Origin of the sequence: Pseudomonas sp. B14-6 (genome assembly GCF_013260315.1) — a bacterium.
In the GTDB taxonomy this organism is placed as follows: Bacteria; Pseudomonadota; Gammaproteobacteria; order Pseudomonadales; family Pseudomonadaceae; genus Aquipseudomonas; species Aquipseudomonas mandelii.
The window spans coordinates 4033982-4148100 of the sequence record NZ_CP053929.1; the positions used below are offsets into that span (position 1 = coordinate 4033982).

General features: G+C 60.1%; 106 protein-coding genes, 5 pseudogenes and 1 riboswitch (1 of these 112 cut by a window edge). Of the genes and pseudogenes, 60 read left to right on the forward strand and 51 right to left on the reverse strand.

Going from position 1 to position 114119, the window contains the following annotated elements; all coding sequences use genetic code 11:
• Positions 1-122 precede the first annotated feature (122 nt).
• From HP062_RS18505 to HP062_RS18515, 3 genes and pseudogenes are all read left to right on the forward strand, one after another.
• Positions 123-524 carry a lysozyme inhibitor LprI family protein gene (locus tag HP062_RS18505; protein WP_010467005.1) on the forward strand — a complete coding sequence of 134 codons (402 nt, stop codon included), beginning with the start codon at positions 123-125 and terminating at the stop codon, positions 522-524.
• Positions 525-534: 10 nt separating this feature from the next.
• Positions 535-765, forward strand: a pseudogene (locus tag HP062_RS18510) (helix-turn-helix domain-containing protein); the annotation flags it as partial.
• A gap of 32 nt (positions 766-797) precedes the next feature.
• Positions 798-1214 carry a DUF3010 family protein gene (locus tag HP062_RS18515; RefSeq protein WP_027926650.1) on the forward strand — a complete coding sequence of 139 codons (417 nt, stop codon included), beginning with the start codon at positions 798-800 and terminating at the stop codon, positions 1212-1214.
• A gap of 139 nt (positions 1215-1353) precedes the next feature.
• Here HP062_RS18515 and HP062_RS18520 read toward each other — a convergent pair whose 3' ends face one another.
• The gene (locus HP062_RS18520; RefSeq protein ID WP_010467001.1) at positions 1354-2313 is read right to left on the reverse strand and encodes a GlxA family transcriptional regulator; all 960 of its coding nucleotides are present in this window, start codon (positions 2311-2313) and stop codon (positions 1354-1356) included.
• A 209-nt stretch (positions 2314-2522) separates the two neighbouring features.
• On the opposite strand from HP062_RS18520, the gene HP062_RS18525 reads away from it, so the two are divergent.
• The 6 genes from HP062_RS18525 (at position 2523) to HP062_RS18550 (ending at position 7959) form a co-directional block, all read left to right on the forward strand.
• Positions 2523-3467, forward strand: coding sequence for a choline ABC transporter substrate-binding protein (locus tag HP062_RS18525; RefSeq protein ID WP_010467000.1), 945 nt, complete (start codon positions 2523-2525; stop codon positions 3465-3467).
• 75 nt (positions 3468-3542) lie between these two features.
• Positions 3543-4430, forward strand: coding sequence for a 3-keto-5-aminohexanoate cleavage protein (locus tag HP062_RS18530; RefSeq protein ID WP_008151915.1), 888 nt, complete (start codon positions 3543-3545; stop codon positions 4428-4430).
• Positions 4431-4572: 142 nt separating this feature from the next.
• Positions 4573-5538 carry an L-carnitine dehydrogenase gene (locus HP062_RS18535; protein ID WP_172791855.1) on the forward strand — a complete coding sequence of 322 codons (966 nt, stop codon included), beginning with the start codon at positions 4573-4575 and terminating at the stop codon, positions 5536-5538.
• A 134-nt stretch (positions 5539-5672) separates the two neighbouring features.
• On the forward strand, positions 5673-6149 hold the full coding sequence (locus tag HP062_RS18540; protein ID WP_172791856.1) for a thioesterase family protein: 477 nt from the start codon (positions 5673-5675) through the stop codon (positions 6147-6149).
• Between the two features lie 14 nt (positions 6150-6163).
• Positions 6164-7324: a gamma-butyrobetaine dioxygenase gene (locus tag HP062_RS18545; RefSeq protein ID WP_102593729.1), complete on the forward strand. Its 1161-nt coding sequence runs from the start codon at positions 6164-6166 to the stop codon at positions 7322-7324.
• Positions 7325-7695: 371 nt separating this feature from the next.
• The gene (locus tag HP062_RS18550) at positions 7696-7959 is read left to right on the forward strand and encodes a hypothetical protein (RefSeq protein ID WP_172791857.1); all 264 of its coding nucleotides are present in this window, start codon (positions 7696-7698) and stop codon (positions 7957-7959) included.
• A 131-nt stretch (positions 7960-8090) separates the two neighbouring features.
• Here the strand turns inward: HP062_RS18550 and HP062_RS18555 are convergent, their stop codons facing one another.
• On the reverse strand, positions 8091-9194 hold the full coding sequence (locus HP062_RS18555) for a GlxA family transcriptional regulator (protein WP_010466992.1): 1104 nt from the start codon (positions 9192-9194) through the stop codon (positions 8091-8093).
• A gap of 611 nt (positions 9195-9805) precedes the next feature.
• Positions 9806-11182, reverse strand: a complete 1377-nt coding sequence (locus tag HP062_RS18560) for an L-serine ammonia-lyase (RefSeq protein ID WP_172791858.1) — start codon at positions 11180-11182, stop codon at positions 9806-9808.
• A gap of 436 nt (positions 11183-11618) precedes the next feature.
• Here HP062_RS18560 and HP062_RS18565 point away from each other — a divergent pair, with 436 nt between their 5' ends.
• The 3 genes from HP062_RS18565 to choV all read left to right on the forward strand — a co-directional run bounded on the left by HP062_RS18565 (position 11619) and on the right by choV (position 14667).
• On the forward strand, positions 11619-12569 hold the full coding sequence (locus HP062_RS18565; protein WP_010466989.1) for a choline ABC transporter substrate-binding protein: 951 nt from the start codon (positions 11619-11621) through the stop codon (positions 12567-12569).
• Positions 12570-12646: 77 nt separating this feature from the next.
• On the forward strand, positions 12647-13492 hold the full coding sequence (gene choW, locus HP062_RS18570; protein WP_010466987.1) for a choline ABC transporter permease subunit: 846 nt from the start codon (positions 12647-12649) through the stop codon (positions 13490-13492).
• Positions 13489-14667, forward strand: a complete 1179-nt coding sequence (gene choV, locus HP062_RS18575) for a choline ABC transporter ATP-binding protein (protein ID WP_010466986.1) — start codon at positions 13489-13491, stop codon at positions 14665-14667. Before choW ends, choV begins: the two co-directional genes overlap by 4 nt.
• 254 nt (positions 14668-14921) lie before the next feature.
• Here choV and HP062_RS18580 read toward each other — a convergent pair whose 3' ends face one another.
• Complete coding sequence (locus HP062_RS18580; RefSeq protein WP_256666184.1) at positions 14922-16871, reverse strand: BCCT family transporter; 1950 nt, start codon at positions 16869-16871, stop codon at positions 14922-14924.
• A 378-nt stretch (positions 16872-17249) separates the two neighbouring features.
• Here HP062_RS18580 and betI point away from each other — a divergent pair, with 378 nt between their 5' ends.
• From betI to yccS, 9 genes and pseudogenes are all read left to right on the forward strand, one after another.
• Entirely contained in the window at positions 17250-17843 is a 594-nt protein-coding gene (gene betI / locus HP062_RS18585) for a transcriptional regulator BetI (RefSeq protein WP_010466984.1), read from the forward strand.
• A gap of 110 nt (positions 17844-17953) precedes the next feature.
• The gene (gene betB / locus HP062_RS18590) at positions 17954-19426 is read left to right on the forward strand and encodes a betaine-aldehyde dehydrogenase (protein ID WP_010466983.1); all 1473 of its coding nucleotides are present in this window, start codon (positions 17954-17956) and stop codon (positions 19424-19426) included.
• A 131-nt stretch (positions 19427-19557) separates the two neighbouring features.
• Positions 19558-21261, forward strand: coding sequence for a choline dehydrogenase (betA, locus tag HP062_RS18595; protein ID WP_077747261.1), 1704 nt, complete (start codon positions 19558-19560; stop codon positions 21259-21261).
• Between the two features lie 275 nt (positions 21262-21536).
• A pseudogene (locus HP062_RS18600) lies at positions 21537-22970 on the forward strand (TldD/PmbA family protein); the annotation flags it as partial.
• A 7-nt stretch (positions 22971-22977) separates the two neighbouring features.
• Positions 22978-24315 (forward strand): TldD/PmbA family protein, encoded by a 1338-nt coding sequence (locus tag HP062_RS18605; RefSeq protein ID WP_083375595.1) that lies wholly within the window; start codon positions 22978-22980, stop codon positions 24313-24315.
• Between the two features lie 140 nt (positions 24316-24455).
• Positions 24456-25883: a multidrug transporter subunit MdtD gene (mdtD, locus tag HP062_RS18610; RefSeq protein WP_154912926.1), complete on the forward strand. Its 1428-nt coding sequence runs from the start codon at positions 24456-24458 to the stop codon at positions 25881-25883.
• Between the two features lie 156 nt (positions 25884-26039).
• A complete protein-coding gene (dbpA, locus tag HP062_RS18615; protein WP_229801809.1) occupies positions 26040-27377 on the forward strand; it encodes an ATP-dependent RNA helicase DbpA in 1338 nt (445 codons plus the stop codon).
• Positions 27378-27536: 159 nt separating this feature from the next.
• Positions 27537-28715 carry an NAD(P)/FAD-dependent oxidoreductase gene (locus HP062_RS18620; protein WP_077747258.1) on the forward strand — a complete coding sequence of 393 codons (1179 nt, stop codon included), beginning with the start codon at positions 27537-27539 and terminating at the stop codon, positions 28713-28715.
• 169 nt (positions 28716-28884) lie between these two features.
• Positions 28885-31068, forward strand: coding sequence for a YccS family putative transporter (yccS, locus tag HP062_RS18625; RefSeq protein WP_172791860.1), 2184 nt, complete (start codon positions 28885-28887; stop codon positions 31066-31068).
• Between the two features lie 112 nt (positions 31069-31180).
• On the opposite strand, the gene HP062_RS18630 is transcribed toward yccS, so the two are convergent.
• Entirely contained in the window at positions 31181-31918 is a 738-nt protein-coding gene (locus HP062_RS18630; protein ID WP_010466971.1) for an ABC transporter substrate-binding protein, read from the reverse strand.
• 257 nt (positions 31919-32175) lie between these two features.
• On the opposite strand from HP062_RS18630, the gene HP062_RS18635 reads away from it, so the two are divergent.
• Complete coding sequence (locus HP062_RS18635; protein WP_172791861.1) at positions 32176-32628, forward strand: GNAT family N-acetyltransferase; 453 nt, start codon at positions 32176-32178, stop codon at positions 32626-32628.
• Positions 32629-32724: 96 nt separating this feature from the next.
• Here HP062_RS18635 and HP062_RS18640 read toward each other — a convergent pair whose 3' ends face one another.
• Genes HP062_RS18640 through HP062_RS18650 form a run of 3 tightly spaced genes read right to left on the reverse strand, consistent with a single transcriptional unit; the run spans position 32725 to position 35696 of the window.
• On the reverse strand, positions 32725-33021 hold the full coding sequence (locus tag HP062_RS18640) for a helix-turn-helix domain-containing protein (RefSeq protein ID WP_010466964.1): 297 nt from the start codon (positions 33019-33021) through the stop codon (positions 32725-32727).
• A gap of 13 nt (positions 33022-33034) precedes the next feature.
• Positions 33035-33526 carry a M48 family metallopeptidase gene (locus HP062_RS18645; RefSeq protein ID WP_010466956.1) on the reverse strand — a complete coding sequence of 164 codons (492 nt, stop codon included), beginning with the start codon at positions 33524-33526 and terminating at the stop codon, positions 33035-33037.
• A 46-nt stretch (positions 33527-33572) separates the two neighbouring features.
• The gene (locus tag HP062_RS18650) at positions 33573-35696 is read right to left on the reverse strand and encodes a bifunctional diguanylate cyclase/phosphodiesterase (RefSeq protein WP_077747257.1); all 2124 of its coding nucleotides are present in this window, start codon (positions 35694-35696) and stop codon (positions 33573-33575) included.
• A gap of 325 nt (positions 35697-36021) precedes the next feature.
• Here HP062_RS18650 and HP062_RS18655 point away from each other — a divergent pair, with 325 nt between their 5' ends.
• Positions 36022-36690, forward strand: coding sequence for a polysaccharide lyase family 7 protein (locus HP062_RS18655; protein WP_077747256.1), 669 nt, complete (start codon positions 36022-36024; stop codon positions 36688-36690).
• Between the two features lie 426 nt (positions 36691-37116).
• On the forward strand, positions 37117-37410 hold the full coding sequence (locus HP062_RS18660) for a fructose-bisphosphate aldolase (RefSeq protein ID WP_102593722.1): 294 nt from the start codon (positions 37117-37119) through the stop codon (positions 37408-37410).
• Positions 37411-37516: 106 nt separating this feature from the next.
• On the opposite strand, the gene HP062_RS18665 is transcribed toward HP062_RS18660, so the two are convergent.
• Positions 37517-37762: a hypothetical protein gene (locus HP062_RS18665; protein WP_172791862.1), complete on the reverse strand. Its 246-nt coding sequence runs from the start codon at positions 37760-37762 to the stop codon at positions 37517-37519.
• A 314-nt stretch (positions 37763-38076) separates the two neighbouring features.
• On the opposite strand from HP062_RS18665, the gene HP062_RS18670 reads away from it, so the two are divergent.
• Positions 38077-38799 (forward strand): transposase, encoded by a 723-nt coding sequence (locus HP062_RS18670; protein ID WP_102593720.1) that lies wholly within the window; start codon positions 38077-38079, stop codon positions 38797-38799.
• 95 nt (positions 38800-38894) lie between these two features.
• Here the strand turns inward: HP062_RS18670 and HP062_RS18675 are convergent, their stop codons facing one another.
• The 7 genes from HP062_RS18675 to tkt all read right to left on the reverse strand — a co-directional run bounded on the left by HP062_RS18675 (position 38895) and on the right by tkt (position 45932).
• Positions 38895-39221, reverse strand: coding sequence for a hypothetical protein (locus HP062_RS18675; protein ID WP_010466945.1), 327 nt, complete (start codon positions 39219-39221; stop codon positions 38895-38897).
• 340 nt (positions 39222-39561) lie between these two features.
• Complete coding sequence (fba, locus tag HP062_RS18680) at positions 39562-40626, reverse strand: class II fructose-bisphosphate aldolase (protein ID WP_008081027.1); 1065 nt, start codon at positions 40624-40626, stop codon at positions 39562-39564.
• A 270-nt stretch (positions 40627-40896) separates the two neighbouring features.
• Positions 40897-41229 carry an MliC family protein gene (locus tag HP062_RS18685; RefSeq protein ID WP_077747251.1) on the reverse strand — a complete coding sequence of 111 codons (333 nt, stop codon included), beginning with the start codon at positions 41227-41229 and terminating at the stop codon, positions 40897-40899.
• Between the two features lie 56 nt (positions 41230-41285).
• Positions 41286-41507 (reverse strand): hypothetical protein, encoded by a 222-nt coding sequence (locus HP062_RS18690; protein WP_010466937.1) that lies wholly within the window; start codon positions 41505-41507, stop codon positions 41286-41288.
• A 34-nt stretch (positions 41508-41541) separates the two neighbouring features.
• Positions 41542-42705: a phosphoglycerate kinase gene (locus tag HP062_RS18695; protein ID WP_077747250.1), complete on the reverse strand. Its 1164-nt coding sequence runs from the start codon at positions 42703-42705 to the stop codon at positions 41542-41544.
• 17 nt (positions 42706-42722) lie between these two features.
• Positions 42723-43775 (reverse strand): erythrose-4-phosphate dehydrogenase, encoded by a 1053-nt coding sequence (gene epd / locus HP062_RS18700; RefSeq protein WP_010466935.1) that lies wholly within the window; start codon positions 43773-43775, stop codon positions 42723-42725.
• Between the two features lie 159 nt (positions 43776-43934).
• A complete protein-coding gene (gene tkt / locus HP062_RS18705; protein ID WP_154912929.1) occupies positions 43935-45932 on the reverse strand; it encodes a transketolase in 1998 nt (665 codons plus the stop codon).
• 273 nt (positions 45933-46205) lie between these two features.
• On the opposite strand from tkt, the gene HP062_RS18710 reads away from it, so the two are divergent.
• From HP062_RS18710 to HP062_RS18725, 4 genes are all read left to right on the forward strand, one after another.
• The gene (locus HP062_RS18710) at positions 46206-47201 is read left to right on the forward strand and encodes a metalloregulator ArsR/SmtB family transcription factor (protein ID WP_172791863.1); all 996 of its coding nucleotides are present in this window, start codon (positions 46206-46208) and stop codon (positions 47199-47201) included.
• A gap of 18 nt (positions 47202-47219) precedes the next feature.
• Positions 47220-48410: a methionine adenosyltransferase gene (metK, locus tag HP062_RS18715; RefSeq protein ID WP_010466931.1), complete on the forward strand. Its 1191-nt coding sequence runs from the start codon at positions 47220-47222 to the stop codon at positions 48408-48410.
• A gap of 238 nt (positions 48411-48648) precedes the next feature.
• Complete coding sequence (gene ligB, locus HP062_RS18720) at positions 48649-50322, forward strand: NAD-dependent DNA ligase LigB (RefSeq protein ID WP_172791864.1); 1674 nt, start codon at positions 48649-48651, stop codon at positions 50320-50322.
• 96 nt (positions 50323-50418) lie between these two features.
• Positions 50419-50814: a DUF1090 domain-containing protein gene (locus HP062_RS18725; protein ID WP_010466929.1), complete on the forward strand. Its 396-nt coding sequence runs from the start codon at positions 50419-50421 to the stop codon at positions 50812-50814.
• Between the two features lie 79 nt (positions 50815-50893).
• Here the strand turns inward: HP062_RS18725 and HP062_RS18730 are convergent, their stop codons facing one another.
• Positions 50894-51343: a cytochrome c gene (locus HP062_RS18730; protein ID WP_042932506.1), complete on the reverse strand. Its 450-nt coding sequence runs from the start codon at positions 51341-51343 to the stop codon at positions 50894-50896.
• A gap of 128 nt (positions 51344-51471) precedes the next feature.
• Between HP062_RS18730 and HP062_RS18735 the strand changes: the two genes are divergently transcribed.
• Positions 51472-52656, forward strand: a complete 1185-nt coding sequence (locus HP062_RS18735; RefSeq protein ID WP_172791865.1) for a murein transglycosylase A — start codon at positions 51472-51474, stop codon at positions 52654-52656.
• A 145-nt stretch (positions 52657-52801) separates the two neighbouring features.
• Here the strand turns inward: HP062_RS18735 and HP062_RS18740 are convergent, their stop codons facing one another.
• Positions 52802-53185: an MAPEG family protein gene (locus tag HP062_RS18740; RefSeq protein WP_010466926.1), complete on the reverse strand. Its 384-nt coding sequence runs from the start codon at positions 53183-53185 to the stop codon at positions 52802-52804.
• 40 nt (positions 53186-53225) lie between these two features.
• Positions 53226-54059 (reverse strand): EamA family transporter, encoded by an 834-nt coding sequence (locus tag HP062_RS18745; protein WP_010466925.1) that lies wholly within the window; start codon positions 54057-54059, stop codon positions 53226-53228.
• Between the two features lie 284 nt (positions 54060-54343).
• On the opposite strand from HP062_RS18745, the gene HP062_RS18750 reads away from it, so the two are divergent.
• Entirely contained in the window at positions 54344-55513 is a 1170-nt protein-coding gene (locus HP062_RS18750; RefSeq protein ID WP_172791866.1) for an MFS transporter, read from the forward strand.
• A 173-nt stretch (positions 55514-55686) separates the two neighbouring features.
• A complete protein-coding gene (locus HP062_RS18755; RefSeq protein ID WP_010466923.1) occupies positions 55687-56952 on the forward strand; it encodes a sodium:proton antiporter in 1266 nt (421 codons plus the stop codon).
• On the opposite strand, the gene HP062_RS18760 is transcribed toward HP062_RS18755, so the two are convergent.
• Both HP062_RS18760 and HP062_RS18765 read right to left on the reverse strand, forming a co-directional pair.
• A complete protein-coding gene (locus tag HP062_RS18760; RefSeq protein WP_154912931.1) occupies positions 56953-57840 on the reverse strand; it encodes a formate/nitrite transporter family protein in 888 nt (295 codons plus the stop codon).
• Positions 57841-58022: 182 nt separating this feature from the next.
• On the reverse strand, positions 58023-58427 hold the full coding sequence (locus HP062_RS18765) for an acyl-CoA thioesterase (RefSeq protein WP_010466921.1): 405 nt from the start codon (positions 58425-58427) through the stop codon (positions 58023-58025).
• A gap of 189 nt (positions 58428-58616) precedes the next feature.
• A riboswitch (S-adenosyl-L-homocysteine riboswitch) is annotated at positions 58617-58719 on the forward strand.
• Positions 58720-58742: 23 nt separating this feature from the next.
• Between HP062_RS18765 and ahcY the strand changes: the two genes are divergently transcribed.
• From ahcY to HP062_RS18785, 4 genes are all read left to right on the forward strand, one after another.
• On the forward strand, positions 58743-60152 hold the full coding sequence (gene ahcY, locus HP062_RS18770; RefSeq protein ID WP_077747242.1) for an adenosylhomocysteinase: 1410 nt from the start codon (positions 58743-58745) through the stop codon (positions 60150-60152).
• 191 nt (positions 60153-60343) lie between these two features.
• Entirely contained in the window at positions 60344-61189 is an 846-nt protein-coding gene (gene metF / locus HP062_RS18775) for a methylenetetrahydrofolate reductase [NAD(P)H] (RefSeq protein ID WP_010466919.1), read from the forward strand.
• Positions 61190-61314: 125 nt separating this feature from the next.
• Complete coding sequence (locus tag HP062_RS18780; protein WP_010466917.1) at positions 61315-62118, forward strand: ABC transporter substrate-binding protein; 804 nt, start codon at positions 61315-61317, stop codon at positions 62116-62118.
• Between the two features lie 222 nt (positions 62119-62340).
• Positions 62341-64218, forward strand: a complete 1878-nt coding sequence (locus HP062_RS18785; RefSeq protein ID WP_010466915.1) for a DEAD/DEAH box helicase — start codon at positions 62341-62343, stop codon at positions 64216-64218.
• Positions 64219-64464: 246 nt separating this feature from the next.
• Here the strand turns inward: HP062_RS18785 and HP062_RS18790 are convergent, their stop codons facing one another.
• The 3 genes from HP062_RS18790 to HP062_RS18800 all read right to left on the reverse strand — a co-directional run bounded on the left by HP062_RS18790 (position 64465) and on the right by HP062_RS18800 (position 67656).
• Positions 64465-65049 (reverse strand): YceI family protein, encoded by a 585-nt coding sequence (locus tag HP062_RS18790; RefSeq protein WP_010466914.1) that lies wholly within the window; start codon positions 65047-65049, stop codon positions 64465-64467.
• A 32-nt stretch (positions 65050-65081) separates the two neighbouring features.
• Entirely contained in the window at positions 65082-65633 is a 552-nt protein-coding gene (locus HP062_RS18795; protein ID WP_010466911.1) for a cytochrome b, read from the reverse strand.
• A gap of 265 nt (positions 65634-65898) precedes the next feature.
• Positions 65899-67656 carry a flavin monoamine oxidase family protein gene (locus HP062_RS18800; protein ID WP_010466910.1) on the reverse strand — a complete coding sequence of 586 codons (1758 nt, stop codon included), beginning with the start codon at positions 67654-67656 and terminating at the stop codon, positions 65899-65901.
• A 222-nt stretch (positions 67657-67878) separates the two neighbouring features.
• On the opposite strand from HP062_RS18800, the gene HP062_RS18805 reads away from it, so the two are divergent.
• Positions 67879-69285: an adenosylmethionine--8-amino-7-oxononanoate transaminase gene (locus HP062_RS18805; RefSeq protein WP_077747239.1), complete on the forward strand. Its 1407-nt coding sequence runs from the start codon at positions 67879-67881 to the stop codon at positions 69283-69285.
• A gap of 195 nt (positions 69286-69480) precedes the next feature.
• Positions 69481-70200 carry a 16S rRNA (uracil(1498)-N(3))-methyltransferase gene (locus HP062_RS18810; protein WP_172791867.1) on the forward strand — a complete coding sequence of 240 codons (720 nt, stop codon included), beginning with the start codon at positions 69481-69483 and terminating at the stop codon, positions 70198-70200.
• Positions 70201-70316: 116 nt separating this feature from the next.
• On the opposite strand, the gene HP062_RS18815 is transcribed toward HP062_RS18810, so the two are convergent.
• The 3 genes and pseudogenes from HP062_RS18815 to HP062_RS18825 form a co-directional block, all read right to left on the reverse strand.
• Positions 70317-71219 carry a transporter substrate-binding domain-containing protein gene (locus HP062_RS18815; RefSeq protein ID WP_017341248.1) on the reverse strand — a complete coding sequence of 301 codons (903 nt, stop codon included), beginning with the start codon at positions 71217-71219 and terminating at the stop codon, positions 70317-70319.
• A 27-nt stretch (positions 71220-71246) separates the two neighbouring features.
• Positions 71247-71597, reverse strand: a complete 351-nt coding sequence (locus HP062_RS18820; RefSeq protein ID WP_010466895.1) for a RidA family protein — start codon at positions 71595-71597, stop codon at positions 71247-71249.
• Between the two features lie 18 nt (positions 71598-71615).
• Positions 71616-72856: pseudogene (locus tag HP062_RS18825) on the reverse strand (D-amino acid dehydrogenase).
• 107 nt (positions 72857-72963) lie between these two features.
• On the opposite strand from HP062_RS18825, the gene HP062_RS18830 reads away from it, so the two are divergent.
• Positions 72964-73872 carry a LysR family transcriptional regulator gene (locus tag HP062_RS18830; protein WP_077747237.1) on the forward strand — a complete coding sequence of 303 codons (909 nt, stop codon included), beginning with the start codon at positions 72964-72966 and terminating at the stop codon, positions 73870-73872.
• Between the two features lie 114 nt (positions 73873-73986).
• On the opposite strand, the gene HP062_RS18835 is transcribed toward HP062_RS18830, so the two are convergent.
• Complete coding sequence (locus HP062_RS18835; RefSeq protein ID WP_010466891.1) at positions 73987-74604, reverse strand: hemolysin III family protein; 618 nt, start codon at positions 74602-74604, stop codon at positions 73987-73989.
• 129 nt (positions 74605-74733) lie between these two features.
• Between HP062_RS18835 and HP062_RS18840 the strand changes: the two genes are divergently transcribed.
• On the forward strand, positions 74734-75648 hold the full coding sequence (locus HP062_RS18840) for a LysR substrate-binding domain-containing protein (protein WP_172791868.1): 915 nt from the start codon (positions 74734-74736) through the stop codon (positions 75646-75648).
• Between the two features lie 85 nt (positions 75649-75733).
• On the opposite strand, the gene madM is transcribed toward HP062_RS18840, so the two are convergent.
• From madM to HP062_RS18890, 10 genes are all read right to left on the reverse strand, one after another.
• A complete protein-coding gene (gene madM, locus HP062_RS18845) occupies positions 75734-76498 on the reverse strand; it encodes a malonate transporter subunit MadM (protein ID WP_010466889.1) in 765 nt (254 codons plus the stop codon).
• A gap of 5 nt (positions 76499-76503) precedes the next feature.
• Positions 76504-76896 (reverse strand): malonate transporter subunit MadL, encoded by a 393-nt coding sequence (madL, locus tag HP062_RS18850; RefSeq protein ID WP_010466888.1) that lies wholly within the window; start codon positions 76894-76896, stop codon positions 76504-76506.
• 65 nt (positions 76897-76961) lie between these two features.
• Positions 76962-77873 (reverse strand): malonate decarboxylase subunit epsilon, encoded by a 912-nt coding sequence (gene mdcH, locus HP062_RS18855; RefSeq protein ID WP_172791869.1) that lies wholly within the window; start codon positions 77871-77873, stop codon positions 76962-76964.
• Complete coding sequence (locus tag HP062_RS18860; protein WP_077747235.1) at positions 77870-78481, reverse strand: malonate decarboxylase holo-ACP synthase; 612 nt, start codon at positions 78479-78481, stop codon at positions 77870-77872. The genes mdcH and HP062_RS18860 overlap by 4 nt, the downstream gene beginning before the upstream one ends.
• A complete protein-coding gene (mdcE, locus tag HP062_RS18865) occupies positions 78475-79278 on the reverse strand; it encodes a biotin-independent malonate decarboxylase subunit gamma (protein ID WP_172791870.1) in 804 nt (267 codons plus the stop codon). Before mdcE ends, HP062_RS18860 begins: the two co-directional genes overlap by 7 nt.
• Positions 79275-80126 carry a biotin-independent malonate decarboxylase subunit beta gene (locus tag HP062_RS18870; protein WP_172791871.1) on the reverse strand — a complete coding sequence of 284 codons (852 nt, stop codon included), beginning with the start codon at positions 80124-80126 and terminating at the stop codon, positions 79275-79277. Before HP062_RS18870 ends, mdcE begins: the two co-directional genes overlap by 4 nt.
• On the reverse strand, positions 80119-80418 hold the full coding sequence (locus HP062_RS18875) for a malonate decarboxylase subunit delta (protein ID WP_008026217.1): 300 nt from the start codon (positions 80416-80418) through the stop codon (positions 80119-80121). The genes HP062_RS18870 and HP062_RS18875 overlap by 8 nt, the downstream gene beginning before the upstream one ends.
• The gene (locus HP062_RS18880) at positions 80418-81275 is read right to left on the reverse strand and encodes a triphosphoribosyl-dephospho-CoA synthase (protein ID WP_172791872.1); all 858 of its coding nucleotides are present in this window, start codon (positions 81273-81275) and stop codon (positions 80418-80420) included. The genes HP062_RS18875 and HP062_RS18880 overlap by 1 nt, the downstream gene beginning before the upstream one ends.
• A complete protein-coding gene (mdcA, locus tag HP062_RS18885) occupies positions 81275-82945 on the reverse strand; it encodes a malonate decarboxylase subunit alpha (protein ID WP_077747234.1) in 1671 nt (556 codons plus the stop codon). Before mdcA ends, HP062_RS18880 begins: the two co-directional genes overlap by 1 nt.
• A gap of 270 nt (positions 82946-83215) precedes the next feature.
• Positions 83216-83845, reverse strand: coding sequence for a nucleotidyltransferase domain-containing protein (locus HP062_RS18890; RefSeq protein WP_169857149.1), 630 nt, complete (start codon positions 83843-83845; stop codon positions 83216-83218).
• A 304-nt stretch (positions 83846-84149) separates the two neighbouring features.
• Between HP062_RS18890 and HP062_RS18895 the strand changes: the two are divergent.
• Positions 84150-84446 (forward strand): annotated as a pseudogene (locus HP062_RS18895) (DUF6124 family protein); the annotation flags it as partial.
• Positions 84447-84537: 91 nt separating this feature from the next.
• Here HP062_RS18895 and HP062_RS18900 read toward each other — a convergent pair.
• The 6 genes and pseudogenes from HP062_RS18900 to pilG all read right to left on the reverse strand — a co-directional run bounded on the left by HP062_RS18900 (position 84538) and on the right by pilG (position 94521).
• Positions 84538-84992 (reverse strand): annotated as a pseudogene (locus HP062_RS18900) (chemotaxis protein CheW).
• Positions 84985-90885, reverse strand: coding sequence for an Hpt domain-containing protein (locus HP062_RS18905; protein ID WP_172791873.1), 5901 nt, complete (start codon positions 90883-90885; stop codon positions 84985-84987). Before HP062_RS18905 ends, HP062_RS18900 begins: the two are co-directional and overlap by 8 nt.
• 53 nt (positions 90886-90938) lie before the next feature.
• Positions 90939-92996: a methyl-accepting chemotaxis protein gene (locus HP062_RS18910; protein WP_010466865.1), complete on the reverse strand. Its 2058-nt coding sequence runs from the start codon at positions 92994-92996 to the stop codon at positions 90939-90941.
• A gap of 147 nt (positions 92997-93143) precedes the next feature.
• Entirely contained in the window at positions 93144-93683 is a 540-nt protein-coding gene (locus HP062_RS18915; protein WP_010466863.1) for a chemotaxis protein CheW, read from the reverse strand.
• A gap of 10 nt (positions 93684-93693) precedes the next feature.
• On the reverse strand, positions 93694-94059 hold the full coding sequence (gene pilH / locus HP062_RS18920) for a twitching motility response regulator PilH (RefSeq protein ID WP_008068134.1): 366 nt from the start codon (positions 94057-94059) through the stop codon (positions 93694-93696).
• A 57-nt stretch (positions 94060-94116) separates the two neighbouring features.
• Positions 94117-94521, reverse strand: a complete 405-nt coding sequence (gene pilG / locus HP062_RS18925) for a twitching motility response regulator PilG (protein WP_010466861.1) — start codon at positions 94519-94521, stop codon at positions 94117-94119.
• Between the two features lie 235 nt (positions 94522-94756).
• Here pilG and gshB point away from each other — a divergent pair, with 235 nt between their 5' ends.
• The 7 genes from gshB (at position 94757) to HP062_RS18960 (ending at position 100843) form a co-directional block, all read left to right on the forward strand.
• Positions 94757-95728 (forward strand): glutathione synthase, encoded by a 972-nt coding sequence (gene gshB / locus HP062_RS18930; RefSeq protein ID WP_077747230.1) that lies wholly within the window; start codon positions 94757-94759, stop codon positions 95726-95728.
• A gap of 106 nt (positions 95729-95834) precedes the next feature.
• Positions 95835-96734, forward strand: coding sequence for an energy transducer TonB (locus HP062_RS18935; protein WP_083375545.1), 900 nt, complete (start codon positions 95835-95837; stop codon positions 96732-96734).
• Positions 96735-96949: 215 nt separating this feature from the next.
• Positions 96950-97522, forward strand: coding sequence for a YqgE/AlgH family protein (locus HP062_RS18940; protein WP_077747229.1), 573 nt, complete (start codon positions 96950-96952; stop codon positions 97520-97522).
• Entirely contained in the window at positions 97522-97959 is a 438-nt protein-coding gene (gene ruvX, locus HP062_RS18945) for a Holliday junction resolvase RuvX (protein ID WP_005792259.1), read from the forward strand. The genes HP062_RS18940 and ruvX overlap by 1 nt, the downstream gene beginning before the upstream one ends.
• An 80-nt stretch (positions 97960-98039) precedes the next feature.
• Positions 98040-98543: a bifunctional pyr operon transcriptional regulator/uracil phosphoribosyltransferase PyrR gene (pyrR, locus tag HP062_RS18950; protein WP_010466851.1), complete on the forward strand. Its 504-nt coding sequence runs from the start codon at positions 98040-98042 to the stop codon at positions 98541-98543.
• A gap of 27 nt (positions 98544-98570) precedes the next feature.
• On the forward strand, positions 98571-99575 hold the full coding sequence (locus HP062_RS18955) for an aspartate carbamoyltransferase catalytic subunit (RefSeq protein WP_007897943.1): 1005 nt from the start codon (positions 98571-98573) through the stop codon (positions 99573-99575).
• Positions 99572-100843, forward strand: coding sequence for a dihydroorotase (locus HP062_RS18960; RefSeq protein WP_010466848.1), 1272 nt, complete (start codon positions 99572-99574; stop codon positions 100841-100843). Before HP062_RS18955 ends, HP062_RS18960 begins: the two co-directional genes overlap by 4 nt.
• 94 nt (positions 100844-100937) lie before the next feature.
• Here the strand turns inward: HP062_RS18960 and HP062_RS18965 are convergent, their stop codons facing one another.
• Positions 100938-101369, reverse strand: a complete 432-nt coding sequence (locus tag HP062_RS18965) for an NINE protein (RefSeq protein ID WP_010466845.1) — start codon at positions 101367-101369, stop codon at positions 100938-100940.
• 249 nt (positions 101370-101618) lie between these two features.
• Here HP062_RS18965 and HP062_RS18970 point away from each other — a divergent pair, with 249 nt between their 5' ends.
• The gene (locus HP062_RS18970) at positions 101619-102236 is read left to right on the forward strand and encodes a C40 family peptidase (protein WP_077747226.1); all 618 of its coding nucleotides are present in this window, start codon (positions 101619-101621) and stop codon (positions 102234-102236) included.
• Positions 102237-102387: 151 nt separating this feature from the next.
• Here the strand turns inward: HP062_RS18970 and HP062_RS18975 are convergent, their stop codons facing one another.
• Positions 102388-103422, reverse strand: coding sequence for a type IV pilus twitching motility protein PilT (locus tag HP062_RS18975; RefSeq protein ID WP_010466841.1), 1035 nt, complete (start codon positions 103420-103422; stop codon positions 102388-102390).
• 56 nt (positions 103423-103478) lie between these two features.
• Between HP062_RS18975 and HP062_RS18980 the strand changes: the two genes are divergently transcribed.
• The 10 genes from HP062_RS18980 (at position 103479) to HP062_RS19025 (ending at position 110478) form a co-directional block, all read left to right on the forward strand.
• Entirely contained in the window at positions 103479-104165 is a 687-nt protein-coding gene (locus tag HP062_RS18980) for a YggS family pyridoxal phosphate-dependent enzyme (protein WP_010466839.1), read from the forward strand.
• Between the two features lie 34 nt (positions 104166-104199).
• A complete protein-coding gene (gene proC / locus HP062_RS18985; protein WP_172791874.1) occupies positions 104200-105018 on the forward strand; it encodes a pyrroline-5-carboxylate reductase in 819 nt (272 codons plus the stop codon).
• A 24-nt stretch (positions 105019-105042) separates the two neighbouring features.
• Positions 105043-105630, forward strand: a complete 588-nt coding sequence (locus HP062_RS18990; RefSeq protein ID WP_010466835.1) for a YggT family protein — start codon at positions 105043-105045, stop codon at positions 105628-105630.
• Positions 105630-105926 (forward strand): DUF167 domain-containing protein, encoded by a 297-nt coding sequence (locus HP062_RS18995; protein WP_010466832.1) that lies wholly within the window; start codon positions 105630-105632, stop codon positions 105924-105926. The genes HP062_RS18990 and HP062_RS18995 overlap by 1 nt, the downstream gene beginning before the upstream one ends.
• Before the next feature lie 182 nt (positions 105927-106108).
• Positions 106109-107248: a homoserine O-acetyltransferase gene (locus tag HP062_RS19000; protein ID WP_154502062.1), complete on the forward strand. Its 1140-nt coding sequence runs from the start codon at positions 106109-106111 to the stop codon at positions 107246-107248.
• A 7-nt stretch (positions 107249-107255) separates the two neighbouring features.
• Positions 107256-107876, forward strand: coding sequence for a methionine biosynthesis protein MetW (metW, locus tag HP062_RS19005; RefSeq protein WP_010466828.1), 621 nt, complete (start codon positions 107256-107258; stop codon positions 107874-107876).
• 26 nt (positions 107877-107902) lie between these two features.
• Positions 107903-108337 carry a DUF4426 domain-containing protein gene (locus tag HP062_RS19010; RefSeq protein WP_077747223.1) on the forward strand — a complete coding sequence of 145 codons (435 nt, stop codon included), beginning with the start codon at positions 107903-107905 and terminating at the stop codon, positions 108335-108337.
• Positions 108334-108930: an RdgB/HAM1 family non-canonical purine NTP pyrophosphatase gene (rdgB, locus tag HP062_RS19015; protein ID WP_077747222.1), complete on the forward strand. Its 597-nt coding sequence runs from the start codon at positions 108334-108336 to the stop codon at positions 108928-108930. Before HP062_RS19010 ends, rdgB begins: the two co-directional genes overlap by 4 nt.
• Entirely contained in the window at positions 108927-110132 is a 1206-nt protein-coding gene (gene hemW / locus HP062_RS19020; RefSeq protein WP_145306720.1) for a radical SAM family heme chaperone HemW, read from the forward strand. Before rdgB ends, hemW begins: the two co-directional genes overlap by 4 nt.
• A gap of 22 nt (positions 110133-110154) precedes the next feature.
• Positions 110155-110478, forward strand: a complete 324-nt coding sequence (locus HP062_RS19025) for a DUF3392 domain-containing protein (protein WP_010466821.1) — start codon at positions 110155-110157, stop codon at positions 110476-110478.
• 135 nt (positions 110479-110613) lie between these two features.
• On the opposite strand, the gene HP062_RS19030 is transcribed toward HP062_RS19025, so the two are convergent.
• The 5 genes from HP062_RS19030 to HP062_RS19050 form a co-directional block, all read right to left on the reverse strand.
• A complete protein-coding gene (locus HP062_RS19030; RefSeq protein WP_172791875.1) occupies positions 110614-111405 on the reverse strand; it encodes a hypothetical protein in 792 nt (263 codons plus the stop codon).
• Between the two features lie 187 nt (positions 111406-111592).
• Positions 111593-112318, reverse strand: a complete 726-nt coding sequence (trmB, locus tag HP062_RS19035) for a tRNA (guanosine(46)-N7)-methyltransferase TrmB (RefSeq protein WP_083375541.1) — start codon at positions 112316-112318, stop codon at positions 111593-111595.
• A gap of 9 nt (positions 112319-112327) precedes the next feature.
• Positions 112328-113122 (reverse strand): thiazole synthase, encoded by a 795-nt coding sequence (locus tag HP062_RS19040; RefSeq protein ID WP_010466815.1) that lies wholly within the window; start codon positions 113120-113122, stop codon positions 112328-112330.
• 60 nt (positions 113123-113182) lie between these two features.
• Positions 113183-113383 (reverse strand): sulfur carrier protein ThiS, encoded by a 201-nt coding sequence (thiS, locus tag HP062_RS19045; protein WP_007897898.1) that lies wholly within the window; start codon positions 113381-113383, stop codon positions 113183-113185.
• Positions 113384-113473: 90 nt separating this feature from the next.
• Complete coding sequence (locus tag HP062_RS19050) at positions 113474-113845, reverse strand: DUF423 domain-containing protein (RefSeq protein WP_010466813.1); 372 nt, start codon at positions 113843-113845, stop codon at positions 113474-113476.
• A 74-nt stretch (positions 113846-113919) separates the two neighbouring features.
• On the opposite strand from HP062_RS19050, the gene mtgA reads away from it, so the two are divergent.
• Positions 113920-114119: the start of a monofunctional biosynthetic peptidoglycan transglycosylase gene (mtgA, locus tag HP062_RS19055; RefSeq protein WP_042932499.1), read on the forward strand. Its footprint extends 523 nt past the window's final position; the window shows 200 of its 723 coding nt (coding positions 1-200); it begins with the start codon at positions 113920-113922; its stop codon lies off the right edge, out of view.

Sequence of the window (114119 nt, forward strand, 5' to 3'; positions counted from 1 at the left end):
AGCGTCAATCCGCGACAAAGGGTCGTTGATCGACGCAATCGCCCACCTGTTCAAGGGCCGCTGCTTGGGCCAGAATCCGCTGCATTACTGAATAGGCACTGAAAAATAGGGGCTGCGTCGCAATGAGAACGATCTTCCTGGCTTTGGCACTGATAGCGACCGGCGTACACGCAGCTGAAGAGGCCGACGACAACCCCTGCGACAAGGTCGAAAACGACGTCCAGACCCTGGAATGCTCCGCCTTCAGCAGAACCACCGCCGAAGACCTGCTCAAGGACAACTACCAAAGCCTGACCGAGCGCATGCAAACGGCCTACGGCAAGAACCCGGCGCAACTGAGCGACATCACCGCCAAGCTCAAGGCCGCGCAGCAGCAGTGGCTGAAAACCCGGGATGCGGATTGCGCGGTGGAAGCGTTTCCGGCGACCAGTGGCAGCAAGGCGTTCACCATTGCGCAGAATGATTGCGTGGCGCGGATGAGTGATGAGCGGTCGGAGTTTTTGGAGTCGATTGGGCAGGAGTGAAAACATAAATATGGAGAATGATTTGATCCCTCACGAAGTAGTCAGCCTTATCGTTGATGGCGCGTTACCGGTCAGGGCCTGGCGCGAGCACCTGAACCTTACACAGGATGAGGTGGCCAAACGCATGGGCATTTCTCAACCTGCTTTTGCCCAGCAAGAGACTGTAGCGAAGCCTCGCAAGGCCACCCGCGAGAAAATTGCCGCGGCGTTTGGCATCACGGCTAATCAACTTGAGCTGTAGGCTGCACACAACCATTTGTGAAAGGGATCGAAATGAAAATCTGCGGCATCGAAATCAAAGGCAGCGAAGCGATCATTGCCGTCGCGTCCCTGGACGGTCAGACGCTGAGTCACGTAGCCCTGCCCACCAAGAAAATTGCCCTCGACGATGACGACGAAGCCGCGAACGTCAAAGTCTTCGCCGCTCAGGTGGCGTCGTTTGTACGCGAGAACTCCATCGACCGGATCGCGATCAAGAAGCGCAGCAAGAAAGGCGAGTTCGCCGGTGGACCGACCACGTTCAAGATCGAGGGTGTGTTTCAGCTGCTGGAAAATTGCGAGGTGACGCTGCTGTCGCCGCAAACGATCAATGCGCAGAGCAAGAAGCACAACGTGGAACTGCCGGCGACGCTGAACAAGTATCAGCATGAAGCCTACAAAGCAGCCTGCTCGGCCTTAATGAAGAAATAAGATCCACAACAAATCATAACTGTGGGAGCGAGCCTGCTCGCGAAAGCGGTGGGTCAGTCGACATCAATGGCGGCTGACAGATTGCATTCGCGAGCAGCCTCGCTCCCACAGGGTTTTTTGGTGTTGTTGGAATCTGTGCTCAGACCAGCTCTCGCCCATCCCCAAGCCGTCGGCGATCCTCGCGCGGGCACCGCGCAAACTTCGCCCGATAGCTGCGGGTGAAATACGACGGCGATTCAAAACCGCACGCAATGCTCACCTCCAGCACACTCATGTCCGTCTGTCGCAGCAACTGCCGGGCCTTCTCCAGCCGCAAGCGCAGGTAGAAATTGCTCGGCGTGTCGTTCAGGTGCAACCGAAACAGGCGCTCCAACTGGCGCCGCGTCACCTTGATCGATTCGGCTAACTCAAGCGTACTCAGCGGTGGTTCGCTGTGCTGCTCCATCTCCCCAATCACATGCACCAGCTTCTTGTTGCTGATGCCATAGCGCGTGGCGACTTCCATGCGCTGGTGGTCTTTGCGCGGGCGGATGCGCCCGAGCACGAATTGTTCGCTGACCTGAATCGCCAGTTCCGGGCCGTGGGCCTGGGCGATCAGGTCGAGCATCAGGTCGATGGAGGCTGTACCGCCGGCTGAGGTGATACGGCGGCGATCGATCTCGAACAGCTCCTGGGTGACGCTGAGCTGTGGATAAGACTCCTTGAACGCGTCGATGGCTTCCCAGTGCAGGGTCAGGCGATGGCCGTCGAGCAGGCCGGCTTCGGCGAGGACGAAACTGCCGGTGTCGATGGCGCCGAGGGTCACGCCCTCGTTGTCCAGACGGCGCAGCCAGTGCTCCAGCGCGGGCGTGGCGAATTTCAGCGGTTCGAAGCCGGCGACCACCAACAGGGTTGCACCTTTCTTCAGCGGTTCCAGCGCCGCGTCGGCGTTGACCGACATGCCATTGCTGGCCAATACCGCCCCGCCGTCAGCGCTCAGCACGTGCCAGCGATACAACTCGCCGCGAAAGCGATTGGCGACCCGCAGCGGCTCGATGGCCGAGATAAAACCGATGGCCGAGAAACCCGGCATCAACATGAAGTAGAAGTCCTGGGACATGGAGCGCACTCGACTGGCAGGTAACGAGAGGGCGGGTAGCGTGTGGACGTTGATACGCCACTTGCAACAGGCTTTCAAGAGCGCAGGTCGCTGCAGTGCAAGAGCTGGTCGCCGCAGTGCGCTTTCACGGGGCCTTAGCTGCGTAACTTGGCATCACCGGCGCACAAAGATGCCGGAACCCACAATAACGTCTGCCGAGGAACCCCGACATGAAACGACTGATCAGCAGCTGTGTTCTTGCACTCAGCGGTACCGCCTTCTTGAGCGCCAGTGTCATGGCGGCCGAACCTGCTTCATGCCAGAACGTGCGCATGGGCGTCGTGAACTGGACCGACGTGATCGCCACCAGTGCCATGACCCAGGTCCTGCTCGATGGCCTCGGCTACAACACCAAACAAACCAGCGCTTCCCAGCAAATCATCTTCGCCGGGATCCGCGACCAGCGCCTGGACCTGTTCCTGGGTTACTGGAACCCGCTGATGACCCAGACCATCACGCCGTTCGTCGACGCCAATCAGGTCAAGGTGCTTGAAGCGCCTAGCCTGAAAGACGCCCGCGCCACCCTCGCCGTTCCGACTTACCTCGCCGACAAGGGTCTGAAAACCTTCGCCGACATCGCCAAGTTCGAAAAAGAACTGGGCGGCAAGATCTACGGCATCGAGCCTGGCTCGGGCGCTAACACCCAGATCAAGGCAATGATCGCCAAGAACCAGTTTGGCCTCGGCAAATTCCAGCTCGTCGAGTCCAGCGAAGCCGGCATGCTCGCGGCGGTGGATCGCGCCGTGCGCCGCAAAGAAGCCGTGGTGTTCTTCGGCTGGGCGCCGCACCCGATGAACGTCAACGTGCAGATGACTTACCTCACCGGCAGCGAAGACGCTCTCGGCCCGAACGAAGGCATGGCCACGGTCTGGACCGTCACTTCGCCGAACTATGCGCAGCAGTGCCCGAACATCGGCAAATTGCTGAGCAACCTGACCTACACCGCCGAAGACGAGAGCCGGATGATGCAGCCGCTGCTGGATCACAAAGACGCCTTCGAATCGGCCAAACAATGGCTGAAAGATCACCCGCAAGACAAGCAACGCTGGCTCGAAGGCGTCACCACCTTCGATGGCAAACCGGCCGCTGACAATTTGAAACTGACCAGCAAATAAACCCCGATTGAACCACCGGATCGCAGCCCTGCGGGGCTGCGAACGGAATCATCACGCCTGCAAGGAACCCGCCTCATGAACCACGACGTCATCATCACCTGCGCACTCACCGGTGCTGGCGACACGACCAGCAAGAGCCCACACGTGCCGGTCACCCCGAAACAAATCGCCGCTGCCGCCGTGGAAGCCGCCAAGGCCGGTGCCACGGTCGTTCACTGCCACGTGCGCAACCCCGAAACCGGCAAATTCAGCCGTGACGTGGCCTTGTACCGCGAAGTGATGGAGCGCATCCGCGAGGCGGACGTCGACATCATCGTCAACCTCACCGCCGGCATGGGCGGCGACCTGGAAATCGGCGCGGGCGAGAACCCGATGGAGTTCGGTCCGAACACCGACCTGGTGGGCCCGTTGACCCGTCTGGCCCACGTTGAAGCACTGTTGCCGGAAATCTGCACCCTCGACTGCGGCACCCTGAACTTCGGCGACGGTGACACCATTTACGTGTCCACCCCGGCGCAACTGCGCGCAGGCGCCAAACGCATTCAAGAGCTGGGCGTGAAGGCCGAGCTGGAAATTTTCGACACCGGTCACCTGTGGTTCGCCAAGCAGTTGATCAAGGAAGGCCTGCTCGACGATCCGCTGTTCCAGCTGTGCCTGGGCATTCCGTGGGGCGCGCCGGCCGACACCACCACTATGAAAGCCATGGTCGACAACCTGCCCGCGAACGCGGTGTGGGCTGGCTTCGGCATCGGTCGCATGCAAATGCCGATGGCGGCGCAAGCGGTGCTGCTCGGCGGCAACGTGCGGGTTGGCCTGGAAGACAACATCTGGCTGGACAAGGGTGTGCTGGCGACCAACGGCCAGCTGGTCGAACGCGCCTCGGAAATCCTCAGCCGCCTCGGTGCCCGCGTCCTGACTCCGGCGGAAGGCCGGGCAAAAATGGGCCTGACCAAGCGCGGCTAATCCTCCACGCACATAACCTGTAGGAGCGAGGCTTGCCCGCGAAGGCGGCATTCCTGCCGGAAGAGATCCGTCGGATGTACCGGCCTCTTCGCGGGCAAGCCTCTCTCCTACAGAGATCACCGAATTCTTTTAGGACGACGCCATGAGCTTTATCACCGAAATCAAAACCTTCGCAGCCCTGGGCAGCGGTGTCATCGGCAGCGGTTGGGTATCCCGCGCCCTCGCCCACGGCCTCGACGTTGTCGCCTGGGACCCGGCGCCTGGCGCTGAAGCCGCGTTGCGCAAACGCGTCGCCAATGCCTGGGGTGCGCTGGAGAAACAAGGCTTGGCACCGGGTGCTTCACCGGATCGGCTGCGCTTTGTCGCAACCATTGAGGAATGCGTTCGCGACGCCGACTTCATTCAGGAAAGCGCCCCTGAGCGCCTCGATCTGAAACTGGAACTGCACAGTAAAATCAGCGCGGCGGCCAAGCCCAATGCCTTGATCGGTTCCAGTACTTCCGGTCTGTTGCCGAGCGAGTTCTACGAGAGTTCGACGCACCCGGAACGCTGCGTGGTCGGACACCCCTTCAACCCGGTTTACCTGCTGCCGCTGGTGGAAGTGGTCGGCGGCAAAAACACCGCACCGGAAGCCGTTCAAGCGGCGATGAAAGTCTACGAATCCTTGGGCATGCGTCCGCTGCACGTGCGCAAGGAAGTGCCCGGGTTCATCGCCGACCGTTTGCTCGAAGCGCTGTGGCGGGAGGCGCTGCACCTGGTCAACGACGGTGTGGCGACCACCGGAGAAATCGATGATGCGATTCGCTTTGGCGCGGGTCTGCGCTGGTCATTCATGGGCACGTTCTTGACGTACACCCTGGCGGGTGGCGATGCGGGTATGAGGCACTTCATGGCGCAATTCGGACCGGCGTTGCAGTTACCGTGGACGTATCTGCCGGCACCGGAGCTGACCGACAAGTTGATTGATGATGTGGTGGATGGCACCAGCGATCAGTTAGGCACGCACAGCATTTCCGCGCTGGAGCGCTATCGTGATGATTGCTTGCTGGCGGTGCTGGAAGCGGTGAAGACCACCAAAGAGAAGCATGGGATGGCGTTCGCTGACTAAACAACCCACCCCCTGTAGGAGCGAGACTTGCCCGCGAAGGCAATTTCCCTGCCGCAAGAGATCCGTCGAATGTACCGGCCTCTTCGCGGGCAAGCCTCGCTCCTACAGGCCTCAACCATTTCGGATGTGACGACATGCCCACCCTCACCACCTACCAAACCAAAATCATCCCCGACTGGGTCGATTACAACGGCCACCTGCGCGATGCCTTCTACCTGCTGATTTTCAGCTACGCCACCGACGCCCTGATGGATCGCCTGGGCATGGACAGCAACAACCGCGAAGCCAGCGGCAATTCGCTGTTCACCCTCGAACTGCACCTCAATTACCTGCATGAAGTGAAGCTCGACGCTGACGTCGAAGTGCGTACCCAAATCATCGGCCACGACAGCAAACGCCTGCACCTCTATCACAGCCTGCATCTGGTCGGCGACGACAAGGAACTGGCGGGCAACGAACAAATGCTGCTGCACGTGGACCTCGCCGGACCTCGCTCCGCACCGTTCAGCGAAGACACCTTGAGCAAGCTGCAAGCCATCGTCGCCGAGCAAACCGACCTGCCACCCCCCGTCTACATTGGCCGAGTGATCGCATTACCCCCTAAAAAATAACAAGGAGATCGCCATTGAATACCGCCGCTTTTGCCGACTTCCGTACCTACCCGTTGATCAGCGCGTTGTCCGCCGTGCAAACCCTGGCGGATCGAATTCAAGTGCAGTGGGCTGACGGCCGGGTCAGCCCCTTTCATCATCAATGGCTTCGAGATAACTGCCCGTGCCCGCAGTGCGTCTACACCGTGACCCGCGAGCAAGTGCTGGAAATCGTCGACGTCGCAGAGGACCTGGTGCCGACAGCGGCAAACGTCGACGCCGAAGGTTGCCTCAGCGTCGAATGGCAGGACGGCCACCTAAGCCGCTTCGACCCGGGCTGGCTGCGGGCTCACGCCTATGACGACGAGTCCCGCGCCGAACGCCGTGTCGGCAAACCAAAATCCAGGCTGTGGAAAAGCGACTTGCAGCTGCCGGCGTTCGAATACCAGGCGCTGATGAACGATAACGACGCCTTGCTGCAATGGCTGCTGGCGGTGCGCGATATCGGCCTGACTCAAGTGCGCGGCGTCCCCACCGAACCCGGCTCACTTAAACTGATCGCCCAGCGGATTTCCTTCATCCGCGAGAGCAATTTCGGCGTGCTGTTCAACGTGCAATCCAAGGCCGATGCCGATAGCAACGCCTACACCGCCTTCAACCTGCCGCTGCATAGCGATTTGCCGACCCGCGAGTTGCAACCGGGGCTGCAATTTCTGCATTGCCTGGTGAATGACGCGGACGGTGGCGAGAGTATTTTTGTCGACGGCTTTGCCATAGCCCAAGCGTTGCGCGAGGAAGATCCCGAGTCGTTTAAAAGCCTCTGCGAAATCCCGGTGGAGTTCCGCAACAAAGATCGCCACAGCGACTACCGCCGTCTCGCGCCGATCATCGCGCTGGACGCCTTTGGGCAGGTTTCGGAAATTCGCATGGCGAACTTTCTACGCGGACCGTTTGATGCCTCGATCGAGGACATGCCCAAGCTGTACCGCGCTTATCGGCGGTTTATTGCAATGACCCGCGAAGCGCGATTCCGGGTGATGACGCGGCTCAATCCCGGTGAGCTGTGGTGCTTCGACAACCGCCGCACCCTTCATGCCCGCAATGCGTTTGATCCCGCCAGTGGCGCCCGTCATTTTCAAGGGTGCTATGTTGATCGGGATGAATTGTTGTCGCGGATCCTTGTGTTGCAACGCTAGACCGCGTCATCGTTCTTCGCGGGCAAGCCTCGCTCCTACAGGGGATCGCATATCCCCGTCGGAGTGAGCCTGCTCGCGATGGGGTCAGCCCAGACACCCCATCCCTCCCTGATTCACAGGCAAAAAAAACCCCGATCAAGCCGTGACAGGATCGGAGCTGAGGAGGGTACTGTTGAGGAGCCTTCGCGCGAGGGTGACCAAACCTTCGTGTTGCCAGCTGAATCCAGTGTGCCCACTCTCCCCTTTCGCAAGTTAGCCGAAAACGACCTGTTCATAGGTATCGCGGCCATTGCGACAAAACGTCCTTGCCGCCACCTCTTGCCCCGATGAGAATCGAATCACGACACCGTTCCCTGAAGAAGGATTGCGTCATGATGTACGCCGATTTGATTGACCAGGAAGACCTGTTGGGCAAGCTGAAATCGTTGGGTTTTCAAGTACCGAGCGGCTCTACAGCCGAGAAGGCTTGCGAATGCGCCGTGCGAGGTTTGAACGATGAGCGGGCGATGACACTGCGAACCATGGTCAAGCAGATGTACACCAGCAGTGCGACCATCCTGCCGTCCGTGCGCCAGGCGATCGACAAGCAATTGCTGCCGGCGCTGGCGGAGTATCAGCAGAGCCGTAGCGCCTGAGTAGCGCCTCACCATGATCGTTCCCACGCTCCGCGTGGGAATGCAGCCCGGGAAGCTCCGCGTCCCTGCCGAAGCGGACGCAGAGCGTCCATTGAGGCATTCCCACGCAGCGCGTGGGAACGATCAGAGCATTAGAGCCTTACGCTGGCAAACGTCGACTCATTACGCGCCTGACTCAGCGCCGACAACGGCCCGGACAGCGGTGACAGCACCAGTGCTTGCGGCAACGGCATCATCGCCACCTGTTGCGTGGTGTTGGAACCTACGCGTTCGTCACGCGGCGGAATGCCGAAGTATTCGCGGTAGCACTTGGAGAAGTGCGGCGTGGACACGAAGCCGCAGACCGACGCCACTTCGATGATCGACATCGGCGTTTGCTTGAGCAGCTGCCGGGCACGGATCAGGCGCAGTTTGAGGTAGTAACGCGACGGCGAGCAGTGCAGGTATTTCTGGAACAGGCGCTCCAGCTGACGACGGGAAACAGCGACATACACCGCCAGTTCGTCGAGGTCGATCGGCTCTTCCAGGTTGGCTTCCATCAGCGCGACGATTTCCTGCAACTTCGGCTGGTTGGTGCCGAGCATGTGCTTGAGCGGCACGCGCTGGTGATCCTGCTCGTTGCGGATGCGTTCGTAGACGAACATTTCCGAGATCGCGGCCGACAGTTCACGACCGTGATCGCGGCTGATCAGGTGCAGCATCATGTCCAGCGGCGCGGTGCCGCCGGAGCTGGTGAAACGGTTACGGTCGAGGGTGAACAGGCGTGTGCTCATGGCTACACGGGGGAACGCTTCCTGCATCGCGGCCAGGCATTCCCAGTGCACGCTGCAATCAAAACCGTCCAGCAGGCCGGCGCACGCCAGGGCCCAGCTGCCGGTGCAGACCGCACCGAGACGGCGGGACTGACGCGCCTGGCTTTGCAGCCACGACACGTGCTCGCGGGTAACGGTGCGCTGGATGCCGATGCCGCCGCAGACAATGATGGTGTCCAGTGGGGGCGCTTTGTGCATGGAGCAGTCGGGGGTGATCTGCAGACCGTCACTGGCCCAGACCTGACCACCGTCGACGGTGAGCGTGGTCCAGCGATACAGCTCGCGGCCGGACAATTGGTTGGCCATGCGCAGGGGTTCTACTGCGGAGGCCAGAGAAATAAGCGTGAAATTGTCCAGCAGCAGAAAGCCGATGGATTGAGGCGCACGGTTCTGGGGTTGAGCCCCGGAGTTGAACGTCGTCATCGCGGTATCTCCTCACACAAAGCGGGTGATGGCCTCAGGCGGAGGCTCTTGTTATTGCCATCGTTCTCGCGTGGGAGACGGGCTTTGTAATGACAGAGCAATTGCCATGCCTAAAGTTGAATGGTCATTCAATAACTCCTGAAAACGACGTCGCGGTGTGTCTAAATAAGCCTTGCCGCGAGTGGGGGTTATAAGTGCCATTATCGGCGGGAGGCGCTCTGCCCCGTTGGGCTTGAGCAAATCGGTAGCACTTGTGGGAACAGGGCTACAGCGACTTATTGGAGAGTGTCACCACAAGCACAGGTGACAGGCGGTAATGGCCAGGTTGGATCCCTGTCCTGGGTGAAGCCGCTTATCTGTAAGCGACGCGCCAAAACGTGGCGCGTTTTAATTCCGGTGTTCACTTAGCGCGCAGTTTTGACTGGTCTTCTATCGCAGATGACTTTTCTGTGGCGAGGGCGCTTGCTCCCGCTGGGGCGCAAAGCGGCCCTGAAAACTGCAAACGCGAACTTTCAGATATACCCGGTCGCGGGCTATTCGGCTGCTGCGCAGCCGAGCGGGAGCAAGCTCCCTCGCCACAGATACTCATTTCACCAGAGAGTTAAGCGTTATCAGCACTCAACCGCGCTTACCGCCAACCCTCCCCGCGAAGTCTCTTTGTATTTGTCATGCATATCGGCGCCGGTATCACGCATGGTGCGGATCACCCGATCCAGCGAGATAAAGTGCTGACCATCCCCGCGCAGCGCCATCTGCGCCGCGTTGATGGCTTTCACCGCGGCAATCGCATTGCGCTCGATGCACGGCACTTGAACCAGCCCGCCCACCGGGTCGCAGGTCAGGCCGAGGTTGTGTTCCAGGCCGATTTCCGCCGCGTTGCACAACTGCTCCGGGGTCGCGCCAAGGATCTCTGCCAACCCGGCCGCAGCCATCGCGCAGGCTGAACCGACTTCGCCCTGACAACCGACCTCGGCCCCGGATATCGAAGCGTTCTTCTTGCACAGAATTCCCACCGCCGCAGCACTGAGGAAATAGTCGACCACGTTGGCGTCCGTCACCGCCTCGCTGAACTTCATAAAGTAGTGCAACACCGCCGGAATGATTCCCGCCGCACCGTTAGTCGGTGCCGTCACCATGCGCCCACCGGCAGCGTTCTCTTCGTTGACCGCCAGGGCGAACAGGTTGACCCATTCCATGGCGCTCAAGGTCGAGCCAATGACGTTGGGTTTGCCCAGCTCTTGCAGGCTGCGATGCAACTTGGCCGCACGACGGCGCACATTCAGGCCGCCAGGCAAGATGCCTTCGTGCTTGAGGCCCTGATCGACGCAATCCTGCATGGCGCGCCAGAGCTTCATCAGACCGCTGCGAATCTCTTCCTCGCTGCGCCAGACCTTCTCGTTAGCCATCATCAATTCGGCGACGCGAAGGTTGTGCTTCTGGCACAGGCTGAGCAGTTCGACAGCGCTGGAGAAATCGTAGGGCAACACGGTGCGATCCAGATCGACCACGCCACTGGAAGCCTGCGCTTCATCCACGACAAAACCACCGCCGATGGAATAGTAGGTGTCGCGATGCAACTCACCGTGTTCGCCTTCAACGATCAGGGTCATGGCGTTGGGGTGGAACGGCAGGTTTTCGTCGATCAGGCGCATGTCGCGAGCCCAGATAAACGGTACCGACAAGCGACCGTCGAGCAACAGGGTGTGGGTCTCGCGCAAGGTTTCGATACGGATGCCGATTCGCGACGGATCAATCGCGTCCGGCCACTCGCCCATCAGGCCCATGATCACAGCGTTGTCGCTGCCGTGACCGATGCCGGTGGCCGATAACGAACCATAAAGCTGAACTTCAACGCGCCGCACTTGTTCCAAAAGACCCTGCTCACGCAAACCTTGCACGAACAGCGCGGCGGCCCGCATAGGTCCCACGGTGTGCGAACTGGAAGGGCCGATACCGATTTTGAACAGGTCGAAAACACTGATAGCCATTACTGCCGAACTCCTGGATGTGCCAACTCCAGACGCAAAAGCGCCCAGTGACGGAGCTGCTACGCTCAAGCTGCAATCCGCCGAGATTGGCCGCATCATCAGGCTTTTTCCGTGTCGTTCGACGTCTCACACCGACGCACTCATGCTCACTAACGCCGCAGGCGTTTTACGCTTCGTTTTCGCCGTTTTTTTGCGGATCAGGGAGGCAAAGGGGGCTGAAAAAAGCTGTAAACGACGTCACCGACACTGGATGCGACCATCCCTGTACTGGTTACGACGCACCCTGTAGGCGTCAGATTTTCACTGGTACATGATCGTATCGACTCGATTGCAAGGCGCCGTGGTAGAGCTGTCTCCAAAACGCCATCCAACCGCAACCTATAAGTGCGGTGGTCCAGTCGGAACACTGCCAAAAAAAACACCAAGGAGTCCATCCATGAAAGGTTCCCCGTCGTTGTTGTTGGCCGCCATGCTGAGTCTGCCGTTACTGGCTCAAGCTGCAGAACCCGCTCAGTGCAGCACCGTAAACTTCTCCGATGTCGGCTGGACTGACATTACCGTCACCACCGCCACCACCAGCGTCGTTCTCGATGCCCTGGGCTACAAGACCAAAACCACGATGATTTCCGTTCCGGTGACCTACAAGTCCCTGGCCGACGGCAAGAACATGGACGTGTTCCTGGGCAACTGGATGCCGACCATGGAAAACGACATCAAGGCTTACCGTGATGCCGGTACCGTGGAGACCCTGCGCGCCAACCTCGAGAACGCAAAATACACCCTCGCCGTGCCCGAAGAGTTGTATAACAAGGGTCTGAAAGATTTTGCCGACATCGCCAAGTTCAAGAAAGAACTCGACGGCAAGATCTACGGCATCGAACCAGGCAACGACGGCAACCGCCTGATTCAGAGCATGATCGACAAGAACGCCTTCGGCCTGAAAGACGCCGGCTTCAAGGTGGTCGAGTCCAGTGAGGCAGGCATGCTCTCGCAAGTCGATCGCGCCCAGCGCCGCAACACCGCCGTGGTGTTCCTGGGCTGGGAACCGCACCCGATGAACACACGTTTCAAGATGAAGTACCTGACCGGCGGCGACGACTTCTTCGGCCCGAACTTCGGTCAGGCGACCATCTTCACCAACACCCGCAAGGGCTACGCGCAGGAATGCAGCAACGTCGGTCAGTTGCTGAAAAACCTGGTGTTCACCCTCGACATGGAAAGCACGCTGATGGGCAACGTCCTGGACGACAAAATGAAGCCTGACGCGGCCGCCAAGGCCTGGCTGAAAAAGAATCCACAGGTGCTCGATACCTGGCTCGCTGGCGTAACCACCATTGACGGTAAACCTGGCCTGGAAGCCGTGAAAGCCAAGCTCGCGCAGCCTTGATTTAGGAAGCATCGCTTACGCCGGGCGGGTTCGCTCGCCCGGGCTGTTTATTTCCTTGCATGCGGACGTTCACTACCATGCTGATTGATCAGAAAATACCTCTAGGCCAGTACATCGCGGGCTTCGTTGAATGGTTGACGCAACACGGCGCCAACACCTTCGACGCCATCGCCGTGTCACTGGAAACGATGATCCACGGCGTGACTTTCGCGCTGACCTGGTTCAACCCGCTGGCATTGATCGGCCTCATCGCACTACTGGCTCACTTCATTCAACGAAAGTGGGGGCTGACCGTTTTCGTCATTGCCTCCTTTCTGCTGATCCTCAACCTGGGGTACTGGCAGGAAACCATGGAAACCCTCGCCCAGGTGCTCTTCGCGACCCTGGTCTGCGTGGTCATCGGCGTACCGTTGGGTATCGTCGCCGCGCACAAACCGATGTTCTACACACTGATGCGGCCGGTGCTCGATCTGATGCAGACCGTACCGACGTTTGTGTACCTCATTCCTACCCTGACCCTCTTCGGGCTGGGCGTGGTCCCGGGTCTGATCTCCACGGTAGTGTTCGCGATTGCCGCGCCTATCCGCCTGACCTACCTGGGCATCCGTGATGTTCCCGCAGAACTGATGGACGCCGGCAAAGCCTTCGGCTGCTCGCGCCGCCAGTTACTCGCACGCATCGAACTGCCTTACGCCATGCCAAGCATCGCGGCCGGTATCACCCAGTGCATCATGCTGTCATTGTCGATGGTGGTGATTGCGGCTCTGGTGGGCGCCGACGGCTTGGGCAAACCTGTGGTCAACGCACTGAACACTGCTGATATCGCCCTGGGCTTCGAAGCCGGCCTGGCGATCGTACTGCTGGCGATCATGCTCGACCGTATCTGCAAACAACCCGACGCTAAAGCAGGGGGTGACGCATGAGCATTATTCGCTTCGAAGACGTCGACGTAATCTTCTCCAAAGATCCACGCGAGGCGCTCAAGCTCCTCGACCAAGGCATGACCCGCGACCAGATCCTGAAAAAAACCGGGCAGATCGTCGGCGTTGAAAAAGCCAGCCTGGACGTGGAAAAAGGCGAAATCTGCGTGCTGATGGGCCTGTCGGGCTCCGGCAAATCCAGCCTGCTGCGTTGCATCAACGGCCTCAACACTGTGAGCCGTGGCAAGTTGTTCGTCGAGCACGAAGGCAAGCAGATCGATATCGCTTCCTGTACCCCGGCAGAACTGAAAATGATGCGCACCAAGCGCATCGCGATGGTGTTCCAGAAATTCGCCCTGATGCCGTGGCTGACGGTGCGCGAGAACATCAGTTTCGGTCTGGAAATGCAGGGTCGCCCGGAGAAAGAACGCCGCAAACTGGTGGACGACAAGCTTGAGCTGGTGGGCCTGACCCAGTGGCGCAACAAGAAGCCTGACGAACTCTCCGGCGGTATGCAGCAACGCGTGGGCCTGGCCCGTGCGCTGGCGATGGATGCGGACATTCTGCTGATGGACGAACCGTTCTCGGCGCTCGACCCGCTGATCCGCCAAGGCCTGCAGGACGAATTGCTGGAACTGCAAAGCAAGCTGAGCAAAACCATTGTGTTCGTGAGCCACGACCTCGATGAAGCCCTGAAGCTCGGCAGCCGTATCGCAATCATGAAAGACGGCCGAATCATCCAGTACAGCGTGCCGGAAGAGATCGTGCTCAACCCGGCGGACGACTACGTGCGGACCTTCGTCGCGCACACCAACCCGCTGAACGTGCTGTGCGGTCGCAGCCTGATGCGCACCCTGGACAACTGCAAACGCATCAACGGTTCGGTGTGCCTCGATCCGGGCGGCGATTCATGGCTGGACCTGGCCGAAGGCAACACCATCAAAGGTGCCCGCCAGAACGGCGCGAGCCTGGATCTGCAGAACTGGATTCCAGGGCAAGCGGTTGAAGGCCTGGGTCGTCGGCCAACGCTGGTGGACTCGAACATCGGCATGCGCGATGCGCTGCAGATTCGTTATCAGACCGGCAACAAACTGGTGCTGCACGACAACAACAAAGTGGTCGGGATTCTGGGCGACAGCGAGCTGTATCACGCACTGCTCGGCAAGAACCTGGGTTAAGGCAACAGACACAAAAACGCCGCGAGAGGATCGCGGCGTTTTTGTTAGTGCAGATATTTGGCTTGGAATGCTGATAACTGTGGCGAGGGAGCTTGCTCCCGCTGGGTTGCGTAGCAACCCCAAAACCAGACACCACGGTCATTCAGAAAGACCGCGTTATCGTTAAATGCGACTGCTACGCAGTCGAGCGGGAGCAAGCTCCCTCGCCACAATGGATCTGCGGTGCAGCAACTTGCACCGCATGACCTCAAGTTTCAGCTATAGACACGGCCAAGGAGCTGCCGATGGCTTTCGAACTGATCGAGCACGTCACGGGTGATCTGATCCTGAGTGAAGCCCATCAAGTCGTAATCCTGGCTGCCGTTGTGCAGGTAAACCTCGGCGCGGTAATAGCGCGCACGCGGTTCGTCAGCGCTTTCGGCCGACACCGTTTCACTCGCCGCCGCCAGATAGCCATCCAGGCTCACTTCGTAGACAAAAGGGTTGCCCTCTTCCATCTCGATGCGCACACCCATGCAACGCTTGGACTTGCCCAGCAACGTTTGCACGTCCAGACCCTGGGCACGCAATTGCACGGCCGCATCTTCCAGCGCCGGGCTGACTTGCTTGTCCATGAAACGCTGAACGATCGACTGATTCGGTTGCAGGTCCAGCTGCGTCAAACGCTCGCTGAAACCACGGCGACCGCGTGCTGCGAGCTCCGCTTGCTCCTGTTCGATCTGCACGTCCTGGTGCATCGCCTTGTGCAGGCCAAACATGAAGAACACCAACACCACCGAGAACGGCAGACCGGCCAACACCACCATGGTTTGCATCGCTTCGAAGTTACCGGCGAACAGCAGGCCGATGGTCACCAGGGTGATCACCGCCGACCAGAAGATCCGCAACCAGTGCGGCGCATCTTCATCGACGTTACCGCCCTTGCAGGAAAGGTTGGCCATCATCACCGCGCCGGAATCCGCCGGGGTCAGGAACAGCACGAAACCGACGAAGATCGACACGCCGATCACAATCTTCGATGCCGGGTAATGCTCAAGCAATTGGTAGATCGCCATCGACGGCTGTTCGAGCGCCGTCTTTCCGAGCTCCACCGCCCCATGGTTCATCACCAGGTCCAGGGCCGAGTTACCGAAGATCGACAGCCACGCCAGGGTGAACCCCAGCGGGATCAGCAGCACGCCGGCCACCAGTTCACGCACCGTGCGACCACGGGAAATACGCGCGATGAACATGCCGACGAATGGGGCCCAGGAAATCCACCAGGCCCAGTAGAACAGGGTCCACAGGCCCAGCCAGCGGTCGGACTTCTCACTGTCGCCTTCGTAAACGTAGAGGTCGAAAGTCTTCAGGACCACGCCGTTCAGGTAGTCGCCGACGTTCTGCACGAAGCCGTTCAACAGGTGCAAGGTCGGGCCGAACAGCAGCACGAAAATCAGCAGACCGCTGAACAGTACGATGTTCAGGTTCGACAGACGGCGAATGCCGTTTTCCACACCCGACACAGCCGCGATGGTCGCCACGGTGCTCATCACGATGATCACGATCAGCAGGTTGGTGTTGCTGTGTTCCATGCCGAACAGGTTTTCAAGGCCCGACGACACTTGCAGCGAACCAATCCCCAGGTTCGTCACCAGCCCCAGCAGGGTCACGAACATGCCGAAACCATCCACCGCATGGCCGGCCGCGCCTTTGACCCAACGCTCGCCCACCAACGGATACAACGCCGAACGCAACGCCAGCGGCTGGTTATGACGGTAGGCAAAGTACGCCACGGCCAGGCCGACCAAGGCGTAGATCGCCCAGCCATGCAGGCCCCAATGCAGGAATGTCAGCTGCACAGCCTGACGGGCGGCCATGTTGCTGGCAGCCACGCCTTCCGGCGGGTTGAAGTAATGGTCCAGCGGCTCGGAAGCACCGAAGTACAGCAGCGAAATGCCGATACCCGACGAGAACAGCATCCCCGCCCACGCGCCGTAGCTGAAGTCCGGGGTGTCATCCTTGCTGCCCAGCTTGAGCTTGCCGTAGGACGAAAACGCCAGGCCGACGACAAATACCAGGTAGGCGGCGATCACCACCATGTAGTACCAGCCGAAGCTGCGGGACAACCAGGCCTGGGCGATGCCGAGCAATCTGCCGGCCTCTTGCGGGGCGATGATCAGAATGGCGGTCAACAACAGAATCAGCGCGGTAGAGGTGTAGAACACCCAACCGTTGACCGTCACCTTCTCGGGCGGGGTCTTTATTAGAGAGGCAGAACTCATGGCACAGATGCTCCAGGCAGTGCGAGAGAAGAACACAAGGCAACGCGGTACCCGACCAATCGGTTAGTTGGCAGCCGACCGACGGGTGATATAAAGACACCTCGAAAAAAGCCCGAAGCCCGGAACGCCAGTGCGTAGGGGTTTCGAGCCGTTTTGGATGTCGGTTTATCGTCATTTACACGTAGGAAAAATCTGTAAGCAGCGACGAATTGTCGCAGATCTTATTCTTTGTTGATTGAACGTTCAATCAAAACAAAATAGACTGGCCCTCAATCCGATAGACGTTTTACGTCCGCCGGAAGGCCTAAGGAGATGTGCAAGATGCCCAAGGTCGGTATGCAACCCATCCGCCGCCAGCAATTGATCGAAGCCACATTGCAGGCGGTCGATCAGGTCGGAATGGGGGACGCCAGCATTGCGCTGATCGCCCGTTTGGCCGGTGTCTCGAATGGCATCATCAGTCACTATTTTCAGGACAAGAACGGCCTGATTGCTGCCACGGCGCAGTACCTGATGAGTGTCCTGAGCGAGAACGTCACCGCGCGCCGTCAGGCGCTGGAGGACAGCAGCCCGCGGGCGCACCTCCAGGTGATCATCGAAGGCAACTTCGACGCCAGCCAGGTCAATGGCCCGGCAATGAAAACCTGGCTGGCCTTCTGGGCCACCAGCATGCACCACCCGTCTTTGCACAGGTTGCAGCGGATCAACGATCACCGCCTGTATTCCAACCTGTGCTGCCAGTTCCGCCGTGTATTGCCGCTCGATGACGCGCGCAGTGCAGCCCGTGGCCTGGCAGCCCTCATTGACGGTTTGTGGTTGCGCGGCGCGCTGTCGGGAGATGCTTTCGACACCGAGCAGGCGCACCGGATCGCTTACGAATACATGGACTTTCAACTGGCCAAGCAGGTGAGTTAGAGCACACATAAATCGCTCAACCCCTGAACTGCTGCTGATCGGTGTTGCCACAACCCTATGGCTTCACTCCAGTGGCCTACGCCAACCACTTATGCACTTGCGAGGACACTATGGCCCGTTTCGAACTGCAAAAACTTTACATCGATGGCGGTTACTCCGACGCCAGCAGCGACGCCACCTTCGAAGCCATCAACCCGGCTAACGGTGAAGTCCTCGCAACCGTACAGCGTGCGACCAAGGAAGACGTTGAGCGCGCGGTAGTCAGCGCCGAAAAGGGCCAGAAAATCTGGGCCGCGATGACCGCCATGGAGCGTTCGCGCATCCTGCGTCGTGCCGTTGACATCCTGCGCGAGCGCAACGATGAGCTGGCGGCCCTGGAAACACTGGACACCGGCAAGTCGTTCTCCGAAACCAAGTATGTCGACATCGTCACCGGTGCTGACGTGCTGGAGTACTACGCAGGCCTGGTGCCCGCCATCGAAGGCGAGCAGATCCCGCTGCGTACCACGTCGTTCGTCTACACCCGTCGCGAGCCGCTGGGTGTCGTCGCCGGCATCGGCGCGTGGAACTACCCGATCCAGATCGCCCTGTGGAAATCCGCGCCAGCCCTGGCGGCCGGTAACGCGATGATCTTCAAGCCAAGCGAAGTCACTTCCCTGACCACGCTGAAACTGGCCGAGATCTACACCGAGGCAGGCCTGCCAGCCGGCGTGTTCAACGTGTTGACCGGCAGCGGCCGTGAAGTCGGCACCTGGTTGACCGAGCACCCACGCATCGAAAAAATCTCCTTCACCGGCGGCACCGACACCGGCAAGAAGGTCATGGCCAGCGCTTCCGCTTCGTCGCTGAAAGACGTGACCATGGAACTGGGCGGCAAATCCCCGCTGATCATCTTCGACGACGCCGACCTCGATCGCGCCGCCGACACCGCGATGATGGCCAACTTCTACAGTTCCGGTCAGGTCTGCACCAACGGCACTCGCGTGTTCGTCCCGACTCACCTGAAAGCCGCTTTCGAAGCGAAGATCGCTGAGCGCGTTGCGCGCATCCGCATCGGCAACCCGGAAGACGAGAACACCAACTTCGGCCCGCTGGTCAGCTTCGCCCACATGGAAAGCGTGCTGGGTTACATCGCCAAAGGTAAGGAAGAAGGTGCTCGCGTGCTGTGCGGCGGCAATCGTCTGACCGAAGGCGAATTCGCCAAAGGCGCGTTCGTGGCCCCGACCGTGTTCACCGACTGCACCGACGAGATGACCATCGTTCGCGAAGAAATCTTCGGCCCGGTGATGGCGATCCTGACCTACGACACCGAAGAAGAAGTGATCCGTCGTGCCAACGACACCGACTTCGGCCTGGCCGCCGGCATCGTCACCAAGGACCTGAACCGCGCTCACCGCGTGATTCATCAACTGGAAGCCGGTATCTGCTGGATCAACGCCTGGGGCGAGTCCGACGCGAAGATGCCGGTCGGCGGCTACAAGCAGTCCGGTGTTGGTCGTGAAAACGGGATCAGCTCTCTCAATAACTTCACGCGCATCAAGTCCGTGCAAGTCGAACTGGGTGAGTACGTTTCGGTATTTTGATTAGCTGATCCAGCGACAAGCGGCAAGCTTCAAGCTGCAAGTAAAAGCAGTTTGGTTTGCCGCTCCATCTCAACACCGCTCGCTGCTCTCTTGCAGCTTGAAGCTTGAAGCTTGAAACTCCCGGAGGGCCTATGTCCCAAGAATTCGATTACATCATCATCGGTGCCGGCTCGGCCGGTAACACCCTGGCGACCCGTCTGACTGAAGACGAAGGCGTCACCGTCCTGCTGCTCGAAGCAGGCGGCCCGGACTACCGTCTGGATTTCCGCACGCAAATGCCGGCCGCCCTGGCGTTTCCGCTGCAAGGCCGTCGCTACAACTGGGCCTACGAAACCGATCCAGAGCCACACATGGACGGTCGCAAGATGGAATGCGGTCGCGGCAAGGGCCTCGGCGGTTCCTCGCTGATCAACGGCATGTGCTACATCCGCGGCAACGCGATGGACTACGACAACTGGGCCAAGCTTCCAGGTCTTGAAGACTGGGACTACCTGAACTGCCTGCCGTATTTCCGCAAGGCTGAAACCCGCGACATCGGCCCGAACGACTACCACGGTGGCGACGGTCCGGTCAGCGTGACCACGCCGAAAGCCGGCAACAACCCGCTGTTCCACGCGATGGTTGAAGCAGGCGTACAGGCCGGTTACCCGCGCACCGAAGATCTCAACGGTTACCAGCAAGAAGGCTTCGGCCCGATGGACCGCACCGTGACGCCGAACGGCCGCCGCGCCAGCACCGCTCGCGGTTACCTGGACATCGCCAAGAAGCGTTCGACCCTGACCATCGTCACCCACGCCCTGACCGACAAGATCCTGTTCGAAGGCAAGCGTGCCGTTGGCGTGCGTTACCTGATCGGTGCCGCTGAAGAGCGCGTTGAAGCCCGTGCCCGCAAAGAAGTGCTGCTGTGCTCCGGCGCCATCGCTTCGCCGCAGATTCTGCAACGCTCCGGCGTCGGCCCGGCTGAACTGCTGAACAAGCTCGACATCCCGGTGGTCCATGACCTGCCCGGCGTCGGCGAAAACCTGCAGGATCACCTCGAGTTGTACCTGCAATACGCCTGCACCCAACCGGTCTCGCTGTACCCGTCGCTGCTCTGGTACAACCAGCCGGCCATCGGTGCCGAATGGCTGTTCAACGGCACCGGCATCGGCGCCAGCAACCAGTTCGAAGCGGGCGGTTTCATTCGTACCCGCGAAGAATTCGATTGGCCGAACATCCAGTACCACTTCCTGCCGGTCGCGATTAACTACAACGGCAGCAACGGTGTGAAAGAGCACGGTTTCCAGGCGCACATGGGTTCCATGCGTTCGCCGAGTCGTGGTCGCATCCAGGCCAAGTCCAAGGATCCGCGCGAGTACCCGAGCATCCTGTTCAACTACATGGCCACCGAGCAGGACTGGCAGGAATTCCGCGACGGCATTCGCCTGACCCGTGAAATCATGCAACAGCCCGCACTGGACGCTTTCCGTGGCCGCGAAATCAGCCCGGGCATCGACGTGCAAACCGATGAGCAGCTCGACAAGTTCATCCGCGAACACGCCGAAACCGCGTTCCATCCTTCCTGCTCGTGCAAGATGGGCACCGACGAGATGGCCGTGGTCGATGGCGAAGGTCGAGTGCATGGTCTGCAAGCCCTGCGTGTGGTCGATGCCTCGATCATGCCGATCATCACCACCGGCAACCTGAACGCACCAACGATCATGATCGCCGAGAAAATCGCCGACAAGATCCGTGGTCGCCAGCCGTTGCCACGCAGCAAGGCCGATTACTACGTGGCCGGCGATGCGCCGGTGCGTGGCAAGCCGTTGCGGGAAGTGAGCCTTACCGCTCAGTAAGACTTAATACCGAGGTGCGCCCTTCGCGGGCAAATCGAGTCGTCGCACCGCTCGCTCCTACAAGGGAACGCGATTACTTGTAGGAGCGAGGCTTGCCCGCGAAGGGGCCCGACCAAGCAACACATCTCTAACTGACACATACCGGTAATCCCTTCCTACACCGCTCCACCCTTGATCCTACCCCCCGCCCAGGCCTAATCTAGCGCCACGCAAACGTTTCACCCCCCCCTTCGCAACACCGCTGCACCGCCACTCCAGACCAAGGAGGTTCCCGAATGTTCGATTTCCACCCCCAGCTCAAGCAGCGCTTCGCTGCCTTGCGCACGGGCGCTGAATTCTTTTCGCTGCGTTATGTACGCGAGTCCGGCCAGTACCTGTCGGTGCGCAAGAATGTCGCCGAACCTCCGAGCCTGAGCCGTGACGAAGGCGCGATGCTGACCGTGCGTGTCAACGGCGTCGAAGCCTACGCCGCGACCAACGACCTGTCGCAACAAGGCCTGCAAGCCGCACTGGAGAAGGCCGAGCAACAAGCGCGCCGACTCAAGCCCCACGCCCTGCTCGACCTGAGCGCACAGGTGGTCTCCAGCGACCGCGCCGACTACTTTTCGCCGAACCTCGACCAGCCCTTCCCTTCCCTGAGCGATTGCTACCAACTGCTCGGCGCCGAATCCGCATCCGTGCCCAAGGACGAGCGACTGGTGAACTGGGAAGTGAGCATCGGCATCACCCATGTCGAACAGATCTACCTCAGCAACGCCGGTGCCGAACTGCGCCAGGCCCAGCGGTTCGTCTACCCGAGCCTGGAAGTCACGGCCTACGACGGCAACGACAGCCAGACCCGAACCCTGGGCCGCGAGAACTTCGGTCAACAGGGCGGTTTTGATGTGATCAGCCGCTGCGGCCTGGTCGGCGCCGGTCCGAAAATCGCCGATCAGGCGCTGCAATTGCTGCTGGCGCCTAACACCCCGAAAGGCCCGCGTGACCTGCTGCTGATGCCGGACCAGATGATGCTGCAAATCCACGAATCGATTGGCCACCCATTGGAACTGGACCGCATCCTCGGTGACGAGCGCAATTACGCCGGCACCAGTTTCGTCAAGGCAGAAGACTTCGGCAGCCTGCAGTACGGCTCGAAACTGCTGAACGTGACCTTCGACCCGGAGATTCCCGAACAGCTCGCCAGCTATGGCCATGACGACGACGGCACTGCTGCCAGCAAACAATTCCTGATTAAAGAAGGCTTGCTGCTGCGCCCATTGGGCGGCGCGCTGTCGCAGTTTCGCGCGGGCATGGATGGCGTGGCCAACAGCCGCGCCTGCAGCTGGAACCGTCCGCCGATCGATCGCATGGCCAACCTGAACATCGAGGCCGGCGATCAACCGCTGGAGCAAATGATCGGCAACATCGAGCACGGCATCTTGATGAGCACCAACCGGTCCTGGTCCATCGACGATGCCCGCAACAAATTCCAGTTCGGCTGTGAATGGGGCCAACTGATCGAAAACGGCGAACTCAAAGGCGTGGTCAAGAACCCGAACTACCGGGCGATTTCCGCGCAGTTCTGGAAAAACCTCAGCGCCGTTGGCGATGCCAACTCCGTCAAGGTCCTGGGCACGCCGAACTGCGGCAAGGGCGAACCGAACCAGGTGATCCGCGTCGGCCATGCCTCGCCGGCCTGTGTGTTCAGCAACGTTGATGTGTTTGGGGGGATGCCTGATGAGTACTTCAAAAAGTCAGGCCGATGCGTTCAAGGCCTTGGTCAATTGGCTGCGTGATGCGATTCGCGAGCCGGAACAGTTCACTCTAAGTTACGCCGCCGAATCCTCGGCCTTCGTGCGCTTCAACCACGCCAAGGTGCGTCAGGCCGGCCAGGTGCAGCAGGCGAGCGTCGGTTTCAAGCTGATCAACGAGGGTCGGCATGCTGACCTCAACATCACGCTGGCCGGCGATCAGGAAGTCGACCTTCAGCGCCTGGCCGAAGGTCTGCAACAGTTGCGCGAAACCTTGCCGCTGCTGCCGCAGGATCCCTACCTGCTGCTCAACCACAACAGTTGGCAGAGCAAGAACGTGCAGGAGCATCCGCTGCCGGACACCGAGCAGGTCGTGGCTGAAATCACCCAGGCCGCCGAGGGGCTGGATCTGGTCGGCTTCTACGCCGCCGGCCCGATCAGTCGTGGTTTCGCCAGTTCTTCGGGGGCGCTTGGCTGGCATCAGGCCAACAGCTTCAACTTTGATTTCAGTCTGGTCCATGAAAACGGCCAAGCGGTGAAAGCCAGTTACGCCGGGCACGACTGGAACAGCGAAGGTTTTGCCAAGCGCTTTGCGCAGGCGCGTGAGCAGTTGGCATTCCTCGGCAGACCGCAACGCACCCTGGCGCCCGGTCAGTACCGCGCCTATCTGGCACCGGCAGCCCTGGGAGAAATAATGGACATGCTGGGCTGGGGCGGTTTCTCGGCACAGTCGATTGCCACCAAAAGCAGCCCGTTGCAGAAGCTGTATGCGGGCGACAGTGCGTTCAGCCCGTTGGTGTCGGTTGATGAAAAGGTCAGCGGTTCGTTGAGCCCGGCGTTCTCGGGCGAAGGTTATCCGCGCAGCGATCTTGGCTTGATCGTCGAAGGCAAGGCGGGCGCGCAGATGGTCAGTTCACGCAGTGCCGCCGAATACGGCCTGACCGCCAATGGCGCCAGCGGCGGTGAAATGCCGAGTGCTGTGAACATGGCCGCCGGTACGCTGCCCGATGCAGAGATTCTCAAGCAACTGGGCACCGGTCTGTACATCAGCAACCTCTGGTACCTGAACTACTCGGACCAACCGGCGGCACGCCTGACCGGCATGACGCGATTCGCGACGTTCTGGGTCGAGAACGGCGAGATTCAGGCGCCGGTGAGCACCATGCGCTTTGATGACAGTGCTTACAGTCTGCTTGGTTCCCAACTGGAAGCGTTGACCGAGGAGCGTGAGCTTATGTTGTCGGCCAGCACCTACAGCCAGCGGGCCACAGCCTCGGCGTTGTTGCCGGGGGCGCTGATCAGCAAGCTGACCTTGACCCTCTGACACCGATCGTGCCCACGCTCTGCGTGGGAATGCCTCAATGGACGCTCCGCGTCTGCTTCGGCAGGGACGCGGACCGTCCCGGACTGCATTCCCACGCAGAGCGTGGGAACGATCATTAACTCCGACTCACACGAGGTCCCATGCCCAACCGCCCGCCTCTCGACGCTGTCACCGCCCGCTGGGTGCCGTGGGTCGTCGCCATCGCCTTCTTCATGCAGTCCCTCGACGGGACCATCCTCAACACCGCCCTGCCCGCCATGGCCCGGGATCTGGCCGAAGATCCGCTGCGCATGCAGGGCGTGATCATTGCCTACATGCTCACCGTCGCGCTGCTGATTCCTGCCTCAGGCTGGATCGCCGACCGCTTCGGCACCAAGAAAATCTTCTTCGGCGCAATCCTGCTGTTCAGCCTCGGCTCATTGCTCTGCGCCTTGTCGAGCACCCTGAGCATGCTGATCGGTGCCCGAGTGATACAAGGCCTGGGCGGTGCGTTGATGCTGCCGGTCGGGCGGCTGGTGGTGCTGCGCGCCTATCCGCGCTCGGAGCTGGTGCGGATCATGGGCTTCATCACCATTCCCGGCCTGCTCGGCCCGTTGATCGGCCCGACCATGGGCGGCTGGATGGTCGAATACCTGACCTGGCACTGGATCTTCCTGATCAACCTGCCGGTGGGCGCCATCGGCTGCTACGCCGTGTGGAAGTTCATTCCCGACCTGCGCGGCACTGAACGCACGCGCTTCGACAGCCTGGGCTTTTTGCTGTTCGGCGCGGCGATGATTCTGATCACCATCGCCATGGAAGGCCTCGGTGAACTGCACCTGCCGCACTTGCGGGTGATGTTGCTACTGTTCGGCGGCATGGCGTGTCTGGCGGCGTATTGGCTGCGCGCCGGGCGCATCGATAATCCGCTGTTCGCGCCGTCGCTGTTCAAGACCCGGACGTTTGCCGTGGGCATCCTCGGCAACCTGTTCGCCCGCCTGGGCAGCGGCGCCCTGCCGTTCCTCGTGCCGCTGCTGCTGCAAGTGGCGCTGGGTTATTCGCCGTCACAAGCCGGGATGAGCATGTTGCCGCTGGCCGCTGCGGCGATGGTCGCCAAATCGGTGGCGCGTCCGCTGATTGAGCGCCTGGGCTATCGCATCGTGCTCACCGGCAACACCCTGGCGCTGGGGCTGATGCTGGCGAGCATGGGCCTGGTCAGCGAGCAGACGCCGTACTGGCTGCTGCTGGGGATGCTGGCGATTCTCGGCGCGATCAACTCCTTGCAGTTCACCGCCATGAACACCGTGACCCTGATCGACCTTGACGACGCCAGCGCCAGCAGCGGCAACAGCCTGCTGTCGGTGGTCGCGCAATTGTCCCTGAGCCTTGGCGTTGCCTGTGCCGGCGCGTTGCTCGGCGGCTTTACCGCAGAGATCGGCAACGATGGCGTGGACACGGTGCTGGGTGCGTTCCAGCTGACGTTTGTGACGGTCGGAATCATGGCGATGCTGGCCGCGACGATCTTCTCCCAGCTCTCAAAGGAAGACGGACGGCGCGTCAGAAGCCCGGAAGAACACATAGAGCCTTAGTTTCCAGACGATAAGTGCCTGCGCTCGGCGACTTCTCGTCTGGAAACTACGGGCGAATGGCCATGGGACTGATACACTGCGCGACATTTTGTTTTGCAGGCCAGTCCCGTGACCACCATTGCCACCGCTTTTAATACTTTGCCGCTATCCGCCGCCATGCTGGCTAACCTCGACTCTTTGGGTTATGCCGAGATGACGCCGATCCAGGCGCAAAGCTTGCCGGTGATCCTCAAGGGGATGGACCTGATCGCGCAGGCCAAGACCGGTAGCGGCAAGACCGCCGCCTTCGGTGTCGGCCTGCTGAACCCGATCAATCCTCGCTTCTTCGGTTGCCAGGCGCTGGTCATCTGCCCGACTCGCGAGTTGGCCGACCAGGTCGCCAAGGAAATCCGTCGCCTGGCCCGCGCCGAAGACAACATCAAGGTCCTGACCCTGTGCGGCGGCGTGGCTTTCGGCCCGCAGATCGGCTCGCTGGAGCACGGTGCGCACATCATCGTCGGCACCCCTGGTCGGATTCAGCAGCACCTGCGCAAGGGTTCGCTGATTCTCCATGGCCTGAACACGCTGATCCTCGATGAAGCCGACCGCATGCTCGACATGGGTTTCTACGATTCCATCGAAGAAATCATCGCCCAGAGCCCCGAACGTCGCCAGACCCTGCTGTTCTCCGCCACCTATCCGACGGGCATCAAGCAATTGGCGGCGAAATTCATGCGCAACCCGCAGATCGTGAAGGCCGAAGCGTTCCACGACGACACGCAGATTGAGCAGCGCTTCTACGAAATCTCCCCGGAAGAGCGCATGGACGCGGTGGTCAAAGTCCTCGCGCATCACCGTCCGGCGTCCTGCGTCGCCTTCTGCTTCACCAAGCAGCAGGTTCAGGAAACCGTCGATCACCTGACCTCCAAAGGCATTTCCGCCGTCGGCCTGCACGGCGATCTGGAACAGCGTGACCGTGACCAGGTGCTGGCCATGTTCGCCAACCGCAGTACTTCGGTACTGGTCGCCACCGACGTTGCCGCTCGTGGCCTGGACATCGATGCGCTGGACATGGTGATCAACGTCGAGCTGGCCCGTGACTCGGAAATCCACATTCACCGTGTCGGCCGTACCGGTCGTGCTGGCGAGAAAGGCATTGCGATCAGCTTGGTCGCGCCGTCCGAAGCGCACCGCGCCCAGGCCATCGAGCTCCTGCAGAAGTCGCCGTTGAGCTGGGATCAGCTGGACAACCTCAAATCCCAGGGCGGCGCACCGCTGCTGCCAGTGATGAGCACGCTGGTCATCGGCGCAGGCCGTAAAGACAAAGTGCGTCCGGGCGACATTCTGGGTGCACTGACGGGCGATGCCGGTATTCCGGGCGCTCAGGTCGGCAAGATCGCGATTTTCGACTTCCAGGCATATGTGGCTGTTGAACGCGGGATCGCCAAGCAAGCCTTGCAGCGTCTGAACGACGGCAAGATCAAAGGCCGTTCGTTGCGCGTTCGTATCCTCTAAGAACGCCGCAACTCCCCCCTGCCTGATCGTTCCCACGCTCCGCGTGGGAATGCATCCCGTGACGCTCCGCGTCACAGAGCGGACGCAGAGCGTCCATGGCGGCATTCCCCCGCAGAGCGTGGGAACGATCAATATAAGCTCCTGTGTGAGGACACCGTTTTGCGCTCTACCGAAGTCGTGATCATTGGCGCTGGCGCCGCAGGGTTGATGTGTGCGCTGACCGCCGCCGGACGTGGGCGCAAGGTCATGTTGCTCGACCATGCGAACAAGGCCGGCAAGAAAATCCTGATGTCGGGCGGTGGCCGCTGCAATTTCACCAACATGTACACAGAACCGGGCAATTTCCTCTCGCAAAATGAACACTTCTGCAAATCCGCACTGGCGCGCTATACCCAGTGGGATTTCATCGGCATGGTCGCCAAACACGGCGTGCCGTATCACGAGAAGAAACTCGGCCAACTGTTCTGCGATAACAAATCCAGCGACATCCTTGAGATGCTCCTCACCGAATGCGATCAGGTCGGCGTCAGCCTGCACCTGGACACCTCGATCCAGACCATCGAAAAGCTCGAAAGCGGTTACTTGCTCGACACGACGCTCGGTCAACTGACCTGTGAATCCCTGGTCATCGCCACGGGTGGTCTGTCGATTCCGACCCTGGGCGCCACCGGTTTCGGTTATCAGGTCGCCAAGCAGTTCGGTCACGACCTGCTACCGACCCGTGCCGGCCTGGTGCCGTTCACCATCACCGATCAGCTCAAGGAACTGTGCACCGAGCTGTCCGGCACATCGGTGGATTGCCTGGTGAGCTGCAACGACCAGAGCTTTCGCGAGAACATCCTGTTCACCCATCGCGGCCTCAGTGGCCCGGCGATTTTGCAGATTTCCTCGTTCTGGGAATCCGGCGACACGGTCGAGATCAACTTGATGCCGGACCACGACGTGCCGAGCTGGCTGCAACAGCAGCAAGCCGAACGCCCGAACAGCGAGTTGAAAACCCTGCTTGGCGAAATCTTCACCAAGAAGATGGCCAACTTGCTGGCGGACAACTGGTTCGTCTCCAAACCGATGAAGCAATACACCCACGCGGAAATCGCCGACATCGCCGAAAAACTGGCGAGCTGGAAAGTGGTTCCTGCCGGCACCGAGGGCTATCGCACTGCGGAAGTGACTTTGGGCGGTGTCGACACTCATGAAGTGTCATCCAAGACCATGGAATCGCTGAAAAGCCCTGGCCTGTATTTCATCGGTGAAGTGCTCGACGTCACCGGACACCTGGGCGGCTTCAACTTCCAATGGGCCTGGGCCTCGGGTTATGCCGCCGCGCAGTACGTCTGATACACCGCGTCATCGTTTTTCGTGGGCAAGTCGGATCGCGAAGGCGTCCGAACAGACAACACTGAACAATCAAGGAACAGATTTTGCTGTCAGATGTGATCGGCGCCATTGCGTCGGCGTCATTACTGGCTCAATTTAGCGGCATTGCCTCGGAAGGCCTTCGCACTTCATGTCATCGACCTCATTTCGTCAGTCGCTGCGCCGTCTCTGGGCGCTGGATAAATTCAGCTACAGCGTGCGGGTGTTCATCGCCCTGACCGGCAGCATGGCCGTCTGTTGGTATCAGGATGAAATGGGGCTTCTGATCCCTTTGTTCCTGGGGATCATCGCCAGCGCCCTGGCCGAGACCGACGACAGTTGGCAGGGCCGCCTCAACGCGCTGGCCGTGACGCTGGTGTGCTTCAGCGTCGCCGCCCTCTCCGTCGAATTGCTGTTCCCCTACCCCATCGTTTTTGTCATCGCCCTGGCCCTCGCCAGTTTCGGCCTGACCATGCTCGGCGCCCTCGGCGAACGCTATGGCGCGATTGCCTCGGCGACGTTGATTCTGTCGGTCTACACCATGATCGGCGTGGATCAGCGCGGCGGCGCGGTCACCGATTTCTGGCACGAACCGGTGCTGCTGGTGGCCGGCGCCGCCTGGTACGGCTTGCTCTCGGTGCTGTGGCAGGCGTTGTTTTCCAACCAGCCGGTGCAGCAGAGCCTGGCTCGGTTGTTCCGTGAACTGGGTTTTTACTTGAAGCTGAAATCGTCGCTGTTCGAGCCGATTCGGCAGATGGACGTGGAAGCACGCCGACTGGAACTGGCGCAGCAAAACGGTCGAGTTGTCGCGGCACTCAACGCTGCCAAGGAAATTATCCTGCACCGGGTCGGCAATGGACGACCGGGTTCGAAAGTCAGCCGCTACCTCAAGCTGTACTTCCTCGCTCAGGACATCCACGAGCGCGCCAGTTCTTCGCACTACCCTTACAACGCGCTGGCCGAGGCGTTCTTTCACAGCGACGTGCTGTTCCGTTGCCAGCGTCTGCTACGCCAGCAAGGCAAAGCCTGCCGGGCGCTGGCGGAATCGATCCAGATGCGCCAGCCGTTCATCTATGACGCCAGCTTCGCCGAAGCGTTGAGCGACCTGCACGCCTCCATCGAACACTTGCGCATCCAGAGCAACCCGGCCTGGCGCGGTCTGTTGCGCTCTTTGCGGGCATTGGCCGCCAACCTCGGCACCCTCGACCGTTTGCTCAGCGATGCCAGCAACCCCGACGCTCTGGCCGACGCCACCGACAGCAGCCTGCTCGACCGCTCGCCGCGCAACCTCAAGGATGTATGGATTCGCTTGCGCACGCAGCTGACGCCGACCTCGCTGCTGTTCCGCCATGCACTGCGCCTGCCCCTGGCCTTGAGCATCGGCTACGGCATGGTGCACTTGATTCACCCCTCGCAAGGTTACTGGATCATCCTCACCACGCTGTTTGTCTGCCAGCCAAACTACGGCGCCACTCGACGCAAACTGGGCCAACGGATCATCGGCACCGCGATTGGCCTGACGGTGGCCTGGGCGCTGTTCGATCTGTTCCCCAATCCGCTGGTCCAGTCGTGCTTCGCGATCGCAGCCGGAGTGGTGTTCTTTATCAACCGCACCACGCGCTACACGTTGGCAACCGCCGCGATTACCTTGATGGTGCTGTTCTGCTTCAATCAGGTCGGTGATGGTTACGGGCTGTTCCTGCCGCGGCTGTTCGACACCTTGCTCGGCAGCTTGATCGCCGGGCTCGCAGTGTTCCTGTTCCTGCCGGACTGGCAGGGCCGACGCCTGAACAAAGTGCTGGCCAATACCCTGACCTGCAACAGCATTTACCTGCGCCAGATCATGCAGCAATACGCCGCCGGCAAAAGCGACGACCTGGCCTATCGCCTGGCGCGACGCAATGCGCACAACGCTGATGCGGCATTGTCGACGACACTGGCCAACATGCTCATGGAGCCAGGGCATTTCCGTAAGGAAGCGGATGTCGGGTTTCGCTTCCTGGTGCTGTCGCACACGTTGCTCAGCTACTTGTCGGGATTGGGTGCGCACCGTGAAACCCAGTTACCGGCGGATGTTCGCGAGCATTTGATCGACGGCGCGGGCGTGAGCCTGGCGGCCAGCATCGACGAGATCGCCCAAGGGTTGGCGAGCAAACAGCCAATTGCGATTCAGAGCGATGCCGAAGAGGCGCTGGCCAATGAGTTGGAGCAAATGCCGGACGAGATCGATGAAGGGCAGCGGCTGGTACAGACGCAGTTGGCGTTGATCTGCCGGCAGTTGGGGCCGTTGCGGACGTTGGCGGCGCATCTGATCAAGGACACCAGTGAAGCCTGAGATCTGTAGTGACAGGTCGGGACCCATCGCGAGCAGGCTCGCTCCCACAGATTCGGTGCAAATCCTGTGGGAGCGAGCCTGCTCGCGATAGGGCCATCAGCCACACCGAAGCTTACATCCCATGCTGCTTCATCAACCGCTCATAACTGCCATCAGCCTTCATCTCCGCAATCTCGCGATCGAAACCGGCGACGATCTGTTCATGCTGCGGATTTTTCAGGCTGACCAATATGTGCAAGCTGTTCTCGCTCAATGCCTTGGGCAGGAACTCCACGGCATTACGCACCTTGGATGATTCCCGAGCCAGGTAATAACGGGCGACGTATTCGTCTTCCAGCGTCAACTTGACCCGGTCTGCCGCGACCATGCGCACGGCCATGGCGAAGTTATGCACGGGGACTTTCTGCAACGACACGTCCTCATCGAATTCCGGTGAATAGGCATAACCGCGCACCACTGCAATCGGGTAAGTGTGCAATTGCTGCAAGTTGTTGTATTCGATGGGCGCGTCTTTACGCTTGAGAAAACGCACGCGGTTGAGCAGGTATTCGCCGGAAAACTGGCCCAGCTTGGTGCGCTCGTCGGTGTACCAGGCGTTGACCAGCACGTCGTAACGGCCTTCACCGACGCCGAGCAACGCTCGCGCCCAGGGCACCTGCTCGAAATCACTGGCGTAACCGGCCCGTGCCAGCGCAGTGCTGACAATGTCAGTGGCCAAGCCACCGTTGACCAGCGTGGCGTCGGTAAACGGTGGCCAGGCGTCGGCGACCAGACGCAGCTTCTCCGCTGCCGCGCTCTGTGTCAGCAACAGCAGCACGATCAAAGCAAACGCTCGATGCAATCGCGGCATGCTAGAAAATCCTTAGCGGGCGGGCTGCCCGACGCATTTTTCTGCCAAAACTCCAAGACACATGTATCAGCACCCAAGTACTCAACATTAGCTCATTGAAGCCACTGCACTGCGCTCAATCGCAGATTACACAAAGAAGACAGTGCCGCGAGAAATGAATGATGGCATTTTGGCCTTCGTCACAGATTGCTCCGTCATAAAGACATATATCGCCGGGACGCTTAGTATCCGAAGGACGTTGCTCAAGGAAAGTGAAGATGACAATCGATTGGGTCTGCAAACACCACAGCGATCTGGGGAAAGAGCAGCTGTACGCCATTCTCCAGTTGCGCGCAGAAGTGTTCGTCGTCGAACAGAAATGCGCTTATCAGGATGTCGATGGCCAGGATCTGGAAGGGGACACCTGCCATTTGATGGGGTGGGATGGGGATCGGCTGGTGGCCTATCTGCGCTTGCTCGACCCGGAAACGCAGGGCGGCGACGTGGTGATCGGGCGGGTGATTATCGCGCCTGGCGCCCGTGGCACCGGGCTGGGGCACGAGTTGATGGCCCAGGCGTTGAAGCAGGCCGCGAAACGCTGGCCCGAGGTGCCGATCTATCTATCGGCCCAGGCGCATTTGCAGGGGTATTACGGGCGGTACGGGTTTGTGGTGTCGGGTGAGGAGTTTCTGGAGGATGACATTCCGCATATCGGGATGCGTCGCCCTTAAGGGCCCTATCGCGAGCAGGCTCGCTCCCACAGGGGACCGCGGTCAAATGTGGGAGCGAGCCTGCTCGCGATGGCGTCAGCTGTATCATCGAAGAACTCAGGGATACTCGAGCACCGCTTTAATCTGCCGCAGATTCCGCTCGATCCATCCCCGATCAATCGCCCCCCACTCGCGAATCCGATAGCGCCCCGCATGGTTGCGCGCGCCCTCTTCCTGCTCGAACTCGCAAATGATGTCCAGGTCCGCCAATGCGGCAATTGTGTCCTGCGCCGTGCGCCGGGGCATGCCGGTTGCTTCGGTCAGCGCCGGGACGCTGCTGGCCAACCCGCTGTCGATCAGGTAGGCCACGTACAACCGGCGATAAAAGCTGCTCTTGGTCTTGCTTACATCCATTCAAACACTCCCTTTACTGCATATCCCGCCACGTCAGGTACACCCGCAGATCAAATTCCACCTGGTGATACCCCGGCAACATGTGTTCGCAGAGCTTGTAGAACGCCTTGTTGTGATCCGACTCTTTAAAGTGCGCCAGCTCATGCACGACGATCATTTTCAGAAACTCGGAGGGTGCTTCCTTGAACAACGAGGCCACCCGGATTTCCTTCTTGGACTTGAGCTTGCCGCCCTGCACCCGCGAGATTGTCGTGTGCAGGCCAAGGGCGCGATGGGTCAGGTCGAGGCGGTTGTCGAACAGCACCTTGTCGATGGCCGGCGCGTTGCGCAGGTATTCCTGCTTGAGGTCCAGCGCGAAGGTGTACAGCGCCTTGTCGCTCTGCACCGCGTGTTTTTCCGGGTAGCGCTTGCTCAGGTAGTCGCCCAGCCGACCTTCGGTGATCAGCTGGCGCACCTGGTCCTGCAACGCAGCGGGATAGGCCTGGAGGTATTTCAACGCGGTCATCAGGGTCGGCAACACGAATCACGAAAAGGTCGCCAGTGTAGCGAATTCAGCGGATCAGCGCGCTCCAGTCAAACGGCGTCACAAAGTCGCCGGCATCCTCGGCCATCATCGGCCGCCCCACCAGAAAACCTTGCACGTACTGGCAGCCGTTGGCTTGCAGCCATTCATATTGCGCGATGGTTTCCACCCCTTCGGCAATCACCAGCATCCCGTATTGCTTGCACAGGTCGATCACATTGCGCACCAGCGCCGCGTCCCGTTCTGACGCCGGCAATCGGGCGATCAAATGCCGATCAAACTTGAGCGTGTCCAGTTCCAGATCGCGCAGATGCGCCAGCGAGCACGGTCCGGAGCCGAAGTCATCCAGCGCCACCCGCACTCCAAGATTGCGCAGCAAGCGCAGGGTCTTGCGGGTTTCTTCGGGGTTTTGCATCAACGCTTCTTCCGTCACTTCGACTTCCAGATAACGCGGCTGCAAGCCGTGACGCTCCAGCACCTGGCGCAATTCAGTGACCAGGTTGGGCATGCCGAACTGGGTGCTGCTCAAACTGACGCCCAGCACCAGGTCTTCGGCAAACAAGGTTTCCCACGCTTTGCGCTGGCCGGCCCCGCGATGGTAAATCCAGCTGCCCAGACGACTGATCAGCCGCGCCTCTTCCAGCAACGGCAAAAACAGCCCCGGCGGCACGTCACCGACGCTCGGGTGCTGCCAACGCAGCAGCGCTTCGAAACCACGAATCTGCCCGCTGTCTATCGCCACCTGCGGCTGATACACGAGGTTGAAATCACGGTTCTCAATGGCGGTGCGCACGCTATCTTCGAGCATCAGCCGCGAGCGCGCCCGGCCATTCATGTCGTGATCGTAGAAACGGTATTGCTGACGGCCCGCCCGTTTGGCTTCGTACATGGCAATGTCCGACGCACGCAGCAAGCCGTCGAGGTTCGAACCGCAATCCGGGTACGTGGCGATGCCGATGCTGGCGCCCAAGGCGATATCCAGACCATCAATCTGCTGACAGATCGACACCCGCTCAATGAGCTTCTCGGCGATCTTCGCCGCTTGCTCCGGGAACTCCAGATCCAGCAGCGCCGTGAACTCATCGCCGCCCATGCGCGCCAGAATGTCAAAGGGCCGCAGACAGGCTTTCAATTGCTCCGACACCCAGCGCAGCACCCGGTCGCCGGCATCGTGGCCGAGGGAATCGTTGACGCGCTTGAAGCCGTCGAGGTCCAGGTACAGCAGCACCCAGGCGCTGTCGGACCGTTCACCGCGCAACAGCAGATTCTCCACCGTCTGGTAGAAACCGCGACGATTGAGCAGCCCGGTCAGCGGATCCGTCACCGCCTGGAATTCCAGTTGCTGATGCAGATGGCGCACCACCGACATATCCAGCACCGTCACCACCATCGCATGTTGTTCGCTAGGCAATGGCGCACAAGACAGCGCCACCGGCACTTGCTGGCCGGGCGCCGTTCGCAGCAACGCGTCGTGCAGGCGCAGGGTTTCGCCGCGCCGGTAACCGGTATAAAAGTCAGAGTCCGCCCAGACCGGGATGTGCGGCTTTTGCAGGAAATCCAGAAACTCTTTGCCTTGCAGGTCTTGCACCGTGGCATTGAGCAACCGGGACATCGCCGGGTTGGCAAAGCGGATCACACCGTCCTCACCCACCACCAGGATGCCTTCGGCGGCGTTGTCCAGCACCGAGGCATTAAACGCGCGAGCGACCTCCAGATCGTGGCTCAGGCGCTGCAAGGCACGGCGATTGCGTTGATGCTCGAGCAACGCCTGAACTTTGGGCTTGAGAATTTGCGGGTCGAACGGCTTGAACAGGTAATCCACCGCACCACTGGCATAGCCCTTGATCACGGCGTCCTGGGACTGTTCGTTAGCGGTCAGGAAAATAATCGGTGTGAGACGGGTTCGCTGACTGCCGCGCATCAGGCGCGCCACTTCAAAACCATCCATGCCCGGCATCTGCACATCCAGCAGCACCAGGTCGACATCGTGTTCGAGCAACAGACTGAGCGCTTCGAAACCGGAAGCTGCGGTAATGACCTGCCAATCCTGGCGCTGGAGCAACGCGCGCAAGCTGATCAGGTTTTCAGGGTAATCATCGACGATTAAAAGGATCGAGCTGCCTTCAGCTGGCGTGGGGTGCGCGCATTCCATGCTGCTTCTCTTATTTCGGGGCGTCAGGCCAGTCTCTCGTGAAAACCGGCCAAATACTGAGCCTTCACTCTAGACCGGGATCCGCAAAAGCAGAAGCTGCCAGTGCGCCATCATTTAACCATCACGTACATTTGCCGACTAACGGTCGCTTCTACAGCCCCCTGAAACCGGGGAAGATGGCCTTTTGACAGGATTTTGACGCCATCCATCTGTCATTTTCGCATTAACAAATTGAACTTCTACGCTTATAAGGATGGCCCCCAAGGCCCGCGCCAGAGCTTCTGGCACGGGCGTGCAGCAAAAAAAATCGTGGAAGCTTTTGACTATGATCGATCTCGCAACCTGGAACCTTAGTGTTCCTGTCGGCAGTCCGCCGTACACCGTTGACACCCCCAAACTGGTGAACGGCTTCAAGGATCAATACTTCCACTCCGACACCGGCACCCTGTTTTTCTGGTCCCCGGTCACCGGCTCCAAAACTGCAAATGCAAAATACCCCCGCACCGAACTGCGCGAAACCTACAGCAACGGCACCCTGAAAAACTGGCTTTACCCGGACGCCGACAACTCCCTGCGCGCCACCCTCGCAGTCAACCAGGTACCGAGCACTGGCAAAATCGTCATCGGCCAGATCCACGCCTATGAAAGCCAGAAACCCATGGTGAAGCTCGAGTATCAGTACAAGACCAGCACGCAATCGGGCAACATCGTCGCCAAGGTGCGCATGCGCCCGGATGACGACGAAGGCCGGATCATCACCATCGCCACCGGGGTGAAACTTGACCGGGAGTTCTCCTACCTCATCCACCTGAGCCCGGGCGGCGCGCTGGGCATCAGTGCGGCGGGGTATCAGTGGGACACCGACATCAGCGCGACGTGGCGGGACAAGCCGCTGTATTTCAAGGCCGGGGTCTATGTGCAAGACCACACCGGGTACACCAGCGAAGGTGGGAAAGTGACGTTCAGCAAGTTGGATATTGATCACGATAAGTAAGAACACCTCTGCCCCTGTAGCAGTTGTCGAGCAACGCGAGGCTGCGTTCGAGGATGAAGTCCTCTCAATCTCGACAGCTGCTACATCGTCCGAAAAACGCGTAGGACGCCTCTGACTGTGGCGAGGGAGCTTGCTCCCGCTGGGCTACGAAGTAGCCCAAAATCCTGCCACCTGATTCCCACAGACACACCACGCCACCGATTCACGGCGCCCACGTCGCCGAATGGGAACGAGTGCCCTTGCCACAATGACCGCGTACACGTCCTACAGCCCGGTTGCGGCTACCCGAATCGCTGTCTTCTAAAGTTGGCCTGTCGCTGACATTGTTAGCGATAGGGTTTCGCAGCCCTGACGATACGTGTAGTAACCTAGCGCCTCGAAAAAAGGGGCACGTAAACGCTCGCCCTCCTTTGTTATGGTGGCTGTGTGTGGGAGACCTTCGGGTCTGCCGGGTTCCTCGTATCCTCGGTCTGCGAACCCGACTACCCCGTGCTGCTCATCGACAACGACGCCCCATTACGCGAACTCCACAACTGCGTCAGCGAACGCCTCAACGCCGTCCTCAAATATTTGAATCTGATGGCGTGCACCAGCCTGCCGGACTACGCCGAGAACGACATCAACACCGTCACCAACATTGCCCGGAGCATGGTTCAGGACGTCGCCGACGTTTTTGGGGTCATTGAACAGCGCGGATTTGATACACCTAAGCAGCAGTAAAAATCAGGCAATAAAAACCCGCATCACTGCGGGTTTTTACTTAAATCAAGATAAAAATCATGGCGGACCGAAATACTCACAGCCGGCCCGCAGCGCGCCCTGACTTTCATCTCGCTTTTGCTGTTATCTGCGGAACACGCAGGTCCTTTATAGTTTTTACTAAGATCTCTTTATCATGATCAGTGCCAACCAACGTCAACTTCAGCTTATTATCTTCAGACGAAACAAAAAGACCTGACAATGTGGTGCCATCATCCAGAGTCACATCAATCCGCTCCCCGCCATTCAGCGAACTCAATCGAGCCGGAATAGAAAGTTGAGCATTACTCCCGCCAAATTTACTATTTTCCATGACCCTGCTCTCCTTCAATAATAGTAAAAAGAAACCGACCAGCCTTATGCTTCATCAAAGAAAGGGGACAGATTTATTTAACACTTCCCTTCCTTTTCTCTCGGTTACGCATTAAACAATAGGTGGCAGCCAGCATTAAATCACCTGTAATAAATGACAGTTTTTTATACATTTTTGCGATAACGCAGTTAACTAAAAAGCAAGCGACAACTCGAAGCAAACAAAGCAAACAAAGCAAACAAAGGGGACATATTTATTTAATCGATTATCTGCTGCTATGCTTCACCCATCACTACAAGGACGTAGGAGGCTATATGCCCAGAATGGGACGAGTTGTTTTACCCAATTATCCGCATCATGTCGTGCAACGAGGCCACAACAGGCAGGTCGTGTTCGCCGAGCCAGGCGACTTCCAGCGCTACCTCGAAGATCTGCGAGAGCTCAAAACGCTATACGACGTTAAAGTCTATGCCTTCTGCTTGATGACCAATCATGTCCATCTACTACTCGCACCAGGTAACTCCGTTGCGAGTCTCGGACAATTGATGAAAGGCCTGGCAGGCCGCATGACGCGCTATCGCAACAAGCTGGAAGGACGCTCCGGAACCTTGTGGGAGAGCCGATACAAATCCAGCGTGGTTCAGACCGACACCTATTTGCTGGCTTGTAGTCGATACATCGAGCTAAATCCGGTGCGAGCGCAAATGGTACAGCGTGCACAGGATTACCCTTGGTCGAGTCTGCACCTTCGCCTCAACGAAGCAGCCGGAAATCATTGGCTTGATGAAGATCTTTGCTTTACCGAACTGGGCAACACTCACGCCGAGCGCCTTGCCCGCTATACCTCATTTATGGAACAAACGATTCCTTCCACAGAGTTGCAGTTGATCAGAGGCGCCCTTCAGCGCGGACAGCTGACGGGCAATCCCCGATTCACAGATGAGATTGAAAAAATCACCGGTTTGCGAATCTCACATCGAGTGCAAGGCAGACCTGCAAAACGACTCGAACAGAAGAACGCCGGGGACGATTATTAAATAAATCTGTCCCCTTTAAGTTAAAGAAAACGACTTTCAGAGAGCAAACAAAGGGACGGTCAAATAGATCCGCCCCCTTTTTTTCAGATCTTCATTTATGCTGTCTTTCCAAGACTTGCACTAAACACCGTGGCACCGCCGCCAAAATACGAAACAGTACCTTGCAGCAGTGAATAAGTTTTATCAGGCGACATTAATTTCATCTCATAACTCGGAGAGTCGTCACGAGATGCCAATACCAGATTAATAACAACCTTTGTATTGGGCTGACTCATATAATAAAAATTACCCCTTACATCATAGACCTTCCCCGCATACTCATATGTTCCGCCATTTATAATATCGCGACTAGCATCTGAGTCTGTGATCTTCAGAATAGCTTTGCTGTCACCATCTCCGCCTTCATATGCTCCATTCAACATTATATTAATCTCCATAATTGCAAATCAACAGAGCTAGCGAAATGAGTTCATTCACATCGCTTGCCCCTTGGATACGGCATATGAACGATATGTCAAAATAACTTGCGGATCACCTGTAACAAATTACAGTTATTTATACAATTTCGAAATAACAAAAAGCGCGAAACACATGCTATCGCAACAATACCAAGACAACGCGACCACTTAGGAACTATTCCAAAAATCAAGGTCGTACAAGATAAACATTATCGAGACAGAAAAATCGAATCAATTACGACTTCCTTACAAGCAAAAAACCCGCCTCTCGGCGGGTTTCTTATGCGACTCAAACGCTAAAAACTTAGTTAACCTTAGCGTTCAACTCACCCTTCAAATAACGCTGGTACATCGCTTCCAGCGAGATCGGCTTGATCTTCGAAGCGTTGCCAGCGGTACCGAATGCTTCGTAACGAGCGATACACACATCACGCATGGCAGTCACAGTCGCGCCGAAGAACTTGCGCGGATCGAACTCGCTCGGGTTGGTCGCCATCAACCGACGCATCGCACCGGTGGAAGCCAAACGCAGGTCAGTATCGATATTGACCTTACGCACGCCGTGCTTGATGCCTTCAACGATCTCTTCAACCGGCACGCCGTAGGTTTCTTTGATGTCGCCGCCGTACTGGTTGATGATCGCCAGCCACTCTTGCGGAACCGAAGAAGAACCGTGCATCACCAAGTGGGTGTTCGGGATGCGCTTGTGGATTTCTTTGATGCGGTCGATGGCCAGCACGTCGCCGGTAGGTGGCTTGGTGAATTTGTACGCGCCGTGGCTGGTGCCGATGGCGATGGCCAGGGCGTCGACCTGGGTGCGTTTGACGAAGTCAGCGGCTTCTTCCGGGTCGGTCAGCATCTGGCTGTGATCCAGAACGCCTTCGGCGCCGATGCCGTCTTCTTCACCGGCCATGCCGGTTTCCAGCGAACCCAGGCAGCCCAGCTCGCCTTCTACCGAGACGCCGCAGGCATGAGCCATGGCCACGGTTTGTTGGGTGACACGGACGTTGTAGTCGTAGTCAGTCGGGGTCTTGCCGTCTTCGCCCAGGGAACCGTCCATCATTACCGAGCTGAAGCCCAGCTGGATGGAGCGCTGGCAGACGTCAGGGCTGGTGCCGTGGTCCTGGTGCATGCACACCGGGATGTGCGGGAATTCTTCGATGGCGGCCAGGATCAGGTGACGCAGGAACGGTGCGCCGGCGTATTTGCGAGCACCGGCCGAGGCCTGGACGATCACCGGGGAGTCAGTCTTGTCAGCGGCTTCCATGATGGCGCGCATCTGCTCAAGGTTGTTGACGTTGAAGGCTGGAACGCCGTAGCCGAACTCGGCTGCGTGGTCCAGCATCTGGCGCATGCTGATAAGTGCCATTGTGTGTGTCTCTCCCGGTTTGGGTCGTTAATCGTGCCAGCCTGCCGGAGCGGCGGCGGCTATTCAAGTTATTGCAGATCGGGGGTTGGCCCGGGCTGCGAATTCGGTGTTGCTCAAATCTTGAGAACCTGCACAGATCCACTGTGGGAGCGAGCCTGCTCGCGAATGCGGTTTCACATTCAATCTTGATGCAAGCTGATCCACCGCTTTCGCGAGCAGGCTCGCTCCCACATTTGGATCTGCTCCCACATTGGATCTGTGGTGTGTCAATTACTGCGCTTTACAACCGCGGCCAATCAAATCATTGGTGGCGACCCAGTACACCAGGCCTTCCTCACCTTTTACGTGAAACGCCAGCATGTCGTTGCTGTACAGCGAACCTTCGGCGCCCGGTTCAAGCTTCAAGCGGTAGACCTGATCGGCCCCGCCGAGGCGCACGTCGACTTCCTTGCGGCTGTCGTCGGTGTAGCGCCAGAGCACTTTGGCCTGGCTGTCGCAGGTCCAGGTGGTCCAGTTGTCCGTCGATTCGGCAGGCTTGAACAGGTTGAAATTCGAGCAACCGGCCAGCAATGCCAACGCCGTAACGGCGATAAAACCTTTCATCCATGTTCCTCGACTGACGGCGCACGCCGCCAGCCCTGAGTAAAGTGTCTGACCCGTCAAGGGCAACCATGTTCCTTGGCCGGGGTCTGGGTCTCGTATTTCTCCAGGCCATCAGGCCCGGAACGCTTGTTGATCACAGGATTGGTTTCCGCTTGCCAGTCGGCCTGGTAGCAGCCTTTTTCCACTGACTGCGGCGCAGGTTCCGGCTTGGCTTTCGGGTTACTCCCGCAAGCCACCAGCATACCCGCGGCGATCAACAGCGCTAATGGCTTGACCATGAGAACACTCCTTTGCGTGGCCAAATGAATGACCTCAGCCCTTGGCCCGGCTTTCCAGGACTTCAACGGCAGGCAAGACCTTGCCTTCCACGAACTCGAGGAACGCGCCGCCGCCGGTAGAAATGTAGGAGATCTGGTCGGCAACGCCATATTTATCGATGGCAGCCAGGGTGTCGCCGCCGCCAGCGATGGAGAACGCCGAGCTTTCCGCGATGGCCTGGGCCAGCACTTTGGTGCCGTTACCGAACTGGTCAAATTCGAACACGCCCACCGGACCGTTCCACAGGATGGTCTTGGACGACTTCAGCAGCTCGGCGAAATTCGCCGCGGTCTGCGGGCCGATGTCCAGGATCATGTCGTCGGCGGCTACGTCAGCAATCAGCTTGACGGTGGCGGTCGCGCTTTCAGCGAATTCCTTGGCCACCACGACATCGACCGGCAGCGGCACGCTGACCTTGGCGGCGATGGCGCGAGCGGTGTCCAGCAGGTCCGGCTCGTACAGCGACTTGCCGACCGGGTGACCGGCAGCGGCCAGGAAGGTGTTGGCGATACCGCCGCCGACAATCAGCTGGTTGCAGATCTGGCTCAGGCTGTTCAGGACGTCGAGTTTGGTGGAGACCTTGGAACCGGCAACGATGGCAGCCATCGGCTGGGCCGGGGCGCCAAGGGCTTTGCCCAGTGCGTCCAGCTCAGCTGCCAGCAGCGGGCCAGCGGCGGCGACTTTGGCGAACTTGGCCACGCCATGGGTCGAACCCTCGGCGCGGTGAGCGGTGCCGAAGGCGTCCATCACGAACACATCGCACAGGGCGGCGTATTGCTGGGCCAGTTCGTCAGCGTTCTTTTTCTCGCCTTTGTTGAAGCGCACGTTTTCGAACAGCACGATGTCGCCCGCTTTCACGTCAACGCCGCCCAGGTAATCGGCGACCAGCGGCACTTCGCGGCCCAGGGCCTTGCTCAGGTAGTCAGCGACTGGCTTGAGGCTGTTCTCGGCTGAGAATTCGCCTTCGGTCGGACGACCAAGGTGCGAGCAGACCATCACGGCCGCGCCTTTTTCCAGGGCCAGCTTGATGGTCGGCAGCGAAGCCAGGATTCGCGCATCGCTGGTGACAACACCGTCCTTGACTGGGACGTTGAGGTCTTCGCGGATCAGTACGCGCTTACCTTGCAGATCGAGGTCGGTCATCTTCAACACGGTCATGGGTCGCAATTCCTGGGTTACTGTTTTTTGGAAATAGCTGTTTGCAGATAGTGTTCTGCAACGTCCAGCATTCGGTTGGCAAAACCCCATTCGTTGTCGAACCAGGCCAGGATGTTCACCAGCCGTGGGCCGGAAACTCGGGTCTGACTGGCATCGACGATGGCCGAATGTGGGTCATGGTTGAAATCACAGCTTGCATGGGGAAGCTCGGTGTAGGCCAGAAGGCCTTTGAGCGGGCCGCTGGTGGCAGCCTCGCGCAGAATCCGGTTGACCTCGGTGGCGTCGGTGTCGCTGACGGTCTGCATCGTAATGTCGAGGCAAGACACGTTAACCGTCGGCACCCGCACGGCTTTGGCCTGAATTCGCCCGGCAAGTTCCGGCAGCAGGCGTTCGATGCCACGTGCCAGACCAGTGGACACCGGAATCACCGACTGGAACGCCGAACGCGTGCGGCGCAGGTCTTCGTGATGATAGGCGTCGATGACCGGCTGATCGTTCATTGCCGAGTGAATGGTGGTGATCGACACGTATTCCAGACCAATGGCCTGATCCAGCAGGCGCAACAGCGGAACGCCGCAGTTGGTGGTGCAGGACGCGTTGGACACCAGCAGCTCATCGCCGGTCAGGCAATCCTGGTTTACGCCGTAGACGATGGTGGCGTCGACATCCGCCTCACTGGCCATCGGCTGGGAAAACAGCACGCGGGGTGCGCCGGCGTCGAGGAAACGCTGGCCATCGGCACGCGTGTGGTAAGCGCCGGAGCACTCCAGCACCAGATCGACGCCCAGGGACGCCCAATCGATGCCTTCGGGGGTGGCACTGCGCAGGACTTTCACGCAGTCACCATTAATATGCAGACAATCGCCCTCTACTCGCACTTCGCCGGGAAAGCGCCCGTGAGTGGAGTCGAAGCGTGTCAGGTATTCGATGCTGGCCATGTCAGCCAGATCGTTGATCGCAACAATTTCAAACCCGGCCGCCGAGCCTCGCTCAAACAACGCACGCAAGACGCAACGACCAATCCGGCCGTAGCCGTTGAGTGCAACTTTGTAAGGACGCGGTTGAGGCATGGGGTTCTCGATGAAGCTTGGGAATGAGGTTGCCAGGACTGCCGCCTTCGCGGGCAAGCCCGCTCCTACAGGTCTTCAGTTGTCTTGAAAACAACGCGACCCCTTGTAGGAGCGAGGCTTGCCCGCGAAGACTTCAGCCCCGATAACGCTACTTCTGGATCAGTCTTCCAGCAGCTCTTCAGCCTGACCCAGGATGTTTTCCAGGGTAAAGCCGAACTCTTCGAACAAGGCAGGCGCAGGCGCCGACTCGCCGTAGGTGGTCATGCCGATCACGCGGCCTTCCAGGCCCACGTACTTGTACCAGTAGTCCGCGTGCGCGGCTTCGATGGCGATACGGGCGCTGACTTGCAACGGCAGAACCGCTTGCTTGTAGCCGGCGTCCTGGGCATCGAACACGCTGGTGCACGGCATCGAAACAACACGCACCTTGCGACCTTGCTCGGTCAGCTTGTCGTAGGCCTGAACCGCCAGACCGACTTCCGAACCGGTGGAGATCAGGATCAGCTCAGGCTCGCCTGCACAGTCCTTCAACACGTAACCGCCACGGGCGATATCAGCGATCTGCAGCGCGCTGCGTTCCTGATGCTGCAGGTTCTGACGCGAGAAGATCAGCGCCGAAGGGCCGTCCTTGCGCTCGATGGCCTGTTTCCAGCAAACGGCCGATTCAACGGCATCGGCTGGACGCCAGGTGTCGAGGTTCGGTGTGCTGCGCAGGCTGGTCAGTTGCTCGATCGGCTGGTGAGTCGGGCCGTCTTCGCCCAGACCGATGGAGTCGTGGGTGTAGACGAACACCACGCGCTTCTTCATCAGCGAAGCCATGCGCACGGCGTTGCGGGCGTATTCCATGAACATCAGGAAGGTGGCGCCGTAAGGCACCAGACCGCCGTGCAGGGCCACGCCGTTCATGATCGCGCTCATGCCGAATTCGCGAACGCCGTAGTACATGTAGTTGCCGCTGGCGTCTTCAGCCGAAACACCTTTGCAACCTTTCCACAGGGTCAGGTTGGAACCGGCCAGGTCAGCGGAGCCGCCGAGCAGTTCAGGCAACAGAGGGCCGTAGGCATTCAGTGCGTTCTGGCTGGCTTTACGGCTGGCGATGGTCTCGCCCTTGGCCGCAACTTCAGCGATGTAAGCCGAGGCTTTTTCCGCGAAGTCTTCTGGCAGATCGCCGCCCAGGCGACGGACCAGTTCGTTGGCCAGCTCAGGGAAAGCCGCAGAGTAGGCAGCGAAACGCTGATCCCACTCGGCTTCGGCCGCGCGGCCAGCTTCCTTGGCGTCCCACTCGGCATAGATGTCAGCCGGGATTTCGAACGGACCGTGGTTCCATTTCAGCGCGGCACGGGTCAAGGCGATTTCCGCGTCACCCAATGGGGCGCCGTGGCAGTCTTCTTTACCTTGTTTGTTCGGCGAACCGAAACCGATGGTGGTCTTGCAGCAGATCAGGGTTGGCTGATCGCTTTTACGCGCGGTTTCGATCGCGGTCTTGATCTCTTCCGGATCATGACCGTCGACGTTGCGGATCACCTGCCAGTTGTAGGCTTCGAAACGCTTAGGCGTGTCGTCGGTGAACCAGCCTTCGACTTCGCCATCGATGGAGATGCCGTTGTCGTCGTAGAAGGCGATCAGCTTGCCCAGGCCCAATGTACCGGCCAGGGAACCAACTTCGTGGGAAATGCCTTCCATCATGCAGCCATCACCCAGGAACACGTAGGTGTGATGATCGACAACATTGTGGCCAGGACGGTTGAACTGCGCCGCCAGGACTTTTTCAGCCAGGGCGAAACCGACGGCGTTGGCCAGGCCTTGGCCCAGAGGACCGGTGGTGGTTTCAACGCCCGGGGTGTAGCCGAATTCCGGGTGACCCGGGGTGCGGCTGTGCAGTTGGCGGAAATTTTTCAGGTCATCGATCGACAGGTCGTAGCCGGTCAGGTGCAGCAGCGAGTAGATCAACATCGAGCCGTGACCGTTGGACAGCACGAAGCGGTCACGGTCGGCGAACGATGGATTGCTCGGGTTGTGCTTCAGGTAGTCACGCCAAAGTACTTCGGCGATATCCGCCATACCCATCGGGGCACCGGGATGGCCGCTGTTGGCTTTTTGCACGGCATCCATGCTGAGGGCACGAATGGCGTTGGCACGCTCACGACGGCTGGGCATCGCTGTTCTCCTGCGGGTTCTGTATCGAGAGTGAATAAAACGAAACGGAAAAAAGGCGAGCATTTTCCCTCACCCACCCGCCTCGGGGCAATGACAGATAGTCATCTGGAGGCGTTTTTCCAATTGTTAACAGCGGTTTCGACTGATGAAACCTTTCTGCAGTTCGTTTGTTGACTGAACCTAACGTCTGGAAGTGCCATCTATCGACCAATATCAAAACTTTTTGATATTGCCCTTGCGGTGATTTCTGAGCGTCACTAGACTGCTGGCCTTATGAATTTACGCGTGCCTTCCATTCAACATGACGATTGCGATGAGCTGGCGGCCCTGTGCAAGGCCGGCGGTGATCCTCTGCGGCTGAATGTATTGCGCGCGCTGGCCAACGATTCGTTTGGCGTACTGGAACTGGCGCAGATCTTCGGTATCGGTCAGTCCGGCATGAGCCACCACCTCAAGGTCCTGGCCCAGGCCGACCTGGTGGCGACCCGCCGTGAAGGCAACGCGATTTTCTACCGTCGCGCCCTGCCCCACACCGACCTGCTGGGCGGCAAGCTGCACGCCGCCTTGCTCGAAGAAGTGGACAACCTGACGTTGCCGGCCGATGTGCAGTCGCGGATCGCTCAGGTCCATGGACAACGAGCGGCGGCCAGCCAGGACTTTTTCTCACGGGTGGCGGAGAAGTTTCGTGCCCAGCAAGACTTGATCGCCGGCCTGCCGCAATACCGCGAAAGCGTGGTGGCGCTGCTTGACAAGCTGAGTTTCAGAGACGGCGCGACGGCCATTGAAGTCGGCCCCGGCGACGGTGAGTTTCTGCCGGAACTGGCGCGCCGCTTCACCGAGGTCACGGCGCTGGACAACAGCCCGGCGATGCTCGAACTGGCGCGCCAGGTTTGCGAACGTGAAACGCTGGCTAACGTCAGCCTGCAACTGGCCGATGCATTGAATGGCGTGAGCCTCAACGCCGATTGCGTTGTACTGAACATGGTGCTGCACCATTTCGCCGCGCCGGCCGAAGCACTCAAGCACATGGCCGACTTGCTGCAACCGGGCGGTAGCCTGCTCGTGACAGAGTTATGTAGCCACAACCAGAGTTGGGCCAGGGAGGCCTGCGGTGATCTGTGGTTGGGGTTTGAACAGGACGATTTGGCCCGTTGGGCCACCGCTGCGGGACTCGTTCCCGGGGAAAGCCTCTATGTAGGCTTACGTAATGGTTTCCAGATCCAGGTCCGCCATTTTCAGCGACCGGCTGGCGACACTCACCATCGGTAAATTCAGGAAAAAATCGAGATGAGCGAATACTCCCTCTTCACCTCCGAGTCCGTGTCCGAAGGGCACCCGGACAAAATCGCCGACCAGATTTCCGATGCGGTGCTGGACGCCATCATTGCTGAAGACAAGTTCGCCCGCGTAGCGTGCGAAACCCTGGTTAAAACCGGCGTGGCAATCATCGCAGGTGAAGTCACCACGTCGGCCTGGGTCGACCTGGAAGAGATCGTGCGTAACGTCATTCTGGACATCGGCTACAACAGCTCCGATGTCGGCTTCGACGGTGCCACTTGCGGCGTGATGAACATCATCGGCAAGCAGTCCCCTGACATTAACCAGGGTGTCGACCGTGCCAAGCCTGAAGATCAGGGCGCTGGCGACCAGGGCCTGATGTTCGGCTACGCCAGCAACGAAACCGACGTGCTGATGCCAGCACCGATCACTTTCTCGCACCAGCTTGTGCAGCGCCAGGCCGAAGCCCGTAAATCCGGCCTGCTGCCTTGGCTGCGCCCGGACGCCAAGTCGCAAGTGACTTGCCGTTACGAAGGCGGCAAGGTCGTCGGTATCGACGCCGTTGTACTGTCGACCCAGCACAACCCTGAAGTGTCGTACAAAGACCTGCGCGAAGGCGTGATGGAGCTGATCGTCAAGCACGTGCTGCCTGCCGAACTGCTGACCAAAGACACCCAGTTCCACATCAACCCGACTGGCCAGTTCATCATCGGTGGCCCTGTGGGCGACTGCGGCCTGACCGGTCGCAAGATCATCGTCGACAGCTACGGCGGCATGGCCCGTCACGGCGGCGGCGCGTTCTCCGGCAAGGATCCATCGAAGGTTGACCGTTCGGCAGCCTACGCCGGTCGTTACGTGGCCAAGAACATCGTTGCTGCCGGCCTGGCCGAGCGTTGCGAGATTCAGGTTTCCTACGCGATCGGTGTTGCCCAGCCGACTTCGATCTCGTTGAACACCTTCGGCACCGGCAAGATCAGCGACGACAAGATCGTCAAACTGGTCCGCGAAATCTTCGACCTGCGTCCATACGCGATCACCACCATGCTCGACCTGCTGCACCCGATGTACCAGGAAACCGCTGCGTACGGCCACTTCGGTCGCACCCCGGCAACCAAGACTGTGGGCGAAGACACCTTCACCACGTTCACCTGGGAAAAGACCGACCGCGCCGACGACCTGCGTACTGCAGCCGGCCTGTAAGACTTTCCTGGCGGTACCAAAAGCCCCGCACGGTTCGCCGTGCGGGGCTTTTTATTGGTTTTCGCTTTACACCGGATCGCCCCCATCGCGAGCAGGCTCGCTCCCACATTAGTCCTGTCATGCGCCAGCTTTGCCCTCACTGAAGATCCAGCCCGGAAACACCAGGCAAAACACCCACTCCTTCCTAAAAAAAATACTGACTAACCTTCAAGCATCCCCCTGAGCAAGGACGCTCACGATGCTTCTGCGCCTGTTTTCCGCTTTGTTCCTGACCCTGCTTTGCCTGAGTTCGAACGCTGCCGACTGCCCCGACTGGTCACCCGCCCGCGCCCTGGACGAAATCACTGCCCTGCAAAAACAGATCGATTTCTGGGATGACAACTATCACCGCCATGGACGCTCGCTGGTCGCCGATGAAATCTATGATCAATCCCGCGCGCGATTGAGCGAATGGCGTGAGTGCTTTGATTTGAGTCTGGCGCCCGACCCCTTGCGCACGGCGGGCGGCAAGATGGCCCACCCCATCGCTCACACCGGCCTGGAAAAACTGCGTGATGGCGGAGCAGTCGAGCATTGGCTACGCGAGCGCAATGACATCTGGATACAACCCAAGGTCGACGGCGTGGCCGTGACGCTGATCTATCGCAACGGCTCGCTGCATCAGGCGATCAGCCGCGGTAACGGCGTGAATGGCCAGGACTGGACCGCCTCGGCCCGACAGATTGCGGCCATTCCCCGGCATCTGCCGCAACCATTGGATGTGCTGGTGCAAGGCGAACTCTACTGGCGCCTGACCGACCATGTGCAAGCCAAGGCAGGCAGCCTCAACGCCCGCTCCACGGTGGCCGGGTTGATGGCCCGCAAAGAGCTGACCGCCGAGCAGGCAGGTGGTATCGGGTTGTTTGTCTGGGATTGGCCGCAAGGTCCGGCAAGCCTGCCAGCGCGCGTGGCGGCTCTCGATGAAATGGGTTTTCCGGGCACGGCGCCCTACAGTCAGCCGATCAAGGTGTTCGCCGACGCTGAACGATGGCGCGATCACTGGTATCGCACGCCACTGCCCTTCGCCAGTGACGGCGTCGTTTTGCGTCAGAGCCAGCGACCACCGGCCGAACGCTGGCAGGCGCGCCCCTCCTTCTGGAGCGTTGCCTGGAAGTATCCGTTCGCCCAGGCACTGGCCGAAGTGCGCAAGGTCCACTTCAAGATTGGTCGCACAGGGCGGATTACTCCGGTGCTGGACCTGACGCCGGTGAAGCTGGATGACCGACAGATCAAACGGGTAAGCGTCAGCTCCCTGCGACGCTGGGAAGAGCTGGATGTCCGCCCTGGGGATCAGGTGTCCATCAGCCTGGCTGGACTGACCATTCCAAGGCTCGATGGCGTCGTGCTGCGCAGTACCGAACGCACTGAATTAAACGTGCCATCGGCAGCAAACTTTCACCATTTGAGTTGCTGGCAACCGACATCAGGCTGCGAGAGCCAATTCCTCGCGCGACTGACCTGGCTCAGCGGCAAGCAAGGACTGGCTTTGCCCCATCTCGGCCCTGGCACCTGGGAGAAACTTTTCGAAACAGGCCGCCTCGACAGCCTGTTGGATTGGTTGACCCTCGATGCTCAAGAGCTTGCTAACATTGATGGCTTCGGCGAACGCAGCGCGGCTCATCTTCTAAACAGCTTCAACAGCGCCCGGCAACGCCCTTTCGCTCGCTGGCTCAAAGCCTTGGGGTTGCCGCCGACCGGCCAGGCACGGCTTGCCGATTCATGGCAGGAACTGGCGAATAGAAGCACCGAACAATGGCAGGCAGAAGCAGGTATCGGCCCGGGACGCGCAGCGCAATTGAACGCCTTTTTCCGCGACCCGCACGTCCTGGCACTGAGTCAAACATTACGTATGGCCGGGATTGACGGCTTTTAAACACCGAGCCCCCGGCAGCCCGGGAACCCAAAGGGGCCGACGGGCTCAAACGCCCATCGCCACATCGACCCGATTGTCTTCGCACTTGGAGCTTTTATGAAATTTCTTTCACCACTCGCCTTGCTGACCCTTTGCAGCGTGATGGCCGCTCCCCTGATGGCCGCCGAAGAAGCCCCGGGGCTGACCGGCTGCGCCGCCAAGAAACAGGGGATCATCAATCAGATCGAACTGGCCAAATCCCACGGCAATGCTGAACAGCAGGCTGGCCTCGAAACGGCCCTGAGCGAAGTCACCACCCATTGCACCGACGCCTCGCTGAAGAAAGAACGGGAAAACAAGGTGCTCGACGCCAAGCATGAAGTCAGCCAGCGCCAGGCCGATCTGGACAAGGCCATGAAGAAAGGCGATCCGGACAAGATCAACAAGCGCAAAGACAAACTTGCCGAGTCCCGAAAGGAATTGCAGAACGCGCTCGACGAGTTGGACAAGTAACCCCCGAATTGAGCGAGGGAGCTTTTGTGACGAGGGGCTTGTCGGAACGCCCCCCCTCGCCACAGGAATGCATTGCCAATCAATGATCCCGAAACTCTTTATGGCAGGCACTACAGGCATCCTCGACTTTCTGCACCGCCGGGCCCAGGTTACTGGCCTTGTAAGGCTGAACCTTGCTGGCAATCACCAATTCACCGGTGGCGGCTTCAAGGGTGCGGGCCATGTCCTGGAAGCGTGCCTGCTGCTGCCACACATTGTCCTTGGCGCTGCTGTGATCTTCTTCACGCACTTGCGGGAAATGTTTCCAAGGCTCACGGGACAAGGTGTCGAGTTTCACGGCGCCTTCGGCAAATTTCGGACCGTCGAACGGGATACGACCACGCAACATACCGCCCAGGTCTTCACCGGTCTTGAGCATCTGTTTGAAGATCGCCTTGCGTTGTCCCAGCGGCGAATTCGGATCAACGCCACCGCAGGCAGACAAGGTCAGGCAGGCCAGCAATACAACAGAAAGTCTTTTAAGAGTCATGGTGGCTTCAGGTCACGGGAAACGGCGGCCAGTATCCTCGTGTCATCGGCAAAGACCAATAGCCCTATTATCAATACGGGTTGTTTGAGCGCATGGAGCACTCAGGCAACCGACAAAGGAATTACTCCATGAACAGCCGTTTCAAGGCATGGCGTCACCACCTCGTGTGGACTCTTCCAATGGTGGCCGTGCTCGCCGGCTGCACCGGCGGCGATAAAGACACCCCTAAAACCCACGCCCTGGCGACCTACTCCAGTACCAGCTGGGAAGCATTGCCGGCGGTGTCCGACACCGACCTGGTCGCCGGCTTCGGCTCGTGGCGCAGCGCCTGCACCCGACTCAAGGCCGACCCGGTCTGGGGATCGACCTGCGCGGCTTCCGCCAATGTGCCGCAGACCGCCAGCGACATTCGCGGCTTCCTCAAGCAGAACCTCGACGTCTACGGCCTGCGCGCCGCCAATGACAATCCCAACGGTTTGATCACCGGCTATTACGAGCCGGTCTACCCGGGCAGCCTGACCCAGACCGAAGTGGCGAACATTCCGGTGTACGGCGTGCCCGAGGACATGATCATTGTCTCGCTGGACAGCATCTACCCGGAACTCAAAGGCAAACGCCTGCGCGGACGCCTCGAAGGTCGCATGCTCAAGCCTTACGACGATGCGGCAACGATTGAAACCAATGGAGTAAAGGCGCCAGTGGTTGCGTGGCTGACCGACCCGATGAACCTGCAATTCCTGCAAATCCAGGGTTCGGGTCGCATCCAGCTCGACGACGGCCGCCAACTGCGCATTGCCTATGCTGACCAGAACGGCCATCCCTATCGCCCCATCGGGCGCTGGCTGGTGGAGCAAGGCGAGCTGAAGAAAGAAGACGTGACCATGGGCGCCATCAGCACGTGGGCAAAAGCCAATCCGTCGCGCATTCCGGAACTGCTGGGCAGCAACCCCAGTTACGTGTTCTTCACTCGCAACCCGGACAGCAACGAAGGGCCACGCGGCTCGCTGAACGTTCCGCTGACGGCCGGTTACAGCGCGGCAGTGGACCGCAAAGTCATTCCGCTGGGCAGCCTGTTGTGGTTATCCACGACAAAACCGGACGGTACGGCACTGGTACGGCCCGTGGCGGCGCAAGACACTGGCGGCGCGATTGCCGGCGAAGTGCGTGCGGATCTGTTCTGGGGCACTGGCGAGGCGGCCGGGCAATTGGCCGGGGACATGAAACAGCAAGGGCAGATCTGGATGCTCTGGCCTAAAGGCGCGGCGTTGCCGCAAGTGCCGCAGGTTGCCGATGCGGCGAAGGCCAACCCGTAAGCCTTGTATTTGCAGTTAGATAGTCATCGCGAGCAGGCTCGTTCCCACGGTGGATCTCGGTTGTACACAGCGTTTGTGTTCACTGAAGATCAACTGTGGAAGCGAGCCTGCTCGCGATGAGGCCAGACAAATCACCGCAATACTTTCAGACCGACACCACAAAGAAACTGGCAATCAACCCCATCCCCACAAACCACACCAGCGACCGCAATATCGCCCAGTCCGCCAGGTAGCAAATGATGTACAGCAGCCGACTGGTGATAAACAGCACCGCCAGCACGTTAACCGTCACCAACTGCGCCGTGCCCACCAGATGCGCAACAATCACCGCGATCGCAAACGCCGGGGTCACTTCAAAGCTGTTCAGTTGCGCCGCATGCGCGCGCCTGCCCAGACCATTGAGCGACTCGAGAAAGTCCCGGGGGTCATGGTTGTCTTGCAGCCTGAACCTGCCACTGACCTTGGCGATGACCGTGCAGAGATAGGGCAGGAAAATCGCGATCAAAACGCACCACAGAGCAACCGTCATAAAGCAGTCCTTTCTTCAGTTTTGGAATGTTGAGTGCCCGTTAGAACTTCATGACCAAAATACCGATCAGTACGAGCCCACAGGCTAAGAGCCTTGGCCTGCCGAAAGGTTCTTTCAGGTAACGCATGCCGAACAGCACCACCAGAATCACGCTGATCTCGCGCAACGCCGCCGCTTCGGCAATCGACCCCAGTTGCATTGCCCACAGCACCAAAGCGTAGCTGAACAACACGCAGAACCCGACCGCCAGCCCCAGTCGCCACTGTTCACGCCAGAACAGCATGAACGCCGTGCGCTTGCTTACCAGCGCCAGCAACGGGAACGGCCAAGCGCTGAGCAACGTGACCCAGACCAGATAGTCCAGAGGGTGCGACCAGCGCCGTAACGCCTGGCCATCGATGAAGGTGTAGCAGCCGATGCACAGGCCGATCAGCGCCACCACCGGCAACATCGACCACGGCAGACGCGCACCACCACCGCCCTGCCAGAGCAGGCACAGCATGCCAAACGGAATCAACAGGATTCCGAAAATCTGCTGATTTGTCAGGACTTCGCCAGCGAAGATCAGCGTCAGTGCCAGCACCACCAGCGGCGACAGCCCACGCATCAACGGATAGACCAACCCGAGGTCGCCGACCCGATACGCCTGGATCAGCAGATAGCGATAGAGCAGTTCGAACGCCGCCGACGCCAGAATCCATGGCCAGATTTCAATCGGTGGCAGCGCCACGAACGGCAGCATCAGAGCGACAAACAGCATCGCGACGCTATCCATGCAGGCCACCACCAGCAGCCGTTCGGCACTGAATTTGATCAGGGTATTCCAAGCCGCGTGCAACAGCGCCGCCACCAACACCAAAGCCGTCGCAAGCACGGCATGCTCCTTTTATTGACCACCGCGCCCCTGTAGGAGCCAGGCTTGCCGGCGAAGGCAATCTCAAGGACGCCTTCGCCGGCAAGCCCGGCTCCTACACGACACGCGTGGATAATTGATTCGCCATATGTCAGCAGCTGTTTATACTGCAAGCGACCACGCCGCACTCAGTTGCGCACACACTAATTCCAATAATTTCTGCCCCTGCCCGCTCTCTTCGAGAACGGTCATCGGCATGCGTATGCCTGATCAAAGCGTCAAGACTACCGACAGAGACCTTGCGCATGCCACTCGCCTTGCTCGCCCTCGCTGTTGCCGCGTTCGGCATCGGCACCACTGAATTCGTCATCATGGGCTTGCTGCCCGACGTCGCCCGCGACCTCGCCGTGAGCATTCCCCACGCCGGCCTGCTGATCACCGGCTACGCCCTGGGCGTGGTGTTCGGCGCGCCGATTCTTGCGATCGGCACCGCCAACATGCCGCGCAAAGCCACGCTGCTGGGCATGACGCTGATGTTCATCCTCGGCAACGTGCTGTGCGCATTGGCACCGAACTATGCCACGTTGATGGCCGCGCGAGTGGTCACCGCGCTGTGCCACGGTGCGTTCTTCGGCATTGGCTCGGTAGTCGCGGCGGGCCTGGTTGCACCGAACAAAAGGGCGCAGGCCATTGCCATGATGTTCACCGGCCTGACGCTGGCCAACGTGCTCGGCGTGCCGTTGGGCACCGCGCTCGGGCAATACGCCGGTTGGCGTTCGACGTTCTGGGCGGTCTCGGTGATCGGGGTGATTGCAGCGCTCGCGCAGTGGCTCTGGCTGCCGAAGGACATCGCGATGGACAAAGCCAACCTCGCCAGCGAGTTCAAAGTACTGGGCAAGGTCAATGTGTTGTTGGCATTGGGCATGAGCGTGCTGGCGTCGACCAGCCTGTTCAGCGTGTTCACCTACATCGCGCCGATTCTGCAGGACATCACCGGTGTCAGCCCCCATGGCGTGACGATTATGCTGTTGTTGTTTGGCGTCGGCCTGACGGCGGGCAGCATGCTGGGTGGTCGCCTGGCGGACAGCCGATTGCTGCCTTCATTGGTGGGCATGGCGCTGGCCGTGACGGTGGTATTGGCTGCCTTTAGCCAGACCAGTCACTCGGTGATTCCGGCGGCGATCACACTGGTGCTGTGGGGGATTTTCGCGTTTGCCCTGTGCCCGATTCTGCAGCTGCTGATCATCGATCAGGCGCATGAAGCGCCGAACCTTGGCTCGACGCTGAACCAGAGCGCCTTCAATCTTGGCAACGCAGCAGGTGCGTGGATCGGCGGGCTGGTGGTTGCCAGCGGTGCGGATCTGGCGGATCTGCCGTGGACCGGTGCGCTGGTCAGTGGCCTGACGGTGCTGACCGCGCTGTTCTACATCTATCTTCAACGCCGCAGTGCGACTGCGGTCAATGTGTCCGGCTGAATCATTGCGTCGCTGCTGACACCGCTATCGCGAGCAGGCTCGCTCCCACAGTGGATCTCCAGTGCACACAGATTCTGTGTACGACCGAATTCCATGTGGGAGCGAGCCTGCTCGCGAAGAAACTGACTCGGTGCAACTGCCTTAAACCCCACCCCTCCATCCAAGGACCCCGGATGCTCGAACTTGTCGCTGCCTTTATCTGCCTGACCACACTCCTCACCTACGTAAATTTCCGCTTCATCGGCCTGCCTCCGACCATCGGGGTCATGGTCACCGCGCTGATGTTTTCCCTGCTGCTGCAAGGCCTGAGCTTGCTCGGCTACCCCGGCCTCGAAGAGCGCATTCAGCAACTGATCAGCCAGATCGATTTTGGCGATCTGCTGATGAACTGGATGCTTTCCTTCCTGCTGTTCGCCGGCGCCCTGCACGTCAACCTCAATGACCTGCGCAGCTACCGCTGGCCTATCGGGCTGCTGGCGACCTTCGGCGTATTGATCGCCACGGCGGTGATCGGCAGCCTCGCCTATTACATTTTTGCCCTGTTCGGCTGGCACGTGAGCTTCCTTTATTGCCTGCTGTTCGGCGCGCTGATTTCCCCCACCGACCCGATCGCGGTCCTCGGCGTGCTACGGACTGCCAATGCGTCCAAGCCTCTGAAAACCACCATCGTCGGCGAGTCGCTGTTCAACGACGGCACGGCCGTGGTGGTGTTCACCGTGTTGCTGGGCATTGCGCAACTCGGCGAGACCCCGACCGTCGGCGCCACAGCGATGCTGTTCGCCCATGAGGCGATTGGCGGCGTGCTGTTCGGTGGGCTGATCGGTTATCTGGTGTACCTGATGATCAAGAGCATCGAGCAGCATCAGATCGAGGTCATGCTGACCTTGGCGCTGGTGATCGGCGGCTCGGCCATGGCGTCGGAGCTGCATGTGTCCGCCCCCATCGCGATGGTCGTCGCGGGTCTGATCATCGGTAACCTGGGCCGCAACCTGGCGATGAACGACATGACGCGCAAGTACCTGGACGGCTTCTGGGAATTGCTCGATGACATGCTCAACGCCCTGCTGTTCGCTCTGATCGGCATGGAGCTGTTGCTGCTACCGTTCAATTGGCTGCACGTGCTGGCGGCGAGTTTGCTGGCGCTGGCGATTCTGCTTTCGCGCCTGCTGACGGTCGCGCCGGCCATCGTGCTGCTGCGGCGCTGGCGCACCGTGCCGCGCGGGACAATCCGGATTCTGACCTGGGGTGGTTTGCGCGGCGGTGTTTCGGTGGCCCTGGCCCTGGCCCTGCCGCTGGGCCCGGAGCGCGACTTGCTGCTGAGCATCACCTACATCGTGGTGCTGTCGTCGATCCTGCTGCAGGGATTGAGCATCGGCAAACTGGTCAAGCACGTGACCCGGGATGAGCCTGCGCCAGCGGCACAGGCCGAGCATCACTGATTACTTTTTGCTCTTCTGCGGATCAGGCTCTGACGCCTGATCCGCCGTCTTCTTCGGCGGACCGCTCTCGCTGCGGATCTGCGCGTGGCTGATCAGCGCGAAGATGAAGCTGCCGCCGATGATGTTCCCCGCCAGCGTCGGCCCGGCGAACACCAGCCAGAAATCCTTCCACGGCAACTCGCCGGCAAACACCAGGTACGAGACCTCGGCCGAACCGACCACGATGTGGGTGAAATCCCCCAGCGCCATCAGGTAAGTGATGAGGATGATGATCCACATCTTGGCGCTCTCCATGGACGGGATCATCCAGACCATGGTGGCAATCATCCAGCCCGACACAATGCCTTTGGCGAACATCTGGCTGGCGTCGTTTTCCATGATCTTGCGCCCGATATCGAGGAAGGCCAGGTCGGTCTTGCTGTCGAAAATCGGCAGATTGAGCATCACGTAGGCCACGAGCAGCGTGCCGCAGAGGTTGCCGACCAGCACCACCGACCACAGGCGTAGCAATCGCCCGAAATTGTTCAGTGTGGGTTTGGTCATGATCGGCAGCACGGCCGTCAGGGTGTTCTCGGTGAACAACTGCTGACGGGCGAGGATTACCGCAAGAAAGCCAGCGCAATAGCCGAAACTGGCGATCACCTTGAAGCCTTCACCGTCCGGCAGTCGGGAATTGAGCAGTCCCATGGCCATCAGCGACAGGCCCATGGTCAGGCCGGCGGCGAGTGCCGACCACCACAAGGCGGCGACGCTGCGTTCGAGCTCCTGATCGCCCTGGGTGCGGATGATTTCATGCAGCACCGCAGCCCGCGGTGGCTGGTTTTTGTCGACGTCGTGCTGTTCTTCCGGCGACAGGTTGGGGGTCTTGCCGTCTTGCTTGATGTCCATAGCGCTCCGGAACAGGTGATGTGTCATGTAGGTACGACACGCGCGGCCCGGAGCTGTTCACTGACCGTCCAACGAAACTGGCTCTGTAGGAGCGAGGCTTTCCAGCGAAGGGTTCACCTCGGTATTGCTGGTGACACAAATGACGCCTTCGCGAGCAAGCTTCGCTCCTACGGGGGCTCGCATTACTCGCTGGCGACGTCGTCCTTGAACTGGTCTTTGACGTACTTGATCTCGGTCTGGCCGTGCGGCGCGGGCAAGCCGTCTTCACCCAGGTTGACGAAGACAATCTTATCCACCGTCAGGATGCTTTTGCGGGTGATCTTGTTGCGTACTTCGCATTTCAGGGTTATCGAGGTACGACCGAACTCGGTGGCAGTGATGCCCAGTTCGATGATGTCGCCCTGGCGCGAGGCGCTGACGAAGTTGATCTCGGAAATGTACTTGGTGACCACTCGCTGATTGCCCAGCTGGACGATGGCGTAGATCGCCGCTTCTTCGTCGAGCCAGCGCAACAGGCTACCGCCGAACAGTGTGCCGTTGGGGTTGAGGTCTTCGGGTTTTACCCATTTGCGGGTGTGGAAATTCATAGGGGGCTCCAGGATTGAGGCGTTTGAGCGATAGGGTTCTGCCCCCAGCTTCAAGTTTTAAGCGCCAAGCTGCAAGTAAATGCAGATTCGCTGTTGCTTGCCGCTTGTAGCTTGTCACTTGCCACTAGCCGGACAAAGGAAGCTATAATCGCCACCGATTTAAAACGGCTACTACCGTTTTCCCGCCACCTGTCCGAGGGGCGCTGCAGCAGGTTCGACCTGTCAGGCTCGGATGGGGCGTTGACTGGCCATGATCGGCCGGACACTAAACGCACAACGGCGCCCATTCGCATACATTACGAATGGAGACTCATCATGAGCGCTGTTATCACGCCTGCAGATTTTAACGATTACAAAGTGGCCGACATGTCCCTGGCTGCCTGGGGCCGTCGCGAAACCATCATCGCCGAATCCGAAATGCCAGCCCTGATGGGTCTGCGCCGCAAGTACGCGGGTGAGCAGCCACTCAAAGGCGCCAAGATCCTTGGCTGCATCCACATGACCATTCAGACTGCCGTGCTGATCGAAACCCTGGTTGCCCTGGGTGCCGAAGTGCGTTGGTCGTCCTGCAACATTTTCTCGACTCAAGACCAGGCCGCTGCCGCTATCGCTGCTGCCGGTATCGCGGTTTATGCCTGGAAAGGCGAAACCGAAGAAGAGTACGAGTGGTGCCTGGAGCAAACCATCCTCAAAGATGGCGCGCCTTGGGATGCCAACATGATCCTCGACGACGGCGGCGACCTGACCGAGCTGCTGCACAAGAAATACCCGGCGATCCTGGACCGCGTCCACGGCGTCACCGAAGAAACCACCACTGGCGTTCACCGCCTGCTGGACATGCTGGCCAAGGGCGAGCTGAAAATCCCGGCCATCAACGTCAACGACTCGGTGACCAAGAGCAAGAACGACAACAAGTACGGCTGCCGTCACAGCCTGAACGATGCGATCAAGCGTGGTACTGACCACCTGCTGTCCGGCAAGCAAGCGCTGGTCATCGGTTACGGTGACGTGGGCAAGGGCTCCGCTCAGTCCCTGCGTCAGGAAGGCATGATCGTCAAGGTCTCCGAAGTCGACCCGATCTGCGCCATGCAAGCCTGCATGGACGGCTACGAGCTGGTTTCGCCGTTCATCGACGGTATCAACAACGGTACTGAAGCCAGCATCGACAAAGCCCTGCTGGGCAAGATCGACCTGATCGTGACCACCACCGGCAACGTCAATGTTTGCGATGCAAACATGCTCAAAGCCCTGAAGAAGCGCGCTGTTGTCTGCAACATCGGCCACTTCGACAACGAAATCGACACCGCTTTCATGCGCAAGAACTGGGCATGGGAAGAAGTGAAGCCGCAGGTTCACAAAATTCACCGTACCGGCCCTGGCGCATTCGATGCCCAGAACGACGACTACCTGATCCTGCTGGCCGAAGGCCGTCTGGTTAACCTGGGTAACGCTACCGGTCACCCAAGCCGCATCATGGACGGTTCGTTCGCCAACCAGGTTCTGGCGCAGATCTTCCTGTTCGGCCAGAAGTACGCCGACCTGTCGCCAGCCCAGAAAGCCGAGCGCCTGACCGTTGAAGTACTGCCGAAGAAACTCGACGAAGAAGTGGCCCTGGAAATGGTCCGCGGTTTCGGCGGCGTTGTGACTCAACTGACCAAGACCCAGGCCGACTACATCGGCGTGACCGTCGAAGGTCCGTTCAAGCCGCACGCTTACCGCTACTAAGACAAAGCAGCTGCGAGCTTTAAGCTTCAAGCGGCAAGCAAGGTCAAAAGCCGAACTTGCCGCGCGAAGCTCGAGAGCTCTGCCCCTATTCCAAAACAGTTTCAGGCAGCAGGCTCCAGGCACAAGAGATCAGCGCACCTCCGCTTCTCTTGCAGCTCGCAGCTTGCAGCTTGTAGCTGGAGGTTCCCTCCATGTCCCAAGACCGTCGCTACAGCTTCGAGTTCTTCCCTACGAAGACCGACGCTGGGCATGAAAAGCTACTCGCCACTGCCCGTCAGCTGGCCACGTACAACCCCGATTTCTTCTCCTGCACTTATGGCGCTGGCGGTTCGACCCGTGATCGCACGCTCAACACCGTGTTGCAGCTCGAAAGCGAAGTCAAAGTCCCGGCCGCGCCGCATCTGTCTTGCGTTGGCGACAGCAAGGACGACCTGCGCGGCCTGCTGGCTCAATACAAGGCAGCCGGCATCAAGCGTATCGTTGCCCTGCGCGGTGACCTGCCATCCGGCATGGGCATGGCCAGCGGCGAAATGCGCCACGCCAACGACCTGGTTGAATTCATTCGTGAAGAAACCGGCGATCACTTCCACATCGAAGTCGCCGCCTATCCGGAGATGCATCCACAAGCGCGCAATTTCGAAGACGATCTGAACAACTTCGTGCGCAAGGCTAACGCTGGCGCCGACAGTGCGATCACCCAGTACTTCTTCAACGCCGACAGCTACTTCTACTTCGTCGAGCGTGTACGGGCGATGGGCGTGAACATCCCGATCGTGCCGGGGATCATGCCGATCACCAACTACAGCAAGCTCGCGCGTTTCTCCGACGCTTGCGGTGCGGAAATCCCGCGCTGGATCCGCAAACAGCTGGAAGCCTACGGCGACGACACCCAGAGCATTCAAGGCTTTGGTGAGCAAGTCATCACCGAAATGTGCGAACGCCTGCTGCAAGGTGGCGCACCGGGGCTGCACTTCTACACACTGAACCAGGCTGAAGCGAGCCTGGCGGTGTGGAACAACCTGAAGCTGCCGCGCTGAAACAGTGCAGCACTCCAATGAAGGCTCTGGCGCAATCCAGGGCCTTTTTTATGGATTGCGCCTCGGGCCAGAGCTTCTGGATCCGATTTCTGGCTCTTTATGACTTCTCGTCGTAATCTCAAGCCATGCCTCTGATCGCACAGTTACTCACCGTGTTTCTTTTCTCTTGCCTGAGCTTTGCCGCCCGGGGCGAGAAGTTGCGCATTGTCACCGAGCCGTGGGCGCCTTATGTCTATGAGGAAAACGGCAAATCCCTGGGCCTGGATTACGAAACCACGGCGATCGTGTTCAAACGCCTGGGGATCGAAGTGGACTGGCAGTTCCTGCCATGGAAACGCTGCCTGTCGATGCTTGAAACGGGCCAGGCGGATGGAGCGCTGGACATTTTTCACAGCGATGAACGCGACGCTACCTTGCTCTACCCCAGCGAACCGCTGTCGGAAGTCGAGTTCGTGATGTTCTACGCTAATGAGCGGCCCCATCCGTTCCGCACCCTCGACGACCTGAAAGGCCTGACCGTCGGCACCTCGCCGGGCTACCTCTATAGCAAGGATTTCAGCGAGTCGACTCTGTTCACCCGGGAGCCGGCGCCAACCCATGAAGCCAACTTCGGCAAACTGGTGCGCGGGCGGATCGACCTGCTGATCACTGATCGCCGGGTCGGGCAGCACTTGCTCGACGAATTGGGCATCCGCGACAAGATCACCGAAAACCCCACCGTCATCAGCCGCCAGAGCCAGTTTTTGGCGGTACGCCGTAACGCCGGCATGGATTTGCTGGTGCAGCGTTTCGGTGCCGAACTCAAGCGCTTCAAGCGCGAGCCCGCCTACGCTGAGCTCAGCGCCCGTTATGGCGCAGGCCCGGGGGTGCAAGCCGCCGCCACCACCACCGAAAAAACCGTTGAGCAGCAGGAAAGCGGCGCGCAGTGATTGCTCTGTTATACTCCGGCCTTCCCGCCAGGCTCACGCCCGGACGCTCGGACTTGTTCAAGGCATCTCGATCCGCTACAGCGCAGCTTTTCAGCCCGCGCGAGCGCTCCAGACGAGCTTTCAAGACCCAGCAGGACCGGACGGGATTGCGTTCCTCTTAAACGCCATTCGCGCCAGGCAAGACTCCCATTGGGCCAAGCCCTAACTAAAACAGGATTACTCATGTCCTTTGCTTCCCTCGGTCTCTCCGAGGCTTTAGTCCGCGCCATCGAGGCAGCGGGCTATACCGAGCCTACTCCGGTGCAACAGCGGGCTATCCCCGCCGTGTTGCAAGGTCGCGACCTGATGGTCGCGGCTCAGACAGGTACTGGTAAAACCGGCGGCTTCGCCCTTCCGATTCTGGAGCGGTTGTTCCCCAACGGTCACCCGGACAAATCCCAGCGTCACGGCCCGCGCCAACCGCGCGTACTGGTCCTGACCCCTACCCGCGAACTCGCGGCTCAAGTACACGAGAGCTTCAAGGTTTATGCCCGTGACCTGAAGTTCGTCAGCGCCTGCATCTTCGGCGGCGTCGGCATGAACCCGCAGGTTCAGGCCATGTCCCGTGGTGTCGACGTGCTGGTGGCCTGCCCTGGCCGCCTGCTCGACCTCGCCGGCCAAGGCAGCGTCGATCTGTCCCACGTGGAAATCCTCGTGCTGGACGAAGCCGACCGCATGCTCGACATGGGCTTTGTCCATGACGTGAAGAAGGTCCTGGCTCGCCTGCCGAGCAAACGTCAGAACCTGCTGTTCTCGGCGACCTTCTCCAAAGACATCACCGACCTTGCCGGCAAGCTGCTGCACAACCCGGAACGCATCGAAGTCACGCCGCCGAACACCACGGTCGAGCGTATCGAGCAACGCGTCTTCCGCCTGCCAGCCAACCACAAGCGTTCGCTGTTGGCGCACCTGATCACCGCTGGCGCCTGGGAACAGGTCCTGGTGTTCACCCGCACCAAGCACGGCGCCAACCGTCTGGCCGAGTACCTGGACAAACACGGCCTCAGCGCCGTCGCGATCCACGGCAACAAGAGCCAGAACGCCCGCACCAAAGCCCTGGCCGACTTCAAGGCCGGTGAAGTGCGCATTCTGGTCGCCACCGACATCGCCGCTCGCGGCCTCGACATCGACCAGTTGCCACACGTGGTCAACTTCGAGCTGCCGAACGTCGACGAAGATTACGTTCACCGTATCGGCCGTACCGGCCGTGCCGGTCGTTCGGGCGAGGCGATCTCGCTGGTCGCCCCGGACGAAGAAAAGCTGCTGAAAAGCATCGAGCGCATGACCAAGCAGAAGATTGCCGATGGCAACCTGATGGGCTTCGACTCCAGCGCTGTAGAAGCCGAGAAACCGGAAGTTCGCGAGCGTCCGGATGTGCGTAACCCACGCAACCCACGTGGCCCGCGCGGCGACGGCCCGAACGGCACCGGCGGTGGCGGCGGTCGTAAAGACAAGGGCAAGGACAAGGGCGGCAAGGAAAAAGCGCCTGCCACTGGCCGTGGCGATCGCCCGGCCCGTGAACACAAGCCACGCGAAGGCACCCCGGCTCGCGAGCAACAGCGTCCGGCTCCTCGTGCCGCCGTTGATCGTGCTCCGGATGAGTTCCTGGACGACGATGTGGATAACTTCGGTAACCGCGTTGACTACGTGCCTCAAGCCAAACCGGCTCAGGGCCGTGGCCGCCGTCCGGGTGCTCCGGCACCAGGCGCGGCAGCCGGCGCAGGTGCTCCACGCACCGGCGGCAAGCCTCAGGGTCGCCAAAGCGGTCCGCGCAGCAGCGACGGCGCCACCACCGGCACGCCGCCGGCCAAGCGCAGTGGCCCACGTAACGGCGCTCCACGTGACGGCCAGGCCCGTCGTGAAGAGTCGCGCAACCGTCGTCCGGCTCGCACCGACGACCAGCCGCGTTCGGAACCGGCCGTGCAAAACCCGCGCGGCCCGGCACCGAAGATCATTCACAAGGAGTCGAAAACCGATCGTTTCCCGACTCCAGAGCAACTTGATCAACTGCCAGGCCGTCCACGCGGTGAGAAGCCAGCGTTGCTGACCCGCAATCGCTGATTTAGCACTGCCATAAAAAATGCCCCGGCTCTCACGACCCGGGGCATTTTTTTGGCCTGACGCAACCCCCTGTAGGAGCGAGGCTTGCCCGCGAAGGGGTCAACCGGATTTCTGTGGAGAGGCCGCTGGCGCTTTCGCGGGCAAGCCTCGCTCCTACAGGATTTTGGGTGCGACGCAGATTATGTTCGGCCATAAAAAACGCCCCCGATCGCGAGATCGGGGGCGTTTTCGTGTCAGGGGCGAAAATTACTTCGCCTTCACACCTTCAAACGAAACGTACAACTCGACGGCATCGGACGCTGGGCCCAGGTCTTTCTGCTTGCCGAAGTCGGAACGCTTGATGCTGGTGGTGCCTTCGAAGCCGGCACGGTAGCCGCCCCATGGATCCTTGCCTTCGCCCAGGAAGGTAGCCTTGACCACGACTGGCTTGGTCACGCCAAGGATGGTCAGGTCGCCGGTCACGTCGGCAGTGTCTTTGCCAGCGGCGTTTTTGCCGGTGGATTTAACGCTGGTGGAGACGAACTTGGCTTTAGACCCGTCCAGGAAGTCTTTGCTGGCGATGTGCTTGTCGCGCTCGGCATGGTTGGTGAACACACTGGCGGTGTTGACGTTGAACTCGATCTTGCTCGCTTCCGGCTTGGCCGCATCGAAGCTGAACTTGCCGTCGATGTCCTTGAAGGTACCGGTGATGTAGCTGTATCCCAAGTGGCTGATCTTGAAGTCAACGAAGGCGTGCTGGCCTTCTTTGTCGACGACGTAGTCAGCCGCCATCACGTTAGCGGACAGCAGAGCCGAACCGATTGCCACAGCAGCGAGTGTTTTTTTCAACATGCTTTCTATTCCTTTGGAGTCGAGGTTGAACTTCAGGCTTTGCGGCCCAGCATTCGATTGAGGGTCGCATCACGATCGATAAAGTGGTGCTTCAATGCTGCCAACGCGTGGAGACCGGAAAAAATTACCAGCGCCCACGCCAGATACAGATGAATCACACCGGCGGTGTCTGCCTGGTCCGGTAGTCCGGAAACCAGCGCAGGAATTTCAAACAAGCCAAACACCGAAATCCCGACACCGTCTGCGGTGGAAATCAGGTATCCGGCAATCATCACAGCAAACAGGCTGAAGTACAGGAACGAATGACCGAACTTGGCGCCGAGACGCGTCATGCGGCTATACGTTTCCAGTGTCGGCGGTGGCGGGCTGATAAAGCGCCACAACACCCGCAGGACCATGACAGCCAACAACACCAAGCCAATGCTCTTGTGCAATTCCGGCGCGTCTTTGCGCCAGGTGCTGTAGTAGTCGAGACCGACCATCCACAAGCCCAGCGCGAACAAACCGAAGACCGCCAGCGCCACGCCCCAGTGCATGAAGACGCTGACCCAACCGTAGCGGGAAGAAGAGTTACGTAGCTGCATTGCCCAAATCCTGTGAGAACTGCGACCAAGACTATCGAGTTATCTATCGAATTAAAGCGGAAAATTTCGCTTTGAAATATCGAGAAATACGATCAAGAGTCTGAAATAGAGTCGTTAAGGAAAGATTAAAGACCAATGTGTAATAAAAAATGAAGTCCAGCCATGGAACACCTGCGCCACAAGATTTATTCGATTCTTGTGATTGGTTTCTTTCAGGCATAAAAAAACGCGGCATGTCTGCCGCGTTTTTTTGAGTGCCAGAAGCTTACTGCGCTTTGGTTTCCGTCGCCGGGGTCGTAGAAGTTTTTGCCGCTGGTTTCTTCGCGGTTTCAGCCTTCTTCGCCGGGGCTTTGGCCGGCGCTTTTTTGGCTTCGGTCTTGGCAGCAGGCTTTTTCACCGGGGCTTTCTTGGCCGGCTCGGCTTTCACCGGGGCCACAGGCTTCGGCGCTTCAACCGGTGCAGGTGCTGGAGTCGGTGCCAGCGTTGGAGCAGGTGTCGGCGCCACTGGCTCTGGTGCCTTGACCGGTTCCGGCTTCTTGTCGTCATCGGACGAACCACCGAACAGGTTGGTGAAGAAGTTGCCTTTCTTCGCCGCCACCGCGCCGGCCGCTACAGCGGTCGCTGCCGGCACAACCTTCGCAGGCTCAAACGACTTGCCCGCCGCCAGGTCTTCAACCTGACTGGCTGCACGTTGACCGGTGCGCAATGCGCCTTCCAGCGTGCCTGGGTACAAGGTGTCGGTGTGTTCGCCAGCGAACGCTACGCGTTGCAGCGGACGTTCCCACAGGCGCCAGTATTTGCTGATCTGGCCCGGGCCGAAGGCCAGGTAAGCGCCGCCCATCGACGGGTCGGTGCTGTAGCGGCGGATTTCATAACCGGTGAACGAACCGCGCGCCTGTGGATAAAACGCATGCAGACGAATCAGCACCTGGTCGACCATCTGCTTGTCGCCGAACGCCTGCATCACCCGTGCATTGTCGCCGGACAGGTTGATCACCACGTTGGCGCCACCCTTCAGCGCCGGCTCGACCCACAACATGCCCAGGCCAGTGTTGCTGTAGATTTCGCCGGACATGCGCGCCTTGCTTTCCCACACTGGCGTCTTGAACTTCAGCATGATCTGGTCACGCCAGCCGTAGTTGGTGCCCTTGATGGCACCCAGGTGCTGGGCGTCCAGCGCCGGGATCATCTGAATCTTGTTCAGGGCGCGCAACGGCACGGCCACCACCACGTAGTCAGCCTGATAGCCAACGCTGCCGACTTTGACGGTCACACCGTCCTTGTCCTGGTTGATGGACGACACCGGAGAGCTGGTCTTGATGGTTTTCAGCTGTTTGACGAAGGCCTGGGCCAGTACCGGGCTACCACCGAGCAGACGCGAAGCGCGCAGGTCACGGTCGGAGACGCCACGGTAAACACGGCTCTGCTGTGCGAAATACAGCAGCGACAGGCGCGAAGGTTCGTCGTAACGGGTACGAATCTGCTGGTTCACCAACTGACGTGCCGTGGCTGGCAGGCTCAGACGGTCGAGCCAGTTGGAAACGTTGATCTGATCCAGAGCGTGCAGCGTACTGTTGGCCGCCGGGTTCTGTGGATCTTCGATCGAACGCGCCAGATCGTCCAAGGTCTTTTCGTAGCGCTTGAGGGCTTCGGCGGTGGCCGGTTCCTTGGTGGCCAGGTCGGCGGCGGTGTAATACACGCCATCGATCAGGTAGCTCGGGGTCCGCACGAATTCAGGGGCTGGCGTGGTGCTCAGCTTGAAGGTCGATACGTATTTGTTCAGCACCGGTTGGGTCTTGTCGTTGCCGATCCACTCACTGGTGGCCATACCGGAGCGACCGCCCAGGCTCGGCTTGGCTTCCAGCAGGGTCACCTGCCAGCCTTTGTTCTGTAGTTCATAAGCGGCAGTAAGGCCCGAGAGCCCGCCGCCGATCACGATCGCCGTTTTATCCTTGGCCAGCGCAGACACGCTGAACAGCCCCAACATCACCAGCGCACAGGCGCGCAGCCAACCAGCAGACATTCAGCGAACTCCGGAAATACACGAGGAAATAGCGGTTTTACGAGTCAGACGACTCAAAGAACCGCGAAGAATACGTCAGCCATCAAAAGGCCGCCAGCGACGTCTATCGACCTATACAAAGTAGCTCAATCGACACAATGGGTTGTCCCCGTGCGATGCATTGCATAGGCTTGCGCGATTGTTTGCCCGCGAAACCAGCGAGCCGCCTCGAGGAGACTGAACATGGGCCTGAATAATCAGTGGATGCAACGCGATCTTGCGGTGTTGTGGCATCCCTGCACCCAGATGAAAGACCACGAACAGCTGCCACTGATCCCGATCAAGCGCGGTGAAGGCGTATGGCTGGAAGACTTCGAAGGCAAACGCTACCTCGACGCCGTCAGCTCCTGGTGGGTCAACGTGTTTGGCCACGCCAACCCGCGCATCAACCAGCGCATCAAGGATCAGGTCGATCAGCTGGAGCACGTGATTCTGGCCGGTTTCAGCCATCAGCCGGTGATCGAGCTGTCGGAGCGTCTGGTGAAGATGACGCCGGAAGGCCTGACGCGGTGCTTCTACGCCGATAACGGTTCGTCCTGCATCGAAGTCGCGCTGAAAATGAGCTTTCACTACTGGCTCAACCGCGGCCAGCCGAACAAGAAGCGCTTTGTCACCCTGACCAACAGCTACCACGGCGAAACCATGGCGGCGATGTCGGTGGGCGATGTGCCGCTGTTCACCGAGACCTACAAGGCGTTGCTGCTGGACACCATCAAGGTGCCGAGCCCCGATTGCTACTTGCGCCCCGAAGGCATGAGCTGGGAAGAACACTCGCGGAACATGTTCGCGGCCATGGAACAGACGTTGGCCGAGAACCACGACACTGTCGCGGCAGTGATTGTCGAGCCGTTGATCCAGGGCGCCGGCGGCATGCGCATGTATCACCCGGTGTACCTCAAACTGCTGCGCGAAGCCTGTGATCGCTATGGCGTACACCTGATCCACGACGAAATCGCCGTCGGCTTCGGCCGCACCGGGACGATGTTCGCCTGTGAACAGGCCGGCATCCGCCCGGACTTCCTCTGCCTGTCCAAGGCCCTGACCGGCGGCTACCTGCCGCTGGCGGCCTGCGTGACGACCGAGGATGTCTACAGCGCGTTCTACGACGACTACCCGACCCTGCGCGCCTTCCTGCATTCGCACAGCTACACCGGCAACCCGCTGGCGTGCGCGGCGGCTTTGGCGACGCTGGATATCTTCGAAGAAGACAACGTCATCGAGAACAACAAGGCATTGGCGCAGCGCATGGCCAGCGCGACCGCGCACCTGGCCGATCACCCGAACGTTTCGGAAGTGCGCCAGACCGGCATGGTGCTGGCCATCGAGATGGTCAAGGACAAGGCAACAAAAGAAGCTTATCCGTGGCAAGAGCGTCGCGGTTTGAAGGTGTTCCAGCACGCGCTGGAGCGCGGTGCTTTACTTCGACCGTTGGGCAGCGTGGTGTATTTCCTGCCGCCGTATGTGATTACACCGGAGCAGATCGATTTTCTGGCCGAAGTGGCCAGTGAAGGGATCGACATCGCGACCCGTGAGGGCATCAGCGTGTCGGTGCCGAAGGACTTCCACCCCGGCTTCCGCGATCCGGGCTGAGTCACCGAAAAACCCTGTGGCGAGGGAGCTTGCTCCCGCTCGGCTGCGAAGCAGTCGTACTCCGGCTTGCGCGTTTTAACTGACAAATCGCGGTCGCCGGGTTTGGGGCTGCTTCGCAACCCAGCGGGAGCAAGCTCCCTCGCCACAAAAGCTGATTGAGCACGCTGCTATATTCGACTTTTACAGAGATCCAAGATGAGACTGTCCCGCTTCTTTATCGACGCCCCCTTGAGCACCGGCGAACACGAATTGCCCGAGGCCCAGGCCCATTACATCAGCCGCGTGCTGCGGATGGCCGAGGGTGATGCGCTGCAATTGTTCGACGGCTCAGGCCATGAGTTTCGGGCCACGCTGGTGGAGGTCGGCAAGAAGCGCGTCGTCGTGCAGATCGATGAAAGCTTCGCCGGGCAAATCGAGTCGCCCTTGCAGATCCACCTCGGCCAGGGCTTGTCCCGAGGCGAGCGCATGGATTGGGCGATTCAGAAAGCCACTGAACTGGGCGTCACCGAAATCACCCCGATCTTCAGCGACCGCTGTGAAGTGCGCCTGAAGGATGAACGCGCCGACAAACGCCTGATGCACTGGCGTCAGGTGGCGATCAGCGCGTGCGAGCAATGCGGGCGTTCACGGGTGCCGGTGATTCATCCGCCGCTGTTGCTGGCGGACTGGTTGAAGCAGACCGAGGCTGAGTTGAAGTTGGTGCTGCATCCGGTGGCTGAGCCGTTGGTGAGTCATGCCAAACCGACAACCTTGGCGTTTCTGATCGGGCCTGAGGGCGGGTTGTCCGATGCGGAAGTCGAGCAGGCCAAGGCTGACGGTTTTCACGCCGCCCGCCTCGGTCCTCGCGTATTGCGCACCGAAACCGCACCCGTCGTGGCGTTAGCGGTGGCGCAACAACTGTGGGGCGACTTCTAGGTTCTGATCGTTCCCACGCTCCGCGTGGGAATGCAGCCCGTGACGCTCCGCGTCACTGGACGCAGAGCGTTCCTAGAGGCATTCCCACGCAGAGCGTGGGAATGATCTGTCCGCAACTACTGCACCGGATCACTCACCGGTTTGGCGATGATGGCTTTCAGCTCGCTGGTCATCGGGAATTCCAGGTTCAAGCCTTTGGGCGGGATCGGCTGTTGGAACCAGCGGTTGTAGATGCCGTTGATTTCCCCTGAGCTGTACAGGTCAGCCAGTGTGGAGTTGACCAGTGCCAGGAACTGCGGATCATCCTTGCGCACCATGCAGCTGTAGATTTCCCGCGACTGCTCCTCACCCACCACCACCCACTTATGCGGATCGCGGGCCTTCGCTCGTTCACCATAGAGCAACGCGTCGTCCATATAGAACGCCGCCGCCCGACCCGACTGCAGCATCTGGAAAGCCTCGCCATGGTCCTTGGCGCTGATCACGAACATATCGATCTTGTGATCGACGTTGTAACTCTTCAGAAACCGTTCATTCGTTGTGCCCGCGGTGGTCACGACGTTCTTGCCGCGCAGGTCAGCGAAACTCTTGATGCCGCTGTCCTTCGCCGTGAGCAACTGACCCTTCACGTAGATAAACCCGTAGGAAAACGCCACTTGCTGCATGCGCTCGGCGGTCACGCCGGTGGAGCCGCACTCAAGGTCGACCGTGCCGTTCTGCACCAGCGGAATGCGCGTTTGCGAGGTCACCAGGTTGTACTTCACCTGCAGATCCGGCAGTTCAAGCTTTTGCTTGATGCGCTCGACAATCTTGCTCGCCAGGTCCACCGAATAGCCCATCGGCTGCCCCGTGTGATCACCCACGTAGGAGAACGGCACCGACGCGTCGCGATAGCCCAGCGTGATGCTCTTGGCATTGGCAACCTTGTTCAGCGTACCGGTCAGTGGCGTTTCGTTGGCCTGGACCTGACTGGCGAGCAGCAGACCGAGGGTGCAGCCGATCAACGTGATTTTTTGCATTGTTATTCTCCGTTGTGGGTTGAGCGATTAGCGGCGCGCTGCGATCACGGTGATTTCCACCAGGACCTCGGGACGGGCCAGTTGCGCCTGCAAAGTAGTGCGGGTTGGCGCTTTGCCCGGTGACAGCCACTGCGACCAGACCTCATTCATGGCGGCAAAGTCGCGGCCAATGTCGTTCAGGTAAATGGTCGCGTTGAGCAGATGATCCTTGTCGCTGTCAGCTTCGGCCAGCAACGCATCGATCTTCGCCAGCACCTCGGCGGTTTGGCCGGTGACGTCGAGGCTGTCACCCGGAACCTGTCCCGAGAGAAACACCAGATCGCCAAAGGTCACCGCGCCAGAGAGCCGGCTGTTGCTGTTGATACGGTTGATGCTCATCGGTTTTTCCTTTTCAAGTCAGGCGACGCGGGGGGCGAGGCCCTGCATTTCAATCGAGGGTGCGCGCCGGGCGATCAACTCGCTGAGCAACCGGGCGCTGCCGCAAGCCAGGGTAAAACCCAGGGCGCCATGGCCCAGGTTGAGCCACAGGTTGCGGTACGCCGTCGCGCCAATCAACGGCACGCCGCTGGGGTGGCCGGGCGCATGCCGGCCCATTCGATGGCGGCGTTGTAATCGCCGGCATTGGGTAAGGTTTCCTGCGCCTGGCGCTTGATCAGCGCCAGACGCTTGGGGTCGAGCGCCGGGTCGAAGCCGACGATGTCGACCATCGCCGCCACGCGCAGTTGATCACCGATGCGGGCATAAACGATCTTGCGGTTGTAATCGGTGATGCTCAGCTCCGGTGCGCGATGTTCGGTGCGCACGGGCAAGGTCAGGCTGTAGCCCTTGAGCGGATACAGCGGCAGGTGCATGCCGGGCAGCGCCAGCGCCGGACTGCGATGACCGGCGGCGATCACCAGTTGCTCGACCGGCAGCACGTGCGAACCCATTTCGACAGCCTGCACCGCGCCATCCGCGTGGCGAATGCCGGTGACCTTGCGTCCCAGCAAAAACTCGCAACGCCCCGACGCCTGGAGCCGATCCAGCAGTTGCTGGCAGAAAGCATGGCAATCGGCGACTTCTTCGTCAGGCGTATAAATCGCGCCCACAAACGGCGCCTCGGCAAGCGCAGGCTCCAACTGTGCGCATTCGGCACGCGACAGCACGTGCTGCTGTTGCGGATCGGCCAGGCCATGGCGCGCATGCTCAAAACTCGCGGCTTCACGAAACGTCACCAGTTTGCCGTTGCGCCGCCAGGCGAAGCCGTCGAGACGGTCTTCGTCCCGCCAGCCTTGCAGCGTGGACTGGCTCAGCAGCGCCAGACGCAGCAGGTGCGCGCCGTTGCGCTGATTCACAGAACGACGGCACGCCGCCAGGAAGGACCCCATCCAGCGCCATTGCGCCGGGTCCAGGCGCGGACGCAACTTCAGCGGAGAGTCACCGCGCAGCATCCAGCCAAGCGCCTGCAACGGCACGCCGGCATCGGCCAGAGGCGCGACGTAACGGTAGGACAACTGGCCGCCGTTGGCGAAACTGGTCTCGCTGCCCAGCGAATCCCGGGCCTCGATCAGCGTCACGTCGATGCCGTCGCGAACCAGTGCGTAAGCCGTCGTCAGGCCGATGACGCCGCCACCGATGATGCAAACCCGCTGAGCCATGTCTGTCCTTAACCGTTGTTGAAACAGGCTTCAGGTTAGGACCAGGTGACAGACCTTGAACAATGCATAAAGATGCCTGACCCATAAACAAAGGTTATGGACTTGCCATGCGACTGCGACACATCGAGATTTTCCAGGCCATTCGCCAGACCGGTTCGGTCAGCGGCGCCGCGCAGTTGCTGCACGTGTCGCAGCCGGCGGTGAGCAAAGTGCTGCAACACGCCGAGCAGCAACTGGGCTTCCCGTTATTTCTGCGGGTGCGCGGTAAATTGCAGGCCACGCCCGAAGCGCTGGAGCTTGAGCGCGAGGTCGACAAGGTCACCGAAAGCCTGCAAGGCGTGCGACGTCTGGCCCAGAGCCTGCGCCGCGAGCCGGGTCACAGCGTGAGGATCGGCGCGATCCCGGCGCTGGCCTTGTCGCTGCTGCCGCCGGCCATCAACGAGTGGACGCAACGCTACCCGGACATTGTCTGCGAGCTGTCCAGCGCCCACAGCCGTGAGTTGATGCAGAATTTGTTGATGCGCGAAGTGGATGTCGCGCTGACCTTGCAACCGCCGGATCATCCGGGCCTGAAGGCGCAGCCCCTGGCCTGCGGGGTGTTGGTGGCGCTGGCGCCGTTGGGCTATTGGACCGACGACGCCTTGGGCCAGCCATTACCCTTGATCGAACTGGCCGGCGCGCCGCTGATCGGCCTGTCCAGCGCCGATCCGCTGGCGGCCAGGCTCGACAGCTACCTTGAGGCGGTCGAGCCGCCACCACGGGTTCGCATCGCCGTGCAGACCTATTCGCTGGCGCGGGCGATGGTTGAATCCGGTGCCGGGCTGGCGGTGATCGACCCGTTTACTGCGCTTGGCGCATCCCCCGCCACCACGGCGATTCGACCTCTGGCGCCAGCGTTACCGATCACGTTGTATGCGGTCACCCGCGCCGACGAACCGCCGCCCCATACCTTGAGCGACTTGTTGCAGGTGTTCAGCCGACGGGCGCAGGCACAACTGGATCGCCTGTGTTCCTGAGGGAGCATGCCTGCTCGCGAATGCGGTGGATCAGTCAGCGATGATGTCGACTGACCTGGCGCTTTCGCGAGCAGGCTCGCTCCCACAGGTTTTTTCATATAGCTGCGGTGCGATCTACAAGACATAAAACATAATCGCCACGAAGTGCAGCAGACTCCCGGCGATCACGAACAGATGCCAGATCCCGTGGGCATGACGCAAACGACTGTCCAGCGCAAAAAAGACAATGCCCACGGTGTACAACACGCCGCCCGACGCCAGCCAGGCAAAACCTGTGCTGCCCAGCGCCGCCAGTAGCGGCTTGACCGCCACCAGCACGATCCAGCCCATCACCGCGTAGATCACGATCGACAGAATCCGCGCTTCCGAACGCGGTTTGATCTCTTGCAGGATGCCGATCAGCGCCAATCCCCAGACAATTCCGAACAAGGTCCAGCCCCACGGCCCGCGTAGCGTCACAAGACAGAATGGCGTGTAACTGCCGGCAATCAGCAGGTAGATCGAAAAGTGATCGACCTTCTGCATGATCGCTTTCTTGCGCCCGCGCACGCTGTGGTAAACGGTCGATGCGCTGTAAAGCACCATCAAGGTAAATCCGTAAATCGCCACGCTGACAATCTTCCACGGGCTGCCGTCCATGCTGGCAATCACCAGCATCCACACCACCCCAACCATCGCCGCCACCGCACCGACCAAATGCGTCCAGGCGTTCAATCGTTCCCCGTGATACATGTGTCGCCCACCTCAACATTCGTTACAACATGGCGCAAGGCTCAGCCCTTGAGCTTAAAAGCGCAATGTTTCAGATCACAAATCCGCGCATACGTGCACAATCGAGCCATTCGACCAAGAGTCACGCCCATGCTGATCGACGAAGAGTTGACCCTGAAAAAACTCGAGGTGTTCCTCGCCTTCATGCGCACCGGCAACCTGGCCCGGGCCGCCGCCGAGTTGCAGACCAGCAACGTCAGCGTGCACCGCGCCATTCACTCACTGGAAAGCGCCTTGCGCTGCCCGTTGTTCAAACACGAAGGCCGCAACCTGACACCGCTGGAAAGCGCTTATGTGCTGGAAGAACGCGCCCAGAAGCTGATTCAGGACGTGGTCGAAACCGTGCGCCTGACCCGCGAAGCGGCCGGGTTCTCCGCCGAACGCTTCAAGCTCGGCTCGTTGTATTCGCTGACGGTGAAGACGGTGCCGCAGCTGATCATGGGCCTGAAAATCCGTCGCAGCGAGCTCAACATCGACTTGATCCTCGGCTCGAATTTCGACCTGCTGTACAAGCTCAAGAACATGGAAGTCGACGCGATCCTGGTGTCCCTGGACGACAGCATCAACGACCCGGACTGCGAGCAGATTCCACTGTTCTCCGATGACATCTTCCTGGCCACGCCAGCGGATTCGAAGTTTGCCCAACGGGCGGAAGTCGACCTGGCCGAAGTGCGCGACGAAACTTTCATCACACTCACTCAGGGGTTTGCCACGCATCAGGACGGCAACCGGGTGTTCAAGCAGGCTGGGTTCGAGCCGAAGGTGGCGATGCAGGTCAACGACATCTTCACCCTGCTGAGCATGGTCAGCTCGGGGGTGGGTTATGCGTTGCTGCCGGGGCGGATTGCGGCGGTGTATGAGAACCGTGTGAAGCTGATTCCGTTGCAGGAAAAGTATCGGTTGCAGCAGCACATTGGCGTGGTGTTTTTGAAAGCCAAGGAGCGCGATCCGAATCTGCTGGCGTTGTTGGCGGAGTGTCGGATGTATGCCAATCGCCAGGCCTGAGACCCTGTCGCGCCCTTCGCGGGCAAGCCTCGCGCCTACAGGCATTGCGCAGTTCCTGTGGGCGCGTGGCTTACCCTCTAGCGCATCAGCCCATTAATCCGCGCATGATCAGAAACAGCAACGAAGGCCCGAGTAAACAGCCCAATGCCGTGTAGAACGCGGCGGTCAGGCAACCATAAGGCACCAGTTTCGGATCCGTGGCCGCCAACCCGCCCGCCACACCGCTGGATGTCCCCATCAAGCCCCCGAAGATCACCGCACTGCGTGGGTTGTTCAGACCAATCATCGGCGCCACGAACGGCGTCATGACCATCACCAGAATGGCTTTGATCAACCCTGCGGCAATCGACAGCGCCATGACCTCGGAACTGGCACCGATGGCAGCCCCGGTGACCGGACCGACGATATACGTCACAGCCCCGGCACCAATGGTGGTCAGGCTGACCGCATCGGTGTATCCGAAGGCCATGGCCACGGCGACACCGGCAATAAACGACGTCCCGACGCCGACGAACAACGCCAGTACTCCGACAAAACCGGCACGTTTGAGCTCATCGACACTGACGCCAAACGCCGTGGCCACAATGGCGAAATCGCGCAACATGGCACCGCCCAGCAGGCCGATCCCGGACAGCAACGGGATGTCCACCACGCCTTTCTGGCCACCGGTCAACGCACCACCGACATACGACAACAACAGGCCGAGCAAAATGGCGATGGCCGAGCCGTGCAAGCGGCCTTTGGTGAACGTATTGGAAATCCAGTAGGACACCCACATGGTCACGCCGACAATCAGAAAGCCACTGATCAGGCCGTAACCGGTAATTACCTTCATCATCGATTCGTACATGGCGATCACCCTACCGTCTTCGGAGGAATGACAGAGGCGGGTTCCTTGTTGCCGATGCGTACCAGCACCGGCACCAAGGCAAAGGCGATAACCACCGCTGCCGTCCCCGCCAGAATCGCCATCGGCCCACCCTTGAGTGCGCCATAGACGTTTTGTTGCGCCGCCATGGCGACGACGATCGGAATATAAATTGCGCTCCAGAACTCCACGCCCTGCTCTGTCTTGCCTTTGAACCAACCACTTTTATTCAGGTAACTGCCGAGGCCGATCAACAGCAGCATCGCAATACCTACACCGCCAACGTTGGCCGGTACGCCAATCAGCTTGCCGAGCAGTTCACCGACAAAAATACCCACCAGGGTACAAAAGGCGAGAAACGCCACACCATAAATAATCATTGTTGTTGTCCTCAAAGTGCATCGTCGAATGTTGTTTTTGTTGTTCGAAGGCTTGAGTCGGTGGTCTAGGGTTGGCGGCTTCCCTCCTCACGCAACAGCGCCTGCAAGGTATCGAGGCGAGCACCGTCGAAGGCAATGACGGTGCCCTGCTCGAACACCCGGCGCGCCAGCCCGGTCAGCACCGCACCGGGCGGCAGTTCGATCTGTAGACGTACGCCACGCTCATAAGCGCTTTGCACCGTGCCGCGCCAATCCACCACGCGGCACATGTTGAAAGCCAGGTCATCGCGCAAGGCTTCGGTGTTGATGACGGGCCGGGCGCGACTGCCGCTCAGGTAACTCAATGTCGGTGTTTTCAGTTGCACATTGGCGAAGGCTTCGGCCAGGGTTTTCGCCGGAGCTTCCAGCAGCGGGCAATGGGAAGGCACGCTGACGGCCAGTCGTTTTGCCAGACCTGCACCGCGACCTCGGGCCAGTTCGGCGACAGCTTTCATCGCCGCATCGCTGCCGGCAATGACCACTTGGTTATCGGCATTGATATTGGCCATGTAAACCGGCATATCGACGCGGTGAACCTGCGCGAGCAACTCTTCCACTGTCGCCAGATCCAGACCGATGATCGCGGTCATGCCGTAGCCCTGAGGATAAGCCTGCTGCATCAGCTCACCACGCAGGCTGACCAGATGCAGCGCATCGCTGAAGCTCAGGGCGCCCGCCACCACCGCTGCCGGGTAGGCGCCAATGGACAATCCCGCCACGTAATCCGCTGCCATTGATAACTGGCGTGAAGCCGCGACGCCGGCAATCAACAGGCAAAGCTGAACGGCCCTTGTCGATTTCAACGCCTCGGCGCAATCCAGCCGCAACACGTCTTCGCCCAGCACTTCACTGGCCTCGATCACCGTTTCGCGAGGCAAACGATGGAGCATGCCCGGTTGCTGCGCGCCCTGGCCTGGGAACACCAGCAAACTGCTCACGCTGCTTGCTCCCAAGGATCAATCACCAGGCAGGCTTCACGGGCGTTTTTCAGCAAAACCCGGCGGGCAGCACCAGCCCATTCGCGCAGGGCGACGGCGCCGAAAGGCGTCTGCAACTGCATGTCTACCTGGCACGCAGCCGTGTCCAGAATCTTCACCAGCGCCTGCGCTTTCAATCGATCCAACGGTTGCGGGGTGCGCAGGATCAAGTCGAGATCACTGCCCTCGTGCAACGCTTGAACACCGCTGGCCAATTCAAACCCGGCGCTGCCGCTGACGCCCCACGCCCAACCGAAGTCATCGAGCATCGGCCGCAAATCATTGAGGGCGCGTACTGCTGGCAAATCCCGCTCGATCAAGGCATGACAAAGGTCTTCCGGTCTGACGCGACGAGCAATCGCAGCGATCGACATCACCGTTGCAAACCGCTGCTCACGCAACCGCCCACGCACCCCGACCGCGATGTAATCCGGCGCACTCAACGCACGCCGAACCACCACCGGCTGACCTGCGCTGACCGACTCGATCGCCCATGCAGGCGCGTCCACCGGCAGCTGCTCCGGGGTCATGCCCCAAAGCAGGTCGTGGGCCAGAAACGTATTCACCACTGCGCTCTCAGCAATTGGCGAACGGTGCTTGATGCCGCACGGTTGGTCGCGCCCAAGCGGCTGCTCAGATCACGTCCGCTGGTGGCGACATCGCCAATGGCAAGGTTCAGGCATTCAGTCACCCGCGCCAGATCCGCCGTTGTCGGCTGCTCGATCTGCTCCACCGACAAGATTTCCCAAAGCAATCCCAGACTCGCATAGCTGTCGATGTCATAAGCCATCGGCGGCACGCTGGAAGCCAGGGCTTCGAGTTCTTCGACGCTGCGCAACGTCACCCGCGCTGCCGATGCCTTGCCCATCGCATGGACCATCACGCCCGGATCACGCAAGGCAATCAGGCGATTGGCCTGATACCCATGGGCCAGAAACGCCCCGGACATCGCCTTGCCCACCAGCAAGCCAATCACCGCATGACCGGCCAACCGGGCGCGGGCATAACTGTCTGCCGCACCCGCCAGGGCCTGATGAATGCCGAGCGCTTCTTCGCGCCGACCGTAAGCCTGGCTCGGCACATCGACGATGGCGACCAAGGCGCGTTTGTGCGGTTTATCCGTGTCTTCGGCGATGACGTCATCCACCGCCTTGGCCAGGCCCCAACCTTCCAGCAGACCGACCTCGCCATTGCGGGCGCGGACGAAACGGTTGTCGGGATCAGCCACCACCGCGATAAACCGTACAGACTGATCACCCAATACACCGTCGGCGACCTTCAACGAAGCGGGCAAACCTTCGACCTGTTTCGCGCCCGCACTCAAGGCGTTGAACCAGTTCAAACCTCTCAGGGAATACGAACTCATGAGCGCTCTCCTTGATACAGATCGCGAACCACTGACGGCTCGATTTGCGGTTCGGCGTCCAGACGGGCCAGCCGTTTCAGGAACAGATCGGCCTGACGGCTGCGTTGCTGTGCCGGCAAACCTTGCTTGAGTAATTCGCCGACCTGCTGCTGAATCTGCGCCACGTCGTCGGCGACATAACGGTCCACCAAACCGCTGGCAAAACGCTGCTCGCCACCGGTCAGGCTCCAGATGAAAGGACGGTCGCGGGAGTCGTATTCCTCAAGCCCGGCTTCCTGTTCGATCACTTGCGGACCGTTGAGGCCAAGCCGCGCTTCCTGAGTCACCAGCAAATAGCTGCACAACCCGGCGGCAATCGACATCCCACCAAAGCAACCCACGCTGCCGGCGACCACACCGATAACCGGCTGGTACTGGCGCAGGTCGACAATCGCCGCATGAATATCGGCAATCGCCGCCAGCCCAAGATTGGCTTCCTGCAAACGCACGCCGCCGGTTTCCAGCAGCAACACGGCGCGAGTGGGAATGCCATTGCGGTTGTCTTCGGCGGCGAGTTCCAGCGCACCGGCAATCTTCGCCCCGCCGACCTCACCGAGGCTGCCGCCCTGAAATGCACCTTCGATGGCGGCGATCACCACCGGCAATCCACCGATGCTGCCCTTGGCGATCACCACGCCGTCATTGGCTTGCGGCACCACGCCCTGGCGCGACAGCCATGGCGACATGACGCGTTGAAACGGGTCGAGCAATTCGCGGAAGGTGCCAGGGTCGAGCAAGGCTTTCGCCCTTTGCCGGGCGCCGAGTTCGACGAAGCTGTGCTTGTGTAGGAGTTCTTTACTGTCAGTCATGACCGATCTCCTCAAAGCCTTGTTCCAGACGCAAGCGCACCACGCCGGGGGTCGCGCCGAAATCGTGGATATCAATGGCCATCGCTGGCGGTGTCTGGCCGTCGAACATCCGTGCAAACAGGTGCTGCCAGCGTTGTTCGGCGCCATTGACCGAGGTCTGCACCTTGATCGTCAATTTGCCGGCCTGACCCGGTTCGATCAGCACTTCCAGATCGCCCGAACCGACACAGCCCACCAGCGTGCGGCCTCGTGGCGGCTGCCCAGCGGGGAATTCAAAGGATAAGGTTTCCATCAGAAAGCTCCCGACTCGATGCGGTCGATAAACAGGCAGGCGGCGAGCAAATCCGCGGCACCGCCGGGCGACGCATTCAATGCGATTAATTGTTCGTCCAATTCGTGCAGACGGCGGCGACCGGCGAGGCTGGCGCTGCCGCCCGCATCGAGTACCTCTTGGGCACCAAGCTGCATGGTTTGCAGGCCGTGTTCGCCGGCGCGGTAGAGCACGCAGGTGTCGGCCAGGTTCGTCATGATTGCGAGCAAGGCGTCGAGCCGGGCGTTCTGCTCGCCATGGCCCAAGGCGCGGCTGCGTTTGAGTTGTGGCAGTGCGCGTTGCAGAACCGAAGGAAAGCCGAGTTGGGCTTCTTCACGGGCACCGCGAGCGCCGTAGCGTTGGGCAACCTGGGCGCCATGGCTGAGTGGACGTGGTGCGTAACGGTCGTCGATTAACGCGAGTCGGGCAGCACGCAAAGCAATCGGGCCTGCGGCACTGGATTCAGGCTCAAGCGCGCAGGCCGTGACCAAAAGACCCAAGGCCCAGATCGCCCCGCGATGGGTGTTCACGCCAGCCGTCGTGGCGAGCATCGCTTGCTCCCCTTCCCGACCGATCCGTCCAACGGCTTCACGCAGCGGCACACCGACTTCGCCAGATTCAATGGCCGCTTGCGCCATTTCCTTGAATGCAGGCCACAACGACAGCGCCGAGGCGTGCATCAGCCCGAGGTGCAAATCGGTATGAGCGCCATTGCCACGACGGTCGACCAACGCCGGTTTCGGCGACAGGTCCGCTTCGTCGATCAATGCGTCCACCGCCAGGTCCGCCAGCCGTTCAGCCAGGGAAAGCGTTTTCGGTTGCAGGTTGAATGCGTGCATTACCAGCTCCTGAACTTGGCGGGCGGGTTGTAGAGGCCACCGGACCACTCGACCAGATCAGCCACGCTCTTGGCCGCGAGCAATTCGCGGGTGGCGTCGGTGCGGCGGATGCCGAGGTCTTCGGGCAAGGCGATCAAGCCTTCACGGCGCATGCGTGCGGTGTCTTTCGGGTTGTGGCGCAGGCCGATGGCGGTCACTCCGGCGACGGCGGCGATCATCGCCTGGCGCTCTTCAAGGGAGCGGGCCTTGTACAAATAGGCGATGCCTTCTTCGGTCAGCAGGTGAGTGACGTCGTCGCCGTAGACCATGATCGGCGCCAGCGGCATGCCGCTTTTCTTCGCCACTTCTATTGCATCGAGGGTTTCGACGAAGGTCGGTTTCCCACCCTCCTGGAAGGTCTCGACCATTTGCACCACGAGTTTTTTACCGCGTTCGAGCAACGCTTCGGGCGCGTCGTCATGGCGCATGTCGAGCCAGGCCGGCGTGCTATGACGGCGACCGCGCGGGTCGTGGCCCATGTTCGGCGCGCCGCCGAAACCGGCCAGGCGCCCACGGGTCACGGTGGAAGAATGGCCGTCGCCATCGACTTGCAGGGTTGCGCCGATGAACAGGTCCACCGCGTATTGCCCGGCGAGTTGGCAGAACATCCGATTGGATCGCAGAGAGCCGTCGCGCCCGGTGAAGAACACGTCCGGCCGCGCAGCGATGTAGTTTTCCATGCCCAATTCAGTGCCGAAGCAATGCACACTTTCGACCCAGCCGCTTTCAATCGCCGGGATCAGCGTCGGGTGCGGATTGAGCGTCCAGTTGCGGCAGATCTTGCCCTTCAGGCCTAGGGATTCGCCGTAGGTCGGCAGGATCAATTCGATAGCGGCGGTGTTGAAACCGATGCCGTGGTTCAGCGACTGAACGTTGTGTTTTTCGTAGATCCCACGGATCGCCATCATCGCCATCAGCACGTGCACAGGTTTGATATGCCGTGGGTCGCGGGTGAACAGCGGTTCGATGTAGAACGGCTTGTCCGCCACCACCACGAAATCGACCCAGGACGCGGGAATGTCGACGCGTGGCAGGTCGCTGACATCGTCCACCAGTTGGTTGACCTGGACGATGACAATGCCGTCGCTGAAGGCGGCCGGCTCGATCAAGGCGGGGGTGTCTTCGGTGCTCGGGCCGGTGTAGATGTTGCCGGCACGGTCGGCCATGAAACCGGCCGAGAGCACGACGTTGGGAATCAGGTCGACCACCAGCCGCGCATAGAGCTCGATGTAGGTGTGGATCGCGCCGATTTCCAGCAGGCCGTCTTCCAGCAATTGGCTGATGCGCAGGCTCTGGGTGCCGGCGAAGGAGAAGTCGAGCTTGCGGGCGATGCCGCGCTCAAACAGGTCCAGGTGCTCGGAGCGGCCGACGCTGGGCATGATCATGTGCAAGTCATGCAACTTGGCGGGATCGGCCTTGGCCAGGGAGCGAGACAGGAAATCCGCCTGCTTCTGGTTATTGCCTTCCAGCACCACGCGGTCGCCGGGCAGGATCAGAGCTTCCAGTGCCGCGACGATGTTGTCGGTGGGCAGGACCACACCGTCGGCAAGATCCTTGACCAACGCCAGACGCCGCTGCTTTTCGCTGCGCCGCCGCGTCCATCGCGAGTCGGGGGATATTGTTGTTGTCATGACCACTCCACGGGTTCGCTGTCGTGGGAGTCACCTTAGGAGGGTTGGGTGGGGAGCATCAATCAAGCACAGAGATGGATCGTTACGGTCAGGGTAATGGTTGACCATGCCGACGCCATCGCGAGCAGGCTCGCTCCCACAGGAGAGCGCATTTCAATGTGGGAGCGAGCCTGCTCGCGAAGAGGCCAGAACGATCACCGCAGTTTTCAACGAGTAATAAATTACAGCCCAGCCATCTGCTGCTGCACACGAATGGCTTTCAGCCCACCGCTACGTAACAGGTTTTCCAGATTCTCGTTGCTGCCCATCCTTGGACTCCAAAGGGTTTTCCCCCATCAGGTTGATCTTGTCCTGCTGCGCTACCCGCACGACGAAGCTGTTTTCAGCCGCCAGTTTTGCGGCCCAGTCGTCGGGGGTATAGAGCGTCGGATTGAGGACGCGGCCTAATTGCTCCTCCAGAGGCATAAGCCGCTCCATCACTTCACTGTAGTGCAGGCCTTCACCGATCAGCATGAGATCAATGTCACTGGATGCGTTTGCCGAATCCTTGGCGATTGAACCGTACACAAATGCCCAGGTGATCTGTTCGGCAAAGGGTTGAAGCGCCTGACGCAGAGGCTCGGCAATGCCAAAAGTCTTGCGGGCGATGCCCAACAGCTCAGCATAAATCGGGCACTGCGGATTGGCCTGATAGTGGGTCTGGTTGCCTTGGCGGCTCAGGGTCAACACGCCTGCCTGTTGCAACCGATCCAGCTCTCGCATGAGGCTGCCTTTACCCACTTGAGCCCAGCGGGCGATTTCGTTGGCGTAAAAACTTCGATCGGGTTTGCCGAACAACAAGCCCAGCACTTTTTGCTGAGTGGTCGTGAACAAGGCTTCGCTGAGGGAAAGGTTTTTCACAGTGGCAACCGATGAGTCCCAAAAAGGGAACGATAGGTCCCTTTTTGGGAATCTTCAACCTGTCGCGAGCCGAATAGGGATTTGTGTTTAAACATTTGTCCGCAGGAACGGTGCGAGGCTACACAGTCTGGCGTCGCCGCCTACAGCAATGCCGGAAGCCGCTGACTGGTGGGGTTTTGCGCTGATCGTTATTGTTTATGGGTCGCTGCCAATCAGCGATCGGGTCTGGAACCCCCGAAAAGACGGAGAAAAAGCGCCATTCATTTCGAATGGACCAACGCCAATCTGTAATCGGAAACTCATTATGTCCAAGGTAACGACCAACCCAGCAGATAACTCTGACATCGATTCCCAAGCGTCCCTTGAAGCCGAGAAACTTAAAGAAGCTGCCGACCGCGTCTTCTCCTATTACTTTCCCCCTGCTCACGAAAAAACGTCGAGGCGCCGTAATAAGTCCCGGCTCTTCACTGTATGCCCCGACATCAACACTGAAGCCTTGCTGGCCAATGCTTCCGAAGACTTGCTGTCCATCAGCGCCATTGCTGCCGATCTGGCGGACGATGTGGAAGGCTCGGGCCGGGGTTTAGCCGTGAAGTATTCGGTAAGGTGAAGGCCGCCTTCGCGGGCAAGCCTCGCTCCTACAGGTTTGGCGCAGTCCTTGTAGGAGCGAGGCTTGCCCGCGAAGGGGCCCGTCAGACTAGCCCGGCACTCACCAACAACTCCTCCAGCGCCAGCAAATCAGGCACCTTGGCCACTTGCTCCCCACCTGCACCGCCGCCTGCTCCAGCGGACACAACGGCACATCCACATAGCTCAACTGACTGTCGAGCTTGTACGACCGCGGAATCCCCTGAACCAACAGCGCAATGAACTTCAACTCTGGCCGCCCACCCAGTGCATTGAGAATCACGATCCGCGCACGCTCGCCGATGACGGTTTTATTGCCGCACGCCGACTCGAAACTCAGCAACGGAATCTGCCGGTCCCGCCACGTCACCAATCCCAGGTACCACGGCGGTGTGTCCAGATCGAACGCCCCCGGTTGATAGTCAATCAACTCCGCCACCGCCACGTTGGGCAGAATCAGGTTGCGGTCAGCCAGGGGCAGCAGCAGGCCGGTGAGATTACTGGTGCGATGCTCAAGCATGGGTTTTGCTCCACAACGCGATGCTGTCGAGCAGCACCGATTCCTGGTACGGCTTGCCGAGGTAGTCGTTGACGCCGATGGCCATGGCGCGGTCGCGGTGTTTCTGGCCGGTGCGGGAGGTGATCATGATGATCGGTAAATGCTGCAAACGTTCGTCGCTGCGCACCTGGGTCGCCACTTCGAAGCCGTCCATGCGCGGCATTTCGATGTCGAGCAGCATCACGTCGGGCATATGTTCTTCGAGCAGCAGCATGGCGTCGACCCCATCCTTGGCAGTCAGCACGTTCATGCCGTGACGTTCGAGCAGGCGGCTGGTGACCTTGCGCACGGTGACCGAATCGTCGACCACCAGCACCAGCAGCGGTTTATGCGGCTCGACCTCAACGTCCTGTGTCGCCGACTGTTGCGGCACTCGGGCCTGCATGGCGCGGATCGGCGCCAGCAAATCGAGAATCAGCACCACCCGGCCATCGCCCAGAATCGTCGCCCCGGATAACCCCTGCACCGACGCAAATTGCGGGCCGAGGCTTTTGACCACGATCTCCCGCGTGCCGGCCGTGGAATCCACCTGCACGGCGATGTGCCGCTCGTTGCATTGCACCAGCAAGACCGGCAGCGGCAGGCTCTGGCCCAACAGTTTCGGGCGGGCGCTGGTTTTCAGCAGCTCGCCGAGGTAGCACAACTCATAGGTTTGCCCGGCGTATTCATAAGTCGGCGGATCGAGCCGGTAATGCCCTTCGAGCTCGTTGGGCAGCACGCGAACAATGCCGTCGATGGTGTTCAGCGGGATCGCGTATTGATCCTCCAGACATTGCACCATCAGCGCGCGGTTGACCGACACGGTAAATGGCAGGCGAATCCGAAAGTGCACGCCCTGCCCCGGTGTCGAGTCGATGACCATGGTGCCACCGAGCTGCCGGACTTCTTCGTGAACCACGTCCATGCCCACGCCACGCCCGGAAATCTGAGTGATTTTCTCGGCGGTGGAGAACCCCGGTTGCAGGATGAATTGCAGCACATCGCGGTCGCTGACCTCGGCGTCCGGGGCCAACAAGCCGCGCTTGATCGCCTTGCGCCGCACCGCGTCCAGCGGCACGCCCGCGCCGTCGTCGCGGATGTCGAAAATCATGTCGCCGCCCTCGCGGGACAGGTCGAGAGTGATTCGTCCCTGGGCCGGTTTGCCGGCCGCAATACGCACCTCGGCCGATTCCAGGCCGTGGTCCACGGCGTTGCGCAACATGTGTTCCAGCGGTGCCGCCATGCGCTCAAGCACGTTGCGATCCATCTCGCCTTCGGCGTTGCCGACCACGAACTCAACGTCTTTACCCAGTTCACTGGAGACCTGGCGGACGATGCGCCTCAAGCGCGGCAGCATGCGCTCGAACGGCACCATGCGCGTGCGCATCAGTCCTTCCTGCAATTCGGTGTTGATGCGGCCCTGCTGTTGCAGCAGGTTTTCCGCATCCTGATTGCGTCGATCGAGGGTTTCCTTGAGGTCGAGCAGGTCGGAGGCGGATTCGAACAGCGCCCGCGACAACTGCTGCAACTGCGAGTGACGGTCCATTTCCAGCGGATCAAACTCCTCGTAGCCCAGACGTTCCGCTTCGACTTGCTGGCGGCTGAGAATCCGTCCCTGGGTTTCGGTGTCGAGCCGTCGCAACTGATCGCGCATCCGCTCGATGGTGGTTTCCATCTCGCTCAGGGCCACCCGCGCATCGTTGACCTGTTGCTCGATACGGCCACGGAAGATCGAGGTTTCACCGGCCAGGTTGACCAGATCGTCGAGCAGTTCTGCCGAGACCTTGACCATGTCGACGCCCACTTCGGCTTGCGCCACCGGGGCGTCGGGTTTCGGCGTGGCGGGCACGATCACCGGCGTATCAAGAACAGCGGGATGGCTGAAGTTCTTGATCGCGTCGATCAACCGATCAGCCGGCGGCAAGGGCTGGCCGGCGCGGGCGGCGTCGAGCATTTGCGCCAGTCGGTCATGACTGCTTTGCAGCAGGGCGAACAGCGCCGGGGTCGGTTGCAGCACGCCAGCGGACAGACCTTCGTAGAGAAATTCCAGCTCATGGGCGAGGTCGCCGATGGGGGCAATTTCCACCATCCGCGCACCACCCTTGAGCGTGTGCAGGTCGCGCAGCAGGGTTTCCACTTCCTGACGGTTCGACGGTTCGGCTTGCCAGCGCACCAGCGCCGCGCCGGAGTTTTCGATGATGTCGAAACCTTCCTCAAGGAAGATCTCCAGCAGCTCGGGGTCATGCCCCGGCGAGTCATTGGCCGGCGCAGGTTCCGCCACTTCGGCGGTGTTGGCATTGCCTTGACGGAACTCGCGAATCGCCTCGATCAGCTCGCTTGGGGCACCCAGGGTGTGCTGGTTTTTCAGCTGTTCGAGCAACACCGCGAGCCGGTCATGGCTTTGTTGCAGCAACTGCGCAAGGGTTTCGCTGTAGCTGTAACGGTGGTCCACCAGGCCTTCGTAAAGACTTTCCAATTCATGGGCCAGGTCGCCGACCGGCTCGACCTCGGCCATCCGCGCGCCGCCCTTGAGAGTATGCAAGTCCCGCTGCAAGGACGACAGCGGCGCGGCGTTGTCTGGGTCGTTCAGCCAGCGCTGCAAGGCCTGGCCAGCACTCTCGAGAATATCCACCGCTTCTTCGAGAAAGATCGAAACGATCTCATCGTCCAGCTCGACCCGAGTCGCGGTCTGTTCCAGTTCAGCGGTGGCGCTGCCCAGTTCGCGGATGCTCAGGGTGCGGCTGCCATCGCTGCGGATCAGGCCCATGGACGATGGATCAAGGCTTTCATCGAGCAAGCTGCGCAAGGCCCGGATGCGTTCCGGTTGCGGGCTGACTTCCTGGCCGGCGGCCAGTTCGTCGAGCATGTTGATCAGCGCTTCATGGGCACTTTGCGCCTCGTGGAAAAACCGGTCGCTGACTGCCAGGCTGCTCTCTTCCACCGCGCCGTACAGGTCGAGCAACGCTTCGCACAATTCATCCACCGGATGCAGATCGGCGAGGTGCGCGCCTTCGCCCAAGGTGGTCAATTCGTCCAGCAACGCGCTGAGTTCCTGGCGCTCGCCGGGGTGCTGCTGCCAGCGCTGCAACAGGCTTTCGGCATCCAGCAGGATGTCCATGCCCTGGGCCAGGAAGTTGTTGATCAGCTGCGGATCACGCTTGATTCGCAGCGCGGTGTTCGGCGCTTTCAACAGCGCATCCAGACGCTCAGCGAGCAGCGCCTTGGTGCGCTCGATCAGTAAATCGGCATCCGGTATTTCGGCCAGCGGATCAGTCTTGAGTTGCCGCAGCCCGAGACGGAACAGACCTTCGGCTTCCAGCAGCAGTTCGACTTCGTCGAGGTCGAGGGCGATCAGGTGCGCTTTGTATTCGCGGGCCAGTTGATCCAGCGGCGTCGCCAGCTCGGCGATCGGCAATACGCCGGCCATCGAGGCGCTGCCCTTCAAGGTATGCAACGCCCGCTGCAACTCGTCGCTGGCTTGCAGCGGCACGTGCTCGGCAGCTTGATCGAGGAAACGGTTGAGGCTGGCGAGATGGGTCTCGGCTTCCTTGCGGAAGATCTCCAGCAACAGCGGATCGAGGGCCGCGACGTCCTGGGTGTCCTCATCGCTGGCGGGCGTATCGCCCTTGGCGAGGGCATGGGCGCGAGCGGCCAGTTGGTCGACCTGGTTGCTCTGGCGCTGGGCATTGGCGGCAAACTCGGCCACCAGTTGCGGCAGCAGCTCCAGTGTATCGAGGAGCAATTGTTGCACTGCCGCCCCAGGCGCAACGCTGTGCTCCAGCACGCGGTTGAGCAGGTTTTCCACTGCCCACGCCAGCTCGCCCAGCACCAGCGCACGGACCATCCGGCCACTGCCTTTCAAGGTGTGGAAAGCCCGGCGCAATTCACTCAACGCGGCGTTATCGTCCGGGTTGGCCGTCCAGCGCGGCAAGTACTCCCGGAGGATTTCCAGGACTTCATCGGTTTCTTCGAGGAAGACTTCCCGCAGCTCTTCGTCCACCGGTTCTTCGCCGGCGGGCGGTGGCAGCAGGCTGCCCGGAATGGTCAGCGCCGGCGGATTGACCGAAGACACCGGGCTGGCCAGGACATCGGCCAGCGACTGCACGGTATCGGGGTCATCGAGTTCTTGCAGGTCCTGCATCACCTGGGCTTCACTCGGGCTCAGCACATCCTCAAGCATCGGCACCTGTTGTTCACTGGGGAAAAACCCAAGGGACGCCAGGCTCTTTTCCGCCACGTCGAGCAGTTGTTCACCGGGTGCCTCGGGGTCGTCGCTGAGACGCTCCAGGTAATACTCGATGCTGGTGATGACGTCGGCCAGGCTGTCCAGTTCCTGCCAGCCGGGCTGGCCCGGGTCCAGCAGCAGATGCTCGCGAATGAAGTGGTTGCAGGCTTCGATCAGGCTCGCCGCACGACCCAACGGAATCATCGACAGCGCACCGCGTACCTGGGTCAGCAACGCCGGCAAGGCCTGCAAATGCTGGCGATCCCAGTCGGCGTCGATGTAGTCGACGATCATGTCCTTGGCCTGCTGCAGGCAGATGCGCGCCTCCTTGATCACGATCTGATGGATCTGCGTCAGATCGGTGGTCGGCAGGTGGCTTTCTTCCTGGCTCTCCGGCTCTACGGTGCCGACCATGCCGGCCAGCGTCGCCTCGACGTAGAGCAAGGCCCCGGCAACGTCCATGAGAATGGCGTCGTTGGGTTCACGCTGGCCCTGGGCGAGGCTCAGCACCACCGCCAGTTGATCGATGATGACTTTGCGCGGCTGGCCGAAACCCAACACCGCCAGGGTGTCGGCGATTTGCCGCAACGGCGCCAGCAGGGTTTCGAGGTCCGAGGTGTGCTGGCGGTCGCTGCGCACAAACAGGTCCAGGCGTTCCTTGGCCCGCACCAGCTCTTCACACAGCGCGGCCAGCACCGAGCGCATCGCGTCACGGTCCGGTCCGGCCAGGCGGGCGCGTTCTTCGTCGACCATTGCGCTGTCAGGCAGCGCGTCGTCCAGTGAGTAACGATCTTTCATGGTCAGCATCTGCCCGGTGGGATGTTCGGCCTTGGCAATGTAGAACAGCAAACTCTTGAGCAACTCCGGCGGTGCCGGCTGATTGATGCCGCGTATGCCCTGTTCGAGCAAGCGCTTGAGTTCTTTGTCGGCGTCCTTGAACAGGCTGCGCAGCGCCGGGCTGTTGGCAATCGAGCCGCCGCGCATGCCTTCGACCAGCGCCGAGGCGACTTGCCACAACGGGCTCAAAGGCGCGTTGCCGCACAGTCCTTCCAGGCGTGAAAAAACCTTGGTCAGATAACCAAGGTTAGTCTCGTCATCCTGCTCGCGCAGCAACCCGACCAACGCCATTTGCAGCATCTGCCGCAACTTGCGCAGCACATTGGCAAAATCCGCCGGTTCCAGCAGGGCCAGCGATTCTTCGTCCAACACCGGCAGGTCGAGCAATTGCGGGCTGAACAGGCTGGTTTCCGACAACAGGCTTTCGCCCCGGGCACTGCGTAAATCGTTGATCAGCGGCAGCACCACCAAGGGCAGGTCACGGCGCGCGCCTTGCACCCGGTCGAGGTAGATCGGCAGTTGCCCGAGGGCTTGCAACAGCAGATGAAGCGCCTCGTCGCGATGGTTGATGCGGTCTTGCTGCAAGGCGGTGGCCAGGTGTTCCATTTCTTCGGCGAGCAGGGCCGCGCCGTAGAATTCGACCATCTGCAAACTGCCGTGGACCTGATGGATGCACGCCAGGCAATCGCTCAGGGCGTGCGTCGCCTGGGGATCATCAAGCAGGGTTTCGATCGCTTGATGAGCCACTTTCAGCGTTTCGGCAATCTCGCCTTTGACCCACTCGAGGGCCACATAGTCGTGCCGATCACCCATAACCACTCCAAATCACTGCTCTACTCAAAAAAACCCGAACGCCTGCGGGCGCTTCACACTTTATCCGCCGCCTGCGCCTTGGCCGCCGGCAAGGTGAAACCGGACACCGAGCGCCGCAGCTGACTGGCCATTTTCGCCAGGTTGCCAATGCTTTCGGCGGTGGCGGTCGAGCCCGACGAAGTCTGCGTGGTGATCTGCTGGATCACGTTCATGGTCAGGGAAATCTGACCGGCTGAAGACGTCTGCTGCTGCGCAGCGTTGGAAATACTCTGGATCAACGCCGCCAGGGTCTTCGACACGCCTTCGATTTCTTCCAGGGCCACACCGGCATCCTGCGCCAGACGCGCGCCGCGCACCACTTCGGTGGTGGTCTGTTCCATGGAAATCACGGCTTCGTTGGTGTCGGTCTGGATCGCTCGCACCAGGGTTTCGATCTGCCGGGTAGCGGCGGACGAACGCTCGGCCAGACGCTGCACTTCATCGGCCACCACTGCAAAACCGCGCCCGGCATCACCGGCCATCGAGGCCTGGATCGCCGCGTTGAGCGCAAGGATGTTGGTCTGATCGGCAATGTCATCGATCAGGCTGACAATGTCGCCGATTTCCTGAGAGGACTCGCCCAGACGCTTGATGCGCTTGGCGGTGTCCTGGATCTGCTCGCGAATGTTGTCCATGCCGTGGATGGTGTTGTGCACCACCTCGTTGCCCTTGTTGGCGATTTCCACCGAACGTTCCGCCACCGCCGAGGACTCGGCAGCGTTGGCGGAGACCTGGTCGATGGACTGGGCCATGTCGTTGATCGCGGTGGAGGCTTCGCTGATCTGTTGCGCCTGATGTTCCGACGCCTGGGCCAGGTGCATCGCCGTGGCCTGGGTTTCCTGCACGGCGGCGGCGACCTGGCCAGCGGTGAGGTTGATGGTCGCCACCAGGTCGCGCAGTTGATCAACGGAATAGTTGATCGAGTCGGCGATGGTCCCGGTGAAGTCTTCGGTCACCGAGGCCGTCACGGTAAGGTCGCCGTCGGCGAGGTCTTCGATCTCGTCGAGCAGGCGCATGATCGCGGTCTGGTTGCGCTCGTTTTTCTCGGCGGTTTCGCGCAGCTGGCGGTTGGTTTCGCGCACCATCACCAGGCCGATAAGAATGATCGACATCAGCGCCAACAAGCCCAGCACGTAGCCGCCAATGGTGTCGGTGTCGCGCCCGCCGGCAAGGTTTTCGAACCCGCTGGCCAGGTGCGAGGCTTCGTCGAGCAGGGTCTGTGACAAGGTGAAGATGTTGGTCGCCGATTCGCGAACCTTGAACAGCTCCGGCGAGGTTTCGAGGATTTCATCCACAGAGCCGGAAACGAATTCGAACAGCTCGGAAATCTCGGTCAAGCGGGCCCGCGCATCGCGGTCTTCGACCTGGCTGACCCGCAGCGACGTATTGCCCTGGAGCATGCCATTGAGTACCTGGCCGAATCGGGCAGCGTCGCGACCGAACGCGTCGGCGGCCTGTTGTGAATTTTCATCGCCGGACAGCACGGTGTTCACCGCGCCCAGGATGCGTTCGGCCAGCAGCGACTGACGCTGGGCCATGGCCACCTGAGCGGCTGGCGCGCCGCGCTGCAAGAGGATTTCGACGACTTTTTCGTATTCGACCTGCAACTGCGGCACGGTTTCGGCCAGCGTCGCGGCGACCTGATGCAGCGAGAGTACGGTCTGCTCGCTGGAGAGGATGGCGTCGGTGTTTTTCAGCAGCCGTTCCCAGTCCAGCTGAACGGCGCGCATTTCCGGGCGCACGGCGGACGGCGCTGGCGGCAGGCCGGTGGCCGGGTCGCCCTTCTTCAAGTAACCCCAGCGTTGGGCGAAGTCGTTGCGTGCATCGCTCAGCAGCTTGAACGCTGCCGCCTTGCCGGCAGCGGCTTCGGTGGCGTTTTTGGCGATGCGTTGGGACAGCACGCGCAGTTCGCCGGCGTGGCCGATGTACTGTTTGTCATACGTGGCTTGCGTGTTGAGGTAAGCGAAGTTGGCAAACAGCAGCATGATGAAGATGATCAGCGCGATGAACAGCACGATGATCTGCGAGCGGCTGCGCGATCCTTCTGGCTTGCCTGTTTTTGTTTTTATCATCGATCCTCGCCTGTACTGCCTGATTCAACGACGCCCTTGCAAGAGCGAGGCTTGCCCGCGAAGCAGGCGCTACGGTCTTACGGGAACACCGCGTTTTCGTTCTTCGCGGGCAAGCCTCGCTCCTGCAGGATTGGGGCGTCGCCTTGATTACAGCGCTACATGCATAAAGCTTTGCGACTGCGCCAGCGTAAACGGGCTGAATATTTGCCACGTCTGCTCACGCTGAAACCGGCCCTGGACGAACGCGGCAATCGGCCCGTGCAGATCGGCCATCGACACCGGTTCCAGACTGTCCTGGGCAAAGTGCTGCAAGCCGAAGACTTCGTCGACCATCAACCCGGCAAACACTTCACCGTGCTCCACCACCAACACCCGCCGCTGTTTGCGCAGGGTCGACTGCTCATGTCCGAAGAAGCTGCACAAATCCATGATCGGCAGCAATCGTCCGCGCAAGTTGGCCACACCCTTGACCCAGGGTTTGACGCCCGGCAATTGGGTGAAACGCGGTTCGTGCAGGACCTCGCTGACTTCGCCCATGGGCGCGACGTACCAGTTTTCGCCCAAGCGAAAGCCGATGCCGCTCCAGCGGTCCTGTCGGGTTGGCTGGGATGGCAGATCCGCCGCCAGCAGACGACAGCGCTGGTCAATCTGCAGCAGCAGTTCGAAAGCCGTCAGCGACTCGGTCATGGCCGGACGATCAACCGGCCAGCACGTTGTTCAGGGTTTTGATCAGGGTCTCTTCGTCGACCGGTTTGGTCAGGTAATCCTTGGCGCCCTGGCGTGTGCCCCAGACTTTGTCGGTTTCCTGATCCTTGGTGGTGATGATGATCACCGGGATATGCCCGGTTTCCGGGTCTTTGGTCAACTGGCGGGTCGCCTGGAAACCGTTGAGGCCGGGCATGACGATGTCCATGAGCACCGCGTCGGGTTTTTCCTGACGGGCCAGGGCCACGCCGTCGGCGCCGTTTTCGGCTTTCAACACTTCATGACCGTGCTTTTCCAGCATGCCGGTCAGTTTGTACATTTCGGTCGGCGAATCATCGACGATCAGAATACGTGCCATGGTCTTCCCCATTCTTGTCAACGCCGGGCCCGCTGGCCGAGCGTCACTGTGCGTGTCCTACTGCGGCAAAACGGCGGCGAAGCCCGGTACATGGGCCTGGATCGCGTTCAGCAGTTCTTCCTTGCTGAAAGGCTTGGTCAAAAACTGGTCGGAGCCGACGATGCGCCCCTTGGCCTTGTCGAACAGCCCGTCCTTGGACGACAGCATAATCACTGGCGTGGACTTGAACGCACTGTGGTTCTTGATCAACGCGCAGGTCTGATAGCCATCCAGGCGCGGCATCATGATGTCGACAAAGATGATGCCGGGATGGTTATCGGCAATCTTGGCCAGGGCATCGAAACCATCGATGGCCGTGATGACTTCACAACCCACGTTTTTCAACAGCGTTTCGGCGGTACGACGAATCGTCTTCGAATCGTCGATCACCATGACCTTCAAGGCGCTGGAATGCTGTTCCATAAATGCTCTACCGTCGCCTTTGCGAATCAAATTGTCCGTTTACGGACCTTCGGTGGCTCGAAACCCTTGATGTTCAAGGGCCAGCACGACATGGCAGCCTTTTTAGCACAGTCTCCAACACCAATCTATCGGGCGACTGACACGGTGGTTTTTCCTTGACCGGGAACACACTGGGCGCCAATCTGACGCCACTTTTTCGTGTCCATCCGGACCACCCCAATTCGAGGAAAAACCCATGAGCGTTCGCGTCGGGATTGTCATGGACCCTATTGCCAGCATCTCCTATAAAAAGGATAGCTCGCTGGCCATGCTGCTGGCCGCACAGAAGCGCGGCTGGGAACTGTTCTATATGGAACAGAGCGATTTGTACCAGGCCGAAGGTGAAGCCCGAGCGCGGATGCGTCCGCTGAAAGTCTTCGCCAACCCGGAAAAATGGTTCGAACTGGAAGCCGAGACCGACGCGCTGCTGAGCGATCTTGACGTGATCCTGATGCGCAAGGATCCGCCATTCGACATGGAGTTCGTCTACTCCACGTACCTGCTGGAGCAAGCCGAGCGCGCTGGCGTGCTGGTGGTCAACAAGCCGCAAAGCCTGCGTGACTGCAACGAAAAGCTGTTCGCCACGCTGTTCCCGCAGTGCACGCCGCCGACCATCGTCAGCCGTCGCCCGGACGTGCTGCGCGAGTTCGCCGATCACCACGGCGATGTGATCCTCAAGCCGCTGGACGGCATGGGCGGTTCGTCGATCTTCCGTCACACCGTCGGCCACCCGAACCTGTCGGTGATCCTCGAAACCCTGACCTTGCATGGCAAGCAGCAGATCATGATCCAGGGTTACTTGCCGGCAATCATCGATGGCGACAAACGCATCCTGATGATCGACGGCGAACCCGTGGATTACTGCCTGGCACGGATCCCGGCCGCCGGTGAAACCCGTGGCAACCTGGCGGCCGGCGGTCGTGGCGAAGCCCGCCCGTTGACCGACAAGGATCGCTGGATCGCTGCTCAGGTCGGCCCGACCCTGCGTGAGAAAGGCCTGCTGTTCGTGGGTCTGGACGTGATTGGTGAGCACCTCACCGAAATCAACGTCACCAGCCCGACCTGCATCCGCGAGATTGATAATGCGTTTGGCACCGACATCGGCGGCATGCTGATGGATGCCATAGAGAAGCAGCTGCAAGCTTCAAGCCGCAAGCTGCAAGCTTGAAGCTGACGCCCTACAGCTTGTCGCTTGATACTTGTAGCTTGAAGCTAAAAACCAACATTGCGTTATCATGCCGAGCCCGTAAAAACGCGATGTTGGTTTTTTTGTCATGACACTTCCGTCCGATCTGCCCCCTGAACTCGCCCATCGTGGCGTGCGCCCGGCCGATCGCCTCGGATTTACCCTGTTTCTAGCGGCGCTGATTCACCTGGCCTTGCTGTTGGGCGTCGGGTTCACGATGGTCGAACCCAAGCAGATCAGCAAAACCCTGGAAATCACCCTCGCCACCTTCAAAAGCGAAAAGAAGCCTGCGAAAGCTGATTTCCTTGCCCAGGAGAATCAGGAAGGCAGCGGCACCCTGGATAAAAAGGCGATTCCCAAGACCACCGAGGTCGCGCCCTTCCAGGACAACAAGGTGCAGAAAGTCACGCCACCGCCGGCCGCCAAGCCGCCAGTGCCGGAAGCCGCGCCCAAGGCTGCCGTGACCACGGTCGCGCCGAAGCCGAAAAAAGCCCCGGCCAAGAACGAAGAGATCAAGCCGATAACCAAGCCTGCGGTGGCGGCGCCGACGTTCGACACTGAACAGCTGTCCAGCGACATCGCCAGCCTGGAAGCGGAACTGGCCAACGAACAACAGCTGTACGCCAAGCGCCCGCGCATCCACCGCCTGAGCGCTGCTTCGACCATGAAAGACAAGGGCGCCTGGTATAAGGACGAATGGCGCAAGAAGGTCGAGCGCATCGGCAACCTGAATTACCCCGACGAAGCGCGGCGCAAGCAGATCTACGGCAATTTGCGCCTGATGGTTTCGATCAACCGCGATGGCTCGCTGTATGAAGTGCTGGTGCTGGAATCCTCCGGGCAACCGTTGCTGGATCAGGCGGCGCAGCGGATTGTGCGGCTGGCGGCACCGTTTTCACCGTTTACCGGGGATTTGTCGGACATTGATCGGCTGGAGATCATCCGCACGTGGAAATTCGCCCGTGGGGACCGGTTGTCCAGTAATTGATCAATTGATTTGTAGTGATTGAGCCGGCGCCTTCGCGTGCAAGCCTCGCGTCTACAGGTCATGCGCCACTTTTGCGGTACATACCGAACCTGTAGGAGCGAGGCTTGCACGCGAAGAGGCCCTCAAGCAAAACCCGGATCAAAAGACACCCGCCCAGGCATTTCCTGTGCATCCCCAGCTTGTCAGTTCGCCCCTCCAACGCCACACTAGCGCTCATGAAGAACGTCAGCCCCAGCTACCTCAAGCATCACTTCCTGATCGCCATGCCTCACATGGCCGACCCGAACTTTGCGCACACCTTGACCTACATCGTCGAGCACACGGCCAATGGTGCCATGGGGCTGGTGGTCAACCGCCCGCAAGACCTGAATCTGGCCGATATCCTCGAGCAATTGCGCCCCGACATCGAACCGCCGGTGCTCTGCCAGCATGTGCCGATCTTCATCGGCGGCCCGGTGCAGACCGACCGTGGTTTTGTCCTGCACCCTTCGGGCAAGACCTTTCAGGCGACCGTTGATCTGGAAGGCGACCTTTCCTTGTCCACCTCCCAGGACGTGCTGTTCGCCATCGCTGACGGCGTCGGCCCGGCCAAAAGCGTCATTGCCCTCGGTTACGCTGGCTGGGAAGCCGGACAGCTTGAAGCCGAACTGGCGCAGAACGCCTGGCTGACCTGTCCGTTTGACGCCGACATCCTGTTCAACACCAGCAGCGAACTGCGCCTGGATGCAGCGGCCAAGCACCTCGGGGTCAATCTCAGCCTGCTGACCAGCCAGGCGGGCCACGCCTGATGGCCCTGCGACTGATTCTGGGTTTTGACTACGGCACCAAACAGATCGGCGTTGCGGTCGGCCAGGTGATTACCGGTCAGGCCCGCGAGCTGTGCACCTTGAAGGCGCAAAACGGTATTCCCGACTGGAACCAGGTCGAAGCCCTCATTAAAGAGTGGAAGCCTGACGCCGTGGTCGTCGGCCTGCCCCTGAACATGGACGGCACGCCGAGCGACATGTGCCTGCGCGCGGAGAAATTCGCCCGCCGGCTCAATGGCCGCTACAACCTGCCCTTCTATACGCACGACGAACGCCTGACCACCTTCGAAGCCAAAGGCGAGCGGCGTGATCGCGGCGGGCAAAAAGGCAGTTACCGCGACAACCCGGTCGACGCCATCGCCGCCGCCCTGCTGTTGCAAGGCTGGCTCGACGAAAACACCGCACTGTTCGAATCCTGAAGCGCCGTCACAGCGTCTCTCTTAGCTAGAACCCGAGCCAAACCCCGCACGCACCGGCTCGGGCCCAAGAAGGAGCAACCATGAGCCTGCCCAATCCCGCCGAACTGATCAGCCAGATGGCGATCCGTCTCAAGGCACATCTGGAACACCGTGGCATCAGCGAACCGCGTTACATCGGCATTCGTACCGGCGGCGTCTGGGTCGCCCAGGCGTTGCTCGATGAACTGGGCAGTGATGCGCCCCTCGGCACCCTGGACGTGTCCTTCTACCGCGACGATTTCAGCCAGAACGGCCTGCACCCGCAAGTGCGCCCGTCCGCCCTGCCGTTCGAAATCGAAGGCCAGCACCTGGTGCTGATCGACGACGTGTTGATGAGCGGTCGAACCATCCGCGCCGCCATGAATGAACTGTTCGACTACGGCCGCCCGGCCAGCGTGACGCTGGTGTGCCTGCTGGACCTGGACGCCGGCGAGTTGCCGATCCGCCCGAACGTGGTCGGTGCGACGCTGACGCTTGCGGCCCACGAGCGGGTAAAGCTGTCCGGCCCGGAGCTCAAGCTCGAACTGCAAGACCTCGCCCTTTAATCCGCCCTATTGAGAGTCCCCCTCGCGATGACGCCTCTAGAAACCAAGCGCCCGCTGCAGCTCAATGATCAGGGCCAGCTGCGCCACTTCCTCTCGCTCGACGGTTTGCGCCGCGAGTTGCTGACGGAAATCCTCGACACCGCCGACTCGTTCCTCGAAGTCGGCGCCCGGGCGGTGAAGAAAGTCCCGTTGCTGCGCGGCAAGACCGTGTGCAACGTGTTCTTCGAGAACTCCACCCGCACCCGCACCACCTTCGAGCTGGCGGCCCAACGGCTATCGGCCGACGTCATCACGCTGAACGTGTCGACCTCGTCGGCGAGCAAGGGCGAAACCCTGCTCGACACCCTGCGCAACCTGGAAGCCATGGCCGCCGACATGTTCGTCGTGCGTCACGGTGATTCCGGTGCGGCGCACTTCATTGCCGAACATGTCTGCCCGCAAGTGGCGATCATCAACGGCGGCGACGGCCGTCATGCGCACCCGACCCAGGGCATGCTCGACATGCTGACGATCCGCCGGCACAAGGGCGGCTTCGAAAACCTCTCCGTGGCCATCGTCGGCGACATCCTGCACTCGCGGGTGGCGCGCTCGAACATGCTGGCGCTGAAAACCCTCGGCTGCCCGGACATCCGTGTGATCGCGCCGAAAACCCTGCTGCCGATCGGCATCGAGCAATACGGCGTGAAGGTGTACACCGACATGACCGAAGGCCTGAAAGACGTCGATGTGGTGATCATGCTGCGCCTGCAACGCGAACGCATGACCGGCGGCCTGCTACCGAGCGAGGGCGAGTTCTACCGCCTGTTCGGCCTGACAACCGCGCGCCTGGCCGGGGCCAAGCCGGACTGCATCGTCATGCACCCGGGGCCGATCAACCGTGGGGTGGAGATTGAGTCGGCGGTGGCCGACGGTCCGCACTCGGTGATCCTCAACCAGGTCACCTACGGCATCGCGATTCGTATGGCCGTGTTGTCCATGGCCATGAGCGGGCAGACTGCGCAACGTCAATTCGAGCAGGAGAACGCCCAGTGAAGCTCAGCATTCTCGGCGCACGTGTCATCGATCCGGCCACAGGCCTGGATCAAGTTACCGATATTCATATTGAAGCCTGCAAAGTCGTTGCCCTGGGCGCCGCACCCGCCGGTTTTGTGCCCGTCGACACCATTGACGCCAAAGGCCTGGTGGCCGCCCCTGGCTTGGTTGACCTGAACGTCGCCCTGCGCGAGCCGGGCTACAGCCGCAAAGGCTCGATCATCAGCGAAACCCGCGCCGCCGCGGCCGGTGGCGTCACCAGCCTGTGCTGCCCGCCGAAAACCAAACCGGTGCTCGATACTTCGGCCGTGGCCGAACTGATCCTCGACCGCGCCCGAGAGGCCGGCAACACCAAAGTCTTCCCGATCGGCGCCCTGAGCAAAGGCCTGGACGGCGAACAGCTGGCCGAACTGGTCGCTTTGCGCGATGCCGGCTGCGTGGCCTTCGGCAACGGTCTGGAGAGCTTCCGCAACACCCGCACGTTGTGCCGGGCGCTGGAATACGCGGCGACCTTCGACCTGACGGTGATTTTCAACTCTCAGGATCATGATCTGGCCGAAGGTGGTTTGGCCCACGAAGGCCCGACCGCCAGTTTCCTCGGCTTGCCGGGCATTCCGGAAACCGCCGAGACCGTGGCCCTGGCCCGGGACCTGCTGCTGGTCGAGCAAAGCGGCGTGCGTGCGCACTTCAGCCAGCTCACCAGCGCTCGCGGCGTGGCGCTGATCGCTCAGGCCCAGGCCCGTGGCCTGCCGGTGACCGCCGATGTGGCGTTGTATCAACTGATCCTGACCGACGAAGCGCTGATCGACTTCAGCAGCCTCTATCACGTCCAGCCGCCGCTGCGCACCCGCGCCGACCGCGATGGCTTGCGTGCAGCGGTGAAGTCGGGCGTGGTTTCGGCCATCTCCAGCCATCACCAGCCCCACGAACGGGATGCCAAACTGGCACCGTTTGGCGCGACCGAGCCGGGCATCAGCAGCGTTGAACTGCTGCTGCCGCTGGCGATGACGCTGGTGGAGGATGGGTTGCTGGATCTGCCAACGTTGTTGGCGCGCCTCAGCACCGGGCCTGCCGAGGCGTTGCGCTTGCCGGCGGGCAAGTTAGCCGTAGGGGGGCCGGCGGACATCGTGCTGTTTGATCCGGCGGCTTCGACCGTGGCCGGTGAGACCTGGCTGTCCAAGGGTGAAAACTGCCCATTCATTGGGCATAGCCTGCCAGGCGTCGTGCGCTACACCCTGGTGGATGGACGGATCAGCCACCAGTCTTGAGACTGAGCCGTCCCAATCGCTAGCAGGGCTAGCTCCCACGCAGGATCTGTGAGCAACACAAATCCCCTGTGGGAGCTAGCCTGCTGGCGATGGTTTACTGGAAAGTGCCGCGATTCTGCGCGTTACGCACAGACACCTGGTCATTCAGCGTCCAGAAGTCATACAGCACCCCCAGAAAGAACAACCCGCCCGTCACCAGGTACAGCAAACCGCTGAGCCACTTCCCCTGATACATCCGGTGTACGCCGAAGACACCGAGAAACGTCAGCAGAATCCACGCCACGTTGTACTCGATGGGCCCGGCGGTAAAACGCAGGTCCGCTTCACGGTCCATGGCCGGGATCAGGAAGATGTCAATCAGCCAGCCAATGCCCAGCAAACCGAAGGTGAAAAACCAGATCGTCCCGGTCACCGGCTTGCCGTAATAGAAGCGGTGAGCCCCGGTAAAACCAAAAATCCACAGCAGGTAGCCGATCACTTTGCTGTGTGTATCTTGCTGCTGGCCAGCCTGTTGATAGGTGTTCATGAAGGACCTCGATTCACACGATAGATAAATATTCTTGAATTCTTTGTGACTTTTTTACAGGTTGCCGACGTATGGCACATGCTACCTTCGGTTGCGTCAAAGCCTTATACCACCTGACTTCTGTCCGACAATTGCGTCCATTTGCCGCTTATTTGGTTCCGTTGACCACAAGTTGAATCGACCAACGGCCTCGGAAGGGCAAAAAAAGCTGTTATAAAGTTGCGCGCTAACCCATATGAGCCTTGCCTAATGCGTCCATTTTTCAAGACATGGCTAACCATTTGCCTTTTGATGCCACTGGCCGCCCACGCCACCAATCGTGAGCAACGTCTTCCAAACGTTAATGGTTACACCCAAAAATCCCATGTTTCTGCTCCTTCGAGCAAAAACAAGAAAACCGAAAAACGTGCTCCACAGCTGGCTAGTAAAAGCAGCCTTGTTCCGCCGATGGCGACCAAGGAAAGCAGCAACGTGCTGAGTCGCGCCGTCAACGTCCTCGGTACACCTTACCGTTGGGGCGGCAGCAGCCCAAGTAAAGGGTTCGATTGCAGCGGCCTGGTGAAATACGCGTTCAACGACGCCACGTTCGACCTGCCACGCACGTCCAATGCCATGGCCAGCGGTCATGGCGAGAAAGTCGATCGCAAGGATCTGAAGCCGGGCGACCTGATTTTCTTCAACATCAAGAGCCGTCGGGTCAATCACGTTGCCATCTACCTGGGCAACGACCGTTTTATCCACGCACCGCGCCGTGGCAAGTCGGTGACCATCGACACCTTGAAGAAACCGTACTGGGAAAGCCACTACGTGGTTGCCAAGCGGGTTCTGCCGAAAGAGAAGAACACACTTCAGGTTGTTCAGCGCTGATCTGAAGTCCCGGGGTCAGACCCGGCACTTGCTTCGGTCATGACGCCCTCTTCGCGGGCAAGCCTCGCTCCTACAGGTCACGTGCCATTTTTTGCGGCACATGCCTGACCTGTAGGAGCGAGGCTTGCCCGCGAAGGCGTTTCTGGCCTCCTCAGAAGTTATCCGGCGTCCGCGCCTTCTCCCGGGCATGCTCCCGGCTGATCAAGCCCTTGGTCACCAAATCCTTTAAGCACATGTCCAGCGTCTGCATCCCCAGGCTGCCCCCGGTCTGAATCGACGAGTACATCTGCGCCACCTTGTCTTCGCGGATCAGGTTACGGATCGCCGACGTGCCGAGCATGATTTCGTGCGCCGCAATGCGCCCACCGCCGATCTTCTTGATCAGGGTCTGCGACACCACCGCCAGTAACGACTCGGACAGCATCGACCGCACCATCGACTTCTCGTCCCCCGGAAACACGTCCACCACCCGGTCGATGGTCTTCGCCGCTGACGTGGTGTGCAGCGTGCCGAACACCAGGTGACCGGTCTCGGCGGCGGTCAATGCCAGGCGAATGGTCTCCAGGTCACGCATTTCCCCCACCAGAATCACGTCCGGGTCTTCCCGCAGCGCCGAGCGCAGGGCCGTGGCGAAGCTACGGGTATCACGGTGGACTTCGCGCTGGTTGATCAGGCATTTACGCGATTCATGGACGAATTCGATGGGGTCTTCGATGGTGAGGATGTGGTGATGGCGATGGTTGTTCAGGTAATCGATCATCGCCGCCAGGGTGGTGGACTTGCCGGAACCGGTGGGGCCGGTCACCAGCACCAGGCCCCGCGGCGCCTCGGTGATCTTGCGAAACACCTCGCCCATGCCGAGGTCGTCCATGCTCAGGACTTTCGACGGGATGGTCCGGAATACCGCACCCGCACCCCGGTTCTGGTTGAAAGCGTTGACCCGGAAACGCGCCACGCCGGGCACTTCGAAGGAAAAATCAGTCTCCAGGTGTTTCTCGAAGTCCACCCGCTGGGTGTCGTTCATGATGTCGTAGATCAGCTCATGCACCTGTTTGTGGTCCAGGGCCGGCAGGTTGATGCGCCGCACGTCGCCGTCGACGCGAATCATCGGTGGCAGGCCGGCAGACAGGTGCAGGTCGGACGCGCCCTGTTTAGCGCTGAAGGCCAGCAGCTCAGTGATATCCATAGCGCTCCTCAATTCCAGTAGAATGCCGCCAACCTTCAAACCGCCGGCGCCTCTTGATGTCCACGATAGCAGACAACATTCTTCAGGTTAGTTCGCGCATCCGCGCCGCCGCCCTTGCCGCCCACCGCGACGAGCACAGCGTTCAACTGCTGGCGGTGAGCAAGACCAAGCCTGCTGAGGCCGTGCGCGAGGCGTATGCCGCAGGCGTGAGCGATTTTGGCGAGAATTACTTGCAGGAAGCCTTGGGCAAACAGCTCGAATTGGCCGACCTGCCCTTGATCTGGCACTTCATCGGCCCCATTCAATCGAACAAGACTCGCGCTATCGCCGAGCACTTCGCCTGGGTGCATTCCGTGGATCGCTTGAAAATCGCACAACGCCTGTCCGAACAACGCCCTGCCGATCTGCCGCCCCTGAACATCTGCATCCAGGTCAATGTCAGCGGTGAAGCCAGCAAATCCGGCTGCACCCCGGCCGACCTGCCGGCCCTGGCCAAGTCCATCAGCGAATTGCCGCGCATCAAGTTGCGAGGGCTGATGGCGATCCCTGAGCCGACTGAAGATCGCGCCGCCCAGGATGCCGCTTTTGCTGCCGTGCAAAGCCTGCAAGCCAGCCTGAATCTGCCGCTAGACACACTTTCCATGGGCATGAGCCACGACCTCGAGTCGGCCATCGCCCAGGGTGCCACTTGGGTCCGCATCGGTACGGCCCTGTTTGGCGCCCGCGACTACGGTCAACCATGACAATGGCTGACGCCTCTCTTGATAAGGACCTGACATGAGCAAGACTCGTATTGCCTTTATCGGTGCCGGAAACATGGCCGCCAGCCTCATCGGCGGTCTTCGCGCCAAAGGCCTGGACGCCGCACAGATCCGCGCCAGCGATCCGGGCGCCGAAACCCGCACCAAGGTGCAGGCTGAACATGGCGTTGAAGTATTCGCCGACAATGCCGATGCCATTCAAGACGCTGACGTGGTAGTGCTGGCGGTCAAGCCGCAGGCCATGAAAGCCGTGTGCGAAGCGATTCGCCCAAGCCTGAAACCGAATCAACTGGTGGTTTCGATTGCGGCCGGCATCACCTGCGCCAGCATGAACAACTGGCTCGGCGCCCAGCCGATCGTGCGCTGCATGCCCAACACCCCGGCGCTGCTGCGTCAGGGCGTAAGCGGTTTGTTTGCCACGGCCGAAGTAAACGCTGAGCAACGTCAGCAAGCCGAAGAGCTGTTGTCGGCCGTCGGCATTGCCCTGTGGCTGAACGAAGAGCAGCAACTGGACGCGGTCACCGCCGTTTCCGGCTCGGGTCCGGCGTACTTCTTCCTGCTGATCGAAGCCATGACCGCCGCTGGCGTGAAGCTCGGCCTGCCAGCGGACATCGCCGCACAATTGACGGTACAAACCGCGTTGGGTGCCGCACACATGGCGGTTGCCAGTGATGTCGACGCTGCTGAATTACGCCGTCGCGTGACGTCCCCGGCGGGCACCACGGAAGCGGCAATCAAATCGTTCCAGGCCGGCGGCTTTGAAGCGCTGGTCGAAAAAGCACTCGGCGCCGCTGCGCACCGTTCGGCCGAGATGGCTGAGCAACTTGGCCGCTAATCAGCTCTTACAAAGGAATTAATGATGCTTGGACTCAATGACGCTGCCATTTTCATAATTAAAACCCTGGGCAGCCTGTACCTGCTGATCGTACTGATGCGCTTCATCCTGCAATTGGTCCGGGCGAACTTCTACAACCCGCTCTGCCAGTTCATCGTTAAGGCCACCCAACCGCTGCTCAAGCCGCTGCGCCGGGTCATCCCGAGCATGTTCGGGCTGGACATGTCGTCACTGGTATTGGCGCTGATCATTCAAATGCTGCTGATCGCGGTGATCCTGCTGCTCAAAGGCTTCATGGTCGACTGGCTGTTCCTGGTGCCATGGGCCCTGATCGCCCTCTTCTCTCTGTTCTTGAACATTATTTTCTGGGCGATGATCATCAGCGTGATTCTGTCCTGGGTCGCCCCGGGCAGCCACAACCCAGGTGCAGAACTGGTCGCGCAGATCACTGAACCGGTACTCGCCCCGTTTCGTCGGATCATTCCGAACCTGGGCGGCCTCGATATCTCGCCGATCTTCGCGTTTATCGTGATCCAGTTGCTGCAAAGCTGGCTGATCCCGCGTCTTGCGAACTTCGCCCTGATGCCGATGGGGCTGCTCGGCCTGATCTGATGAGCTACTTTCGCTGGGACGGTGACGATCTGATTCTGGAATGTCACCTGCAACCGGCAGCCCGCAGCGATGACTTCTGCGGGCTGCACGGGGATCGGCTGAAGATTCGCCTGACCGCACCGCCGGTCGAAGGCAAGGCCAACGCGTATCTGATGGCGTTTCTGGCCAAGGCGTTTGGGGTGTCCAAGAGTCAGGTCAGTTTGATCAGCGGGGAGTTGAACCGGCAGAAGCGGGTGCGGATCTGTTCGCCGAAGAAGCTGCCGGATTTGCCGGATCTGCTGCGTCCGCCAGGTTAACCGCGTCATCGTTCTTCGCGGGCAAGTCTCGCGCCTACAAGATGACGCAATCCCTGTACGAGCGAGGCTTGCCCGCGAATGCCGCGTCTCGGTCCAGCTGAATGAAATCAGGCCCGCCCTTTGCTTGCCGCTGACCCCACCGGTCTTTAGACTTACGCCTCATTTCAACGAGAGCAGGGTCGATGCCAACTGCCTTTCCCGCCGATTCTGTTGGTCTGGTGACGCCGCAAGTGGCGCACTTCAGTGAACCCCTGGCCCTGGCCTGTGGCCGTTCGCTCCCAGCTTATGACCTCATTTACGAAACCTACGGCACGCTGAACGCCACGGCGAGCAACGCCGTGCTGATCTGCCACGCCTTGTCGGGTCACCATCACGCTGCCGGCTTCCACAGCCCCGACGACCGCAAACCCGGTTGGTGGGACAGTTGCATCGGCCCCGGCAAGCCGATCGACACCAACAAATTCTTCGTGGTCAGCCTGAACAACCTCGGCGGCTGCAACGGCTCCACCGGCCCCAGCAGCATCAATCCGGAGACCGGCAAGCCGTTTGGCGCTGACTTCCCGGTCCTGACCGTGGAAGACTGGGTGCACAGCCAGGCGCGCCTGGCCGACCTGCTCGGCATTCGCCAATGGGCCGCCGTAATCGGCGGCAGCCTCGGCGGCATGCAGGCGATGCAGTGGAGCATCACCTACCCGGAGCGCATTCGTCATTGTCTGGCCATCGCCTCGGCCCCCAAGTTGTCGGCGCAGAACATCGCCTTCAACGAAGTGGCGCGCCAGGCGATCCTCACCGACCCCGATTTCCACGGCGGCTCGTTCCAAGAGGCGGGCGTGATCCCCAAGCGAGGTTTGATGCTGGCGCGGATGGTCGGGCACATCACCTACCTGTCGGATGACTCGATGGGCGAGAAATTCGGTCGTGGCCTCAAGAGCGAAAAGCTCAACTACGACTTCCACAGCGTCGAATTCCAGGTTGAAAGCTACCTGCGTTATCAGGGCGAAGAGTTCTCCGGGCGTTTCGACGCCAACACGTACCTGCTGATGACCAAGGCGCTGGACTACTTCGACCCGGCAGCCAACTTCGACGATGACCTGGCGAAAACCTTCGCCAATGCCCAGGCCAAGTTCTGCGTGATGTCTTTCACCACCGACTGGCGCTTCTCCCCTGCCCGCTCGCGGGAACTGGTGAATGCGCTAATGGCGGCCAAGAAGGACGTTTGCTACCTCGAGATCGACGCTCCGCAAGGCCACGACGCCTTCCTGATTCCGATCCCGCGTTACTTGCAGGCCTTCAGCAATTACATGAACCGCATTACGTTGTGAGAAAGCCATGAGAGCTGATCTGGAAATCATCCAGGAATGGATCCCCGCTGGCAGCCGCGTGCTCGACCTCGGTTGCGGCGACGGCGAACTGCTGACCTGGCTGCGCGATAACAAACAAGTGACGGGCTATGGCCTGGAAAACGATCCGGACAACATCGCCGAATGCGTGGCCAAGGGCATCAACGTGATCGAGCAGGACCTGGACAAGGGCCTCGGCAACTTCGCCAGCAACAGCTTCGACGTCGTGGTCATGACCCAGGCGCTGCAAGCCGTGCATTACCCGGACAGGATCCTCGACGAAATGCTGCGGGTCGGCCGCCAGTGCATCATCACCTTCCCCAACTTCGGTCACTGGCGCTGCCGCTGGTACCTGGCGAGCAAGGGCCGGATGCCGGTGTCGGAGTTTCTGCCATACACCTGGTACAACACGCCGAACATCCACTTCTGCACCTTCGAAGACTTTGAAGCGTTGTGTCGCGAACGTGAAGCCAAGGTCATTGATCGGCTGGCCGTGGATCAACAACACCGCCACGGGTGGGCCAGTAAGCTATGGCCTAATCTATTAGGTGAAATCGGTATTTACCGCGTCAGCAGCCCAGGGTTGCAGGATCACAAAATCGCGGTCTGAACCACGACATTCCAAGGAGAACGATCATGGGTCGTCTAGCGCTGTTTGTACTTACTGCCTGCCTGAGCGTCACGGCCATGGCCGCCGACGTCATCAAAGGTGATCGTCAGGAGAAGTTTGGTGATGTGACGGTGCATTACAACACCTTCAACTCGACCTTTCTGACCCCTGATATCGCTAAAGCCGCGGAGCTCACCCGCAGCAAGAATCAAGGCGTGATCAACGTTTCGGTAATCAAGGAAGGCAAACCCCAGATGGCTCAGGTCAGCGGGACGGTCAAAGACCTGACCAGCCAAAGTGTGCCGCTGAAATTCAAACAGATCACCGAACAGGGCGCGATCTACTACATCGCCCAGTTCCCGGTGGATCAGCAGGAAGTCCGCACCTTCGAGATCAAGGTGCAGAACGGCGATAAAATCAACACCATCAATTTCAACCAAGAGCTTTTCCCCGGCGAATGATGAACTTCACGCAACTCGTACTGGCCAGCCATAACGCCGGCAAACTCAAGGAACTCCAGGCCATGCTCGGCGAGTCGGTGCAACTGCGCTCGATCGGCGAGTTCAGCAGCGTCGAGCCTGAAGAAACCGGCCTGTCGTTCGTCGAGAATGCCATCCTCAAGGCCCGCAACGCCGCGCGCATCTCCGGTTTGCCGGCGCTGGCCGACGATTCCGGGCTAGCGGTAGATTTCCTTGGCGGTGCGCCGGGTATCTATTCGGCTCGTTACGCGGATGGCCAGGGTGATGCGGCGAACAACGCCAAACTGCTCGATGCGTTGAAGGATGTGCCGGAATCTGAGCGCGGCGCACAGTTCGTCTGCGTGCTGGCGCTGGTGCGACATGCCGACGATCCGCTGCCGATCCTCTGCGAAGGCCTGTGGCACGGGCGCATCTTGACGGCGGCCAGCGGTGAACACGGGTTTGGCTACGACCCGCTGTTCTGGGTGCCGTCGCGCGATTGCTCCAGCGCCGAGCTGAGCCCGAGCGAGAAGAACCTCATCAGCCACCGCGCCCGTGCAATGGATCTGCTGCGCCAGCGTTTAGGCCTGATATGACCCACGACTCATCCGCGTCACCGCTGATTTTCGGCGGTGCCGCCCCCTCGCCTCGGGCCGCGCTCCCCGTGCTGCCGCCCCTCGCGTTGTACATCCACATTCCGTGGTGTGTGCGCAAATGCCCTTATTGCGACTTCAACTCCCACACTGCCAGCCCGGTGCTGCCGGAAGAAGAGTACGTCGACGCGTTGCTGGCCGACCTCGATCAGGACCTGCATGCGGTTTACGGTCGTGAGCTGAGCTCGATTTTCTTCGGTGGCGGCACGCCGAGCCTGTTCAGCGCCGAAGCCCTGGGTCGATTGCTCAAAGGCGTCGAGCAGCGGATTGCGTTCGCCAGCGACATCGAAATCACCCTGGAAGCCAATCCGGGAACGTTCGAGCAAGAGAAATTCGTCGCCTACCGCGCGCTGGGCATCAATCGCCTGTCGATCGGCATCCAGAGTTTTCAGGAAGAGAAGCTCAAGGCCCTGGGGCGAATTCACAACGGCGACGAAGCGGTGCGTGCTGCCGGCATGGCGCGTCAGGCCGGGTTCGATAACTTCAACCTGGACTTGATGCACGGCTTGCCGGATCAGTCGCTGGACGATGCGTTGAACGACCTGCGCCAGGCCATCGCCCTGAAGCCGACGCATTTGTCCTGGTATCAACTGACGCTGGAGCCGAACACGGTGTTCTGGAACCAGCCGCCGACGCTGCCGGAAGACGACACACTGTGGGACATTCAGGAAGCCGGTCAGGCGCTGCTTGCCGAACACGGTTACGCGCAATACGAAGTCTCGGCTTATGCTCAGCCTGGTCGTCCGGCGCGGCATAACCTCAATTACTGGAGTTTCGGCGACTTCATCGGCATCGGTGCCGGTGCCCACGGCAAGCTCAGCCATCCGGACGGGCGCATCGTGCGCACCTGGAAAACGCGCCTGCCGAAGGATTACCTGAACCCGGCGAAAAGCTTCAAGGCCGGCGAGAAAGCGCTGACCAATGACGAGCTGCCGTTCGACTTCCTGATGAACGCCCTGCGCCTGACGGAAGGCGTGGAATCGCGCCTGTATCCGGAGCGCACCGGACTGCCGCTGGAAAGCCTCGCCGAAGGCCGGCGGGAAGCCGAACAAAGCGGCCTGTTGCGGGTCGAACCGTCACGTCTGGCGGCGACTGATCGCGGACAGCTGTTTCTCAATGACTTGCTGCAAACATTTCTGAGCTGATTTCAGCCTTAGGGGAAAACGAATGGATTTGATACTCGACCTGCTCGCCACCGTCTCCCGCTGGAGCCGCAGCAACCTGTCGGAAATCTCTCTGGCGCTAGTGGGCTGTCTGCTGGTGTTGTTTGGCGCCGATATCAAAGGCTGGGTCGACCAACGCCTGGGCAGCATCGCCGGCGCCTTGCGCGTCCCGCTGATGGCATTGGTGTGCATGGTCGGCAGCGGCGTCGCGTTGATCTACGCCACCCCGTGGATCATCAAAGGCCTGAGCCAGTTCAACAACTACAGCCTGGCGCCGGTTTTGTTGGTGGTGCTGGTGCTGATCGGCGTCGTCGCCGACCGCCGCTGACCTTTGACTACACCCAAAACAACTGTGGGAGCGAGCCTGCTCGCGATGGCGTCATAACATTCAACATCTTAGTTGACTGTCAGACCGCCATCGCTGGCAAGCCCGCTCCCACATTTTTTGTATTGCGAATGCCCTTTATGGCTTGCCCACGGACTTGGCTTCGCTTCGGATCCTGGCACTGATCCCCATAAAGTCGTGGCAGCCCAACGCTTCGGCCTTTTCCAGATACACAACATTCTGACGGTCGAGCCTGCCACTCTCATTGACTCGGCTCATTGCCAGAATGTAATTGGCCTCGGCCCGGTACTGATCTTCGGTCAGCATCAATGCGACAGCACGCGCCTGCAAGGACCCTATCACTCGTTCTTTTGACAAGCCTGGCTGCAAGTCCTGAAAGCACAGGGCGCGCTTGGCCGGCATCGGATAAAAATCAGCAAAAATATCTGGCTCCTGAAGCAGCTCCTCAAGCGTCTGCAGATATTTCAAGTGACCGGCATCGCGTCGGTCAGACTTCATCGAGTCCCGATCGCACCGATGGAAGTAGGCGACGGCTGCCGCCAAAAAGCCTTGATCCATGGCTTTTTCATAAAGCTCACAGGTTTCCCTGCGCTGTTGTTCGGTAAGGCCCGGTTTGCTCAGGGTATTAGCCAGCAAATAGCTCGCGATGGGATGCCCACCGTCAGACGCCATCTTCAAATTGTATTTGAAGGCCTCCAGATCACCTTCCATGTTGCCTATTTGCTCGGGCTTGTTCTTGAAATCCAGCTCCCCGCTTGCTTCCAGCCTGACCAACTCATCCGCGTTACGTTTGATTTGATCAGCTGCGTCCTGGGCACGTTGAAAGTAGTCGTCGATCGTCAGCGTCTGTCCGTGAGCCATTGAAGGCAGGGCGATGAACAACAGGATGCAGACGAGGATGAATTTCAAAACCTTGTCTTCCTTTACAATTGGGGGCATAGAGCTTTCGGCGGCCAGACGCCGATCTTGAACACTGCATAAAGCAAATGTGGGAGTGAGCCTGCTCGCGATGACGTCATAACATTCAACATCTTCGTTGACTGTCAGACCGCCATCGCGAGCAGGCTCGCTCCCACAGTTTTTACAGCGTTACGGCTCAGGACTGTTTTTCGAACTTCAGGTCCCAAACGCCATGCCCAAGTCGCTCGCCGCGGCGTTCGAACTTGGTGATCGGGCGTTCGGTCGGGCGCGGGACGCATTTGCCGTCTTCGGCCAGGTTTCGATAACCCGGCGCGACGTTCATCACTTCCAGCATGTACTCGGCGTACGGTTCCCAGTCGGTGGCCATGTGCAGGATGCCGCCGACTTTCAGCTTGCTGCGCACCAGCTCAGCGAACGACGCCTGAACGATACGACGCTTGTGGTGACGACTCTTGTGCCATGGATCCGGGAAAAACAGCATCAGGCGATCGAGGCTGTTGTCGGCCACGCAACGGTTGAGCACTTCGATTGCATCACAATCGTAGACCCGCAGGTTAGTCAGGCCCTGCGTCAGAACGCCATTGAGCAGCGCGCCGACACCCGGACGGTGCACTTCCACGCCAATGAAATCCTGTTCCGGCGAGGCCGCGGCCATTTCCAGCAGCGAATGGCCCATGCCGAAACCGATTTCCAGCGAGCGCGGCGCCGAGCGACCGAACACTTGGTCGAAGTCTACCGGCGCGTCGGCCAATGGCAGCACGAACAGCGGCGTGCCCTGGTCCAGACCGCGTTGCTGGCCTTCGGTCATGCGCCCGGCGCGCATCACGAAACTCTTGATGCGGCGGTGTTGGCGCTCGTCGCCTTCTTCCGTCTGGATTGGCGTGTCGTTTGATTCAGTCATCAATGGCTCTTACTTGATCAGACCATCCAGCGGCGAGGAGGCGCTGGCATAGAGTTTTTTCGGCATGCGACCGGCGAGGTAGGCCAGGCGGCCCGCGACGATGGCGTGTTTCATGGCTTCAGCCATCATGATCGGCTGCTGGGCGTGGGCGATGGCCGAGTTCATCAGCACGGCTTCGCAACCCAGTTCCATGGCGATGGTGGCGTCGGAAGCGGTACCGACACCGGCATCCACCAGCACGGGAATCTTGGCTTCTTCGAGGATGATCTGCAGGTTGTACGGGTTGCAGATCCCCAGGCCCGAACCGATCAGACCGGCGAGCGGCATGACCGCGATGCAGCCGATTTCCGCCAATTGACGGGCGATGATCGGGTCATCGCTGGTATAGACCATCACGTCGAAGCCTTCCTTGACCAGCGTTTCGGCGGCCTTGAGGGTTTCGATCACGTTGGGGAACAGGGTTTTCTGGTCGGCCAGCACTTCCAGCTTCACCAGATTGTGCCCATCGAGCAGCTCACGGGCCAGGCGGCAGGTGCGCACGGCTTCAATGGCGTCGTAGCAGCCCGCGGTGTTCGGCAGGAAGGTGTAGCGATCCGGCGACAGCACTTCGAGCAGGTTCGGCTCGCCTTCGATCTGGCCCAGATTGGTACGGCGCACGGCGAAGGTGACGATCTCGGCACCCGAAGCTTCGATGGCCAGGCGGGTTTCTTCCATGTCGCGGTACTTGCCGGTGCCTACCAGCAAACGCGACTGGTAAGTACGACCGGCCAGGACGAAGGGCTTGTCGCTACGAACGATGCTCATGGGAAATCCTCTGTAGGGGTGAGGTTCTTGCAGAATTCTGTGCCCTTGCGGGCTGGGCGACTAGCCGCCGCCGATGGCGTGGACCACTTCGACGGAATCGCCATCGTTGAGCGTGGTTTCTGCATGCTGGCTGCGCGGGACGATATCCAGATTGAGTTCGACCGCCACCCGGCGTCCGGTCAGCTCCAGACGGGTCAGCAGGGCCGCAACGGTTTCACCGTCGGGCAGTTCAAGGGATTCGCCGTTCAACTGAATGCGCATACCGAATGCCGCCATCATTTTTAGGGGCTGGCATTCTAGCCCGATCAGTCTTGGCGACCCAAGCCATTCGTCATGAAATGGACTGCCCGGTCAGCTCAACCGCCAGGCGGCAAGCCCCAGGCAGAACCAGCCGACCAGGAATGCCAGGCCGCCGAAGGGGGTGACGATCCCCAGCTTGCTGACGCCGGTCAGGGTCAGCAAGTACAGGCTGCCGGAAAACAGCAGGATACCGATGGCAAACGAGGCGCCGGCCCAAGTGATCAAGCGTCCCGGAATCTGCGTGGCCAGCAGCGCCACACCCAGCAACGCCAGGGTGTGCACCAGTTGGTAGGTGACGCCGGTATGGAAAATCGCCAGGTACTCGGGAGTCAGACGGTTTTTCAGGCCGTGGGCGGCGAACGCGCCAAGGGCAACGCCGGTGAAGCCGAAGAAAGCGGCCAGCATCAGAAAGCCACGCAGCATGAAGAACTCCAGTCAGACTCGATCCACAGGGTCTGTATAATGGCCCGCTCAACGGGTTCGGCCAAGTCATCTCTATGCTGCGTTTATTTTTAAGACGATTTACCAAGGCCGTGCTCTGGTTCGCGGCCGGCAGCGTGCTGCTGGTACTGATCTTTCGCGTGGTCCCGCCACCGGGAACGGCATTGATGGTCGAGCGCAAGGTCGAATCCTGGTTCGACGGCGAGCCCATTGACTTGCAACGCACCTGGAAGCCCTGGGATGAAATCTCTGACGA

What these genes read in the sequence shown, in the direction of transcription:
- HP062_RS18975 (WP_010466841.1), bottom strand. Translation starts at nt 103,422, where the DNA reads ATGGATATCACTGAGCTGCTGGCCTTCAGCGCTAAACAGGGCGCGTCC.
- dbpA (WP_229801809.1), top strand. Translation starts at nt 26,040, where the DNA reads ATGCTGGCTAACCTCGACTCTTTGGGTTATGCCGAGATGACGCCGATC.
- HP062_RS18535 (WP_172791855.1), top strand. Translation starts at nt 4,573, where the DNA reads ATGAGCTTTATCACCGAAATCAAAACCTTCGCAGCCCTGGGCAGCGGT.
- HP062_RS18630 (WP_010466971.1), bottom strand. Translation starts at nt 31,918, where the DNA reads ATGCCGCGATTGCATCGAGCGTTTGCTTTGATCGTGCTGCTGTTGCTG.
- HP062_RS18725 (WP_010466929.1), top strand. Translation starts at nt 50,419, where the DNA reads ATGAAATTTCTTTCACCACTCGCCTTGCTGACCCTTTGCAGCGTGATG.
- HP062_RS18650 (WP_077747257.1), bottom strand. Translation starts at nt 35,696, where the DNA reads ATGGAATGCGCGCACCCCACGCCAGCTGAAGGCAGCTCGATCCTTTTA.
- HP062_RS18525 (WP_010467000.1), top strand. Translation starts at nt 2,523, where the DNA reads ATGAAACGACTGATCAGCAGCTGTGTTCTTGCACTCAGCGGTACCGCC.
- HP062_RS18530 (WP_008151915.1), top strand. Translation starts at nt 3,543, where the DNA reads ATGAACCACGACGTCATCATCACCTGCGCACTCACCGGTGCTGGCGAC.
- HP062_RS19050 (WP_010466813.1), bottom strand. Translation starts at nt 113,845, where the DNA reads ATGCTGCGTGGCTTTCTGATGCTGGCCGCTTTCTTCGGCTTCACCGGC.
- betB (WP_010466983.1), top strand. Translation starts at nt 17,954, where the DNA reads ATGGCCCGTTTCGAACTGCAAAAACTTTACATCGATGGCGGTTACTCC.
- yccS (WP_172791860.1), top strand. Translation starts at nt 28,885, where the DNA reads ATGTCATCGACCTCATTTCGTCAGTCGCTGCGCCGTCTCTGGGCGCTG.
- HP062_RS18735 (WP_172791865.1), top strand. Translation starts at nt 51,472, where the DNA reads ATGAACAGCCGTTTCAAGGCATGGCGTCACCACCTCGTGTGGACTCTT.
- betA (WP_077747261.1), top strand. Translation starts at nt 19,558, where the DNA reads ATGTCCCAAGAATTCGATTACATCATCATCGGTGCCGGCTCGGCCGGT.
- HP062_RS18560 (WP_172791858.1), bottom strand. Translation starts at nt 11,182, where the DNA reads ATGGCTATCAGTGTTTTCGACCTGTTCAAAATCGGTATCGGCCCTTCC.
- HP062_RS18805 (WP_077747239.1), top strand. Translation starts at nt 67,879, where the DNA reads ATGGGCCTGAATAATCAGTGGATGCAACGCGATCTTGCGGTGTTGTGG.
- fba (WP_008081027.1), bottom strand. Translation starts at nt 40,626, where the DNA reads ATGGCACTTATCAGCATGCGCCAGATGCTGGACCACGCAGCCGAGTTC.
- HP062_RS18915 (WP_010466863.1), bottom strand. Translation starts at nt 93,683, where the DNA reads ATGACCGAGTCGCTGACGGCTTTCGAACTGCTGCTGCAGATTGACCAG.
- hemW (WP_145306720.1), top strand. Translation starts at nt 108,927, where the DNA reads ATGACCCACGACTCATCCGCGTCACCGCTGATTTTCGGCGGTGCCGCC.
- HP062_RS18935 (WP_083375545.1), top strand. Translation starts at nt 95,835, where the DNA reads ATGACACTTCCGTCCGATCTGCCCCCTGAACTCGCCCATCGTGGCGTG.
- HP062_RS18640 (WP_010466964.1), bottom strand. Translation starts at nt 33,021, where the DNA reads ATGGATGTAAGCAAGACCAAGAGCAGCTTTTATCGCCGGTTGTACGTG.
- HP062_RS18840 (WP_172791868.1), top strand. Translation starts at nt 74,734, where the DNA reads ATGCTGATCGACGAAGAGTTGACCCTGAAAAAACTCGAGGTGTTCCTC.
- HP062_RS18940 (WP_077747229.1), top strand. Translation starts at nt 96,950, where the DNA reads ATGAAGAACGTCAGCCCCAGCTACCTCAAGCATCACTTCCTGATCGCC.
- trmB (WP_083375541.1), bottom strand. Translation starts at nt 112,318, where the DNA reads ATGACTGAATCAAACGACACGCCAATCCAGACGGAAGAAGGCGACGAG.
- pyrR (WP_010466851.1), top strand. Translation starts at nt 98,040, where the DNA reads ATGAGCCTGCCCAATCCCGCCGAACTGATCAGCCAGATGGCGATCCGT.
- HP062_RS18765 (WP_010466921.1), bottom strand. Translation starts at nt 58,427, where the DNA reads ATGAATTTCCACACCCGCAAATGGGTAAAACCCGAAGACCTCAACCCC.
- epd (WP_010466935.1), bottom strand. Translation starts at nt 43,775, where the DNA reads ATGCCTCAACCGCGTCCTTACAAAGTTGCACTCAACGGCTACGGCCGG.
- HP062_RS18875 (WP_008026217.1), bottom strand. Translation starts at nt 80,418, where the DNA reads ATGGAAACCTTATCCTTTGAATTCCCCGCTGGGCAGCCGCCACGAGGC.
- HP062_RS18670 (WP_102593720.1), top strand. Translation starts at nt 38,077, where the DNA reads ATGCCCAGAATGGGACGAGTTGTTTTACCCAATTATCCGCATCATGTC.
- tkt (WP_154912929.1), bottom strand. Translation starts at nt 45,932, where the DNA reads ATGCCCAGCCGTCGTGAGCGTGCCAACGCCATTCGTGCCCTCAGCATG.
- HP062_RS18800 (WP_010466910.1), bottom strand. Translation starts at nt 67,656, where the DNA reads ATGTCTGCTGGTTGGCTGCGCGCCTGTGCGCTGGTGATGTTGGGGCTG.
- HP062_RS18795 (WP_010466911.1), bottom strand. Translation starts at nt 65,633, where the DNA reads ATGCAGCTACGTAACTCTTCTTCCCGCTACGGTTGGGTCAGCGTCTTC.
- HP062_RS18755 (WP_010466923.1), top strand. Translation starts at nt 55,687, where the DNA reads ATGCTCGAACTTGTCGCTGCCTTTATCTGCCTGACCACACTCCTCACC.
- HP062_RS18965 (WP_010466845.1), bottom strand. Translation starts at nt 101,369, where the DNA reads ATGAACACCTATCAACAGGCTGGCCAGCAGCAAGATACACACAGCAAA.
- HP062_RS18780 (WP_010466917.1), top strand. Translation starts at nt 61,315, where the DNA reads ATGCCTCTGATCGCACAGTTACTCACCGTGTTTCTTTTCTCTTGCCTG.
- metK (WP_010466931.1), top strand. Translation starts at nt 47,220, where the DNA reads ATGAGCGAATACTCCCTCTTCACCTCCGAGTCCGTGTCCGAAGGGCAC.
- ruvX (WP_005792259.1), top strand. Translation starts at nt 97,522, where the DNA reads ATGGCCCTGCGACTGATTCTGGGTTTTGACTACGGCACCAAACAGATC.
- proC (WP_172791874.1), top strand. Translation starts at nt 104,200, where the DNA reads ATGAGCAAGACTCGTATTGCCTTTATCGGTGCCGGAAACATGGCCGCC.
- madM (WP_010466889.1), bottom strand. Translation starts at nt 76,498, where the DNA reads ATGTACGAATCGATGATGAAGGTAATTACCGGTTACGGCCTGATCAGT.
- pilG (WP_010466861.1), bottom strand. Translation starts at nt 94,521, where the DNA reads ATGGAACAGCATTCCAGCGCCTTGAAGGTCATGGTGATCGACGATTCG.
- HP062_RS18540 (WP_172791856.1), top strand. Translation starts at nt 5,673, where the DNA reads ATGCCCACCCTCACCACCTACCAAACCAAAATCATCCCCGACTGGGTC.
- HP062_RS18645 (WP_010466956.1), bottom strand. Translation starts at nt 33,526, where the DNA reads ATGACCGCGTTGAAATACCTCCAGGCCTATCCCGCTGCGTTGCAGGAC.
- HP062_RS18730 (WP_042932506.1), bottom strand. Translation starts at nt 51,343, where the DNA reads ATGACTCTTAAAAGACTTTCTGTTGTATTGCTGGCCTGCCTGACCTTG.
- HP062_RS18740 (WP_010466926.1), bottom strand. Translation starts at nt 53,185, where the DNA reads ATGACGGTTGCTCTGTGGTGCGTTTTGATCGCGATTTTCCTGCCCTAT.
- HP062_RS18750 (WP_172791866.1), top strand. Translation starts at nt 54,344, where the DNA reads ATGCCACTCGCCTTGCTCGCCCTCGCTGTTGCCGCGTTCGGCATCGGC.
- HP062_RS18995 (WP_010466832.1), top strand. Translation starts at nt 105,630, where the DNA reads ATGAGCTACTTTCGCTGGGACGGTGACGATCTGATTCTGGAATGTCAC.
- gshB (WP_077747230.1), top strand. Translation starts at nt 94,757, where the DNA reads ATGAGCGTTCGCGTCGGGATTGTCATGGACCCTATTGCCAGCATCTCC.
- madL (WP_010466888.1), bottom strand. Translation starts at nt 76,896, where the DNA reads ATGATTATTTATGGTGTGGCGTTTCTCGCCTTTTGTACCCTGGTGGGT.
- rdgB (WP_077747222.1), top strand. Translation starts at nt 108,334, where the DNA reads ATGATGAACTTCACGCAACTCGTACTGGCCAGCCATAACGCCGGCAAA.
- HP062_RS18785 (WP_010466915.1), top strand. Translation starts at nt 62,341, where the DNA reads ATGTCCTTTGCTTCCCTCGGTCTCTCCGAGGCTTTAGTCCGCGCCATC.
- HP062_RS19010 (WP_077747223.1), top strand. Translation starts at nt 107,903, where the DNA reads ATGGGTCGTCTAGCGCTGTTTGTACTTACTGCCTGCCTGAGCGTCACG.
- betI (WP_010466984.1), top strand. Translation starts at nt 17,250, where the DNA reads ATGCCCAAGGTCGGTATGCAACCCATCCGCCGCCAGCAATTGATCGAA.
- HP062_RS18690 (WP_010466937.1), bottom strand. Translation starts at nt 41,507, where the DNA reads ATGGTCAAGCCATTAGCGCTGTTGATCGCCGCGGGTATGCTGGTGGCT.
- ligB (WP_172791864.1), top strand. Translation starts at nt 48,649, where the DNA reads ATGCTTCTGCGCCTGTTTTCCGCTTTGTTCCTGACCCTGCTTTGCCTG.
- HP062_RS18605 (WP_083375595.1), top strand. Translation starts at nt 22,978, where the DNA reads ATGAGTACTTCAAAAAGTCAGGCCGATGCGTTCAAGGCCTTGGTCAAT.
- metF (WP_010466919.1), top strand. Translation starts at nt 60,344, where the DNA reads ATGTCCCAAGACCGTCGCTACAGCTTCGAGTTCTTCCCTACGAAGACC.
- HP062_RS18515 (WP_027926650.1), top strand. Translation starts at nt 798, where the DNA reads ATGAAAATCTGCGGCATCGAAATCAAAGGCAGCGAAGCGATCATTGCC.
- HP062_RS18990 (WP_010466835.1), top strand. Translation starts at nt 105,043, where the DNA reads ATGCTTGGACTCAATGACGCTGCCATTTTCATAATTAAAACCCTGGGC.
- HP062_RS18675 (WP_010466945.1), bottom strand. Translation starts at nt 39,221, where the DNA reads ATGTTGAATGGAGCATATGAAGGCGGAGATGGTGACAGCAAAGCTATT.
- mdcE (WP_172791870.1), bottom strand. Translation starts at nt 79,278, where the DNA reads ATGAGTTCGTATTCCCTGAGAGGTTTGAACTGGTTCAACGCCTTGAGT.
- HP062_RS19040 (WP_010466815.1), bottom strand. Translation starts at nt 113,122, where the DNA reads ATGAGCATCGTTCGTAGCGACAAGCCCTTCGTCCTGGCCGGTCGTACT.
- HP062_RS18655 (WP_077747256.1), top strand. Translation starts at nt 36,022, where the DNA reads ATGATCGATCTCGCAACCTGGAACCTTAGTGTTCCTGTCGGCAGTCCG.
- HP062_RS18695 (WP_077747250.1), bottom strand. Translation starts at nt 42,705, where the DNA reads ATGACCGTGTTGAAGATGACCGACCTCGATCTGCAAGGTAAGCGCGTA.
- HP062_RS18565 (WP_010466989.1), top strand. Translation starts at nt 11,619, where the DNA reads ATGAAAGGTTCCCCGTCGTTGTTGTTGGCCGCCATGCTGAGTCTGCCG.
- HP062_RS18815 (WP_017341248.1), bottom strand. Translation starts at nt 71,219, where the DNA reads ATGCAAAAAATCACGTTGATCGGCTGCACCCTCGGTCTGCTGCTCGCC.
- metW (WP_010466828.1), top strand. Translation starts at nt 107,256, where the DNA reads ATGAGAGCTGATCTGGAAATCATCCAGGAATGGATCCCCGCTGGCAGC.
- HP062_RS18980 (WP_010466839.1), top strand. Translation starts at nt 103,479, where the DNA reads ATGTCCACGATAGCAGACAACATTCTTCAGGTTAGTTCGCGCATCCGC.
- thiS (WP_007897898.1), bottom strand. Translation starts at nt 113,383, where the DNA reads ATGCGCATTCAGTTGAACGGCGAATCCCTTGAACTGCCCGACGGTGAA.
- mdtD (WP_154912926.1), top strand. Translation starts at nt 24,456, where the DNA reads ATGCCCAACCGCCCGCCTCTCGACGCTGTCACCGCCCGCTGGGTGCCG.
- HP062_RS18810 (WP_172791867.1), top strand. Translation starts at nt 69,481, where the DNA reads ATGAGACTGTCCCGCTTCTTTATCGACGCCCCCTTGAGCACCGGCGAA.
- HP062_RS18550 (WP_172791857.1), top strand. Translation starts at nt 7,696, where the DNA reads ATGATGTACGCCGATTTGATTGACCAGGAAGACCTGTTGGGCAAGCTG.
- HP062_RS18505 (WP_010467005.1), top strand. Translation starts at nt 123, where the DNA reads ATGAGAACGATCTTCCTGGCTTTGGCACTGATAGCGACCGGCGTACAC.
- HP062_RS18905 (WP_172791873.1), bottom strand. Translation starts at nt 90,885, where the DNA reads ATGGGTGATCGGCACGACTATGTGGCCCTCGAGTGGGTCAAAGGCGAG.
- HP062_RS18830 (WP_077747237.1), top strand. Translation starts at nt 72,964, where the DNA reads ATGCGACTGCGACACATCGAGATTTTCCAGGCCATTCGCCAGACCGGT.
- HP062_RS18635 (WP_172791861.1), top strand. Translation starts at nt 32,176, where the DNA reads ATGACAATCGATTGGGTCTGCAAACACCACAGCGATCTGGGGAAAGAG.
- HP062_RS18910 (WP_010466865.1), bottom strand. Translation starts at nt 92,996, where the DNA reads ATGATAAAAACAAAAACAGGCAAGCCAGAAGGATCGCGCAGCCGCTCG.
- HP062_RS18710 (WP_172791863.1), top strand. Translation starts at nt 46,206, where the DNA reads ATGAATTTACGCGTGCCTTCCATTCAACATGACGATTGCGATGAGCTG.
- HP062_RS18835 (WP_010466891.1), bottom strand. Translation starts at nt 74,604, where the DNA reads ATGTATCACGGGGAACGATTGAACGCCTGGACGCATTTGGTCGGTGCG.
- mdcA (WP_077747234.1), bottom strand. Translation starts at nt 82,945, where the DNA reads ATGACAACAACAATATCCCCCGACTCGCGATGGACGCGGCGGCGCAGC.
- HP062_RS19025 (WP_010466821.1), top strand. Translation starts at nt 110,155, where the DNA reads ATGGATTTGATACTCGACCTGCTCGCCACCGTCTCCCGCTGGAGCCGC.
- HP062_RS19000 (WP_154502062.1), top strand. Translation starts at nt 106,109, where the DNA reads ATGCCAACTGCCTTTCCCGCCGATTCTGTTGGTCTGGTGACGCCGCAA.
- choW (WP_010466987.1), top strand. Translation starts at nt 12,647, where the DNA reads ATGCTGATTGATCAGAAAATACCTCTAGGCCAGTACATCGCGGGCTTC.
- HP062_RS18880 (WP_172791872.1), bottom strand. Translation starts at nt 81,275, where the DNA reads ATGCACGCATTCAACCTGCAACCGAAAACGCTTTCCCTGGCTGAACGG.
- ahcY (WP_077747242.1), top strand. Translation starts at nt 58,743, where the DNA reads ATGAGCGCTGTTATCACGCCTGCAGATTTTAACGATTACAAAGTGGCC.
- pilH (WP_008068134.1), bottom strand. Translation starts at nt 94,059, where the DNA reads ATGGCACGTATTCTGATCGTCGATGATTCGCCGACCGAAATGTACAAA.
- HP062_RS18870 (WP_172791871.1), bottom strand. Translation starts at nt 80,126, where the DNA reads ATGACTGACAGTAAAGAACTCCTACACAAGCACAGCTTCGTCGAACTC.
- HP062_RS18970 (WP_077747226.1), top strand. Translation starts at nt 101,619, where the DNA reads ATGCGTCCATTTTTCAAGACATGGCTAACCATTTGCCTTTTGATGCCA.
- HP062_RS18955 (WP_007897943.1), top strand. Translation starts at nt 98,571, where the DNA reads ATGACGCCTCTAGAAACCAAGCGCCCGCTGCAGCTCAATGATCAGGGC.
- HP062_RS18760 (WP_154912931.1), bottom strand. Translation starts at nt 57,840, where the DNA reads ATGGACATCAAGCAAGACGGCAAGACCCCCAACCTGTCGCCGGAAGAA.
- choV (WP_010466986.1), top strand. Translation starts at nt 13,489, where the DNA reads ATGAGCATTATTCGCTTCGAAGACGTCGACGTAATCTTCTCCAAAGAT.
- HP062_RS18665 (WP_172791862.1), bottom strand. Translation starts at nt 37,762, where the DNA reads ATGGAAAATAGTAAATTTGGCGGGAGTAATGCTCAACTTTCTATTCCG.
- HP062_RS18555 (WP_010466992.1), bottom strand. Translation starts at nt 9,194, where the DNA reads ATGACGACGTTCAACTCCGGGGCTCAACCCCAGAACCGTGCGCCTCAA.
- HP062_RS18790 (WP_010466914.1), bottom strand. Translation starts at nt 65,049, where the DNA reads ATGTTGAAAAAAACACTCGCTGCTGTGGCAATCGGTTCGGCTCTGCTG.
- HP062_RS18520 (WP_010467001.1), bottom strand. Translation starts at nt 2,313, where the DNA reads ATGTCCCAGGACTTCTACTTCATGTTGATGCCGGGTTTCTCGGCCATC.
- HP062_RS18685 (WP_077747251.1), bottom strand. Translation starts at nt 41,229, where the DNA reads ATGAAAGGTTTTATCGCCGTTACGGCGTTGGCATTGCTGGCCGGTTGC.
- HP062_RS18820 (WP_010466895.1), bottom strand. Translation starts at nt 71,597, where the DNA reads ATGAGCATCAACCGTATCAACAGCAACAGCCGGCTCTCTGGCGCGGTG.